This is a genomic window from Streptomyces sp. NPDC020965 (genome assembly GCF_044333555.1).
In the GTDB taxonomy this organism is placed as follows: Bacteria; Actinomycetota; Actinomycetes; order Streptomycetales; family Streptomycetaceae; genus Streptomyces.
This window is the reverse complement of the sequence record NZ_JBIRRE010000001.1, coordinates 170,590-285,932: the sequence shown is the minus strand read 5'-3', so window position 1 is coordinate 285,932 and position 115,343 is coordinate 170,590. Positions and strand designations below refer to the sequence as shown.

The following is a 115,343-nucleotide window of genomic DNA, read 5'->3' as shown; positions in this document are numbered from 1 at the left end:
CCACCAGAGACCGATGCCGTCCTTGGCGGGGCCGTGGCCACGGGAGGGGTCGGGGCGTTCGGGGTGCTCGACCTTGATCACCTCGGCGCCGAAGTCGCCGAGCATGGTGGCGGCGAGCGGTCCGGCGAAGAGGGTGGCCAGATCCAGCACCCGTAGCCCTTGAAGGGGGGTGGGGGAGGCGGCGGCGGACGGCGGTTGTGGTGTGCGGGTCATGATGCCTCGTCGATCTCCGGGCGGTACGGCATGGAGGTGGAGGCTCCCGGGCGCTGGACGCACAGGGCCGCCGCGGTGGCGGCCCAGTGGAGGGCGGCTTCGACCGGTCGCCCCTCACCGAGGGCGACGGCGAGGGTGCCGACGAAGGTGTCACCGGCCCCGGTGGTGTCGACGGCGGTGACCCGGGGAGCGGGGACGATGACGGGTTCGGCGCCGCGCCGTGCGTGCAGGCTGCCCGCCGCCCCGAGGGTGATCACCACCTCGGGGACCTGGCGGAGCAGTGCTTTGGCGGCGGCGTGCGGGTCGGCGGCGCCGGTGAGGGCCGTCGCCTCGTGTTCATTGGGCACGAGGAGGTCGGTGACGGCGAGGAGTTCGGGCGGCAGTGGCTGCGCGGGGGCGGGGGTGAGCACGGTCCGTACCCCGTGGCGGTGTGCGGCCCGGGCGCCGTCGATGACGGCGGAGAGGGGGAGTTCGAGCTGGAGGAGGAGGGCGTCGGCGGTGGCGATGAGGGTTTCGTCGCCGGGGGTGAGGGCGGTGACGGTGCCGTTGGCGCCGGGGACGACGACGATCGCGTTGCCGCCTTCGTCGTCCACCACGATATGGGCGGTGCCGGAGGGGCCTTCGGCCGTCCGCAGCAGATCGATGTCGACACCGGAGGCGACGAGGGTGTGCCGCAGCGGGGCGCCGAATTCGTCCGTACCGACCGCGCCGATCATGGCGACGTCCCCGCCGGCACGGGCGGCGGCGACGGCCTGGTTGGCGCCCTTGCCCCCGGGGATCGTGGAGAACGCGCGCCCGGTGACCGTCTCGCCGCGTTTCGGCGCGTGCGCGACATAGGCCACCAGGTCCATGTTGGTGCTGCCGAGCACCACGATGCCGGTCATGGGCGGAGTGCCTCCTGATGGGTGAGGTGGGCGAGGGCGTCGAAGCCGATGCCGTCGAAGTCGGCGACGGAGGTGGCGAGCCGGTTCTTGAGCGGGCTGGTCCAGCGCTCGGGCAGGGCGTCGGGGCTGCCCGCGAGCAGACCGGCGACGGAGCCCGCCGTGGCGCCGTTGGAGTCGGTGTCCCAGCCTCCGGAGACGGCGCGGCAGATGGAGCCGGTGAAATCACCGTCTGCGTGGGTGAGGGCGGCGGCCAGCAGGGCGGCGTTGGGGACGGCGTGGACCCAGTGGTAGCGGCCGTAGGCGATGTGCAGCCGGTCCACGACCGTGTCGAAGTCGGTGGTGGCGCGGGCCTGTTCGATGCCGAGCCGGACGGCGTGGGCGAGCCGGGACGACGGCGGTACGACGGTGAGTCCGGTGGCGAGCGCGCGGTGCGCGTCGGCGCCGGGGCGGGCCGCGGCGGCGATGGTCGCGGCGATGAACATGGCGCTGTAGACGCCGTTGGCGGTGTGGGTGAGACAGGCGTCGCGGTGGGCCTGGGCGGCGGCGGCCCCGGGGTCGCCGGGGTGGGTCCAGCCGTGCACATCGGCGCGGATCGCGGCCCCGATCCACTCCCGGAAGGGGTTGTGGTGGCGGGCGGTGAGCGGGGGTTCGATCCCGGTGAGGAGGTTGCGGAAGGCGACGCGTTCGGCGGTGAAGGTCCGGCCGGGGGGAAGTTCGTCCAGCCAGAGGCGGGCCACGTCGGCGGTGCGGAAGCCGCGCCCGTACCGCTGGAGGAGCAGCAGATTGAGGAGGGGGTAGTTGAGGTCGTCGTCCTCGGGCATCCCGTCGATGTTCTCGGCGAGGGAGGTGGGGGCGGAGCGGCGGTTCCAGGGGTGGGCGTGGGCGACGCGGTCCGGGAGGCCCTTGGCGGTGAACCAGGTGTGGAGGGGCCAGTTGCCGGTGGCGCGGGCGATGGTCCGGATGGAGTCGAGGGGCAGTTTCTCCACGGGTTTGCCGAGCAGGCATCCGGCGGCGCGACCGAGCCAGGCGGCGTGCAGCGCGTCCGGCCCGTACCGTACCCACTCCTTCGGCCCGGCCCGTACCCACTCCTCCGGCCCGTACCGCGTCGGCTCGCCCCCTCCCCGGTCGGTCGCTGTACCTCCCGGGCCCGGCGGTGGTGCCGGTCCGTCGTCCCCCGCGGTCCGGGGCGTACTGGTGCTCCCGCCCCCGCCCCGGGCCGTCCCGGGCCGGTGGGGAGTACGCCCCTGGGGGGAGGTGCCGGGGGCGGCGCCCGGGGGTCGCCGGTGCGCGCGCCGGTCCGGGGCCGATCCCCAGCCGGGGTCCCCCGGGCGGGTGGGCCAGTCGGGGCAGGCGGCCCGGATGGCGGCCAGGCCGGTGGGCTCCCGGTCGGCCTGCGCGCCGGGCAGCGCGTCGAGCCGGTCCAGCAACCGCACGGCCAGCGAGCGGAGTTCGGGCGCCACGGGCGCGGGGGACGCGCCCGCCCGCACCGGGGCGTCCCGCCCGCCGGCCGCCCGCCAGACGGCGGCGACGGCACTCGCGTCCCGCCCGTCCTCCACCGCCTGGCGCAGCTCATGGCCGATCAGGTCCTCCGGCTGGACCCAGGTCAGCCGGAGGGAGTCCGTCATCGGACGTCCGCCGTCAGCCGTCGGTACGCCGACTCGTGGGCGCGGCGGCGTTCCGTGTCCCGTACGAAGATCTCGCGGGCGACCGCCGCCAGCTCCCGCGCGGGGGTGCGCAGATCGATCCGGCTCGCCCCGGCGACCGCGGTCGACCAGTCCCGGGGGACCGCCGACTCCCCGTGCAGGGCCCCCGCGAGCGCCCCGGCCATGGTGGCGATCGAGTCGCAGTCCCGGCCGTAGTTGACCGACCCGAGCACCGCGTGCCGGTAGTCCCCGCCGCTGACCAGCAACATGCCGAGCGCGACGGGGAGTTCCTCGATGGAGTGCAGCCGGGAGGGACGGCGGGCGGCGAGGGAGGGGGCGCGGTAGTCCGGGCCGACGGTGTCGAAGGGCGCGACGGCCGCGCGGAGCGGGGTGAGCGCCGCTTCGAACTCGGTGTGGCGGGTCGCGGCCTCGGTGACCGCCTCGATCGCCGCGCGGGTGCCGTCCTTCGCCAGGGCGAGCGCCGCGTCCACGACGGAGCCCGGGGTGGCGTCCGGCGCGCAGGCCGCCGCGACCGCCGCCGCGAAGACGCCGGCCGCCTCGCGCCCGTACGACGACTGGTGCGCGCCCGCGATGTCCAGCGCCTCGGCGTACGCGCCGGCCGGGTTGGCGGCGTTGACCAGGCCCACCGGGGCCATGTACATGGCCGCGCCACAGTTCACGATGTTGCCGCTGCCCGCCTCGCGCGGATCGACATGGCCGTAGTGCAGGCGGGCGACCAGCCATTTCTCGGCGAGGAAGATCCGCTGGACGGGAAGTGCCTCGGCGTCCAGCTCCGGGATCCAGCGGGGCCGCGAGATGAGATCCGGGACCAGATGGTCGGCCACGGCGTAGGCGTCGAGGTGGTCCCGGACCGTCCCGTACACCCGGATCAGCGCATGGGTCATCAGGGTGTCGTCGGTGATGTGCCCATCGCCCTTGTGGTACGGGGCGATGGGGCGCGCGGTGCGCCAGTCGTCGCCGTGCCAGGGGCCGACGATGCCCTGGACCCGGCCGCCGTGGCGTTCGGCGATCTGCTCGGGGGAGTAGCCCTCGACCGGGCCGCCGAGCGCGTCGCCGACGGCCGCGCCGGTCAGACTGCCGGTGATCCGGTCATCGAGGGTGGTGGTCGCGAGGGTCGGCGAGGCGAGGATCGTCGTCATGTCGGAATTGTCCACCCATGGGGGTCTGTTCCCCGGGTGCGAGCCGCCCGGCGAGTTCCACCAGATCCGTGCCCGCGAACCGGGGCAGCGCACAGCCCGCGAGTGTCCGGCAGGCATCCCGCCAACTGCCGGGGATCGCCGCCCCGCCGCCGAGCGCGCCGGTCAGCGCCCCCGCCAGGGCGGGCGCCGAGTCCGCGACCCGGGACAGACAGGCCGCCGCCGGTACCGCCTCTGCCACCCGGCCGCGCGCCGCCGTCGCGATGGCCAGCGCCACCGGAACGGTCTCCGCCGCGGCGATCCCGTAGCTGTAGACGTGGTCCACGATCTGATGCTCCAGCAGCGGGATCAGATCGAAGGCCGCGTCCGCGCCCCGGGCGAGCCGGACGGCGTGCCGGGCGTTCCGGCCGATCTCGGTGGCGGCCGGGAGCTGGGCCAGCGCCGCGTCCACCGCGCCGTCCACATCCGCCCCGCCGAGCGCCGCGGCGACGGCCGCCGCCATGGCGCGGGCCCCGTGCACCCCGTCGCCGTCCTGCGTGTAGCGGGCGTCGAACTCCGCGAGCCCGGCCGCCGCGTCCGGCGCGCCCGGATGGACCACCGCCAGCACCGCGGCCCGGACACAGGCCGCGTCATCGAAGTAGTGCGGATTGTCGTGCCCGGTCGCGGGTGGCCGCAGTCCGGTGGCGAGATTGCCGAGACCCGCCCGTACGGAGATCCGCGCCCGCAGCGGGGGTACGGCGGACTCCACCTCGGGGGCGCGTGCGGCGGCGGCGGCGATCTCGCCGGCGAGTGAGTTCCAGGCGTGGTCGACGGCCGCGCGCAGCCGCCGCCCGGGGCTGAGCCCGGCGAAGAGGTCCGCCGTGAGCACCGCCTCGGCCGTGAACGCGGCCCACTCGGCGTCGTCCGACGGGCCGAGCCGCAGCGGCTCCGGCGGCTGGTTGAGGGCGATCGGCACGGGCAGGGTGGTGGTCGCGTTCTCCTCGGCGAAGGTGTCCAGTTCGCGGGTGAGCCGCCGGGTCCACCGGGGCATCCGCGCCGCCCGGTGCCGCGCGGCGGGCCACCCGGCGGCGTCCCCCGCGGCCAGCCCGAGCAGCAGCCCCTCGACGGGTCGACGGTCCCCGTGCGCCCGTGTCCCCGGCGGAGTGACCTGCTCCGGTGCGGGCGCCTCGCTCCGTGTCGTCGTCATCGCCGCCCGCTCCGTACGCGCGTGATCATCGATGCCCCCTCCGTGCGGTCGTCACCCTCGCCCTGACCATCACCATCAGCCCCATCGTCATCACGCGGCCTCCGGTTCGTCGTCCGGCGTCAGCAGCTCGGCGATGTCCAGCACATGCTGCCCCCGCATCGACGGCAGACAGCTCCCGCGCACCGGGCCGATCGCCGCCGCCCACTCGGCCGGGATCGCCGCGACCCCCGAGACCGCCCCGGCCAGCGCACCCGCCACCGCCGCCGTCGTATCCGCGTCACGGCCCATGTTGACCGCCGTCAGCACCGACGTACGGAAGTTCCCGCGCGCCGCCGCGAAGGCGCCGAACGCCAGCCCCACCGCCTCCGGCGCCAGATCCGTCCAGGGATAGCCGCCGATCACCACCGATGAGCGCACCGCCCGTTCCATCGTCAGCGTGTCCGGGTAGGAACGCCCCGCCGTGATCACCCCCCGGCGCAGCGAACGCGCCGTCCAGGAGTCCATCGGGATCACCGAGAGCGCCGCGCCGATCACCCCGGCCGGTCCGGCGCCCGCCATCGCCGCGGCGACCCCGGCCGCCACCGCCCGGCCGCCGTAGATGCCCTCGCCGTCATGGCTGACCGTGCCGTCGATCGCCACCAGCCGGGCCGCCTCCCGGGGCCGGCCCGCCGCGAACACCCCGAACGGGGCCGCCCGCATCGCCAGACCGTCGCTCCAGGCGTGCCGGTGCTGCGCCGAGATGGGGGCGGCGAGCCCGCGCCGCAGATTCTCCAGCGTGCCGCGCTCGCTGAACCCGGCGCCCCGGAACGGCCCCTCGTCCAGATCGGCGATCCAGTGGTGCCACGCCTGCTCCACCTTCGCCACCGTCAGCGCCGACCCGTGCCGGGCCAGCAGCAGCCCCGAGAAGATCGCGTACTCGGTGTCGTCCGTCCCGGCCGGATCGTCGGAGACGAACCCCTCGATCCTGCCCCAGCGGCGTCGGATCTCCGACGGCCGCAGATTCTCGGCGGGCGCCCCCAGGGCGTCGCCGACCGCGAGCCCCAGCAATGCCCCGGCCGCCCGCGCCCTGAGCACCCCGACGGGTGGCGGCGGTGGGGCGGTGCCGGGTCCGAGCGACTCCGTCGGACCGCATACGGTCAACTCCATGGGGCGGGCCCCTTCCACGCGCGCGAGCCTGGTTCTGCCTGTCTGCATCTGTGCCACACGCGACCCGACCCAAGTCGGAGAAACGTCCCTGTTCACCCCAATCGGTACCCGCTCGACCCCAGGTAAGTAAGGCCATACTTGCTGGCACGGTCCTTACATCCCGCGTATTTTCGATGGTGTTCGAGACGCTTGTGAAGTTCTGGGGAGAGTCGTGTCCATCATCGAGACCGAGGCCGCGCTGCACGTGGCGCACCGCGACAACCACACCCACCGTGACGTCAACGGTGGCTGGCTGCGCCCCGCGGTCTTCGGCGCCATGGACGGGCTGGTCTCCAACCTCGCCCTGATGACCGGCGTCGCGGGCGGCGCCGTCGCCCAGCAGACCATCGTCATCACCGGCCTCGCCGGGCTGGCGGCCGGCGCGTTCTCCATGGCGGCCGGTGAGTACACCTCCGTCGCCTCCCAGCGGGAACTCGTCCAGGCCGAACTGGAGGTCGAACGGCGCGAATTGCGCAAGCACCCCGTGGACGAGATGGAGGAGCTGGCCGCGCTGTACGTGGCCCGGGGCGTCGAGCCCGCGCTCGCCCGCGAGGTCGCGATGCAGCTCTCCAAGGACCCGGAACAGGCCCTGGAGATCCACGCCCGCGAAGAACTCGGCATCGACCCGGACGACCTCCCGTCCCCCACGGTCGCCGCCGTCTCGTCCTTCGCCTCCTTCGCCCTCGGCGCCCTCCTCCCGGTCCTCCCGTACCTCCTCGGCGCCACCGCCCTCTGGCCCGCCGTCCTCCTCGCCCTGACCGGCCTCTTCGCCTGCGGCGCCCTGGTCGCCCGGGTCACCGCCCGCAACTGGTGGTACAGCGGCCTGCGCCAGCTCGTCCTGGGCGCCGGCGCGGCGGCCCTGACCTACGGCCTGGGCGCGTTGCTCGGCGCGGCGCTCTGAGGTTCGCGGGGAGTACGGGGGGTGCCGCGGCCCGGCCCGCGCGCCTCTCCGCAGGCTGCGCGCCGCTTGTGAGTGCGCCCACCGACGAGGAAGCGGCTCCGCCAATTCCGCAGACCCTGCACCTGGACCCAGCACAGGAACGCCGGCTGCTCCAGACGCTCCCGCTGTTCGTCGGGCGCCGGGCGGACACTCAGCTTGCTCGATCCATCGGGGTCGAGACGGCCCCGCCCTCGTTGTGGGCATGTCTGAGAGTCATCTGAGGGTCCACGAGGGCCGGGCCGGATGGGAGGCCGCCAGAAACCGTGCGCCGACATCACCTCTACGGAGTTCAGCGCCTGGCACTCGGACGCCCTCAGGTTTGCGGTGTACGTCAGCAGGAGAGCCCAGGCCCACTCGATCGGATGCTGAACCGATTGCTCGGAAACTTCAGCCAGCACGAATTGGGAACCGGGGCGAGGGTGCGGACACTTAACGGTGTGGACTCCCCCTTAAATGAACGGGTCCGATCAGGCGATCGGGCGGCGTTCGCCGAGATCTTCGACCAGCACGCGCGCGTGGTCTACGCCCATGCCGTCCGGACGACGGGCGACTGGGCCCTCGCTGAAGACGTCATGTCACTCACGTTCCTGGAAGCCTGGCGCTTACGCGGCAAGCTCCGCGAGGACGTGAGGAGCGTCCGTGGCTGGCTGTTGGGCATCGCAACCAACGTGATACGCAACACCACCCGCACTGCGCGCCGGCACCGGGCCGCGATGTCCCGGCTGCCGCCCCCGGAAGTACTGCCCGACTTCTCGGACGAGGTGGTCGGGCGAATGGCCAACGAACAGCATCTATCCGCCGCGGCCAGGGCCCTGAAACGCTTGAAGAAGGGCGAGCGCGAGGTTTTTACCCTCGTCGTGTGGTCCGGCCTGGGATACGCGGCCACCGCCGAGGCGCTGGGGATCCCAGTGGGCACCGTACGTTCCCGGCTCTCACGAGCGCGCGAGAAGCTGCGCCGACTCGTTGAGGAGGAACTGGAACCGGCTGTGTGCTCCGGGGAACCGCAGACCGGCAGCGGACACATATCGGATAGCCGGGCAACCTCTGCCCGCGCGTCCCACAGGAGGAGCAGATCATGAACCCGGAGCAGCAGGAGCGGTCTGATCGTGAACGTGCGACCCGCGTCCTGCCACCTGTTGACCATCCGGAGCTCACCCCCGCCCGGGTGCATGCCCGCCGACAGCACCTCCTGAACGAATTCGGCGGCCATGCCTCGCGCTCCGCCCCGATCCGCAGACTGTTTCCCGGCCGGCGCATGGTTCTCGTCCTGGGCGCCGCGACGGCGGTCGGCGCGACCGTCTTCGCACTTGGTCTGGGCACCGACGGCACCACCGCCCGGCAGGACGGGCCGCCCGCGTCGGCAGCCTCGGTGCAGTGGCTGGAGAAGGCCGCCCTGGCCGCCAACGCGAAACCGATACTGCCGGTGCGCGCCGACCAGTACAGCTACGTCAAGGTGGTCGGCCACACGACGGTCCTGTCCGAGAAGGAGGGCGGCGGCATGGAGCGTCTGCGCGAGGACGAGAGCATGGAGCAGTGGACGTCCGTGAACGGTAGTGAGCGCACCATGCAGCGCAAAGGAGGCAACGACCAACTGCTGCCGGACCCCCAGGGCAAGGCCAACCTGAATTCACCTACGTACAACTTCCTCGCGGCCCTGCCGACCGACCCCGCTGTTTTGCTCAAGCGGATCCACGACGACGCCGTGAAGAACCACGGAGGGGGCTCGGATTCCACGACCGGCCCCGACCAGCAGGCATTCGTCACCATCGGCGATCTACTGCGCGGCTCAGTAGCGCCCCCAGCAACCACCGCCGCTCTCTACCGTGCTGCCGCCCTCATCCCCGGAGTCGTCACCGTCCCCGACGCCGTGGACGCCACTGGACGCCATGGAACGGCGGTCGCCCGGGTGCACGACGGAGAACGCACCGAGTGGATCTTCGACAAAAGCACGGTGCGCCTCCTCGGCGAGCGCACCGTCCTGACGAAGGACAACGCCTGGGGCAAGGCCGGCACGGTAGTGACCTCCGTCGCCCTCATGACGAGCGGCATCGTCGACCGGGCCGGACAGGTCCAGTAAGTGCCCGCCGGCGCAATAGCCGCGATATCCGCAGGGGTGAGTCAGCACAAGATCGCACATCGAGACAATCGGAGCCTATTAGACGACAAGTTCGATCGTTCTGCTACAAGCTCTGTCGAAGTTGCTGTGCAGTTCCTGTGACCCGTCCGTTGTGGCTCAGCACAGGAGAGGCGGTATGCGCATTACACGGTTCCTCGTTCCCGTCGCGGCGCTCTGTGCCATGACCGCTGGCGCGACAACCGCCAACGCACTACCCGAACCGGCACCGGCTCCCGAAGTAGGTTTCCTCACACCAGAGGCCGAAGCACAGTTACAGCATGAGTTCTCCCATTCCACACCTGTCGTCGCTACGTACCAGGGGAGGGAGATCAATCTCGCGGAGGACTGGCAGGGTGCCCAGGCATGTACCGAGGTGCCAAACGGAAGAGTCCACTGCTATGCGACCGCCGAGGAGGCAAACCGGGCTGCCGCCCGCGTAGCCCCAACCAGCATGACGCAGGTGAAGAACCACTCAGTCTCACTGACAGCCCGGGGTGCGCTCGCTTCTGCTGCCAGCGATGACTGCCGCAGCCCGTTTGTCTGCCTCTGGGAGCACTCGAACTTCACCGGCCGCCGGCTCCAGTGGTCGAGCGCCGGCACCAAGCAGCTCGGAGACTGGGGCTTCAGGGACAAGGCCAGCTCCGGCTGTGTGAATCGCATCCAGGGCGGTGCGTCGGTCTACGACGCTCGCACCGCCCTACCCGATCCCTATATGTCCCTCGCCAACCTCTACTGCTACGACTTCACCAGGGCCAACTACCCGACCGGCGGCAACTGGAACGACAAGGCCGACTACATCAAGCTCTGACCGCCCGCCCTCCTCGGCGCCACCGCCCTCTGGCCCGCCGTCCTCCTCGCCCTGGCCGGCCTCTTCGCCTGCGGCGCCCTGGTCGCCCGGGTCACCGCCCGCAACTGGTGGTACAGCGGCCTGCGCCAGCTCGTCCTGGGCGCCGGCGCGGCGGCCCTGACATACGGCCTGGGCGCGCTGCTCGGCGCGGCGCTCTGAGGTTCGCGGGGAGTACGGGGGGTGCCGCGGCCCGGCCCGCGCGCGCCCCGCAACGCTTATGCGCGCCGTGCCCGCCACCGGTACGGAGCCGTCCCGCGTGCCTAGCATGAGCGGGTCGCGAACAGGACGGAGCGGTGATGGCACAGACCCTGACCATGTATATGACCGGCGGACCGGTCCGGATCCCCGCCACGATCCGGGCCGTTCGCGAGGCCCTGCCCGCCGATCACCGTGACGAGTTCACCGCCGAGGCGGAGACCACCGATGTCGGTGACCTCCCGATGCTGCTGGCCAGCTGGGTGATGCGGATCCCCACGGAGCACGACGCCGATGAGGAGGCTCTGATCGCCCGGATCCGAGCAGGTGATCTCTCCGGTGTCACATTCCCCGACGACCTCACCGACGAGTACCGGAGCGCGGGTTGAGCGGCCTACGGGTGGCCTTCACCAACGAGGCCAACGCGGGCCGCCACGCGCTGAAGGCGGAACACCGGAAGACCTTCGACGCCGGGATCGGCGCCATCGCCCGTGATCCGTACGGGTGCGGATCGGTGGCGGTGCGGGGCAACCGGGAACGGAGGGACGCTACGGTCGGATCGGTCGCGTTCATCCGTTACGAGGTCAGCGTCTCGGTCGTCACGGTGACCGTCCTCCGTGTGGTCCCGACCCCGTAGGCGATCGCGCCCCGGAGCCTCCTTGTGCGCCGTCGGTGGTTACTCGTTCGGGGCCGACGCCCGGGATGCCGGCGCAGTCGGTGCCCCGGCGCTCCGCACGGACCCACCTTGTGGACCTGCGCTCTTGCGCCCGACGGAAACTCGGATGCGGGGGCCGCACCGCCGCCCTAGGCTGCGGTCGCGGCGGGGACGGTGCGTCGCGTCGGCAGTCAGTGGATCGGAGATGCACGGGGTATGACAAGTCAACTGTTCGCGATCTGCTTCAACGCGACCCAGCCTGCGGGCCTGGCGCGGTTCTGGTCCGGGGTCCTGGACCGGGAGTTGGCCGGCGGTCCGGACGACGACAACACGATCCTGCCCCCTGACGCCCACGGGTTCCGCATCCGCTTCCTGCCGAGCCAGGAGCCGAAGATCGGCCAGAACCGGGCGCACTTCGATCTGACGAGCGCCTCCCCCGAGGATCAGCAGGCGACGGTGGCCAGGGCGCTGAAGTCCGGCGGGAACCACATCGACGTGGGACAGCTCCCGGAGGACACCCATGTGGTGCTCGCCGATCCGGACGGCAACGAGTTCTGCGTCATCGAGCCGGGCAACAAGTTCCTCGCCGACACCGGCTCCATCGGAGCACTGGCCTGCGACGGCACCCAGGCGGTCGGCTACTTCTGGAGCGAGGCACTGGGGTGGCCGCTGGTCTGGGACCAGGACGAGGAGACCGCGATCCAGTCGCCGAACGGCGGCACGAAGATCACCTGGGGCGGTCCTCCGGTCGCACCGAAGACGGGCACGAACAGGCTCTTCTTCGAGCTGGCGCTCCCCGCCGACGCCTCCTGGGAGGCCGAGGTGGACCGCCTCATCTCGCTCGGCGCGACACGCGTCGACACCGGCGAGGGCGACGACCGCCGGGTGATGATGCTGGACCCCGACGGCAATGAGTTCTCCGTACGGAAGACTCGGTAGCGGGGCTGTTGTCGGACGGGCGGATTTTCAAGGTGTCCGCCTGCCGGGATCGGTCAGCCGCCAGGTCCCGTCGGCGGTGATGGCTGGGCGCGGCGCTGCCGGTCTGTGACGGCGCTGTCCGGACTGAACCCGGCTTGACTATCCGCCTGGGCCAGAGGCGCAACTGAGAGGAACAGCACCCGTGAGTGAATGGCACCTGGCCGAGATGTTCCGCAGCTCGTCCGGCGATGTCCGCTGGGGCAGCCTCGGGCAACCTGGCCAGGATCCGGTGGTGCTTCTCCATGGCACCCCCTTCTCCTCGTACGTCTGGCGCGCTGTCGCCCGTTCGCTCGCCCGCCGTCACCAGGTGTTCGTCTGGGACATGCCCGGTTACGGGGCATCGGAGATGTCCGCCGGCCAGGATGTCTCCCTGGCTGCTCAGGGCAGGGTCTTCTCCGAGCTCCTGACGCACTGGGGCCTGGAGAATCCCCTGGTGGTCGCGCACGACTTCGGCGGTGCCGTCTCCTTGCGGGCGCATCTGCTGCACGGCGCCCGATACCGCGCGCTCGCTCTCATCGACCCGGTCGCGCTGGCGCCGTGGGGTTCCCCGTTCTTCCGTCTGGTCGGTGAGTACTCCGAGGTCTTCGAGCAGCTACCGCCCGCACTGCACCACGCCCTGGTGCGCGAGTACGTGAGTTCGGCCAGTAGCCCTGGCCTGCACTCGGCAGTCCTCGACCAACTCGTCCGGCCCTGGCTCGGTGACCTCGGCCAGGCGGCCTTTTACCGGCAGATCGCCCAGGCCGACCAGCTCTACACCGATGAGGTGCAGGACCGGTACGGCGAGATCAACATCCCGACGCTGGTGTGCTGGGGACAGGACGACACCTGGATTCCCGTAGCGAAGGGACGGGAACTCGTCGCCCGCATCCCGGGCGCGCGGCTTGAGTCAATCGCCGGTGCGGGCCATCTTGTGCAAGAAGACGCGCCCGCCGAACTCACAGCCACTCTCATCGCTTTCCTCCAGAACCCGCGCTAACGACCAACAACCCGGTGAACCATCCCGTTCACAGCACCAACAGGGGTCAGGCGTGCTCCACCTCTGCCAACAACATGCGGAGCGTCAGCGAGTGCCTTGCCGGGGGCAGGGTTTCCAGGGCGTTTCGGGCCTGCCGTACGCCGCCGACCGTGTCCCCCGACCTAGCACGCATCAGCCCACGGTGCATTTCGAGATGGGTGGCGAATCGTGGCAATTCCTTTGGCAGTTCACGCCGTGCCGCTTCCTGGGCTTCTGTCGCCCGCCGTTCGTCGCCGAGCCGGGCGAGAAGCAGGCTGAGGAAGACATTCATCCGCCAATACGGCACGGCGTAGTCAGATGTCTGCTCATAGGACGCCGCAGCGTCGAACACCTGCCGTCCCCGGTCGATCAGGGTTCGCGCTGACCCGAGATCACCTCGGATCGCTGCGGCGTGCGCCTTGCCCATGATCGCGGTGAGGAGTCCCAGCGAGGGCTTGCCGCTCAGCGCCATGGCCTGGTCGGCGAACACATCGGCCACGCCGAGCGCCGCCCCTTCGTACCCGAGGGCGATGGCGGCTCGTCCGCGCACCCATACCCGCGCCTGTTCGTCCCCGGACCGGTCGGCGGCGCTGGCGGCCATGCGGTACCAGTTGACCGCCTTGCTGCCGTCGCTGCCCGGAAACGTCTTGGCATAGAGCGTCATCAGCCGTGCGGCCACGGACCAGAGCTGTGGTCGGTCCAGTTGCTGCTGCACGGTGACCAGCTCACCGACCACACGGCGCTGGATATCGGCGGCACCGAGGCTCATGTAGTCGGTGCCGTAGGTGGTCAGCCTGTCCTCCCATTCGTCCACGGAGGGGCCGTCATCGGCCAGTCGGGCGGCGAAGCCCGTGGTGAGAAGGTCGGAAGCCACCAAAGGGGCTATGGCGGTGGCGCTCACGTCACTGATGAAGGTACGTCGGTTCACTTCGCCCTCAAGGATGGCCAGGGGAACATCGAGAACCGCTGCCAGGCAGCGCAGATAAACCGTTACCCCTTCATGGTCGCGATCTCACGCGCCCGATCCTCCAACTCATGCACTGCCCGCATTCGGCGGTAGGGCTTGATGCGACGCTGCATCGTCTCGAAGTGTTCGTCGCCGCGTGCGGTCGACAGCATGGCGTAATCGTCCAGGAAGACATTCCACGTCATGCACGCCTCTTCCATGTGACCGTGCTCGAATTGGCGCTGCGCGAGTACGGCGTGGGAGTGGACACGTCCCTGTCGCTCCTGCTTGGGCTGGGCCCGGATTGACGCCTTCATGGCTTTGATCGAGCCCGGCAGGTCTCGCCCCTCATAGAGGACGTGTGCCACATGGAATTGGTAGGCGGACTGGTCGTAGCCCCCGATCGCTTCCCGGCGGGTGTCTGCTTGCGACAGCGCTTCCTCGGCTTCGGCGAGGCGGTGGAACGCGGCCCGTCGATCGCCGACCATCGCGGACGCGTGTGCCTGCTGTCCGCGCAGGAAGGCGACGAGCCTCGGCCCCGCGACCGGAGCGGCCTCGGCCGCCGAATCGGCGAGTTCCAGTGCCTTCCCGCCGTGGCGCAGACTCGACGCCTGGAGGCTCATGCCCCGCAGGGTCCGGCAGTACGTCAGATGGTCCTGGGCCTCGCGGGCCAGCCGTAGAGCCTGCGTGTAGTACCGCTGGCCGAGTCCGTGCGCGCGTTCGTACATCGCCATCCACCCGGTGAGATACGTCAGGTCAGAGGCTGCGGAGAGCATGTCCCGGTGTACCTCCTCGGTGGCCCGGGCCTTCAGATATCCGGCGACGGTGTTGACGAGGAAGGCGGCAGCCATGGGCCGGGCGTGCCCGCCGCCCAGCTCATCGAGAATGTCCGCGATCTTGTCCGTCATGCGCCTGACGGTCTCGACCTCACCGCGCCCGATGTGGCTTGTCGGCCTGGTGATGCGCTCGCGATCGTCCGCGTGTGCCGTATCCGCGAAGACGGGCACGGCGAGTACGGCGGAATAGATGCCTGCGGCGACAACGCCACGACGAGACGGATCCATGTCAGCCTTTCCCAGGGAGCCATGAGGCACTCGGAAGTGCTGTTGCCGCTCACTATGCGGCGAGGAGCACCCGGGTGCGTTCGTTGAAGTCGGCGACGAGTGGGTGAGTTCCGAAGGGGACCATGCGACGCCGTACGTCCGCGACGGCTTCCACCGCGCGGGAGGACTTCACCCGTTGGGCGAGATTCAGCGTTCTGACGCCTGCGGAGTGGGCCGCTTCGAGGTCGCGGCGCTGGAGGTGGGTGACGGCGAGTGCCGCTTGTGACATGGCTCCGCGTCGTGCGCGATTCTGTTCGCGGGCGTGCCGGATCGACTGGCGCGCGTGTTCCGCCGCGTGGTCGGCCTGGTCGACGTCCCGGAAGGCGTTGGCGTATTCGCCGTGGAGATAGGCCGCGTCGATGAACTTTGCCCATACGGGTTCGATGGTGTGGTCCACGCGGGAGAACGCCTTCTCGGAGGCGAGCACCGCGTGGGTCGTGGCGGACTTGTCGCCCATCGTCGCGTGCGCGCGTGCTTCCAGGGCCCATAGATCGGCTAGGCATGCCGCCGAGTCCGTGTGGGCCAGGCCGTGTCGGCCGGACTGGGCCAGCCTCCGTCCCTCGGTCGGGTTTCCGGTCAGCGTGGCCTGGTCCGCCATGCCCGCGAGGACGTGTGCGCCCAGAGCGGCGTCGCTCGATTCCTCGGCGAGCCGGAGGGCTTGGATCAGGTAGCGCTGTGCTGTGCCCTGCTCTCCGTCGTCGAAGGCCATCCAGCCCAGCAGATAGGTCTGCTCGGCGACGGCCGCGCAGAGCGGGCGGCGTACGTCGTCCGCGTAGGTGCGGCGCAGCAATGGATAGACGTGCTCATTCATGTACTCCGTCAGGATCAGACGCCCTGAACCCCCACCACGCATGACGTCCGTGTCCTGAAAGGCGGCGAACATGTTCCGGACGTTCGTCACGTCCTCCAGCCGTACCCGGGGACCGCGTTGTGGCTCCTGGTCAAGGGTGTTGAGGAGCCAGTCCCGGGACGGCCCGATGCCTGCCACTGCCGCGAACGGTGAGGCTGCCAGGAATTTCCTGCGATCCATGTCGGCTCTCCCAAGCTCCGTCACTGACTCGACCGTCACGGCCCACGATGGGCTGTAGTTCAGCGGGCGGTCAAGGTCGGGTTCCTCGCCCAGGCCGAGGTCGTATGTCGTGACGCGTCTGCCGAAGTGCTCCGAGAAGACGTCCGCGATGAGCCCGGGGAGCGGTTGCCGGACCTCCTGGCCGCTCAGCCATCGGCGCACGGCAGTCGCGTCAGGATTGATGTGCCGGTGGCCGCTTTCCAGGGCTCGAACGTGGACGCGTCTCGCCAGTTCGCCCCGGCTCAGCAGCGCTCGGGTGAGTGCGCTGGTCAGCAGGTGGTTGGGTTCCTTCACTCTGTCCCATCCTTCCGACGAGAGTCGAAGTGCCAGGGTTTGCCACCTCTGGTGAAGCTACCCCTCTCCAGGGCGCCGGAGTTGGCTTGTTGAGCAACTCAGACCGGAAGGGGTGGCACATGGTTCGGCGTGAAGCGGACCCGCAGACGGCCCGGAGTGACATGTCGCAGGGATCGACAGGGCGAGAACTGCCCGAGGTCGGCACGCTGGTCCACGACATCGTCGCGGACAAGGTGGGCGAGTTCAGGGGAGCTGTCGGCGGGAGGTGGCAGCTCCGTCCGTGTGGCGGCGGGGTGGAGTGGGAGGTGGAGCCAGGGGCGGTCGCGCGACCGGGCACCGCCGAACAGGTGCGCGCTCTCGTCGCCGAGGACAACGCGCGGCGGAAGGCGCATCGGCGGTGACCGTGCGCAGGGGCCGGGGGCGGCCACGACGCGAGGGGGCGTGGCGTGATCTTCGAGCCCTGGTGGCGGCGCTGTGAGCGCGGGTGGCTACTGGTGCGAGGCGCTCGCGCGTGGGCGGGTCTGGGGTCGGGAGGAGACCGTCTCGTACATCCTCGGTACCTGTCGGGCTACGTCACCGGAGCTGGCGCTCCGCTGGTTACGAGGCCAGGCCCTTCGTATCGCGGACGGCCTTGACCCCGACCCCGGGGCGTCGGTGTGGGTTCGGCCGACGATGCGGCTCGACCACGTACCCGTACCGGACTGTGCTTCCGAGTTACGTGTCTGGTGTCACGACCCCGAGGAGCAACGGGCGGCGCGCGACCGCCTCGACGGTGCCCCGTTCTCGCTGATGGTCCCCGACGGCGACACCGACCTTTACACGCTCACCATTTGGCCCTCGGTCAACCCGTTCCCCACACATCACTGATTCCCGGCACCTCCGGAGGAACCCGTGCAGGACCCCACCTGGCTCTCCCGCGCCCAGCGGCTCGCCGATGCCCTCGCCGCGCAGGGGGATCTCCGCTCCCCGCACTGGCGGCGCGCGCTCGAAGACACCCCGCGTCATCTCTTCCTGCCGTCGTACTTCCTGGCGCAGGAGGGCGTTCCCACTCCCTGGCTCCGGCGTACCGAGGACGACGGGGAGGCGTGGCTCGGGCCCGTCTACACCGATCGGGCGTTGGTGACCCGCTTTCAGGACGGCGGCACGCCGCAGCGCGACGGGACGGTCACCGGGGTGCCCACCTGCTCCAGCAGTCCGCCGGGGCTCACGCTCCGGATGTTGGAGCTGCTCGATATCCGCCCGACCGACGATGTGCTCGATATCGGGACCGGCACCGGGTATCAGGCCGCCCTGATCGCCCACCGGCTGGCCGATCCGTATCAATTGGTCACCGCCGATATCGAACCCGAGCTGACCGCCCAGGCGCACCGCGCGCTCGCGGACCTCGGGCATCAGCCGCAGCTCGTCACCACCGATGCCACCAGCCACGCCTGGCCCCGTACCTTCGACCGGGTCATCGTCTCCTGCGCCCTGCCCCGGGTCGGTGAGACCCTGCGCGCGGCGGTCCGGCCCGGGGGGCGGGTGGTCGTGAACCTCTTCCCGCCGCTCAATCACACCCTCGTCACGCTCGACCGCCGGCCGGACGGCAGCCTCCACGGGCGCTTCCATCCCGACGGCGGCTCCTTCATGCCCGCCCGGCACCACACCCGTACCCGACCGCCCGCCGCACCACGGGTGGGCTGGCGCGGCGGTCGGGCCGCCGTCCCGCTCGAAGCCTTCGACGATCCGCGCTTTCTGTTCCTCCTCGCGGCACACCTGCCCGGTGCGCGGTTGCAGTGCGAGAGCGACGGCGCGCTCACCCTGCGCGAGCTGGTCCTGCCCGACGGCGCCTGGGCCGAGGGTGTCTACGCGGATGGCAGGCCCGGTCGTTTTCATGAGGGCGGCGAGCGCGGGATCTGGGGGAGTGTCGAGCGCTGGTGGGCCTGGTACACGGAGCGCGGACGACCGGCCTGGGACCGCTTCGGGCTCACCGTCACGGCCGAGGGCGATCACCGGCTCTGGTACGGGGACCCCCGGCGGGCCCGAGGTCTGGGACCTGCCCACGGTCTGAGCGTGACAGGGGCAGGGCAGGGGACAGCGAAGGGACACGGGCACACGGGACACGGGACACACGGGACGCGGGAAGGAAATCCGGGGAGAACGCGGCGGACACAGGGTCTCAGGCCCCCGGGAGCGACCGAGGGGCCCGGGTCGGGCCCGGGATTGCGGGCTCCGGCGTGCGCCCCGAGCCCCACAGGGGCGCACTCCGCTGTGGCCGTCCGGGGGCCCGGGATGAGAGACTATGCGTGGGGTCGCAAAAGTAGCCGTAACTCGTCGGTTTCGATTCCGTCATAGCCGGGCATGAGCCCTGGGCGCTGCGGGCAATGAAGCTCGCTCTGCGAAGGTCATCCGGATACCGATCTGTCCGACGGCGACCCATCTCAACCGCTCTGCGCGGTGTCCGCATGTTGGAATGAGTTATCCACTTTTCGAGATTCACTCCATCATGTAACCTGCACGAAATTTCGCGGAGGGCCAACGTCGTCCCTCGGTATTGAACATGCCACGACGACGACGGGAGAGCCGATGCGTTCCGACGCCTGGTCGCCCATGGACGGTCGCCCCGCCCCTCAGGGGATGTATGACCCCCGTAATGAACACGACGCGTGCGGTGTCGGGTTTGTGGCCACCCTTACCGGTGTGGCCAGCCATGAGCTGGCGGAACAGGCGCTGACCGTACTCCGGAATCTGGAGCACCGGGGTGCCACCGGCTCCGAGCCCGACTCGGGTGACGGCGCCGGCATCCTGCTTCAGGTGCCCGATGCCTTCCTGCGTGAGGTCAGCGGGTTCGAACTGCCCGAGGCCGGGTCGTACGCCGTCGGCACCGCCTTCCTGCCCGAGGTCGACACCGAGGACGCCGTCTCACGGATCGAGACGATCGCCGCCGAGGAAGGGCTCACCGTCCTCGGCTGGCGCGAGGTCCCCGTCGCCCCCCAGCTGCTCGGTGCCTCCGCCCGCGCGACCATGCCGGTTTTCCGCCAGATCTTCGTCGCGGACGGCGTGAACAGCGGCGTCGCACTGGACCGTACGGCGTTCGTGCTGCGCAAGCGCGCCGAGCGCGAGGCCGGTGTGTACTTCCCGTCGCTCTCCGCGCGCACCATCGTCTACAAGGGAATGCTGACCACCGGCCAGCTCGAACCCTTCTTCCCGGACCTCTCCGACCGGCGCCTGGCCACGGCCGTCGCCCTGGTCCACTCGCGGTTCTCCACCAACACCTTCCCGAGCTGGCCGCTGGCCCACCCGTACCGCTTCGTCGCCCACAACGGCGAGATCAACACGGTCAAGGGCAACCGCAACTGGATGCGCGCCCGTGAGTCCCAGCTCGGTTCCGACCTCTTCGGTACGGGCGAGCTGGAGCGGATCTTCCCGGTCTGCACGCCGGACGCCTCCGACTCCGCCTCCTTCGACGAGGTGCTGGAGCTGCTCCACCTCGGCGGCCGGTCGCTGCCGCACTCCGTGCTGATGATGGTCCCGGAGGCGTGGGAGAACCACGACTCCATGGACCCGGCCCGGCGCGCCTTCTACCAGTACCACTCCACGCTGATGGAGCCCTGGGACGGCCCGGCCTGTGTCACCTTCACCGACGGCGTCCAGGTCGGCGCGGTCCTCGACCGCAACGGGCTCCGCCCCGGCCGTTACTGGGTCACCGACGACGGCCTCGTCGTGCTCTCCTCCGAGGTCGGTGTCCTCGACATCGACCCCGCCAAGGTCGTCCGCAAGGGCCGCCTCCAGCCCGGCCGGATGTTCCTCGTGGACACCGCCGAGCACCGGATCATCGAGGACGACGAGATCAAGTCCGCCCTCGCCGCGGAGCACCCGTACAAGGAGTGGCTCGACGGCGGGACGATCGAGCTGGAGGATCTGCCCGAGCGGGAGCACATCGTGCACACCCACGCCTCGGTCACCCGCCGCCAGCAGACCTTCGGTTACACGGAGGAGGAGCTCCGCATCATCCTCGCGCCGATGGCGAGGACCGGTGGCGAGCCCCTCGGATCCATGGGCACCGACTCCCCGATCGCGGCGCTCTCCGAGCGGCCCCGGCTGCTCTTCGACTACTTCACCCAGCTCTTCGCGCAGGTCACGAACCCGCCGCTGGACGCCATCCGCGAGGAGCTCGTCACCTCGCTGTACTCCTCGCTCGGCCCGGCCGGCAATCTGCTGGAGCCCAACGCCGCGTCCTGCCGCAGCGTCACCCTGCCGTTCCCCGTCATCGACAACGACGAGCTGGCCAAGCTCATCCACATCAACGCCGACGGCGACATGCCCGGCCTGAAGTCGGCGACGCTCTCCGGCCTCTACCGCGTCAGCGGCGGCGGCGACGCGCTGGCCGCCCGTATCGAGGCCATCTGCGCCGAGGCGGACACGGCCATCGAGGACGGCGCCCGACTGATCGTCCTCTCCGACCGGCACTCGGACGCCGAGCACGCGCCGGTCCCGTCGCTGCTGCTCACCTCCGCCGTCCACCACCACCTCATCCGCACCAAGCAGCGCACCCAGGTGGGGCTGCTGGTGGAGGCGGGCGATGTGCGCGAGGTGCACCATGTCGCGCTGCTGATCGGTTACGGCGCCGCCGCGGTCAACCCGTACCTGGCGATGGAGTCGGTCGAGGACCTGGTCCGCGCCGGGACCTTCATCGACGGCATCGAGCCCGAGCAGGCCATCCGCAACCTGATCTACGCCCTCGGCAAGGGCGTGCTCAAGGTCATGTCGAAGATGGGCATCTCCACCGTCGCCTCCTACCGGGGCGCGCAGGTCTTCGAGGCCATCGGCCTGGACGACGCCTTCGTCGACACCTACTTCAACGGCACCGCCACCAAGATCGGCGGCGCGGGTCTGACGATCGTCGCCGGCGAGGTCGCCGCCCGGCACGCCAAGGCGTACCCCGTCTCCGGCATCTCCTCCGCGCACCGCGCGCTGGACATCGGCGGCGAGTACCAGTGGCGCCGTGAGGGCGAGCCGCACCTCTTCGACCCGGAGACGGTCTTCCGGCTCCAGCACGCCACCCGTAACCGCCGCTACGACATCTTCAAGCAGTACACGGACCGGGTGAACGAGCAGTCCGAGCGGTTGATGACGCTCCGGGGACTCTTCGGCTTCCAGGACGGCCGCGAGTCCATCGACATCTCCGAGGTCGAGCCCGTCTCCGAGATCGTCAAGCGGTTCTCCACCGGCGCCATGTCGTACGGGTCGATCTCCCGCGAGGCCCACGAGACCCTCGCCATCGCCATGAACCAGCTCGGTGGCAAGTCCAACACCGGTGAGGGCGGCGAGGACCCGGACCGTCTCTACGACCCCGCCCGCCGCTCCAGCATCAAGCAGGTCGCCTCCGGCCGCTTCGGTGTCACCAGTGAGTACCTGGTCAACGCGGACGACATCCAGATCAAGATGGCGCAGGGCGCCAAGCCCGGCGAGGGCGGCCAGCTCCCCGGCCACAAGGTCTACCCGTGGGTCGCCAAGACCCGGCACTCCACCCCCGGCGTCGGGCTGATCTCCCCGCCGCCGCACCACGACATCTACTCGATCGAAGACCTCGCCCAGCTCATCCACGACCTCAAGAACGCCAACCCGAAGGCCCGGATCCACGTCAAGCTGGTCTCCGAGGTCGGCGTCGGCACGGTCGCCGCCGGTGTCTCCAAGGCACACGCCGACGTGGTGCTGATCTCCGGACACGACGGCGGTACGGGCGCCTCGCCGCTCACCTCGCTGAAGCACGCGGGCGGCCCCTGGGAGCTGGGGCTCGCCGAGACCCAGCAGACCCTGCTGCTCAACGGCCTCCGTGACCGGATCGTGGTCCAGACCGACGGCCAGCTCAAGACCGGCCGCGATGTCGTCATCGCCGCGCTGCTCGGCGCCGAGGAGTTCGGTTTCGCGACCGCGCCGCTCGTCGTCTCCGGCTGCGTCATGATGCGCGTCTGTCACCTGGACACCTGCCCGGTCGGCATCGCCACCCAGAACCCGGTGCTGCGCGAGCGGTTCTCCGGCAAGGCCGAGTACGTCGTCAACTACTTCGAGTTCATCGCCGAGGAGGTCCGCGAACTCCTCGCCGAGCTGGGCTTCCGGACGATCGAGGAGGCCGTCGGCCACGCCGAGATCCTCGACACCGAACGCGCCGTACGGCACTTCAAGGCCCAGGGGCTCGACCTCGCGCCGCTGCTGTACGTGCCCGAGCTGCCCGAGGGCGCGGTGCGCCACGCCCTCATCGCGCAGGAGCACGGACTGGAGAAGGCGCTCGACAACCAGCTCATCAAGCTGGCCGCCGACGCGCTCAACGCCGAATCGGCCGAGGCGGCCCAGCCGGTCCGCGCCCAGGTCGCGATCCGCAACATCAACCGCACCGTCGGCACCATGCTCGGCCACGAGGTGACCCGCAGGTTCGGCGGCGCGGGACTGGCCGACGACACCATCGACATCACCTTCACCGGCTCGGCGGGCCAGTCGTTCGGCGCGTTCGTGCCGCGCGGTGTCACCCTCCGGCTGGAGGGCGACGCCAATGACTACGTCGGCAAGGGCCTCTCCGGGGGCCGGGTGATCGTCCGCCCGGACCGGGGCGCCGACCACCTCGCGGAGTACTCCACCATCGCGGGCAACACCATCGGGTACGGCGCGACCGGCGGCGAGATCTTCCTGCGCGGCCGTACCGGTGAACGCTTCTGCGTCCGCAACTCCGGCGCCACCGTCGTCTCGGAGGGCGTGGGGGACCACGGCTGCGAGTACATGACCGGTGGCCATGCGGTGGTGCTCGGCGAGACCGGGCGCAACTTCGCGGCCGGCATGTCCGGTGGTGTCGCCTATGTCATCGACCTCGACCGGGACAACGTCAACTCCGGCAATCTGGCGGCGGTCGAGACCCCGTCCGACGCCGACAAGCAGTGGCTGCACGACGTCGTGCGCCGCCACCAGGAGGAGACGGGTTCCACCGTCGCCGAGAAGCTCCTCGCCGACTGGCCCGCCAGCGCCGAACGCTTCAGCAAGATCATCCCGACCACGTACAAGGCAGTGCTCGCCGCCAAGGACGCCGCTGAGCTCGCCGGTCTCTCCGAGCAGGAGACCACCGAGAAGATGATGGAGGCGGCGATCAATGGCTGACCCCAAGGGCTTCCTGACCACCGGGCGCGAAGTCGCCAAGACCCGCCCCGTGGCCGAGCGCGTCAGGGACTGGAACGAGGTCTACGTTCCCGGTTCCCTGCTGCCGATCATCAGCAAGCAGGCCGGCCGCTGCATGGACTGCGGCATCCCGTTCTGCCACAATGGCTGTCCGCTCGGGAACCTCATCCCGGAGTGGAACGACTACGCCTACCGCGAGGACTGGGCCGCCGCGTCCGAGCGGCTGCACGCCACCAACAACTTCCCGGAGTTCACCGGGCGGCTCTGCCCGGCACCCTGCGAATCGGCCTGTGTCCTCGGCATCAACCAGCCGGCCGTCACCATCAAGAACGTCGAAGTCTCCATCATCGACAAGGCGTGGGACGCCGGTGACGTCACCCCGCAGCCCCCGGAGCGGCTCTCCGGCAAGACCGTCGCCGTCATCGGCTCGGGACCGGCCGGACTCGCCGCCGCCCAGCAGCTCACCCGCGCCGGGCACACCGTCGCCGTCTATGAGCGCGCGGACCGAATCGGCGGCCTCCTCCGCTACGGCATCCCCGAGTTCAAGATGGAGAAGGTGCACATCAACCGCCGCATCGAGCAGATGCGCGCGGAGGGCACCAAGTTCCGTACCGAGGTGGAGATCGGCCGGGACATCGACGCGGCCAAGCTGCGCCGCCGCTATGACGCGGTGGTCATCGCGGCCGGTGCCACCGTCTCCCGCGATCTGCCCGTCCCGGGCCGCGAGCTGACCGGCATCCACTTCGCCATGGAGTACCTGCCGCTCGCCAACAAGGTCCAGGAGGGCGACTTCATCGCCCCGCCGCTCACCGCCGAGGGCAAGCACGTCGTCGTCATCGGCGGCGGCGACACCGGCGCGGACTGCGTGGGCACCGCCCACCGCCAGGGCGCGGCCTCCGTCACCCAGCTGGAGATCATGCCCCGGCCGGGCGAGGAGCGCAGCGCCGGCCAGCCGTGGCCGACGTTCCCGATGCTCTACAAGGTCACCTCGGCGCACCAGGAGGGCGGGGAGCGCGTCTACGCCGTCTCCACCACGCACTTCGAGGGCGACGAGAACGGCCATGTCCAGGCGCTGCACCTGGTCGAGGTGGAGTTCAAGGACGGCAAGCTGGAGCAGAAGCCGGGCACCGAGCGCCGGCTGCCGGCCCAGCTCGTCACCCTGGCCATGGGCTTCACCGGCACGGACCAGGAGAACGGCCTGGTCCGCCAGTTCGGTCTGGAGCTGGACGCGCGCGGGAACATCGTCCGGGACGCCGACTTCGCGACCAATGTCGACGGGGTCTATGTCGCGGGCGACGCGGGCCGCGGCCAGTCGCTGATCGTGTGGGCCATCGCCGAGGGCCGCTCGGCGGCCCGGGGTGTGGACCGCTTCCTGACCGGTGCGAGCGATCTGCCCGCGCCGATCCGTCCCACGGACCGGTCCCTGACCGTGTGACCTGCGTGATCCATGTGATTCGGGTGATCTGTCCGATCCGGGCGACCCCACCCGACCGCTCGATCGTGTGGCCCTTCCGGCGCCCCGGCCGTCCGATCCGGACGGCCGGGGGCGGGGGCCCGTGGCGCGAGCTGTCCGACCCGCGGTAGGCTGCGTGATCTGAGTGACCTGAGCGTTTCGCCCCGTACGTCCGACCCCGCGCACCGACGCGGACCGGCGTGCCGGTGGGCGAAGTGAATCGTCCCGTACAACGGCGTACGGAACTGAACGCGGCGTCTGCCCTGTCCCCGACCGGACCTGGGTGGGCGCCGCGTCGCATCTCAGCCCGTCAGCATTTTCTCCACCGGCTCCTGCTCGGCTGACCTCGGCCCCTGCTCCTGCTCCTGCTCCTGCTCCTGCTCCGGCTCCTGTTCCGGCTTCGGCTTCGGCGGGACCGGTACGGTACGGGGCCGCAGCAGCCGGTGGACCAGTACCGCCGCCACCGTCAGCAGCACCGCCACCGCCCCCACCGTGAGCTGCCAGGCGTCGGTGAACTCGCCGCCGACCTCGCCGAGCTGCCCCGTCGCCACCCGGCCCGCCAGCGCGCCGTCCCCCAGCCGCGACTCCACCAGGGTCAGCAGCGCGGAGCCGAAGACCGCCACCACCATCGCACCGGCGCCGCCGCGTGCCGTGCTGAGCAGCCCGGACGCCATGCCCACCCGCTCGGGCGTCACCGCGCCCAGCGCCTGGGCCTCGATCTGCCCCATCGCGAGACCGATGCCGACACCGAGCAGCACCAGGGGGGCGGCCAGCCGCAGCGGCCCGGCGTCCGGCGTCAGCGACAGCGCCAGCCAGAGATTGCCGGCCGCCGAGAGCAGGAGCGAGCCCACCACCAGATGGCGCGCCGGGAACCCCCGGGAGACCAGCCGCCCGCCGACGGTGGGGAAGACGAAGACCGGGACCGTCGCCAGCAGCATGATCAGTCCGGTGTCACCGGCCGAGAATCCGCTGGTGCCCTGGAGATAGGCGGGCAGGAAGATCAGCACACCGGTCGCGCCGGTGGAGAGGAACACCGCGCCGACCAGCCACCCCCGGAAGACCCGGTCACGGATCAGCCCGAGATCCAGCACCGGATGGTCGCTGCGCCGCTCCACCGCCACGAAGACCGAGAGCAGGGCGACCCCGGCCACCAGTGGGCCCAGTACCGCCGCGCTGGTCCAGCCGGACTGCGCGCCCTGGGTGATGGCGAACATCAGCGACGCCTGGCCCGCGATGAAGGTGACCACTCCGGGGCGGTCGACCTTCGGTCGGTCGGCCGCCCGTGACTCGGGGATCAGCCGGGTGCCGACCATGATCAGCAGTCCGACGACGCCGAAGAGCAGAAAGGCCGGCCGCCAGCCGAAGGCACCCACCAGCCAGCCGGAGAGGGTCGGTCCGACCGCTATCCCGATACCGGCGGTCGTGCCCACGGCGGCGAAGGCCCGGGTCCGCCGCGGGCCCTCGAAGATCGTCGCGAGGATGGCCACCCCGCCCGCCATCACCCCCGCGCCACCGACGCCGGTGATCGTCCGGGCGATGTCGAGTACGAGGATGTTCTGGCTGACGGCCGCCGCGAGGCTGCCCGCCGCGTAGAGGGTGACCCCCACGGTGTACACCTTCCGCCGCCCGAAGAGATCACCGAACGAGCCGGCGATCAGCATCACGGAGGAGGCGGCGAGGACATATCCGGTGACCACCCACTGGAGGGCGGCGCCGGAGGCGTCGAGGTCCCGGCCGATCTCGGGCAGGGCGATGGAGGTGCCGGTCATTCCCATGGGGAAGACGAGGTAGCCGAAGAGGAGGACGAGCAGGGCGAGACGGGGCCGGGGGAGGCGGGGCCGGGAGGGGAGTCGTGAGGTCATGGGTCCCACCGTCGACCCTCAACCTTGGTTGAGGTCAAGCGCGTTCGGGGGAGCAGGGATCACGGTGATCCCGGTGGCGTTGTCGTACGGATGTCGTAATCTCGACCCATCTGTCGATCTGTCAACTCATGGGCAGCCGGTTCACGGGGTGCATGGGCAGTGAGCGAACGGAGCCGTGTCGTGGCCGTAGTGACATCGCCGGGGGGACCGGCCATCAGCCTGAGCAAGGTGGCGGAGCGGGCGCCCGCGCTCGTCAGCCTCTACAAGTCGGCGGCGAAGTCGCTGAGTGAGCACGGTCTCGACGGACAGCGGGCCGCCGTCTATCTGGTGATCGACTACTCGGGCTCGATGAAGGACTACTACCGGGACGGCAGCGTGCAGGCGCTGGCCGACCGGGTGCTCGGGCTCGCCGCCCACTTCGACGACGACGGATCGGTGCCGGTGGTCTTCTTCTCCACCGACGTCGACGCGGTCACCGATATCGCCCTGGACAACCACGGCGGCCGGGTCGCGGAGATCGTCGCGGGCCTCGGACATATGGGCAAGACCAGCTACCACCTGGCGATGGACGCGGTCATCGACCACTACATCGACAGCGGTTCGACCGCGCCCGCGCTCGTCGTCTTCCAGACCGACGGCGGGCCGATCAACAAGCTGGCGGCGGAGAAGTACCTCTGCAAGGCGTCGCGGCTGCCGATGTTCTGGCAGTTCGTCGGCTTCGGCAACAAGAGCAGCTCGCAGTTCAATTTCCTGCGCAAGCTGGACGAGCTGGCGGTGCCGGCGAAGCGCTCCGTCGACAACGCCGGCTTCTTCCACGCCGGACTCGACCCCCGACAGATCTCCGACGTCGAGCTGTACGACCGGCTGGTGGCGGAGTTCCCGGCCTGGCTGGCGGCGGCGCGGGCGCGGGGCATCGTGCGTTAGGCCCTGTCCGGGTCCGGGCGATTCTGTCCGGGCGATCCTGTCGGGCCCGCGACGACTGCCCGGGCGGGACCCGGCGCCCCGCGACGACTGCCCGGACGGGGCCCGGCCCCCCACGACACGTTCGCGCTGGCAGGGGCAATCCCGACAGAAGGTGTCGGGATTGCCTGGTTGGGTGGTCGCATGAGCACCTCCCCACCGGCCCGCTGGGCCGATTTCCAGGCGGCCGAGCCCGCCTTCGCCACGACGGTCCGGGACCGCTTCGAGAAGTACACGCACCACGTCCTCGCCACGCTCCGCAAGGACGGGTCGCCGCGGGTGACCGGTCTTGAGGTGACCTTCCTGGAGGGGGAGGTCTGGCTCGGGATGATGCCGGGTTCGCTGAAGGCGCTGGACCTGCGCCGCGACCCCCGCTTCGCGCTGCACGCCAATCCGGGGAGCGGTGACTCCATGGACGGTGGGGACGTCAAGATCTCGGGGCGTGCGGTGGAGGTGACGGACGCCGGGACCGTGGCCGTGTTCGTGGCGGCCGTCCGGCCCCCGGAACCGTTCCATCTCTTCCGGGTGGAGCTGGTGGACGTGGTCCGTACGGTCGTGGAGGGGGACCGGCTGGTCGTACGGTCCTGGCGGCCGGGGGGTGTGGTGGTCACCCACTGAGGGCCACTCGCATCGGTGCGGGGTGCGGGGTGCGGGGTGCGGGGTGCGGGGTACGGGGTACGGGCGCGGGTGCGGGGAGCGGTGGTGGCTCGCTGAGGGGGACTCGCTCCGGCTCAGGGGGGCGCGGTGGGTGATCACCCACCGAGGACCACCCGCTCCGGCGCCGGGACGCCCGCCAGCACCCGTGCCCGGCAGCGGCCCGGCGTCCCCCAGGCGTCCCGCAGCGGCCGGGCCTTGCGCAGCCAGAGCGACAGGTCCAGCTCCTCCGTGTAGCCCACGGCGCCGTGCAGTTGCAGGGCCGCCCGCGCGGCCGCGTAACCGGCCTCGCCCGCCGTGACCTTCGCGGCGGCGATATCGGCCGCCTCCAGGGTGAGGGCCGCCCCGTACACCAGGGGCCGGGCGAATTCGAGCCCGATCATGGTGTCCGCCAGCCGGTGCTTGACGGCCTGGAAGGCCCCGACGGGAGTGCCGAACTGTCGGCGCTGTCCGACGTACGCGACCGTACGGTCGAGCAGGGTGAGCCCGACGCCGAGCGCCTGCGCCGCGGTGAGCAGCCGGGCGATGCCGGCCGCCGATGCGGCGGCGGGGCCGAGCTGGTCCCCGGTGGCGATGACCTCGCCGCCGGGGGCCGGGCGGGCGAGCCGTCGCGCCGGGTCGGCGGAGACGCGCGGGAGGCCGTGGCCGGGGGCCAGCCGCAGCACCGCCGAGCGGGCCCCGGCCCCGACCGCCCTCGCCCCTGCTGCTCCGACCCCGGCTGCCCTCGCCCCTGCTGCTCCGGTCACCGCCGCTCCGGCCCCGGTTGGCGCGCGGGGCCCTGTCGTACCTGTCGTACCTGTCGTACCTGTCGTACCTGTCGTACCTGTCGTACCTGTCGTACCTGTCGTACCTGTCGTGCCGGTCGTCCCGGGCTCCACCACCAGGAGCGCCCCCACCGCCCCCGGGTCGAGGACGTACGATCCCTCGCCCGGCAGCGCGAGCGTCGCCGGGCGGCCCGCCAGCAGCGCGGGCAGCAGTCGTTCCGCGGCCGAGGTGTCGCCCGCCGCCGCCAGCCGGGTCAGCAGCGTCAGCACGGCGACCGACTCCACCAGCGGCCCCGGAACCGCGTGCCTGCCGAGCTCCACGAAGGCCACCACCAGCTCCACCGGGAGCGGGCCGAGACCGCCGTACGCCTCCGGGACGGCCAGCGCGAACAGGCCCGCGTCCGCCAGCCGGGCGAAGAGGGCGTGGCCCGGGGCCGGATCGCCCGCCGCCCAGGCCCGGGTCACCGTGGGGACATCGGCCGCCGAGAGCAGCGCGTCCAGCGAACGCCCGAACGCCTCCTGCTCCGCCGTCAGCAGGAAGCGCATCAGCGGCGGCCCTTCGGGAGGCCGAGCAGCCGCTCGGCGATGATGTCGCGCTGGATCTCGTTCGTACCCGCGTAGATCGGGCCGGCCAGCGCGAACACATGCCCCTCCGCCCATTCGGTGTCGGCGAACTCGCCCTCATCGCGCAGGAGGTCGAGCGCGGTCTCGTGCAGGGCGATGTCGTACTCCGACCAGAAGACCTTGTTCAGGCTGGACTCGGCGCCCAGGCTGCCGCCCGCCGCGAACCGGGACGCGCCGGCCCAGGTGAACAACTGGTAGGCGCGCGCCCCGATCACGGCGTCCGCCACCCGGTCCCGTACGGCGAGTTCATCCGCCCCCTGCCGTACGCCTGGTTCATCCGGGCCCGCTGCCCGGTCTCGTACGCCTGGTTCGTTCGCGTGCGCCGCCCCCTGCCGTACGCCTGGTTCGTTCGCGTGCGCCGCCCCCTCCCGTACGCCCGGATCGCCCGCGCCAGCCACCCCGTCCCGTACGTCCGCGTCCGCCACCCCGTCCCGCACCGCCGGGCCGTCCCCCGCCGCCGTGCCCCCGGGTGGCGATGACGCGCGCCACAGCCGTACGAGACGGTCCGCCGCCGCCAGGAAGCGGCCGGGGGACCGCAGGGTCAGCCCCCGTTCGTTCCCCGTCGCGGACATCGCGATCCGCCATCCGTCCCCCGGCTCGCCGATCACATCCGCGTCTGGAACGAAGACCCGGTCCAGGAAGAGTTCCGCGAAGGCGGGCTTGCCGTCCAGCCGGCCGATCGGGCGGACCGTCACCCCCGGCGCCCACAGGTCGAACATCAGATACGTCAGCCCCTGGTGCCGCTTCGGCGCCTCCGGGTCGGTGCGGAAGATCCCGAACGCCCGGTCCGCGAAGGCCGCCCGGGACGACCAGGTCTTCTGTCCGGTCAGCAGCCAGCCGCCGGCCGTCCGTTCCGCCCGGGACCGCAGCGCCGCGAGGTCCGATCCGGCCTCCGGCTCGGACCACGCCTGCGCCCAGACGACCTCGCCGCTCGCCATCGGCGGGAGCAGCCGGGCCCGCTGCTCCTCGGTGCCGTGGTCGAAGAGGGTGGGCGCGAGCAGGCTGATGCCGTTCTGGGAGACCCGGCCGGGCGCGCCCGCCGCCCAGTACTCCTCCTCGAAGAGCAGCCAGCGGACCAGATCGGCGCCCCGCCCGCCGTACGGCTCCGGCCAGGAGACCACCGACCAGCGGTCCGCGTACAGCTCCGCCTCCCAGGCGCGGTGCGCCGCGAAGCCATCCCGGGTCTCCAGTGATGGCAGTGGCGTACGGGGCACATGCGCGGCGAGCCAGTCGCGGGCCTCGGCGCGGAAGGTCTCGTCCTCGGGGGAGTGGTGCAGATCCATGCGTACGCCCATCCTTCCCTAACAAGTGTTTGGTAGGTTAACGTGCCACCGTGACGAACAACAGGCCGGAGAGCAGGCAGGAGCACGAGACGGGTACCGGGGCGAGTACCGAGGCCAGGACCGGGGCGAGCAGGGCGAACCGGCCGGAGTACGTGCCGGGGCACGGCCTCCTCGCCGGGCGCACCGCCGTGATCACCGCGGCGGCCGGGGCCGGGATCGGCGGCGCCACCGCCCGTAGATTCCTGGAGGAGGGCGCCCGGGTCGTCGTCAGCGACACCCATATCCGCCGCCTCCGGGAGACCGAGGCCGCGTTCGCCGAGGAGTTCGGCCCCGCCGCCGTCGCCGCCCAGCCCTGCGATGTCACGGACGAGGCCCAGGTGGCCGCGCTCTTCGAGCGGGTCGCCGGGGAGCACGGCGGCCTCGACATCGTGGTCAACAACGCCGGACTCGGCGGCACCGCCACCCTCGTCGAGATGACCGACGACCAGTGGGACGGCGTCCTCGACGTCACCCTCAACGGCACCTTCCGCTGCACCCGCGCCGCCCTGCGCGCCTTCCGGGACACCGGGCGCGGCGGAGTGATCGTCAACAACGCGTCCGTCGTCGGCTGGCGCGCCCAGGCCGGGCAGGCCCACTACGCCGCCGCCAAGGCCGGTGTCATGGCGCTCACCCGCTGCGCCGCGATCGAGGCCGCCGCGTACGGCGTGCGGGTCAACGCCGTTGCCCCCAGCCTCGCCGTCCACCCGCATCTGGTGAAGGTCACATCTGCCGAACTGCTCGCCGAGCTGACCGGCCGGGAGGCGTTCGGCCGCCACGCCGAACCGTGGGAGATCGCCAACACCATCGTCTTCCTGGCCAGCGGCTACGCCTCGTATCTGACCGGCGAGGTCCTCTCCGTCAGCAGTCAGCGGGCGTAGGCGAGGGGATCGAGGGTGGCGGGGAGGCGGAGAATGACCGGGTGCCGAACAAGAAGAAGAACCAGGTGACCGCCTCGCCCGAGCGCCGCCGCGAGCTGCTCGACCTCGCCGCCGAGGTGTTCGCCGCCCAGGGCTACAACGCCACCACGGTCCGCCGGATCGCGGACGAGGCGGGGATGCTGGCGGGCAGCCTCTACTACCACTTCGATTCCAAGGAATCGATGCTGGACGAGATCCTCAGCACCTTCCTGGACGAGCTCTGGCAGGGGTACGACTCGGTGCTCGCGGCCGGGCTCGGCCCCCGGGAGACCATCGAGGCCCTCGTCACCGAGTCGTTCCGGGAGATCGACCGGCACCGCGCCGCCGTGGCGATCTACCAGAAGGAGTCCCGGCAGTTGGCCGCGCAGCCGCGCTTCCACTATCTGACCGAATCACAGCGGAAGTTCGAGAAGGCGTGGCTCGGCACGCTGGAGAACGGGGTGCGGGCCGGGGTCTTCCGCACCGATCTGGACATCCGGCTGACCTATCGGTTCGTCCGGGACACGGTGTGGGTCGCCGCGTCCTGGTACCGGCCGGGCGGACAGCACAGCCCCGAGGAGATCGCCCGTCAGTACCTGTCGATGGTGCTGGACGGGATCGCCGTACGGATCTGAGCCGTACGGGCCGGAGTTGTACGGGCCGGAGCCGTACGGGCCGGAGGCGTGCGTACGCCACCCGTACGCATCCGACCCGTACCCACGCGACACGCGACGCACTGAGGAGTGGTCATGGGCGAGGCATACATCGTCGAAGCGGTACGCACCCCGGTCGGCAGGCGCGGCGGGGCGCTCGCCGAGGTCCATCCCGCCGACCTCGGGGCGCATGTGCTCACCGCGCTCATGGTGCGCTCCGGGATCGACCCGGCCGCCGTCGAGGACGTCGTCTTCGGCTGTCTGGACACGGTGGGCCCGCAGGCCGGCGATATCGCGCGCACTGCCTGGCTGGCGGCCGGGCTGCCCGAGGAGGTGCCCGGGGTGACCGTCGACCGCCAGTGCGGATCGTCCCAGCAGGCGGTGCACTTCGCGGCGCAGGCCGTGCTCTCCGGCACCCAGGACCTCGTCGTCGCCGGCGGGGTGCAGAACATGTCCATGATCCCCATCGCCTTCGCCTCCCGGCAGGCCGCCGATCCGCTCGGACTGACCGGGGGCCCGTTCGCGGGCAGCGAGGGCTGGCGGGCACGCTACGGCGACCAGCCCGTCAACCAGTTCCACGGCGCGGAACTGATCGCCACCAAATGGGGGGTGACCCGCCGCGACCAGGAGGAGTTCGCCCTCCGCTCCCACCAGCGGGCGGTCCGCGCGGTGGACGAGGGCCGCTTCCGGCGCGAGACGGTGGGGTACGGGACGGTCGCGGCCGACGAGGGCCCGCGCCGGGACACCACCCTGGAGAAGATGGCGGGCCTCAAACCGGTGCTGGCGGGGGGCACCATCACCGCCGCCGCTTCGTCCCAGGTCTCGGACGGGGCCGCCGCACTCCTGATCGCGAGCGAACGGGCGGTACGGGAACACGGGCTGACGCCCCGCGCCCGGATCCACCACCTGTCGGTGCGCGGCGGGGACCCGATCCGGATGCTCTCGGCCCCGATCCCGGCGACGGCGTACGCGCTCAAGAAGACCGGTATGTCGATCGGGGACATGGACCTGGTGGAGATCAACGAAGCGTTCGCGCCGGTGGTGCTGGCCTGGCTGAAGGAGACCGGTGCCGATCCGGAGCGGGTGAACCCGAACGGTGGCGCGATCGCCCTGGGTCATCCGCTCGGCGCCACGGGGGCCCGGCTGATGACGACCCTGCTCCATGAACTGGAGCGGGTGGGCGGGCGGTTCGGGTTCCAGACGATGTGCGAGGGCGGCGGCCAGGCGAACGTCACGATCATCGAGCGGCTCTGACCCCTCGGGCCGGGGGCCGATCCATCCCGGGGCGTGGGCCGGCGCATCCCGGGGCGTGACGGGCGGTGCCGGGGAGCGCGCCCGCCACTCCCCGTGGCTTGCCGGACAGCCCGCCCGACGTTCCCCGTGCTGCCGGACCGTGTGCCTGCCGGACCGCGTGCCTGCCCGCAGCTCCCTGTGCCTTGCCGGACCGCGCGCCCGCCCGCGGCTCCCCCTGCGGTACCGGACAGCGCGCCCCGGACAGCGCGCCCGCCACTCCCCGTGCGGTGGCGGACCGCGCCGCCCGGAGCCGCCCGCCCACGCCCGGGCCCCGCACGGCGGCCCGGGCTCAGTCGCTGGCGCCGCGCCGTTCCGGCAGGCCGATCGGGTTCGGGAAGCGCAGCGTCCGTGACACCGCGTCCGAGAGGGGGATCAGCGCCTCGCCGAGCCGCGCCACATCCGCCGCCGACCAGGGCCGGGACGCCGCGCGGTCGGTGGCCTCCTCGATGGTCGTATGGGTGCGGTGCCCCTCCTCCGTCGCCCGCCCCTCGGTGTCCAGCAGCCCCCGGTCCACCAGTCGCCGGTTCGCCGCGTCCCACTCGCCGTCGGTCCAGCCCCGGAACGGCTGGAGTTCGGAGCGCGGCAGATCGATCCCCGTACGCAGCACCAGGATCTCGCAGCCGTCGAGGTCCGCGGCGACCTGGGCCGCCACATAGCCGTCGCCCCGGTGTTCACGGAGCACGGTCGTCGCGTGCCACAGCCGGTCCAGCGGGTCCCGCGGCCAGGGCAGCGCCGCATTGGCCGCGGCCAGCGCACGGCCGGTGCAGTCGGGGGCGGTCGCCGGTGCGGAGAGCAGCTCGGCCGCTTGCTCGACCCGCTCCTCATGGCCCGCCAGCAGCCGGGCGAGGGCCGCCCGCGCGCCCTTGCGGCGCAGCTCCAGGGCGTCCCCCGGGGTGACCACCCGCCAGACGGAGGGCACCGCCTCGGCCACCATCGAGGGGGCGTACGAGCAGAAGGTGGCGGTGACCGTGCCCGGGTCGGCGGTGCCCAGCGGCGCGGCCCGCCCGGCGAAGTAGCCCTTCCAGAAGCCGCGCAGCCCCGCCTCCTCGAAGGTGGCGACGGCCTCCGGCGAGAAGTAGGTCACGGAGTGGATCGGTTCGAACAAGGTCCATAGGTCGCGCGTGGCGGCGACGGTGGTGTCAGCGGCAGACGTCATGGCGCGCATTCTGCCGGGCGCCGGGACCGCTCCACGGGCGTCGGACCGCGGAGACGCCGCTGACCTGGAGGTAAGATCACCCCTCTGGACGGACGGCCGATTGACGGCCGTATCCGTGGTGTCGGCCGTCGCCGTCAGACCGCCCCGGGACCCGGGTCCGGCAGCCCGCGGAGCACCCCCGCGGCCTCCGCCATGATCCGTTCGACCAGCTCCGCACAGCTCGGCAGATCCTCGATCACCCCGGCGACCTGACCCGAGGCCATCACCCCCAGGTCCGTGCGCCCCTCGACCATCGAGGCCCGCAGCAACATCGGTGTATTGGCGGCCAGCAGGACCTGACCCCACGACAGGTCCTTGCCGTGCCGCAGCGCCAGCCCGTCGCGGACCATCGACGCCCATGACAGCCCCGAGAGCCTCCGGAACGCCGCGGCGTGGCGCACCGACCGGAGCAGGGTGCGGGCCCGGCCGCGCCGTTCCAGGGATGCCACCAGCTCCGTCCGCAGCATCCGGTGCGGCAGCCCGTCCACGGCCGTCGTCACCGTCACATCCCGTACGGACGCGGCCAGATAGCGGGCCTTCACCGCGTCCGGGACCGTCGAGTCCGAGGTGAGCAGGAAGCGGGTGCCCATCGCGACGCCCGCCGCGCCGAGCGCGAGCGCCGCCACCAGCCCGCGTCCGTCGTGGAAGCCCCCGGCCGCGATCACCGGGATGCCGACGGCGTCCACGACCTGTGGCAGCAGGACGGTCGTCGCCACCTCGCCGGTGTGGCCGCCGCCCTCGCCGCCCTGCACGATCACCGCGTCCGCGCCCCACGCCGCGACCTTCTCGGCGTGCCGGCGCGCCCCGATGGACGGGATGACGACCACGCCCGCGTCCTTGAGTTCGGCGATCAGCTCCCGGGACGGCGCGAGGGCGAAGGAGGCGACCCGTACGCCCTCGTCCACGATGATCCGCACCCGGTCCCGGGCGTCCGCCGCGTCCGCGCGCAGATTGACCCCGAAGGGTTCGTCCGTACGGGACTTCACCTCGCGGACCGCGTGGCGCAGCTCGTCCACCGTCATCGTCGCGGACGCGAGGACGCCGAGCGCACCCGCCCGGGCGGTGGCGGTGACCAGCCGGGGGCCGGCGACCCAGCCCATCCCGGTCTGGACGAGGGGGTGCCGCACTCCGGTGAGCCGGGTGAGCGCGGTCTCCAGCGGCGCCGCACCCGCTTCCCGTGGGGGTTCCATCAGGACGGCACCCCCACTGTCTTACGGACCGGTTCCATCAGGACGGCACCTCCCGTTCGCGCAGTGCGTCCGGATCGAGGACCTCGCGGATCAGCCGGAGTTCGGGGGCGGTGGGCTCCCGGGTGTACGGGACGTCGGCGCCGATCGCGAGCGGGAAGCCCGTCGCCTCCCGGATCTGGTCCACGGTGACGCCGGGGTGGCGCGAGGCGAGCCGCATCGTGTGGTCGGGCGTCGCGAAGTCGAGGACGCCGAGGTTCGAGACGACCCGGGGGATGCGGTGGAACCGGGTGGCGCTCGGTCCGGCCGCCGCCGCCCGGTCGTAGCCGACCCCGCACACCACGTCCACCTCGGGGACGAAGACCCGGGTGGAGTGCTTCGGCACCCAGTAGCTGACCGGGTTGTTGAGGGTGTTGACGGGCGCGCCCCGGACGCCGAGGAGTTGGCGGCTGGGGCGCGCCCAGTCGCCGATGCAGGAGATGTTCTGGTTGCCGTACCGGTCGAGCTGGCTGGCGCCCATCATGACGTGGCGCCGGCCCCCGGTGACCATGGTCAGATGGCGGCGGTACGGCAGCCAGCCCTCCGGTTCCCCGTCGGGGCCGATCAGCAGGGCCTCGCCGTCGGTGAGCAGGAGATCGGGGGAGAAGGTCCGCCGCGCGAGCCGGGCGCCGATGGAGGGGATCAGGCCCATGGGGCTGGCGAGCACCTCGCCGTTGTCGCGCCAGGCGTCGGCGCAGGCGATGACGGCGTACTCGGCACGGGTGACGCCGCTGCTGGTGCTGCTGCCGGTGCCGGTGTTCATCGGGGCCGCTCCTCGTGCCAGGTCCGGACGGCGGACTGATAGGACTTCTCGTCGCCGCCGCTCAGGAAGCGTTCGGCGAACTCCTCCCAGGGGGTGGCCGCGTACATCCGCTGGAACGCCTCGTCCCGGTCGTGGTCGGGGACGCAGGAGGTGAAGTGCGCGCCGTTCGGCGTCTCCACCACGCCGGAGACCGAGTGCCGTCCGACGAGCAGGGTCTGCGGGACGGCCCCGGCGAACCCGGCCACGATCTCCTCGCAGGAGAGGTACGCGGTGTCGGCGGCCTCGCAGAACAGATCGTCGAAGTACGGGTCGGGGCCCAGATACTGGCCGTTGCCGAGCCGGTCGGCCCGGTTGAGGTGGACGAGCGCGGCGTCCATCCGGAGCGCGGGTACGGCGACGAATTCCTCGCCGTCCTCGTACGGCGATGTGACCGTCCGCAGCTCCGGGTTGATCCGCATCACATCGGAGCCGAGCCCGGCGCGTACGGGCAGGAACGGCAGCCGGTTCGCGGCGGCGTGCAGCCCCCACATGAACATCGCCTCGTCGATCTCGGTGAGCGCGAAGTCGCCGCGCTGGCGGGCGGCGCGGTAGTGCGGTTCGAGGGGGATCGAGTCCAGGGTGACGAAGGGGGTGACCAGTCGGCGGATCCGGCCGGCGGCGGCCAGCAGACCGATGTCCGGGCCGCCGTACGAGATCACGGTCAGATCGGTGAGGGGCGACCGGAGCACCGCGCGGACCAGCGCCATCGGTTTGCGGCGCGAGCCCCAGCCGCCGATGCCGATCGTCATCCCGTCGTGCAGCCGCGCCACCACGTCGTCCGGTGTCATCGTCTTGTCGGTCACCGGGATTCCTCCGTACCGAAGGTGTCGCGGACCCGGTCGCCGACCCCGCTGAGCGCGGCCTCGAAGGTGAAGCCCTGCTCGAATCGGTAGTCGCGGCGCACGTCCACGGGGTCGATGCCGTTGATGGCGGCCTTGGCGAGCCGGATCAGGGTGCCGTCCTTACGGGCGATCTCCTGGGCCAACTCCCGGGCCGCGGCCAGCAGCCGGGCGCGCGGGACGACCCGCCAGACCGAACCGTGGCGGTGGAGTTCGTCGGCGGTGACGGTGCGCGAGGTGTAGTAGAGGGTGCGCATCAGGTGCTGGGGGACCAGCCGCGCGAGATGGGTGGCGGCGCCGAGCGCGCCCCGGTCCAGTTCCGGCAGTCCGAAGGTGGCGTCGTCGGCGGCGACGATCGCGTCCGCGTTGCCGACGAGTCCGATGCCGCCGCCGAGACAGAAGCCGTGGACGGCGGCGACCACGGGCACCTCGCACTCGTAGACGGCGGCGAATGCCTCGGCACAGCCGCGGTTGGCGCCGAGCAGTGCGGTACGGCCGGGATCGCGGCGCATCTCCTTGATGTCGACGCCCGCGTTGAAGCCGCGGCCGGTGGCGGCCAGCACGACACAGCGGGTCTCCGGGTCGCGGCCCGCCGCGCGGACGGCGTCGGCGAGTGCGTACCAGCCGCGGACGGGCAGGGCGTTGACGGGCGGATAGTCGGCCGTGACGACGCGGACGCCGTCGGCGGGTTCCGTGGTGGAGACACCCATGACAGGATCAGCTACCTTTCCACCAAACGTTTGTTAGGGAAGGAAGGTAGCAGCCGATGGACCTGGACGGGAATGTCGTCGTCGTCACGGGCGGCACCCGTGGTGTCGGGGCCGGCGTCGCGGACGCCTTCCTGCGGGCGGGCGCGACCGTCGTGATCTGCGCCCGCAGGCCACCGGACCGCAAGGCCCCGCCGGGCCGTCCCGCCCCGCCCGACCGTCCCGCCCTCGCTGATGGGTCCGTCCCGCCCGACCTGCTCGACCCTCCCGTCCCGGCCGACCGCCTCGCCCTGCCGGACAGCCCTGCCCCGGCCGATGGTTCCGTCCCGCTCGACCCGCCCGCCACGGCTGATGGTTCCGTCCCGTCCGGCCGCCCCGGTTCGGCCGACGCGCGGCCCCTCGGTGCCGAGTTCGTCCCGCTCGACCTGCGCGACCCCGACGCCGTCGAAGCCTTCTTCGCGGACGTCGTGGCGCGGTACGGCCGGCTGGACACCCTGGTCAACAACGCGGGCGGCACCCCGCACCGGCTCCTCGCCGAAGCCGGACCTGCCCGCCACGCCCGCGTGATCGAGCTGAACCTCATCGCGCCCCTGACCGCCTCCCTCGCCGCGTACCCCCATCTCCGCGCGGCCCGGGGCTCCCTCGTGATGATCGGCAGCGTCAGCGGCGGTCGGGCTTCACCCGGCACGGCGGCGTACGGGGCGGCCAAGGCCGGAGTGGAGAGCCTGGCGCGCTCGATGGCCGTCGAATGGGCGCCGGAGGTACGGGTCAACACCGTCGTCCCCGGCATGGTCCGCACCGAACTCTCCGCACTGCACTACGGCGATGAGGACGGGGTCGCCGCCGTCGGCCGCACCGTCCCGCTCGGGCGGCTGGCGGAACCGGCCGAGATCGGGGAGGCGGCCGTCTTCCTCGCCTCCCGACGGGCGGGTTACATCAGCGGTGCCTCGCTGCTGGTGCACGGCGGCGGGGAACGCCCCGCCTTCCTCGGCGCCGCCACGGCCGACCACCGCGCCCCCTCCCCTTCCCGCGCCGAATCCCCCGAATCCCCCGTTCCCGCCGGCCGTTCCGCCGACGCCGACCACGGCACCCGCCCCGCCGACAAGGAGAAGTGAGATGACCGACCTGTGCGCGGACCGCGTGGTCGTGGTGACCGGCGCCGGACGCGGTCTGGGCCGCGCCCATGCCCTGGCCTTCGCCGCCGAGGGGGCGAAGGTCGTCGTCAACGACCTCGGCGCGGGACCGGACGGCGCCGGTTCGTCCGACGACCCCGCGCGGCGGGTCGTCGCCGAGATCCGGGCGGCCGGTGGCGAGGCCGTGGCCCACGGCGGCGACATCGCCACCGGCGCGGGCGCCGCCGCGCTGATCGCCACCGCCCTGGACACCTACGGCCGGCTGGACACCCTCGTCAACAACGCCGGCTTCGTCCGCGACCGGATGCTCGTCAATCTGCCCGACGACGACTGGGACGCGGTCCTGCGGGTCCATCTCACCGGCCACTTCCTCCCCCTCAAACACGCGTCGGCACACTGGCGCACCCGGGCGAAGGAAGGCCGCCCGGTGGCCGCCCGGATCGTCAACACCACCTCGGGGGCGGGCCTGCTGGGCAGCGTCGGCCAGGGCAACTACGCGGCGGCGAAGGCCGGGATCGTCGGACTCACCCTCGTGGCGTCGGCGGAACTGGCCCGCTACGGCGTCCAGGTCAACGCCATCGCGCCGGCCGCCCGCACCCGGATGACCGAGGAGACCTTCACGGAGTTGACGGCACTGCCCGAGGACGTCTCCCCGCTCGTCGTCTGGTTGGGCTCCGACGCGAGTACGGGGGTGACGGGACGCGTCTTCGAGGCGGAGGCGGGCCGCATCACCGTGATGGAGGGCTGGCGTCCGGGGCCCACGGTGGACCGGGGAACCCGCTGGACCCCGGCGACGGCGGGCGACGCGGCCCGCCGTCTCCTCGCCTCGGCCGAGCCGCCGGGGGCGGTGTACGGGGCGGCGATCTGAGTACCCGCGCCTACGCCGGGATGAGCACCCCGGCGGCGGTGCGCGCACCCGCCGCGCGGCTACCGTCCACTTCATGGACCGCGATCACTCTCCCGCAGACAATCACGCACCCCGCCAGCAGTCGACGGCGGTGATTCTCGTCTGGGCCGCGCTGGCCGTCGTGATCACGGTCGCCGTGGTCTGCGCGGTGGCACTGGTGCTCCTCCTGGAGACCCAGGCGGAGGAGAACCGGGTGAGGTCCGCGCCCCTCCTCTCCGCCGCGTACGCCTAGCCCGTTCCGTCGCCCGGGGGACCGGGCCCCACCCGATTGCATCCGTACCCCCGCACCCCCGTACCCTCGTGGCGCACCCACGCCTCACGCCTCACGCCTCTCGACCCACGCCTCACGCCTCACGTCTCGCAGTCGAGAATCGTGCCGCAGAGTCCGCACCGGGCCCGCATCCGCCCCCGTACCGGCAGCCGAATGCGCTGGTGGCAGGTGGGGCAGGGGAAGGAGACGCGCGGTCCTTCCGGTCCTCGCTCGATGGCGTAACGGGCCTCCGTCGCAAAGCCGGTGGGGCCGGTGGGGCCGGTGTGATCGGTGGATTGGACGCGCGCGGTGCGCCCGGTGCGCTGGAGGGCCTGTCGCCGGTCCTTGGCGTAGCGGTGACGCGCCGCCCAGCCGGCCGTGGTGAGCGGCGGGTTGCGGGCGTCGCTGAGGGCCCGGGTACGGCCCCGGGTGTAGGCCGTGTACCCCTGGGGGCTGGTGAACCACGGCGCGGGATCCTCGTCGAATGCGAGCGCGCGTTTGGTCAGGACGTAGCCGAATTCCTCCGGCGTGAGATAGCCCAGCTTCTGGCTGGAGACGCGGTCTTCGCGGAACGCGTCGAGCAGCAGCCAGCCCGCACCGAGATAGGTTGTCGCGGTGTCGGTCAGGATCTCGTTGTCACGGGTGCCGGGGAAGGCCAGGTCGAGCCGGTGCAGCAACACATGGGTGATCTCATGGGCGAGCGCCGCGCCGATATCCCGCCGATGGGTGCGGAATCGGTCGTTCAGCTCGATGAAGTACTCCGGCCCGGAGGTGAGTTCCACGCTCGCCGCGTGCTCCATCTCGCGGAAGCTGACGATCATCCGGGCGTCCGGCAGCCGGAAGTGGAGCACCAGGGCGCGGGCGACCCGCTGGGCGCCGAGATGGAGATCGTCCTGATCGGAGAACGCGACATCGGCGGGGAGCACGCTCGGCGCGTAGGAGAGCACTCCATCGGGGGAGAGCCGCCGGTACAGCGCGGTGAGCGCCGCCCGCACGGTGTCGAGGTGCGGATAGCCGTGTACGACCTCGGAGCTCTTCGCCACCACGTCCCGTACCCCCTGTACGACGGTCGGCCCATCCCCACTGTACGGCGCCCCGGGCGGGAATCAGGGGAGCTGACATGGCCGGAAAGTGTCCCTTGTGGTGCACCCGGCGCACTCCTCATAATCCGGATCATCATCTTGTCGGGCTCATGTCAGCAACGGCATTTGCTGTCAATGTCCGATACGGGCGAACATTTTCAACCCCCCACGAAAGGCAGTCCCTTGAAGCTTCTCCGTACGCTCAAGAGATGCGCCGCTGCCGGCGTCGTCCTGCTCGCCGCCGCCAGCCTCCAACCCGCCACCGCGGCGGCCGCCGCCCCTCCCGTCGGCCACCAGCCCGCAGCCACCGCCGCCGCCCCTCCCGTCGTCGGCGGCGTCCGGGCCACCCAGGGCGAGTTCCCCTTCATGGTCCGGCTCTCCATGGGCTGCGGCGGCTCCCTGCTCACCCAGCAGATCGTGCTCACCGCCGCGCACTGTGTGAGCGGTTCCGGGAACAACACCAGCATCACCGCCACCGCCGGTGTGGTGGATCTCCAGAGCCCCAGCGCCATCAAGGTGAGGTCGACCAAGGTCCTCCAGGCGCCCGGGTACAACGGCGTCGGCAAGGACTGGGCGCTGATCAAGCTCGCCCAGCCGATCAACCTGCCCACCCTGAAGATCGCCGAGACGGCCGAGTACAACACCGGCACGTTCGACGTGGCCGGCTGGGGCGCGCCCCGCGAGGGCGGCCCGCAGCAGCGCTACCTGCTGAAGGCGAAGGTGCCGTTCGTCAGTGACGCGTCCTGCCAGCGGGCGTACCCGAGCCTCGTCGGCAGCGAGGAGATCTGCGCGGGACTCCCGCAGGGCGGCGTCGACACCTGCCAGGGTGACTCCGGTGGTCCCATGTTCCGTCGGGACAACGCCAACGCCTGGGTCCAGGTCGGCATCGTGAGCTGGGGCGAGGGCTGCGCGCGGCCCAACCTCCCCGGTGTCTACGCCGAGGTCTCCCACTTCGCGGCGGCCATCAAGTCGGCGGCGGCCACGCTGTAATCACCCGTAGCAGGAGGCCGGGGCAGGTGTGCGGACGGTTAGTCCAACACCTGCCCCGTCTTTGTCCATGGGCGTCGCCCTCCTCCCGGCGCAGATTGACGCGTACGGAATCACCGTCATGAGTCATGAGGAGGACGAGCGTGAACGCAGAAGATCGCGGGCCCAGCCGCAGGACCGTGGTGGCGGTCACCGCCCTGGCCGGCGCCGGTGCCGCCGTCGCCGCCCCGTCCGCAGCGTTCGCCGGGACCCGCGCCGAGACCGTTCTGCGCTCGCGCGACCTCGACGTACGCGTCGACAGCGGATTCCCGCGCATCGTCTCGTACACCGATCGGGCGACGGGTGCCGTGCTCCACGGCCAGGAGGATCCGGTCACCTCCGTGCGGATCGACTCCGTCGACCGCACCCCGGAGAAGGTGACCGCCAGAGCCCGCCGCGACCGGGTCGCCTACACCCTCGTCCTCGGTCCGACCGAGATCGACATCGAGATCAGGGTGGACGGCCGCCAGGTCCACTGGCGGGTCACCCGGATCGCCGACACCGCCGCCCTGCGCGTCGGCACCCTGGAGATACCCGGACTCGCCCTGCTCTCGGTCCGGAGCGACCAGCCCGGCGCGACCCTGCACGCCGCCCGCATCCACCTCGACAAGGCGGCCAGCGGCGACACCCTGATCCGGCTCACCCCGGCGACGCCCGCCGAGGCGAACCCGACGGGCTGCGCCTACGCCGTCGTCGCCCACGACCGGCTCGGCGGCGCGATCGAGACCAACACGATCTGGGACAAGCCGACCGGCGGTGCCACCTGGGACAACGGCCGACTCTGGCGCCAGACGATCGTGAAGGACGGCACCGGGGGCTACGTCAAGGCCCAGCTCGTCCCCGGCCAGTGGACCCACCGGGCGGCGACCGCGCCCGTCGGCCAGGTCGAACCGCTCCCGTACGCCACCGTCATCATCACCGGCGACCGCAACGAGGACGGGGTGGTGGACTGGCAGGACGCGGCCATCGCCTTCCGGGACATCATGGTCGACCCGCTCGGCGCCGACGAACAGCATCTGCGGGTCGTCCCGCACATCCCGTTCAACTTCGCCTCACAGGCCACCAACCCGTTCCTCGCCACCCTCGATCAGGTGAAACGCATCTCGCTGGCGACCGACGGACTGCGGCAGTACACCCTCCTCAAGGGCTATCAGTCCGAGGGCCACGACTCCGCCCACCCCGACTACGCGGGCAACCACAACCAGCGCGCCGGCGGACTCGCCGACCTCAACAAACTGGTGCGCGAAGGCCGGAAGTGGGGCAGCGACTTCGGCGTCCACGTCAACGCCACCGAGTCGTACCCGGTCGCCAAGGCGTTCTCCGAGACCCTCGTGGACAAGAAGAACGAACAGTGGGACTGGCTGGACCAGTCCTACCGCATCGACCAGCGGCGCGATCTGGTCAGCGGGGACATCATCAAGCGCTTCGCCGATCTGCGGGCCGAGACCCACCCGGCGCTGAACATGCTCTACATCGACGTCTTCCGCGAGTCCGGCTGGACCTCGGACCGGCTCCAGCGCGCGCTGCGCGACCAGGGCTGGCAGATCACCACCGAATGGGGCCACGGACTGGAGCGCTCGTCGCTCTGGGCGCACTGGGCCAGTGAGACCGACTACGGCCCCGACTCGTCGCGCGGTATCAACTCGAAGCTCATCCGCTTCATCCGGAACCACCAGAAGGACGTCTTCGTCGACAAGTGGCCCACCCTGCTGGGCATCCCGCGCACCGGGAACTTCGAGGGCTGGGTCGGCAAGACCGACTGGAACGTCTTCTACCGGCTGATCTGGACGGAGTCGCTGCCCGCGAAGTACCTCCAGGCGCATCCGATCAAGCGCTGGACCGAGAACGAGATCACCTTCTTCGGCCCCACCTCCGTCTCCGACGCGGACGGCACCCGCCGGATCGTCACCGACGGACGGGTGGTGTACGAGGACGGGCGCTACCTCCTCCCCTGGGAGCCGCGCCGGGCGACCGACCCCGCGAAGCTGTACCACTACAACCCCAAGGGCGGCACCAGCACCTGGCGGCTGCCGCGCGGCTGGTGGAGCGAGTCCCGGCTCGCGCTGTACCGCCTCACCGACCAGGGCCGGGTACACGTCTCCGACCTGCGGGTACGCGCGGGCAAGGTCACCATCGACGCCGAGCCCGACCAGCCGTACGTGATCCACCGGGGCAGGGTCCGCGCGGTGGACGACCCCGAGTGGGGCGAGGGCACCCCGCTGCACGACCCCGGCTTCAACGCGGGCTCCCTGAACGGCTGGCAGGTCTCCGGACCGGCCTCCGTGGTCCTCAGCTCCCTCGGCGACTACGAACTGGTGATCGCGGCGGGCGCGGCGGCCTCGGTCGCCCAGCGCCTCGACCGCCTCCGGCCCGGCGGCTATGTGGCGTCCGTACAGGTCGAGGTCGGCGAGAACGCGGGCGACCGGCGCCGGGCGAGTCTGGAGGTCCGCACCTCCGACGGGGTCACCGCCGAGAACTGGACCGATATCTCCACGGCCGGCAACTACGTCGCCGCCGACCGCAAGCACGGCACCCGCTTCCAGCGGATGTTCACGTACTTCACCGTGCCCGATGGCGGCGGCCCGGTCACCATCGCCCTGCGCGCGGCGGCCGGTGACACCCGGGTCCGCTTCGACAACCTCCGCGTGGTCCCCGGCCGCCCCACCCGGAAGGCGGGCACGGTGGCGTACGAGGACTTCCAGCACGTCCCCCAGGGCTGGGGCGTCTTCGTCAAGGGCGACGCCGGCGGCGCGACCGACCCGCGCACCCATATCGCGCAGCGCCACGCCCCCTTCACCCAGCGCGGCTGGAACGGCAAGGCGATCGACGACGTCATCGACGGCACCGAATCGCTGAAGTCACGCGGCGAGAACGACGGGCTGGTCTACCGGACCGTCCAGCACCTGGTCCGCTTCGAACCGGGCAAGCGGTACCGGGTCTCCTTCCGGTACGAGAACGAGAACGCCGGACAGTACGCCTGGATCACCGGCGTCGACGCCCGCGAACTCACCCGGACCCCGATCCCGGTCGCGACGTCACCGACGGAGTGGACCCATGAGTTCACCGCGCCGGACGAGGGCGAGGCGTGGGTGGGCCTGCGGAAGACCGGGGCGGCCTGGAAGTCGGAGTTCGTGCTCGACGCGTTCGAGGTACGAGAGCTGTAACGGGAGCCGTCACGGGGGCAGCGCCCCGCGAAGCGGCGGGGGCGTACGGGAGCCAAGCCACCGGCCGGGGGGCCTGCCCACTCCAGCAGCCTCGCGCTGAAGCGTCCGTCCTCAATCGCCGGACGGGCTGAATTTCGGCTCCCCCGGGCGGTCTCGAATCAGCCTCTCCGGCGTTTGAGGAGCGGGGTTCGGGGCGGAGCCCCGCGAGGTGCCGAGACCTACGGGCAGCCGGGCAACGGGCGGGCTGTTCCGGCCGGGGGCCCGTACATCTCAAGCCCCTGTGCACGAGGGTCCGTCCTCAATCGCCGGACGGGCTGAGTTTCAGCTCCCGGACGGGCTGAATTTCGGCTCCCCCGGGCGGTCTCGAATCAGCCTCTCCGGCGTTTGAGGAGCGGGGTTCGGGGCGGAGCCCCGCGAGGTGCCGAGACCTACGGGCAGCCGGGCATCGGGCGAGCCGCTTCGGCGGGGGGGCCCGTACATCTCAAGCCCTTGTGCACGAGGGTCCGTCCTCAATCGCCGGAGGGGCTGAAATTTCAGCCCCTCCGGCGATTGAGGCGCGGGCGGGCCGGGGCCTCACCGCAGCCCCACCGCCCCGCCCGCGCCCTCCAGCTCCAGCACCCACATGTCGTTCGCGCCCTCCCGCAGCACCGGGCCCGGGACGAAGAGTTGTTCCTGCGGGCCCGCACCCCAGTAGCGGCCCAGACAGAAGCCGTTCACCCAGACGAAGCCACGCCCCCACCCCGGCAGTTCCAGCCAGGCGTCACCCGGTCCCGAGATCGTCATCGACGCCCGGTACAGGCCCGCCGAACCCTTGCCCACCGCCCCCGTACCGACCGGGCGGAACGGAACCCCCGCCACCGATTCCGGTGTGAAGGCCGCGATCCGCAGGCCCCGGGCGCGGACACCGTGCAGATACTGCCGCTCGTGGAACAGCCCGCCGGTGATCCCCTTCGGCTCGGCCACGCGCGGACCGTAGTTGACCCGCCCCAGCGACTCCACCCACAGCTCGACCTCGGCCGGGCCCGCCACCGGCTCCGGCAGGATCGGCTCCTCCTCGGTCAGCACGCCCACCGGACCGCCGTCCACGTACACCACCGCGCGGTCCCGCAGCCCCGAGACCCGCAGCGGGTACGGCCGCCGGGGGCCCGGGACGCACACCCGGTAGCGGACCAGCCCCCGGTCCACCCCCAGCTCCTCGAAGGTCGGCGGGGTCGGCGACGCGCGCTCCTCGTCACCGACGGCCTCGATCACCGCGTCCAGCGGCGCCCACCCGGACGGCTCCAGCCACAGCGGCACGGCCAGCGTCGGCGGGGCGGGCGGCGGATCGGGCAGCGGGCCGTCCGCGTACGGGGCGAGGACCTCCCGGAAGCGCCAGAACTTCTCCGTCGGCCGGCCCGCCTCGTCGATCGGGGCGTCGTAGTCGTACGACGTCACCGTCGGCTCCAGCGCGCGGTCCTGGAGCTCGCCCGCGCGATTCGCCCCCGCCCAGCCGCCGAAGTTCGTCCCGCCGTGCGCCATGTAGACATTGACCGACGCACCCTCCTCAAGGATCTCCCGCAGCGCGTCCGCCGCGTCCGCCGCCTCCCGTACGGAGTGCTCGTCACCCCAGTGATCGAACCAGCCGCACCAGAACTCCATGCACATCAGCGGCCCGGTCGGCCGGTGGCGGCGCAGGGTCGCGAACGCCTCCCGGGCGCCCGAGCCGAAGTTCACCGTCGCCAGGACGCCCGGCACCGAACCCCCGGTGAGCATGTGGTCCTCGGGCCCGTCCGACGTGAAGAGCGGCACCACCACCCCGGACGACCGCACCACCTCCACCAGCCACCGCAGATAGCCCTGGTCGCTGCCCCAACTGCCGTACTCGTTCTCGATCTGCACCATGATCACCGGGCCGCCCCGGTCGCACTGCCGCTCCACCACCTGCGGCAGCAGCCGCGCGAACCAGCCCTCGACCAGGGCGAGGTACTCCGGGTCACCCGTCCGCACCCGGGGGCCGAGCGGCCCGGTCAACCAGTGCGGCAGCCCGCCGTTCTCCCACTCGGCGCAGATGTACGGACCCGGGCGGACGATCGCCCGCAGACCGGCCGCCGCCACCGCGTCCAGGAACCGGCCGAGCGCCGCGACGTCCACGTACGCGCCAGGGGCGGGCTCATGCAGATTCCAGGGGACGTACGTGTCCACACAGTTGAGCCCCATCGCGCGCATCATCGCCAGCCGGTGGCCCCACTGCTCCTCCCGTACCCGGAAGTAGTGCAGCGCCCCCGAGAGCAGCCGCACCGGCCGCCCGTCCACCAGAAAATCCGTCTCACCCACACCGAAGTCCGCCATATCCCCACCCTTGTCCTCTGGCGGCGAACCGGTCCATGGACAAAGATCAGCGCTGTTTGGACACCTGGACGGCACACGTATCCCGAACACATATCCCGAGCGGGAGAGGGCGGCGGCGGATGTACCACACCTGGATGCGCTACTTCACTCCCGGTCCGGCCCACCACCGGCTCGGCCTGGTCTGCCTCGGCGTCGGACTCCAGCACGGCGCGCTGCCCACCATCGGCCCGCGCACCCTGGACCACCACGTCGCCGTCGTCGTCAGCTCCGGCAGCGGCTGGTACCGGACCCCCGACGGGGAGCGCGCCGACATCACCGGACCCGCCCTGATCTGGATCACCCCCGGCGTACCGCACCACTACGGGCCCGATCCCGGAGGCTGGGACGAGAGCTTCGTCGACTTCGCCGGACCCGCCACCGCCACCTACACCGAACTCGGCTACATCGAACCCGACCGGCCCGTCGTCCCGCTCTCCGACACGGCCGGACCGCGCGCCGCCATCGGCCGGATCGCCCGGGCCGCCCGGCGCGGCAACCCGCTCCTCGAAGTCGAGACCGGCGCCGCCGTCCATGAACTCCTCGTCGCCCTGCGCCGCGCCCGCGCCGACACCAACCCGGCCGGCGACCTCGTCCTCACCGCGCTCGCCCGGGACGCCTTCCGCCCGATCTCCGTCGCCGAGCACGCCGCCCGCCACGGAATGACCCCCGCCGAGCTGCGCGCCGCCGTACGCCGGGGAGCCGGGTGCAGCCCCAAGGACTACCTGCTCTCGATCCGCCTCGGCCGCGCCAAGGAACTCCTCGCCGCCACCGAACTGCCCGTCGCCGCCGTCTCCCGCCGCGTCGGCTACGAGGACCCGGCCTACTTCTCCCGGCTCTTCACCCGCCGCGTCGGGGTCCCCCCGGTCCGCTTCCGGGAGCAGCAGGGCCGGGCGGTCCCCGGCGGCTGGAGCGACCGCGTCCCGGACCCCGAACACCCGCCGACGATCACCACCCCCGCCACGTAAGCTCGACGTCCATGACCACCAGCGACATCGACGCGAACGTACGGGCCGAGCTGGACAGGCTGCGGGGAAGCATCGACAACATCGACGCCGCCGTCGTCCATATGCTCGCCGAGCGCTTCAAGTGCACCCAGCAGGTCGGCCGGCTCAAGGCACAGCACAAGCTGCCCCCGGCCGACGCCGAGCGTGAGGCCCGGCAGATCGCCCGGCTGCGCCAGCTCGCCGAGAGCGCGCGACTCGACCCGGCGTTCGCCGAGAAGCTGCTCACCTTCATCATCGCCGAGGTGATCCGCCACCACGAGACCATCGCGGCCAACCCGGACGCCGCCGACGCGTAGCTTCCGTCCGGGTGGGGGCGGGCGGCCCCGGGGCGCCCGCGTGCGCTCAGAGCGGAACGGATACCCCGTGTGCAGGGCACGCCTCATCAGGCAGCATGGCTTCCATGTCCGTACTCACGCGCGACGAAGCGCAGAACCGAGCCCAGCTTCTCGACGTCCACCGGTACACGGTCGACCTGGACCTGACCTCATCGGGTACCTCGGACGCGCCGGGAGAAGAGACCTTCGGCTCCCGGTCCGTCATACACTTCACCGCTCGCGCGGACGGGGACACCTTCGTCGAGCTGAAGCCCGCCGCACTGCGCTCCGCCAGCCTGGACGGACAGCCGCTCGACCCCGGCACCCTCGCCGACAACCGCCTCCCCCTCCCCGGCCTCCGCGCCGGCGAGCATGAACTCCGGGTCGAGACGGAGATGCGGTACTCCCGCACCGGCGAGGGAATGCACCGCTTCACCGACCCCAGCGACGGTGAGACCTACGTCTACACCCAGCTCTTCATGGAGGACGTCCAGCGCGTCTTCGCCGCCTTCGACCAGCCCGATCTGAAGGCCGTACTCGAACTCTCGGTCAAGGCCCCCGACGGCTGGACCGTCCTCGGCAACGGCATCGCCACCCACCAGGGCGGCGGAGTGTGGACCTGCGCCCCCACCCCGCCGCTGGCCACCTACTTCATGGCCGTCGCCGCCGGACCCTGGCACTCGGTCCGCACCGAGCACGCCGGACTACCCTTCGGCATCCACTGTCGCCGCTCCCTCGCCCCGCACCTCGACGCGGACGCGGAGGAGATCCTGGAGATCACCCGGCAGTGCTTCGACCGCTTCCACGAGAAGTTCGAGGAGCCGTACCCGTTCGACTCGTACGACCAGGCGTTCGTCCCCGAGTTCAACGCGGGCGCGATGGAGAACCCCGGTCTCGTCACCTTCCGCGACGAGTACATCTTCCGCTCGGCCGTCACGGACACCGAACGGCAGAGCCGGGCCGTGACCATCGCGCACGAGATGGCCCATATGTGGTTCGGCGATCTGGTGACCCTCGCCTGGTGGGACGACATCTGGCTGAACGAGTCCTTCGCCGAGTACATGGGCTACCAGATCCTCACCGAGGCCACCCGCTTCACCGACACCTGGGTGGACTTCGCCGTCAACCGCAAGGGCTGGGGGTACGACGCCGACCAGCGCCCCTCCACCCACCCGGTCGCCCCCGATCCGGACGCCGTCCCCGACACCGCGTCCGCGATGCTCAACTTCGACGGCATCTCCTACGCCAAGGGCGCGTCCGCGCTGCGGCAGCTCGTGACCTGGATGGGCGAGAAGGACTTCCTCACCGGCATCAACACCCACTTCGCCCGGCACAAGTTCGGCAACGCCACCCTCGCCGACTTCATCGACTCCCTCGCCCAGGCCACCGACCGCGATGTGCACGCATGGGCCGAGTCCTGGCTGCGCACCACCGGCGTCGACACCCTCACCCCGGTCGTCACCGAGTCCCAGGGCACCTGGTCGCTCACCGTCGGCCGGCACGGCGAACGCCCGCACCGGATCGCCGTCGGCGCGTACGACACCGACCCGGTCGACCCCGACCGCGTCGTACCGCGCGACGGCTTCGAACTGGACGTCCCCGCCGCGGTCCCGGCGGGCGACCCGGCCGCCGACTCCCGGCCCGGCCGCCGCCCCGCGCTCCTCGTGCTCAACGACAACGACGCCACCTACGCCAAGGTCCGCCTCGACGCGGGCTCCTGGAAGACCGCCGTCCGGGTGCTGTCCCGGGTCCCCGACCCATTGACCCGCGCCGTCGTCTGGAACGCCGCCCGCGACATGGTCCGCGACGGGGAACTCGCCCCCACCGCCTACCTGGAGGCGGCCCGCGCCCATCTGCCGCGCGAATCGGACCTCGCGATCGCCCAGGGCGTCCTCGCCTTCGCGACCACCCAGATCGCCCACCGCTACGCGCCCGCCGACGAGCGGGCCGCCGCGCTCGGTGTCATCCGGGCCATCTGCCGCGATCTGCTGCGCCGCACGGAGGACGGCAGCGACCCCGGCCTGCGGCTCATAGCGGTCCGGTACTTCATCTCCGCGGCCGCGCAGCCGGAGCCGATCCAGGAGTGGCTCAACGACGAGACCGTGCCGGGCGGCCCGGAACTCGACCCGGAGCTGCGCTGGCGGATCCTCTACCGGCTCGCCGTCCTCGGCGCCACGGACGAACGCTCGATCGCGGCGGAACTCGTCCGCGACCCCAGCGCCACCGGCCAGGAGGGCGCGGCCCGCTGCCGCGCCGCACTGCCGTCGCCCGAGGCGAAGGAAGCCGCCTGGAAGCTGATGTTCACCGACGACTCCCTCTCCAACTACCTGTTCACCGCGGTGGCCCAGGGCTTCTGGCAGCCGGAGCAGGCCGACGTCGTACGGTCGTACCTCCCGCGCTTCTACCCGGAGGTGGTCGCCCTCTCCGCCCGCCGCGGCCCGGCCATCGCGGAAGCGGCCGGCCGCCACGCGTTCCCGCTGCACGCGGTGGACCCGGAGACCCTGGAGCTGGGCGAGGAGTGCCTCCGCTCCACGGAGATGATCCCGGCCCTGCGCCGTCGCCTGGCCGACCAACTGGACGACCTCCGCCGCGCCCTGACGGTCCGCACCGGCTGACCCCCTGAAGGGTCTGTCCTCAATCGCCGGACGGGCTGAATCAGCCTCGCCGGGCGGGCTGATTTTCGGCTTCCTCGGGCGGGCTTAAATCAGCCTCGCCGGCGTTTGAGGCGCGGGGTTCGGGGCGGAGCCCCGCGAAGCGGCCGAGACTGGCCGGAGGCCGGGCAGCGGGCGGGCTGCTCCGGCCGGGGGGCCCGTACATCTCAAGCCCCTGTGTACAAGGGTCCGTCCTCAATCGCCGGACGGGCTGAATCAGCCTCGCCGGACGGGCTGAATTTCAGCTCCCCCGGGCGGGCTCAAATCAGCCTCGCCGGCGTTTGAGGCGCGGGGTGCGGGGCGGAGCCCCGGGGGCGGTCGGGGCCAGGGACCGGGTGGGACCCCAATACCACCCCCGGGTCGGGCTCGTTGGACACCACGCCCACCCCATCCCACTCCGGGGTGAGCCCCCGCACCCGCCCGAAGGACCCGTATGACCACGCCCCCACCCCTCGCCGGAGGAACCGCCGGGCCCGACGCCCTGCGCCCGTTGATCGATCTCGTGCTCGGCGCCCTCCGGGAGGGCGCCGCCGACCGGGGCGGGCCGTTCCCCCCGGGCGGTCCCGACACCGTCGCCGCCGTCACGCGCCGCGCCGTCGAACCCGTACTGCCCGACCACGGCACCGGCACCGGAGAGGCCCTGCACCGGCTGGTGCGCGCGGTCGCGTACGGCGCCGCCGACCCCGCCGACCCCCGCTGCGCCGCCCATCTGCACACCCCGCCCCTCGCCCTCGCGGTCGCCGCCGATCTCGCCGCCGCCGCGCTCAATCCGTCCCTGGACTCCTGGGACCAGGCCCCGGCCGCCTCCGAGCTGGAGCGGACCGTCTGCGCGGTGCTCGCGGCCGAGGTCCACCCGGGTGCGGAGTCCCCGGACGCCCTGGTCACCACCGGCGGTACCGAGTCCAACCAGCTCGGACTGCTCACCGCCCGCGAGCGGCACGGCGCGATCCAGGTGCTCTGCGGCGCCGGCGCCCACCACTCCGTACGGCGCGCCGCCTGGCTCCTGGGACTGCCCGAGCCGGTCGCCGTCCCCGGCGCGGACGGCGGTCTGGACCCCGGCGCCCTCGACGAGGCCCTCACCGAGCTGCCGGGCCCACGTCTGGTGGTGGCCACCGCCGGCAGTACGGACACCGGCCGAATCGACCCGCTCCCCGCCATCGCCGACATCTGCGCCCGCCACCGCACCGAACTCCACATCGACGCCTCCTACGGCGGCGGGCTGCTCTTCAGCCCCACGCACCGGACCGCGCTCGCGGGCCTGGAGCGCGCCGACTCCGTCGCCCTCGACCTGCACAAAATCGGCTGGCAGCCGGTCGCGGCCGGGCTGTTCACCGTCGCCGACCGCGCCCGACTCGCGCCGCTCGGCCTCACCGCCGACTACCTCAACGCCGACGACGACACGGAGGCGGGCCTCCCGGATCTGCTCGGCCGCTCGCTGCGCACCACCCGGCGCCCCGACATCCTCAAGGTGGCGGTGACGCTCGGCGCGCTCGGCCGGGACGGTCTCGCGGCCCTCGTGGACCGTACGGTCGGCGTCGCGCGGCTCTTCGCCGAGCTGGTCGAGCGGCGCCCCCCGCTGGAGCTGTGGGAGCGGCCCACCCTCCCCACCGTGCTCTTCCGGCCCGTTGGCGCCACCGACGAGCGGGTCGCCACGATCCGCCGTGACCTGCTGACGGACGGCAGCGCGGTCCTGGGCCGGGCCCGCGCCGACGGCCGGCTCTGGTTGAAGGCGACGCTGCTCAACCCGTACGCCACCCCCGGCGACCTCGAAAAGCTGATCGACCTCGTGGAAGGCAGTACCCACCGATGACCGCCATGCCCGTTTCCGACCTCGACCGGCCCCATGACCTCGTGGGCATCGGCATCGGCCCGTTCAACCTCTCCCTCGCCGCGCTCGCCGACGGTGTCCCCGGCGGTGTTGACGCCGCCTTCTTCGAGCAGCGCCCCCGATTCAGTTGGCACCCGGGCCTGATGATCGAGGGCACCACCCTCCAGGTGCCCTTCCTCGCCGATCTGGTGACCCTCGCGGACCCGGCCAGCCCCTGGAGCTTCCTCAGCTATCTGCGCTTCCGTGAGCGGCTCTTCCCCTTCTACTTCGCGGAGAAGTTCCACATCCACCGCGCCGAGTACGACGCCTACTGCCGCTGGGTCGGCGACAATCTGCCGGGGCTGCACTTCGGCCACCAGATCGACGCCGTCCGCTGGAACCCGGAACGCGCCCTGTTCGAGGTCGACTTCACCCAGCTCGACGCGGAGGGCGAGGCCGAGGCGCTCGGCCGTACCTACGCCCGGAACATCGTCCTCGGCGTGGGCACCGAGCCGTACGTCCCCGAACCGCTGCGGCCCCTCGCCGACGCCCCGGCCGTCCCAGTGATCCACTCGGCCGACTATCTCGACCACCGGGAGCGGCTACTGGCCGCCGAGCACATCACGGTCGTCGGATCGGGGCAGTCGGGCGCGGAGATCTTCCTCGATCTGCTGCGGGCCCGCCCGGCCGGCGCCGAGCGGCTGCACTGGCTCGGCCGTACGGAGGCGTTCGCGCCGATGGAGTACTCCAAGCTCGGCCTGGAGCACTTCACGCCCGACTACACCCGCTACTTCCACGCCCTGCCCGAGCAGACCCGTGACCGGCTCGTCCCGCGCCAGTGGCAGCTCCACAAGGGCATCGACGCCGCCACCATCGCCGCGATCCACGACGAGCTGTACCGTCGCAGCCTGCACGGCGGCTGGCCCGACGCGGTCCTCACCCCCGGCGTCGGGGTCCGTACCGCCGGCCGGGTCGCCACCACCCGGGTCGAACTCCACCTGGAACACCTCCAGCAGGGCACCCGCTCCCGGCTGACGACCGACGCCGTCGTCCTCGCCACCGGCTACCGGGAGCGCCCGGTCGGCCGGATGCTCGCCGGCCTCGACCCGTATCTGCGCCGTGACTCCTCCGGGCGGTCGCGGATCGACAGCGAGTTCCGGATGGTCCTGGACGAATCGGTGACCGGCTCGGTGTACGTACAGAACGCCGAGACCCACCACCACGGCGTCGGCGCCCCCGATCTCGGCCTGGCCGCCTGGCGCGGGGCGAGCATCCTCAACTCGCTGACCGGCACGGAGCCCTATCCGATGCCCCGGCGCACCGCCTTCACCAGCTTCGGCCTGGAGCAGCGCGAGGCGCCCCGGATCCCCGGGCAGACGATCCGGTTGACCCCACTGGTCCAGGGCATCTGAGACGGCGTCCGAGCGGCCGGACCTGTCACGCGCCGCTCGGACACCCCTGTCACCTGTGTCACTTGTGTCAGCCGAGTCACCTGTGTCAGTCGGGTCGGCCGCGAGCCGCTGGGACGCCCGTGTCCGCCGGCTCGGCCGGGTCCGCTGCGAGCCGCTGGGACACCCCTGTCACCCGGCTCAGCCGGGTCCGCCGCGCGGGATGGGAGAGTGTCCCCAGGCCCTGTCCGGACCTGGGTCAGCCGCCCCGCCCGGACCCCATGCCGTACGAGGGAGTCTCCCGTGACCACCGACGCGTCCACCACCGCCGCCCCCTATGGAACGCCCGAGACACCCCGGGTCGCCGTGCGCGGCGAGGCCCGGCTGGAGTTCGATCCGGAGATCGCCCGGATCGGGGTCGTGGTCAGCGCGCGCGGCACCGACCGGCGCGGCGCGCTCGACGATCTCACCCGCCGCAACTCCGCCGTCCTGGACCTGATCAAGTCGTACGGGGAGCCGGTGGAGAAGCTGGAGACGGGGGCGTTCTCCATCACCCCCGAGCTGACCCGGCACGGCCGGGGCGAGCGGGTCCGCTCGTACCACGGGCGGGTCCACATCACCGCCGAGCTGTCCGACTTCACCACCCTCGGCGAGCTGACCACCCGGCTCGCCGATCTGGAGCTGACCCGCGTCGACGGCCCCTGGTGGGCGCTGCGCCCCGATTCACCCGCCCATGGGGAGGCCCGTCGGCAGGCGGTGCTTGAGGCCGTGCAGCGGGCCCGTGAGTACGCCGACGCGCTGGGCGCCCGGCTCTCGGCCCTGGTCGAGCTGGCGGATCTGGGGGCGGAGAGCGCCACCCCGTACGACGTCGGGGCGCCCGGCGGTGCCATGCGGATGGCGGCGTTCGCCAGCGCCGCCCCCGAATCGGCGCCGGCGCTCGATCTGGAGCCCCAGCGCCAGACGGTCTACGCACAGGTCAACGCCCGCTTCACGATGACCCCGCCGGTGTTGTGAGAGTCGGGCGGGGGAGGGGCTTCCGGGAAATCCCGAGAATGCTCATCAGAGCGCCCTCGTGCACAATTCAACACTTGTCAACAACCCTTCACCCAAAGGTTGTTGAGTAGTCATACTCGGCCAATTCTCTACCGGTCGGTAAGACATAGGCTCAAACCATGCGCCGAGCAAAAATCGTCTGTACTTTGGGCCCAGCCACCGACTCGTACGACCAGATCAAGGCACTGGTCGAGGCCGGAATGGATGTCGCCCGCTTCAATCTCAGCCACGGCATCCACGCCGATCACGAGGAGCGCTACGCGCGCGTACGGAAGGCGTCCGACGAGACGGGCCGCAGTGTCGGGGTCCTGGCCGACCTACAGGGCCCGAAGATCCGGCTCGGGCGTTTCCGCGAGGGTCCCGTACTCCTGGAGCGCGGTGATGAATTCACCATCACCGTCGAGGAGACCGAGGGGGACCGCGAGATCTGCGGCACCACCTACGCGGGTCTCGCGGGCGACGTCAGCGTCGGTGAGCGCATCCTCGTGGACGACGGCAAGGTCTCCCTGGAGGTGACCGGTGTCGACGGCCCCCGGGTCCGCACCGTCGTCATCGAGGGCGGCATGGTCTCCGACCACAAGGGGCTGAATCTGCCCGGCGTCGCCGTCTCCGTCCCCGCCCTCTCCGAGAAGGACATAGACGACCTCCGATGGGCGCTGCGGATCGGCGCGGACATCGTCGCGCTCTCCTTCGTGCGGAGTGGCCGGGACATCGAGGACGTGCACCGCGTGATGGACGAGGAGGGGCGCCGGGTCCCCGTCATCGCCAAGGTGGAGAAGCCGCAGGCGGTCGAGAACATCGACGACATCGTTGCCGCCTTCGACGGGATCATGGTCGCCCGGGGTGACCTCGGCGTCGAAATGCCCCTGGAGCAGGTGCCGATCGTCCAGAAGCGCGCGATCAAGCTGGCGCGGCGCAACGCCAAGCCGGTCATCGTCGCCACCCAGATGCTGGACTCGATGATCGACAACTCCCGCCCCACGCGTGCCGAGGCGTCCGATGTCGCCAACGCGGTCATCGACGGCACCGACGCGGTGATGCTGTCGGGCGAGACCAGTGTCGGGAAGTTCCCCGTGGAAACGGTGCGGACGATGAGCCGCATCGTGGAGGCCGCCGAGGAGGAGGTGCTCACCAAGGGGCTGCCGCCGCTGACCGAGCGCAGCAAGCCCCGGACCCAGGGCGGCGCGGTGGCCCGCGCGGCGGCCGAGATGGGTGACTTCCTCGGCGCGAAGTTCCTGGTGGCCTTCACCCAGTCCGGTGACACGGTCCGGCGGCTCTCCCGCTACCGCTCGCCGATCCCGCTGCTGGCCTTCACGCCCGATCCGGCCACCCGGTCGCAGCTCAATCTCACCTGGGGCGTGGAGACGTTCCTAGGCCCGCATGTGGAGTCCACGGACGCCATGGTCGCCCAGGTCGACGAGGAGCTGTTGAAGATCGGTCGCTGTGATCAGGGCGACATTGTGGTGATCACCGCGGGGTCGCCGCCCGGAGTGCCGGGTTCCACCAATTTGGTCCGGGTCCATCACATCGGCGAGGACGACAGCCCCCGCTGAAAGCACTAAGGCCCCTCCGCGGAGGGGCCTTAGTCGTGACCTTGGAAATATAGGTAAAGTACCCCGGGTGGGATTCGAACCCACGCTGGATGGTGTTTGAGACCATTGCCTCTACCGCTGGGCTACCGGGGCTCCCTTGGAAACAAAGGATAGCGAACACCCTTCGTGCCCCAACCATACAGGAGCTGGGTAGGCTCATGGGGAGCACCCTGCCTTGGAATGAGGAGTCCCGTGACCGCCCCCGACTCGCCCGAGCCCATCGCCGACGACGACGCGTCGCACATCCCGCCGCTGACCACCCGCGTCGTGATCGCCGAGGACGAGGCCCTCATCCGGCTCGACCTCAAAGAGATGCTGGAAGAAGAGGGCTACTCGGTCGTCGGCGAGGCCGGCGACGGCCAGCGGGCCGTTGAACTCGCCCGTGAGCACCGGCCCGACCTGGTCATCCTCGATGTGAAGATGCCGATCCTGGACGGCATCTCGGCGGCCGAGAAGATCGCCGAGGAATCCATCGCACCGGTCCTGATGCTGACCGCGTTCTCCCAGCGCGACCTGGTCGAACGGGCCAGGGACGCCGGGGCGATGGCCTATCTCGTCAAGCCGTTCAGCAAGACCGATGTGGTGCCCGCCATCGAGATGGCCGTCTCCCGCTTCACCGAGCTGAAGGCGCTGGAGAAGGAGGTCGCGGACCTCTCGCAGCGGCTGGAGACCCGCAAGCTGGTGGACCGCGCCAAGAGCGTGCTCCAGACGGAGTACGGGCTCAATGAGCCGGCCGCGTTCCGCTGGATCCAGAAGACCTCGATGGATCGGCGGATGTCGATGCAGCAGGTCGCGGAGGCGGTCATCGAGGACTCGGAGGAGAAGAAGGCGGCCAAGGGGCAGTAGCCCCCCGCAGCCCCCGTAGCTCCGCCCGTCCGTCCCCCACTCCGCGCCGTACGACCCCCCGCCGGGGGGACCCGCGCCGGATGATCCCCGTACGACCGCTGTACGGGACGGACGCCACGCGCCCCCTTCCCGTACGGCCCGGGCAACTCGTACGGCCCCCGGGCGACCCGTACGACTCAATACGGACCGTCGACCCGCACGGCATGGCATACGCGACAGGGCCCGCCCCCCTTCCCGGGGTGCGGGCCCTGTCGCTGTGGTGTCGCGGTCGTGTCGTACGGGGGCGGGGGTCAGTCCTCGCCCAGATACGCCTTGCGCACCGACTCGTCGTGCAGCAGATCCCGGCCCGTGCCGGAGAGCGCGATCGTGCCGATCTCCATCACATGCCCCTGGTCCGCGAGCGACAGCGCGGCCTGGGCGTTCTGCTCGACCAGCAGGATCGTGGTGCCCTGGGAGCGCAGCTCGACGATCGTCGCCATGATCTTCTGCATCATGATCGGCGAGAGCCCCATGGACGGCTCGTCCAGCATCAGCAGCTTCGGCCGGGACATCAGCGCCCGTCCCATCGCCAGCATCTGCTGCTCACCGCCCGAGAGCGTGCCCGCCGCCTGCTTCCTGCGCTCCCCCAGGATGGGGAAGAGATCGTAGGCGCGCTGGATGTCCTGGTTGATGCCGTCCTGGTCCTTGCGGAGGAAGGCACCGAGCCGGAGATTGTCCTCGATGGACATCCGGGGGAAGATATGCCGCCCCTCGGGGGAGTGCGCGAGGCCCAGCGAGACGATCTGGTGCGCCGGGACCTTCCGCAGGGACCTCCCGTTGAACCGGATCTGGCCGCCGAGCGGTTTGATCAGGCCCGAGATGGTGCGCAGCGTCGTCGTCTTGCCCGCGCCGTTGGTGCCGATGAGGGTGACGACCTCGCCCGCGTCGACCGTGAACGAGATGCCCTTGACGGCCTCGATCTTGCCGTAGGCGACCCGCAGGTCCTCGACCTCCAGAAGTGCGGCCATCAGTCGGTCTCCTTTCCGGCCTCGGCCGCCTCGACCTCGGCCACTTCCTCGGCGCCGGGCGCTCCTTCGAACGGCTCGCCGAGATAGGCGGCGATGACCCGATCGTCGCCCTGCACGGTCGCGCTGTCGCCCTCGACCAGCTTCTCGCCCTGCACGAGTACGGCGACCCGGTCACAGAGGTTGAAGATGAACCGCATGTCGTGCTCGATGACGAGGACGGCGATGCCCATGTCCCGGATGGCGAAGACGAGTTCCTCGGTGGTCCGGGTCTCCTGCGGGTTCATGCCGGCCGTCGGTTCGTCCAGCAGCAGCAGCCCCGGTTCGCTCGCCAGCGCGCGGGCGATCTCCAGCTTGCGCTGCTCCCCGTACGGCAGGTTGCGGGAGAGGTGCTCGGCCTTCGCGGCGAGGCCGACGAACTCCAGCAACTCCATGGCACGGGCCCTGGAGGCCGCCTCCGCCCGGTGGAAGCCGGGGCCGCGGACCAGGGCCGACCAGAGCCCTTCCTTGGTCCGGGTATGCCGTCCGACCAGCACATTCTCCAGAACGGTCATATTGGCGAAGAGCCGGATGTTCTGGAAGGTGCGCGCGATACCGGCCGCAGTGACCTTGAAGGACTTGGCCGGCAGGACCGTGCCCTTGTACCGGACCGCGCCCTCCGTCGGTACATAGAGGCCGGTGAGGCAGTTGAAGAAGGTGGTCTTCCCGGCGCCGTTGGGGCCGATGAGACCGACGATCTCACCGCTGTTCACGGTGAGGTCGACGTTGTTCACGGCGACGAGGCCGCCGAACCTCATGGTGACGCCGGTCGCCTCAAGGACCGGTTCGCCCGTGGTGATGATGTCAGTGGTCATGGCTCAGGCCCCTGTCTTACCGAGGACTACGGGCGCCTGCTCCGCCTCGTGGAACTCCAACTGCCGGCGCCGGTTCGGGATCAGCCCCTCCGGCCGGAAGCGCATCAGGAGCACCAGTGCGAGACCGAAGGCGAGGAGCTGGTAGTCGCCGAGGAACTGGAGCTTCGCCGGGATCAGATAGAGCAGCGCGGCGCCGACGAGAGGTCCGCTGATGGTGCCCATGCCGCCGAGGACCACCGCGGCCAGCAGGAACGCCGAGTTGGGCGGGACGACATGCGCGAACTGGTACTGCTCCGGAGTCACGGTGTAGGTGACATGGGCCTGCACGGTGCCCGCGAGTCCGGCCAGCGCCGCGCCGAGGGCGAAGGCGATGAGCTTGACCCGGAACCCGTTGATGCCCATGGCCAGGGCCGCGGTCTCGTCCTCGCGGATCGCGATCCAGGCCCGGCCGATTCGGGAGTCCCCACTGCGCCGGAAGACCACCACCACGATCAGGGTGATCAGCAGCATCAGGAAGAAGTAGTTCGCGAACCGGCCGATCGTGAAGCCGAAGATGCTGTGCTCGACACCGAAGTCGAAACCGAACATCTTCAGGTTCGGGATCGAGGAGATGCCGTTGGACCCGTTGGTGATGTCCGGCCCCGAGGTGCCGTCCATGTTGTTCACCGCGATCCGGAAGATCTCACCGAAGCCGAGGGTCACGATGGCGAGGTAGTCGCCGCGCAGCCGCAGGGTCGGCGCGCCGATCAGCACACCGAAGATCATGGAGGCGGTCGCGCCGACGAGGATCGCGCCCCAGAAGGGGAGATGGATGTCGAACGGCGACGACGGGGACCCGGAGACCATGGCCGCCGCGTAGGCGCCGACGCCGAGGAACGCGACGTAACCGAGGTCGAGCAGTCCGGCGAGGCCCACCACGATGTTCAACCCGAGGGCGACGGTGGCGAAGATCAGGATGTAGACCCCGATGGTCGCGTACTGGTCGTCCGACTGGGTGAAGGGGAACGCGGCTGCGGCGGCGAAGGCACCGGCCATCGTCACATTGCGGTGCCGCGAGGTGACGGTCGAGACCCGGGCCATCAGACCGGCCTTGGCGATGGCCGCGAAACCGAAGCCCGCGGTGATCAGGAAGCCGATGAACAACTCGTCGTACTCGGTGCCGATGCCGTAGGTGAAGACGGTCAGACCGATCGCGAGCGCCGCGATGATGATCAGGATCTCGGCGTACGAGGGGAGCTTGCGGGCGGGCCGCGAGCTGCCGGTGACGAACGCGGCCTTGAAGGTGGTGAGCGTGTTGCGGGCGCGCTGCCTGGCCTGGTCGAGCGCCGAGTCCTCCGGGTCCGGCGCCTCGTGCACGGGGTGCTCGAAGGGCAGGGCGAAGGCGCCGACGACGCCGATCAGGGTGGCGGCCCCGGCGACATAGGCGCCCGGTTCGAGATTGGCGAGCCCGCCGAGCTGGTCGGCTATCGCGATGATCGTGTACCAGGAGGTGACGAACCCGGCGAGCGAGGCGAGCCTGATCGCGCTGTCCGCACCGGCCGGGGTCAGCCAGCGCAGCCCCTTGACGTCGTACGAGGAGAGGCCGAACAGCGTGGTCAGCACGCCGGAGACGAGCACCAGCCACTGGAGGCCGCCGGGGTAGCCATAGACGGTGAGATCGCCGGGGAAGGCGGCCGTCCAGGTCCAGGCGAGGAACGCGGAGACGATGGTGAGCGCACCGCCGCCGGTCGCGAGCGCGCGGCCGATGTGCGGCGGGAGGGGGACGAGTCCCCGGAGCGCGGGGCCCTGGGGGTCCTTGGACGGCGTGACCGGGCGGTCCGGCGTGTCGGTCTGTGTGGTCATGGTGGTCACGCCCTGTCCGCGACACGCTCGCCCAGCAGGCCCTGCGGCCTGAGGAGGAGCACGAGGATGAGGAGTACGAACGCCCAGACATCGGCCCACGACTGGCCGCCGAACTGCTGCATACCTGGGATGTCACTGATGTAGGCGGTGGCCATCGTCTCGGAGAGGCCGAGCGCGAGACCGCCGAGCATGGCGCCGTAGATGTTGCCGATGCCGCCGAGCACGGCCGCGGTGAACGCCTTGAGGCCGAGGATGAAGCCCATCCGGAAGTTGATCTCGCCGTACTTGAGTCCGTACGCGACGGCTCCGACGGCGGCGAAGGCGGCGCCGAGGGCGAACGCGACCACGATGATCCGGTCGGTGTTGATGCCCATCAGCTTGGCCGTGTCCGGATCCTGTGCGGTGGCCTGCATCCCGCGTCCGGTGCGGGTCTTCATCACGAAGAAGGCGAGGATCCCCATGCAGATCGGGGCGGCGGCCAGCAGGAAGATGTCACCGGTCTGGATGGTGACATCACCGATGTGGAAGGGGCCCCCGGGGATCTCGGGGAACGTCCGGGAGGACTTCGCCTCGGGGTACCAGGCCCAGACCGCCTGCTGGAGCGCCAGCGACAGACCGATGGCGGTGATCAGCGGAGCGAGCCGTGGTGCACCGCGCAGCGGGCGATAGGCGAATCGTTCCGCTCCGACCGCGATGGTCGTGGCCACCACGATCGCGCCGATGAGCATCAGCGGAACGGCGAACCACATCGTGGTGTTGGAAGGGAGCATGAGCCAGACCGTGAGGGCACCGAAGCCACCGGTCATGAAGATCTCGCCATGGGCGAAGTTGATGAGCTGGACGATGCCATAGACCATGGTGTAGCCGATGGCGATGAGCCCGTACATGGATCCCAGTAGCAGGCCGTTGACCAGCTGTTGCGGCAGTTCGTGCACCGCAGGTCCTCCGAGTCTCGACGTCTTGCGACGGATGCGACTCCGCGCGGGGCGCTGTACCGATGCGCCCCGCGCGGCTGGTGGGTGAAGGGCTGGGGATCAGCCGGCGAAGGTGCCGGACTTGACCGCCTTCCAGGCGGTTCCCTCGTACTTGTAGACGGTGAGCTGCTTGTTGGTGGCGTCGCCGAACTCGTCGAAGGAGACCTTCCCGGTCACCCCCTCGAAGGACACGCCCGACATGGCCTCCAGGACCTTGGCGCGGGCGTCGTCGGGGAGCTTGCCGTCGTTGCCGTCGACGACCTTCTTGATGGCCTCGATGATCGACCAGGCGCTGTCGTACGAGTAGCCGCCGTATGCCTCGTACGCCTCCTTGTACCCGGCCTTCTTGTAGTTGGCCACGAACTCCTTGGCCGAGGGGAGGGTCTCGACCGGGGCGCCGACGGAGGTGGCGAGGTCGCCCACGCCCTCCTTGCCGGAGAGCTTGATGAAGTCGGCGCTGTAGATGCCGTCACCGCCGACGAGCGGGACGGCGTTGCCGGACTTCTTGATCTGCTTGCTCAGCGGGCCGGCGACCGGGTACTCGCCGCCGTAGTAGACGACATCGGCGCCACTGCTCTTGATCTTGGTGACGACGGCCGAGAAGTCCTTGGTGTCCGGGTTCACATGCTCTTCGCCGGCGACGCCGCCGCCGAGCTTGGTGAACTCCGCCTTGAAGGTGGCGGCCAGACCGGCGCCGTAGGTCTTCTTGTCGTCGATGACGAAGACCTTCTTCTTCTTGGCGTCGTTGAAGAGGTACTGCGCGGCGAACGGGCCCTGGATGGCGTCCGTGGTCGCGGTGCGGAAGTACGACTTGTACGGGCGTGCCTTGTCGCCGCCGTTCCACTTCTGCCCCTGGGTCAGAGCGGGGTTGGTGTTGGCGGGGGAGACCTGGACCAGCTTGGCGTCGTCGAAGACCTTCTGCATGGACTCCGCGACGGACGAGTTCAGCGGGCCGACCACGCCGAGGACGTTCTTGTCGGCCACGAACTTGGTGGCGTTCTGCTGGCCGGACGAGGGCTGGGCCTGGTCGTCCAGGGCCTCCACCTTGAAGGTGACACCCTTGATGAACTTCTTCTCGTTGGCCTGCCGGGCGGCGAGGTCGACCGAGTTCTTGATGCCCAGGCCGAGCGCCGACAGCTCACCGGTCAGCGGAGCGTCGATGCCGATGACGACCGTTTTGTCGTCGCCGCCCCCGGAGTCGTTGTTCTTGTCGTCGCGGGAGCCGCAGGCGGTGAGGGAGAGGGCTCCCGCGGTGAGCGCAGCCGTGATGGCTATGAGAGAACGTTGACGCACGATCAGTCCTTTCACCTGGCACGGCCGTCCCCCCTGGGACGCACCGAGTCGAGCGCGGGAACCGAACTGATGAGAAATCCGGTGGCGCGGTGACTGGCGGTGACTCTAAGCGGGTGAATACGGCTGGTGGAGTGGTCTGGCCAAGGCTGTGACGCTCTTGTTATGCCCTGGCGTAATACATAGCGGAACTTCGAGGGTGGAACGGGGGAATTCCATCCGTTTCGTGGTGTCCGCATGCTGAGAACGTGCAGGACCGTCCGGGGGTTTGAGTCCTGATGGATGATCTTGAGGGCAGGCGGCGCCAATTGCTCTGGCCAGGTCCCGGGCGTACTCGTCGCCGAGGATGTAGCTGTGTTCTTGTATTGCGCGCGTATTACGCAGCGTTACATCTAAAAAGGGGAGTCCGGCATTCCGTGCCGCTTTTTCGCAATCCGACACATGAATCATGACGAGTACCGTGCGCGGCTTTTCGGTGCTTACGGTGAAGGGGGGAGCGGGCACCGTGTCCACGCTCAGCGCCTCCGAGGTCTGGGTGAGCCGCTCAACCGTCACTGGGGGGCCGGAGGCCGTGGTGACCCGGACGGTGAAGTCGAAGGTCCCGGCCTCACCGTCGCTCTCCTCGTCACCGGTCGCGCCGCCGGGGAGGGTCGGGCCGCCGTAGGAGAGGTCGACCGTCTGCGCGGGCCAGGGGGTCGGGGTCGGCGGGGGCATGGCGGGCCGGGTGGCGTGGAGATAGGTCACCCCGACCGCGAGCGCGGCCGTGGCGGTGACGATCAGGGTCGTACGGCGATGACGGACGGGTATCGCCGCCAACGGGCCGCCCCGCGACCGGTGTCGACGGGGGGTCGCGTGCCGCATCGGCGCCGGTCGCGGGGCGGCGGCGACGGGTACGGGGTCGGAGCCGGGCTCCGGGAGAGCGCCCGCGGTCCAGGTGCCCTCGCCCGGCTCCACCGGGCCCACACCACTCACCGCCAGGGACCGCCGCTCGGTGTCCCGCCCCGATGGCGCTCATCGCACCGGTGGCGGGTCCGCTCGTCGATCACCTGCCGCGCGGCGGCCGGGCCGCGCGTCACGGTCGCGGACCGCCCGGCGGCCACCACGTCCAGCAGGATGTCGTTCTGTCCGCCCGACAGGCCCATTGCCTGGTAGTCGAGTTGGGAACCCGCGCCGCCGTCGAGCACCACCCGGGCCCAGTGCGAGATCAGCCTCTCGCAGAGCTCCACGGGGGAAGTCGTACGGGGGGAGGGGGTGGCGGTGCCGGTGGGTACGCCAGCGTGAGTGGTGCTGCCGGTGCTGCCGGTGCTGCTGGTGTTGCTGGTGTTGCCGGTGCGGGTGGCCGTCGGGCCGAGGTCGCCCCCGCACCCGGCGAGTGTGGTGCCGAGCGCGAGGGCGCACAGGACGAACGACCCACCCCGAAGGGGCGCCGGCGGCGATCCTAAGCTCATACCGTGAACGCTAGACCGCCGCCGCGGGGCGGGACAACGGGTCAGACGCCGGTGTCGCCCGGCCGGGCGTCCCGCAGCAGACAGGTCAACCGTGCCGTGCAGACCCGCTTGTCCTGCTCATCGGTGATCACCACTTCATAGGTGGCCGTCGAGCGGCCCCGGTGCACGGGGGTGGCGACCCCGGTGACCAGACCGGACCTGGCACCCCGGTGATGGGTGCAGTTGAGGTCGACGCCCACCGCGATCTTGGTGCTGCCGCCGTGCAGCATCGAGCCCACCGAGCCCAGCGTCTCCGCCAGCACGGCGGACGCGCCGCCGTGCAGCAGCCCGTACGGCTGGGTGTTGCCCTCCACGGGCATGGTGCCGACCACGCGCTCCGCCGACGCCTCCACGATCCGGATGCCCATCCGGGTGCCGAGGTCCCCGGCGGAGAAGAGCGCGGGCAGATCCACGCCCAGCGCGGCGTACTCGTCGATGACCTCCTGCGGGAACTTCACGGCTGTCTGCTCGCCCATGGGCCAGGCTCCGATCTGCGTGCGGTGAGTGCTGTGTGCACCGTCTTATCAGATCGCTGAGCAAACGCTTAGTCCGTGGATCACACTTCCGCACCCGGTCACGCGGCCTCGTGGCAGGCGGGGGCCCGGTGCGGAAGCTTCCGGACCCGGTCACGCGGAGATCACCGGCGGCACCGGCATCACCGGGCCATGTCCTGGGTGTCCGCGCCGGGCCGCCCATGACGGCCCTCGGGCGTCGGCTCCCGCGCCGATTCCGCCGCGGGCTCGAACCGCACCACCACGGACTTGCTCGCCGGGGTGTTGCTGGTGTCGGCGGTGGAGTCCAGCGGCACCAGCACATTGGTCTCCGGGTAGTAGGCCGCCGCGCAGCCCCGGGCGGTCGGATAGTGCACCACCCGGAAGCCGGGCGCCCGCCGCTCCACGCCGTCCCGCCACTCGCCGACCAGATCGGTGTACGAGCCGTCCGGCAACCCCAGCTCCCGCGCGTCCTCGGGGTTCACCAGAACGACCCGGCGACCGCCCTTGATCCCTCGGTAGCGGTCGTCCAGTCCGTAGATCGTGGTGTTGTACTGGTCGTGCGAACGCAGTGTCTGGAGCAGCAACCGGCCCTCGGGGACTCGCGGGAACTCCACCGGGGCGGCGGTGAAGTTGGCCTTCCCCGTCGCGGTGGGGAAACGCCGCTCGTCCCGCGGGGCGTGCGGCAGGGTGAAACCGCCGGGGCGGGCGATCTTCGCGTTGAAGTCCTCGAAGCCGGGCACCACGCGGGAGATGCGGTCCCGGATCGCCGCGTAATCCCGCTCGAACTCCTCCCAGGGGGTCTTCGACCCGGGGCCCAGCACGGCCCGCGCCAGCCGCGCCACGATCGCCGGCTCGGAGAGCAGATACGGGCTCGCCGGGGCGAGGTTGCCGCGTGAGGCGTGCACCATCCCCATCGAGTCCTCGACCGTCACCACCCGCCGCCCGGTCGCCCCCATGTCCTTGTCCGTGCGGCCTAGGGTGGGCAGGATCAGCGCGTGCGCGCCGGTGACGGTGTGGGAGCGGTTCAGCTTGGTCGACACCTGGACGGTGAGTCGGGCCCGGCGCATCGCCGCCTCGGTGACTGCGGTGTCGGGCGTGGCCGCCACGAAGTTTCCGCCCATCGCGAAGAACACCTTCGCCTCGCCGTCGCGGAGCGCCCGGATGGACCGGACCACGTCGAAGCCGTGGTGACGGGGTGGGGCGAAGCCGAACTCCTTCTCCAGGGCGTCCAGGAACGCGGTCGACGGCCGCTCGAAGATGCCCATGGTGCGGTCGCCCTGGACGTTCGAGTGTCCGCGCACCGGGCAGACCCCGGCCCCCGGGCGGCCGATGGCACCGCGCAACAGCAGGAAGTTGACCACCTCACGGATGGTGGCCACGGAGTGCTTGTGCTGGGTCAGCCCCATCGCCCAGCACACGATGGTGCGCCGGGACGCCAGTGTCATCCGCAGCGCCCGCTCGATATCGGCACGGTCGAGCCCGGTGGCGGTGAGCGTCTCGTCCCACTCGGCGGCTAGGGCGGCGGCCCGGAACTCCTCGAACCCGTGGGTGTGCTCGCGGACGAAATCCTCGTCCACGCCTCCGTCGGCCTCCAGGATCAGCTTGTTGAGCAGCCGGAAGAGCGCCTGGTCGCCGCCGATCCGGACTTGCAGAAAAAGATCGTTGAGCGCGACGCCCTTGATCATTCCGAGCGGGGTCTGCGGGTTTTTGAATCGCTCCAGACCGGCTTCGGGCAGCGGATTCACCGAAATGATCTTCGCGCCGGCGGCTTTCGCCCGCTCCAGGGCGGAGAGCATTCTGGGGTGATTGGTGCCGGGATTCTGCCCGGCCACGATGATCAGATCCGCCTGATGCAGATCGTCGAGCGAGACGCTGCCCTTGCCCACCCCGATGGTCTCGGTGAGCGCCGAGCCGGACGACTCATGGCACATATTGGAGCAGTCGGGCAGATTGTTCGTACCGAACTCACGGGCGAAGAGCTGGAACAGGAACGCGGCCTCGTTGCTGGTGCGGCCCGAGGTGTAGAAGAGCGCCTCGTCGGGGGAGGAGAGCGCGGTCAGCTCCGCGGCGATGATCTCGAAGGCCCGCTCCCAGGTCACCGCCTCATAGCGGTCGCCGCCCTCGGGGAGGTACATCGGCCGGGTGATCCGGCCCTGCTGGCCCAGCCAGTAACCGCTGCGGGAGGCGAGATCCGCGACCGGGTGCGCGGCGAAGAACTCCGGTGTGACCCGGCGCAGGGTGGCCTCCTCTGCGACGGCCTTCGCCCCGTTCTCGCAGAACTCGGCGATATGGCGTTTGTCGCCCTCCGGCCAGGCACAGCCGGGGCAGTCGAAGCCGTCCTTCTGGTTGACCTTGAGCAGGGTGCGCGCCGTGCGGACCACACCCATCTGGCGCCCGGCGGCCTTCAGGGTGTGCCCGATGGCGGCGAGGCCCGCCGCGGCGTGCGGCGGGTCCGTGACCTCCGGCGCGTCCTGGACCGGGTCACCCTCGGGCGGCTTGGTGGCCATCGTGCTCCCCCTCGATCGCGGGACTCGGGCGGGGGGCTCGCACCGCGAGATCCCCGCTTCCGTCGGTGCGCGGATCCCCGCGCGCGCCGGACGCGTGGCGACCACCACCGGCCGTCGGCGCCGTGGGGCGCCGACCACCGGTCGGTGTGCGCGTCGGCGTCCGCCTCGGGCGCCGTACACCGTCCAGCACCGTCGATCGTGTCATGAGCCACTGACAACGGCATCGGGCACGGCCGTGTGACCGGCATTGTCAGTGGTCCGTGGCAGGATCGTCCCCGTGGCTGAGACAGCGTCGAAGAAGACCCCAGACGACAACCGTCCGCGCCTGCTCCTCATGGACGGGCACTCCCTGGCGTACCGGGCGTTCTTCGCGCTGCCCGCGGAGAATTTCACCAGCGCGAGCGGTCAGACGACCAATGCCGTCTACGGCTTCGCGTCCATGCTGGCGAACACCTTGCGCGACGAGGCGCCCACGCACTTCGCCGTGGCCTTCGACGTGTCCCGCAAGACCTGGCGCTCCAACGACTTCCCCGCGTACAAGGCGAACCGCTCCGCGACCCCCGACGAGTTCAAGGGCCAGGTCGAGCTGATCGGCGAGCTTCTCGACACGATGAACGCGGTCCGCTTCGCGGTCGACGGCTTCGAGGCCGACGACATCATCGCCACCCTCGCCACCCAGGCGGAGGCCGCTGGTTTCGATGTGCTGATCGTCACGGGTGACCGGGACTCCTTCCAGTTGGTGAGCGAGCACACCACCGTGCTCTACCCGACCAAGGGCGTCTCCGAGCTGACCCGCTTCACCCCGGCGAAGGTCGAGGAGAAGTACGGCCTGACCCCGGCGCAGTACCCCGACTTCGCCGCCCTCCGCGGCGACCCGTCCGACAACCTCCCGGGCATCCCCGGCGTCGGCGAGAAGACGGCCACCAAGTGGATCAATCAGTTCGGCTCGTTCGCCGAGCTGATCGAGCGCGCCGACGAGGTCAAGGGCAAGGTCGGGCAGTCGCTCCGCGACCATCTGGACGCGGTCAAGCTCAACCGCCACCTCACCGAGCTGGTGCGGGACGTCGAGCTGCCCAAGGCGGTCGGCGAGCTGGAGCGCGCACCGTATGACCGAAGCGCGCTGAAGGGGTTCCTGGAGGTCCTGGAGATCCGGAACCCCAGCCTGCGGGAGCGACTGCTCGCGGTCGACCCCGGGGCGGTCGAGGAGGCGCCCCCGGTCCCGGACGCCGGGGTCGAGCTGGACGGCACCGTCCTCGCCACCGGTGAGCTGGGCCCCTGGCTGGCGGAGCACGGCGGACAGCCCCTCGGCGTGACCACGGTGGCCACCTGGGCGCTCGGACTCGGCACCGTCGCCGAGATCGCCCTCGCCGCCGCGGACGGCAGCGCCGCCTGGATCGACACCACCCGGCTCGACGAGAGCGACGACCGGGCCTTCGCCGCCTGGATCGCCGACCCGGCCCGGCCGAAGGTGATGCACAACGCCAAGGACAGCCTCCGGGTCTTCCCCGAGCACGGCTGGGAGATCGCGGGCGTCACGATGGACACCGCCCTCGCCGCCTACCTGGTCAAGCCCGGCCGGCGCTCCTTCGCGCTGGACGCCCTGTCCATCGAGTATCTGCACCGTGAGCTGGCCCCGCCGGCCGCCGACGGGCAGCTCGCCTTCGGCACCGACGACGAGCACGCCGAGGCCGACGCTCTGATGGCGCAGGCCCGTGCCGTCCTCGACCTCGGCGACGCGCTCGGCGAGAAGCTGACCGAGGTCGGCGCCACCGATCTGCTCCATGAGGTCGAGCTGCCCACCTCACTGCTGCTGGCCCGGCTGGAGCGGCACGGCATCGCGGCCGACCGCACCCATCTGGAGACACTGGAGCAGCTCTTCGCGGGCGCCGTGCAGCAGGCCGTGAAGGAGGCCCACGCCGCGGTGGGCCATGAGTTCAACCTCGGCTCGCCCAAGCAGCTCCAGGAAGTCTTCTTCGGCGAGCTGAATCTCCCCAAGACCAAGAAGACCAAGACGGGTTACACCACCGACGCCGACGCGCTGGCCTGGCTCGCCGCCCGCACCGAGCACGAGCTGCCGGTCATCATGTTGCGCCACCGCGAGCAGGCCCGGCTCCGGTCGACCGTCGAGGGCCTGATCAAGACGATCGCCGCTGACGGCCGGATCCACACCACCTTCAGCCAGACGGTCGCGGCGACCGGCCGTCTCTCGTCCACCGACCCGAATCTCCAGAACGTCCCGGTGCGCACCGACGAGGGCCGCGCCATCAGGCGCGGGTTCGTCGTCGGCGAGGGCTTCGAGTCGCTGATGACCGCCGACTACAGCCAGATCGAGCTGCGGGTGATGGCCCACCTCTCGCAGGACGAGGGCCTCATCGAGGCGTTCACCTCGGGCGAGGACCTGCACAACACCGTGGCCTCCCAGGTCTTCGGGGTGGAGACCGCGGCGGTCGACGCGGAGATGCGCCGCAAGATCAAGGCGATGTCGTACGGACTCGCCTACGGCCTCTCGGCGTTCGGTCTCTCCCAGCAGTTGAACATCGAGGCCGGCGAGGCGCGCGCCCTGATGGACACCTACTTCGAGCGGTTCGGCGGGGTCCGTGACTATCTGCGCCACGCGGTGGACGAGGCCAGGGCCACCGGGTACACGGCGACCATGCTCGGCCGCCGCCGCTACCTCCCGGACCTCAACAGCGACAACCGGCAGCGTCGTGAGGCCGCCGAGCGCATGGCGCTCAACGCTCCGATCCAGGGCACGGCCGCCGATATCGTCAAGATCGCGATGTTGAAGGTGGACACGGCGCTGATCGAGGCGAAGCTCTCCTCACGGATGCTCCTCCAGGTCCACGACGAAATCGTGCTGGAGATCTCGCCGGGGGAGCGCGAGGAGGTCGAGACGATCGTGCGTCGGGAGATGTCGGCGGCGGCGTCCCTGCGGGCACCGCTGGACGTCTCGGTCGGGGTGGGCCCGGACTGGGAGTCCGCGGCGCACTGAGTACCGGAGCCCGGGACCCCCGGCCGGGGGGTTCCGGGCCTTTCGCTCAGCCCGGGAGTCCCTCCGTGCGGAGGCGCTCCCACACCGGCCACCCGGCGCGGAGGGTTGCAGAGTTCGTCATGCGCCGCCGATGGCGTCAGACCCGCTCCGGTGTCCGTTCGCGCAGCCGTGTCCCCACGCCGTACAGCAGCAGCCACACCGCGAGGCCCGCGCCCGCTCCGAAGCAGGCCGTCGGGATGATGTCGAGCGGTGAGTCCACCCGCCCGTGGTGGGCGTACCAGCGCGCGCACCGATGGACGACACCGACCAGGACACAGCCGCCGAGCAGTGCCAGCGCGAACCGGCGCCCGCGCCGGTCGAGTACCGGCACGGACACGGGTGGTTCTGCCGGGGGCTGCCGGTGCAGCGCGGACCGGGCGAACCATCCGAGCACCAGCAGCGAGATCGCGGAGGAGCCGTACTGCGCGATCTGGTATCCGCCGAAACCGGCGAACGTCTCGTTGAGTACCGGCAGCAGCCGCGTACCCCAACGGTCGTGGTGGGTGAAGGCGTCCCAGCCGATATGGGTGGCCGCGCCGATGACGGCGGAGACGTAGAACCGCAGCGCGGTGGCCGGGCTCACCGTGAGGGGCCGCCCTCTCAGCCAGGCGTGGACACGGCCCTGCCATCGCGCGGGCAGCAGGGCCAACAAGGGGTCGCGCACCAACAGCCACATCGCCACCAGCGCCGCGGTGACGGCCACATCGACGGTGAGCAGCCCGACGGGCGCGTGGGTGAAGTTCCCGAACTCCATGGCTCCGGGCACCACGCCAGCGGCGAAGTAGGTCATGTCGGGGGAGAGCGAGCCCATCACCAGCGCCGAGGCGAGCAGTGGTCCGCGGGCCGTTCCCGCTCGCCGGATGCCCGGCAGTACCGCGACGGCGTGGCTCAGTGTGAACGGCATACGTGCTGGCCCCTCGCGACCGTTGTCAATCAAGAAATGATCAAGGGCTGATCATTCGATGTTCAGTATGGGGGAAGCCCCGCTCCTGGATCCGGGGCGGCGGGCAGGTGGCGAACTGGTGAAAACCGGGCACCTGCCGGTGTTCTGGAACCGGTAGTTGACGTAGGGTCGCTGAGTTACCGCAGTTATCGGACGGGGAGCGCGGGCAGTCGCTTTCGGGGAGGAACAGACGTATGGCAGCGCAATTCGGCCGTCGGCTGCGCAGAGGAGCGACCACCACGGCGGTGGCGGCCGCCGCTGTGGCGGCACTCTCCGCCTCCCAGGCGCCAGGCATCACCCATGCCACTGCGGGCGGGGACGGCCAGACGCCGGGTCAGGGCGCCGCGGACACCACACTCCCGCCGGACGACTCCGCTACCGGTAACTCCCCGTACTACACGGACCTCCCGTCCCTGAACACGCCCAACAAGCCGGGGGCTTCCATAGACCTCCCGGCGACCGGGCCGTCGGAATCAGGCATACCGGCGACCGTGCTCGCCGCCTACAAGCAGGCCGAGCAGACCATCGCGGGATCTGACCCCGCCTGCCGGGTGCCGTGGCAGTTGCTCGCGGCGATCGGCAAGGTGGAGTCCGGGCAGGCGCGCGGCGGCAAGGTCGACGCGGCCGGCACGACGTTCTCCCCGATCCGTGGCCCCCAGCTCAACGGCGCCGGCTTCGCCAACATCACCGACACCGACAACGGCGCGTACGACGGCGACACCACGCACGACCGCGCGGTCGGACCGATGCAGTTCATCCCCTCGACCTGGGCCACCTGGGGGCAGGACGCCAATGGCGACGGCCTCAAGAACCCCAACAACATCTTCGACGCCGCGCTCGCCGCGGGCCGCTACCTCTGCGCCGGTGACCGAGATCTGACCAGCAGGGCGGACCTCGACCGGGCGATCCTCAGTTACAACCAGTCGCGGGAGTATCTGAACACGGTCCTCTCCTGGTTCGAGTTCTACAAGCGCGGCACCCACGAGGTCCCGGACGGCACCGGCACGCTGCCCGAGTCCACCGTGCCCGACTCGGGCCCCGGCGTGGGTTCCGGTTCACCGATCGATACCCCGCCCACCGTGCCGACTCCGCCCGCGACGACACCGCCGGCCAAGCCCAAGCCGCCGACGAAGCCCACGCCCAAGCCTCCGGTCAAGCCGACCCCGCCGCCGGTCAAGCCTCCGGTTCCCCCGCTCCCCGTCACCCGTATCGAGAACGCGGGCACCGGCGAGCTGACGGCCATGGCGGGACGCGACTTCGCCGAACAGGTCGTCGTCCGGGTGAAGAACTCCGCCGGCCGTCCGGTCGCCCAGCAGATCGTCCGTTTCGAGATCATCGGTGACACCGAGGCGGAGTTCACCGGTGGCGGGACGATCAGCCACCTTCGCACCGCCGCCAACGGCACGGCCGGCTCGCCGTTCCTCCTGGCCGGCGAGAAGATCGGGTCCTTCACGGTCCGGGCCACCGTCGTGGGCCGCAGCCTGCCCCCCGTCGACTTCGACGCGACGGTCACCGCCCGCGCCGCCGACGAGCTCTTCCGGGTCGGCGAGAAGCCCCTCAAGGCGATCGCCGGGGAGAAGTTCGAGACCTCCGTCAAGGTCAAGGCCACCTACCAGGACACCATCGCCGCCGGAGTCGCGGTCACCGCGACGATGATCAAGCGGGTCGACGGCGAGACGGTCGAGAACGACAAGGGCCCCCACTTCCGGAACGCCGAGGGCAAGACCGTCCGCACCCTCACCGGCCTGACGACCGACGCCGACGGCGTACTGAAGCTCCCGAAGATCTACGCGGAAGATCGTCCGGGTACGTACCGCCTCCGGCTCACCGCCGAAGGCGGCGCGACCCTGACCATCGAACTCACCGTGGTCGCACCCAGCGCGTCCCCGAGCGCCTCGCCCAGCTCCACCCCGAGCACGTCACCGAGCCCCTCGAAGTCGTCCACCGACTAGGACAGGGACTAACCGGTCCCACCTCCCCGCATCGTTCCTCCATCGAACCGCTCCTCCGCCAGCACCCTCGGCGGAGGGGCGGTTCGACGTGTTCTCATCTCGCGGCTCGATTGCTACGGTGCCACCGCCCTGACGCTCTATCAGATGCTGGTTCCGAGCCCCCGGGAGGCCGAGTATGCGCGCCCTCGTCGCCGCCGCCATCGGGCTGGCGGCCGCTTTTGCCCTCGTCCTCACCATCACCTCCATCGGCGCGCCTCCGGGCGAGACCTCTCCCAAGCCGCTGCTGACCACCGTCCCCGGCCCCAAGAAGTAGGAGGCCCCCGCCCATGTACCGCCGAGCGAGCCTCGTACTCCTCGCCTTCGCCGTCTTCTTCGCCGCGCTCTCCCCCCTGCTGCGCTGGTACGCCTTCCCCCGGCTGGCGAAGGTCCCGCCGAGCCAGTACCAGGAAATGGTGCTGGAGGCGAAGCCCGCCGTCCTTCTCGACTACGGCTCCCTCCGGTCCAAGGAAGTCGAGAAGCTGACGATCGTCCAGACCCTCAAGGGCAACGTCGAGGAGTCCGAGAGGATCGAACGGGACGCCGGCCGCGATGTCGTCGTCTGGGACTCGCTCTCCCACGTCCAGGGACCCGACGGCAAGATGGTCTCCCAGATCCCGGAGCGCTATATCTTCGACGCCCACAGCCAAACCCCCGTCCACGCCACCGGCGAATCGGTCGACGGCGACCCGGTCCGGCGCGAGGGCATCGAGTACAAATGGCCCTTCCTCACCGAGAAGCGTGACTACGAGTACTTCGACGCCCAGACCCGTACCTCCGCACCCATCCACTACCAGGGCACCCGGACGTTCCGCGGCCTCGACGTCTACTACTTCGAGCAGACGATCCCCTGGACCAAAGTCCCCTTCCCGAAGAAGATGCCCATCCCCGGCATCGACGCGAGCACCCTGGAGAAGCAGACCGGAACCAGCCGCTGGTACACCACCAAGCGGATGTTCTGGGTCGAACCGGCGACCGGTGCCCCCGTCAACGGTGAGGAGATCCACAAGGAGGAACTGCGCGGCGGCACCCTGCTCGGCGGCCGGGACCGGGTCACCGCCTTCTCGGGCCATGTGAAGATGCGCCCCGACTATGTGGACTCCACCGTCGACCTCGTCACCTCACAGCGGCGACTGGTGCTCCTGCTCACCTCCTACCTCCCCTGGGGCTTCCTCGTCCTGGGCGGCGGACTCCTGACCCTGGCACTCGTCCTGGAGGCCCGCGCCCGCCGCCCCGATCCCCGGCAGACAGCCCCCCACCCGGAACCCGCCCCGGTCCCGACCTGACCCTCCCGTCTCCCCATGTGCGCGAGCGTTCCCCCGGGTGGGCTTCCAACGGTGTGCCCACGAGGTGCCCACCGAGCCGTGTGCCCACGAGACGCCTACCGAGGCCCCGGGCCGGCGGCGCGGTTTCTCGCCTCACGGGCCTTGGTGTGACGCGTCGGCTCCGCCGTCGCCGGGTCCTCCGGCCAGGGATGCTTGGGATAGCGTCCGCGCAGCTCCGCCCGGACCGACCGATAGCCCTCCCGCCAGAACGACGCCAGATCGGCCGTGACGGCGGCGGGTCGGCCGGCCGGCGAGAGCAGATGCACGAGCACCGGCACCCCCGCGACCCTGGGCGTCTCGCTCAGCCCGAACACCTCCTGGAGCTTCACCGCCAGCACCGGCCGCTCCCCGCCGTACTCGATCCGTATGTGGGAGCCGCTCGGTACCTCGATCCGCTCCGGCGCCAGCTCGTCGAGACGTGCCGCCGCACCGCTCGCCCACGGCAGCAGCCGCCGCAGCGCCTGCCCCGCCTGCACCCGCTCCAGGTCGGCCCGCCGTCGCGCTCGGGACAGCTCCGGCTCCAGCCACTCCCCGGCCCGGTCCAGCAGCGCCACCTCCGCCATATCGGGCCACGGTGCGCCCAGCTCCCGGTGCAGAAAGGCGAGCCGCTCCCGCAACCCCTCGGCCTCGCGCGACCAGCGCAGCAGCCCGAGCCCCGTGCGCGCCAGTCCGTCGAGGAGCGCCGCCCGGACCAGCACCGGATCCGGCTTCTTGAGCGGGCGCACCGTCAGCTCGATGGCGCCCAGTCGCCGCACCTCCCGGGCGACGACGTCCCCGTCCTCCCAATGGACCTCCTCGCCCGAGGTGACCAGATGCGCGGCAGCCGTCCGCGCGATGTCCTCGTCCACGGCGACGGCGAGCCGCACCCGCGCGGACACGGCGGTTGCCGGCCGGTCCGCGACGGCGACGGCCAGCCACGGCGCGGCACGCAACCCCGATCCGCCCCCGACCTCGGCACCGGTCCCGGACGCCATCAGGAACGCCCCGTCCCCGCGGGCCCTGGCCACCCGCTCGGGGAAGGCGAACGCGGTGACGAGTCCGGCAACCCTGTCGTCACCGCCCTGGAGCGCCTCGCCGGGGGCCGCCCTCCCCTCCCCCCGGGAGGTCCCGCCGGGGGCCGCCCTCCCCTGAGCCCGCCCGCCAGCCAGCGATGACGCGAGCCGGGCCGCCTCCGCCCGCCAGCGCGCCCCGTACCCGTCGTCGCCGCGGCGGGCCGAGCGCCAGGCCGCCGTCAGATCGTCCCCGTACTCCCGCGGCGGCTCCTCGCTGAGCAGCGCGACCACCTCGGCCGCCCGGCGCGCGCCGACCTCCGGGGCACCGTCGAGAAGGGCGCGCGCGAGCCGAGGGTGGAGACCGAGGCGGGACATCCTGACCCCTCGGTCCGTGGCCCGGCCCTCGGGGTCGACCGCGCCAATGGCGAGCAGTACCGAACGGGCCGCCGCCATCGCACCAGCCGGTGGCGCGTCCAGCAGGGCCAGGCCCGCCGCCGAGGGGTCGCCCCAACAGGACACGCGCAGGGCGAAGGAGGCCAGGTCGGCGATCCTGATCTCCGGAGCGGGGAAGCGGGGCCGCCGCAGATCGTCGGCCGCGGCCCAGCAGCGATACACCGTGCCGAACGCCTCCCGCCCGGCCCGCCCGAGCCGCTGGGTCGCGCCCGCCCCCGAGACCGGTACGGTCGCCAGCGAGCCCAGACCTCGCGCGTGGTCCATCCGCGGCTCTCGGGCCAGCCCGGAGTCGACCACGATTCGGACCCCGGGAACCGTCAGACTCGATTCGGCCACGGATGTTGCGAGCACCACCCGCCGTCGGCCTTCGTCACCGCCCCGCAGCACCGCGTCCTGTACCGCGGCCGGCGCCCGCCCGTGCAGTTGCAGCACCTCCGCCGGCACCCCGTCCAACATTCCCGCCGTCCGTGCGATCTCGCCCGTGCCCGGGAGGAAACAGAGGACATCGCCCTCATGCCGGTCGAGGGCCAGCCGCACCGTCGCCGCGACATGCCGCAGTAGTGCCTGGTCCACCCAGGTCCCATGGGCCGGGCGGATCCCAGCCGGTGGCGGTGCGTGGATCACCTCGGCCCCGTGCCCCTCGCCCCGGCCCCGCACCACGGGGGCGGGCCCCTCGGCGTCATCCTGGACCGTCAGCAAACGGGACCATGCCTCGGCGTCACTGGTCGCCGATGCGGCGACCAGCTTCAGCTCCGGACGCAGGGCCGTCCGCACATCCACCAGGAAGGCCAGGGCCGTGTCCGCGTCGAGATGCCGCTCATGACACTCGTCGAGCAGCACCACATCCACACCGGCCAGCTCGGGATCCCGCTGCAGGCGCTGCAACAGGACGCCGGTGGTGACCACCTCGACCCTGGTCGCCGGCCCTACCCTCCGCTCGCCGCGCACGGTGTAGCCGACCGCGTCGCCGATCTCCTGGCCCAGTAGCCACGCCATGCGCCGCGCGGCGGCCCGGACCGCCATTCTGCGCGGCTCGGCCACCAGCACCCGCCGCCGCGGTCCCTCGCCGACGAGCCCGGCCAGCGCCAGCGGTATCAGCGTCGTCTTGCCCGTACCCGGGGCCGCGGACAGCACCGCCGTGCCGCGCTCGTCGAGGGCGGCCAGCAGCTCGGGCACGGAGGCGCGTACCGGTAGACGGTCCAGTGCGTCGGTTCGGATCATGCGCTCAGTGTCATACGTCCCGTCGAACCGTGTTCCGGTCCATCCACAGAGCCGGTGGGCCAATCTGTTCGTATGACTATCCGGCTCGCGCGGGACCGGCCATGCTCAGCCGGGCCGGCCGCGTCGGCTGTACCGGCTCGGTCGTGCGGTCCGGTCGTGCGGTCCGGTGTGCGGTCCGGGCCCGGGGCTCGCTCGCCCTCAGTCCCGTACACAGACGAAGATCGCCGTCCCCGGGATCAGATTCCCCCGCAGGGGAGACCAGCCGCCCCACTCCTGGCTGTTCCACGCCGGCCACTCGGGCTCGACCAGATCCACCAGCCGGAAGCCCCCCGCCACCACGTCCCGCACGCGATCACCGATCGTCCGGTGATGCTCCACGTAGACCGCGCGGCCCCGCTCGTCCTGCTCGACATACGGAGTGCGGTCAAAGTAGGAGCCCGACACGCTGAGCCCCTCGGGGCCGGGCTCGTCGGGAAACGCCCAGCGGATGGGGTGGGTGACGGAGAAGACCCAGCGCCCGCCGGGCCTCAGGACCCGCCGCACCTCGGTGAACACCTTCACCGGGTCCGCCACGAAGGGCACCGCCCCGTAGGCGGCGCAGGCGATGTCGAAGCTGCCGTCCCGGAACGGCAGGGCCGTCGCATCCGCCTCCACCAGGGGAACGTCCTCGCCCGGGGGAAGCCCTTCCCCGATCCGCAGCGCGTGCTGGAGCTGGCGGTGGGAGAGGTCCAGCGCGACCGGCCGCGCGCCCCGGGCGGCGAGCCAGCGGGAGCACTGCGCCGCACCCGCCCCGATCTCCAGGACGTCCAGTCCCTTCAGGGAGTCGGGCGGACCCAGGAGCCCGGCGTCGGCCTCGTCGAGCCCCTCGGGACCCCAGATGAAGCGGTCGTCCCCCAGGAACGCTCCGTGCTCGCTCTGGTAGTCGTCGGCGTTCCGGTCCCACCAGCCCCGGCTGGCTCGGCTGCTCTCCGTGTCACCCGCGCTACGGCGGGTGGCTTCGGGTTCGGGCTCCTCGATGTGCTGGATCATCTTCACCGTCGTCGTCGTGTGCGGTCGGCGCGACCAGGGGAAGCCATGGTGGCCTCCGCAAACATTAGTTGTGCCGGTTATGGGAGGATCCGCCCCGGGTGTGCGCCTTCGCGCATTGACCGGCTCCGGCTGCCCCCGTATGCTACAAGTTGCGCTGCGGGCCTGCGCGCCTCAGACGTAGTAGGTCGCGCTCGCAACTGTATGTATGTCCCTCGGTCACGAGGTGCCTTCGGGTGAAGTTCTTTCGAGATCTGTTTTCCGGGTCTCGGGGGCGACGTCTCCCGTCCACGGGTGCCTCCGGCACTGTCCGATGTCTGCAGCTGCGATACGGGTTCACGGCGTAGCAGTACCTACGACTTCAATGTCCGTACCGGAGCCCTTTCCCACATGACGAGCAGCACCGAGACCACCGCCACCACCCCGCAGGTTGCGGTCAACGACATCGGTAACGAGGAAGCTTTCCTCGCCGCGATCGACGAGACGATCAAGTACTTCAACGACGGCGACATCGTCGACGGCGTCATCGTGAAGGTCGACCGGGACGAGGTCCTGCTCGACATCGGTTATAAGACCGAAGGTGTCATCCCGAGCCGCGAGCTCTCGATCAAGCACGACGTCGACCCGAACGAGGTCGTCAAGGTCGGCGACGAGATCGAGGCCCTGGTTCTCCAGAAGGAGGACAAGGAAGGCCGCCTGATTCTCTCGAAGAAGCGCGCTCAGTACGAGCGTGCTTGGGGCACCATCGAGAAGATCAAGGAAGAGGACGGCATCGTCACCGGTACCGTCATCGAGGTCGTCAAGGGTGGTCTCATCCTCGACATCGGCCTCCGCGGCTTCCTCCCGGCCTCCCTGGTCGAGATGCGCCGTGTTCGCGACCTCCAGCCCTACGTGGGCAAGGAGCTCGAGGCGAAGATCATCGAGCTGGACAAGAACCGCAACAACGTGGTCCTGTCCCGCCGTGCCTGGCTGGAGCAGACCCAGTCCGAGGTCCGCCAGACGTTCCTCACCACCCTCCAGAAGGGGCAGGTCCGCTCCGGCGTCGTGTCCTCGATCGTCAACTTCGGTGCCTTCGTGGACCTGGGTGGCGTCGACGGACTGGTTCACGTCTCCGAGCTGTCCTGGAAGCACATCGACCACCCGTCCGAGGTTGTCGAGGTCGGTCAGGAAGTCACCGTCGAGGTCCTCGACGTCGACATGGACCGCGAGCGTGTCTCCCTGTCGCTGAAGGCGACGCAGGAAGACCCGTGGCAGCAGTTCGCCCGTACGCACCAGATCGGCCAGGTCGTTCCCGGCAAGGTCACCAAGCTGGTTCCGTTCGGTGCGTTCGTCCGCGTCGACGAGGGCATCGAGGGTCTGGTCCACATCTCCGAGCTGGCCGAGCGCCACGTGGAGATCCCGGAGCAGGTCGTCCAGGTCAACGACGAGATCTTCGTCAAGGTCATCGACATCGACCTCGAGCGCCGTCGCATCAGCCTCTCGCTGAAGCAGGCCAACGAGTCCTTCGGTGCCGACCCGGCCTCGGTCGAGTTCGACCCGACCCTGTACGGCATGGCCGCGTCTTACGACGACCAGGGGAACTACATCTACCCCGAGGGCTTCGACCCGGAGACCAACGACTGGCTGTCGGGCTTCGAGACCCAGCGCGAGGCGTGGGAGACCCAGTACGCCGAGGCGCAGACGCGCTTCGAGCAGCACCAGGCCCAGGTCATCAAGTCTCGCGAGGCCGACGAGGCCGCTGCTGCCGAGGGTGGCCCCGCCGCTCCGGCCGCTGCGCCCGCCAGTGGTGGCGGCGGCGGTTCCTACTCCTCGGAGTCGGACGACAACTCCGGCGCCCTGGCGTCGGACGAGGCGCTTGCCGCGCTGCGTGAGAAGCTGGCCGGAGGCCAGAGCTGACGCTCCGTACCGGCTGACGCATAGCTGAAGGTGAGGCCCGCTCCCCCTGGGGAGCGGGCCTCACCTTTTCTGCTGCCGTTTCCGGTGTCACGCGTGGGGCGACTCTGCGCGGTGCGACGGGGGAATGCCCGTGCGTCACCGCGCGTTGTTCCTTACGGACACGAGGAGGAGCGGTAATCGTGCTTGATCCGCAGGGTTTGTACGAATGGGAGCCGAAGGGCCTCGCGGTCGTCGACATGGCGCTCGCGCAGGACTCGGCCGGTCTGGTCATGCTCTACCACTTCGACGGATATATCGACGCGGGTGAGACCGGCGAGCAGATCGTCGACGACATCCTGGAGACACTGCCCCACCAGGTGGTGGCCCGTTTCGACCACGACAGACTCGTCGACTACCGGGCCCGCCGCCCGCTGTTGACCTTTCGGCGCGACCGTTGGTCGTCGTACGAGACGCCCGCCATCGAGGTCCGCCTGGTCCAGGACGCAACCGGAGCCCCCTTCCTGTTGCTCTCCGGACCGGAGCCCGATGTGGAGTGGGAGCGGTTCTCCGCGGCCGTGGCCCAGATCGTCGAACGCCTCGGCGTACGCCTCTCGGTGAATTTCCACGGCATCCCCATGGGTGTTCCGCACACCCGCCCGGTCGGCCTCACTCCGCACGGCAACCGCACCGATCTGATGCCCGGTCATCCCAGCCCCTTCGATGAGGCGCAGGTGCCCGGCAGCGCGGAATCGCTGGTCGAGTACCGCCTGATGGAAGCGGAGCACGACGTTCTCGGTGTGGCCGCGCATGTGCCGCACTATGTGGCGCGCTCCTCCTACCCGGACGCGGCGCTGACCGCCCTGGAGGCGATCACCGCCGCCACCGGTCTGGTCCTGCCCGCCGTGGCGCACTCCCTGCGCACCGAGGCCCACCGCACACAGAATGAGATCGAGCGCCAGATCGGCGAGGGCGACGAGGAACTGGTCGCGCTGGTCCAGGGGCTTGAGCACCAGTACGACGCGGTCGCGGGCGCCGAGACCCGGGGCAGTCTGGTGGCCGAGCCGGTGGACCTGCCGTCGGCGGACGAGATCGGTCTGGAGTTCGAGCGCTTCCTCGCTGAGCGGGAAGGGGACTCCTGACCCGTACGGCGCTCCGGGAACGCTGTAGCCGGCCACGTCGAACTCATGAAGGGGCTCCGGTGTCCGATCGGGTGGGGGAAGGACCCCACCCCGTCCGCAGGTGGCCCGTCGGTCCACAGGCAGTCCTCGGCCGATGGCGCCCCGCGGCGGGTGAAGGACTAGGCTGCCGCTCATGCTGTCCGTAGGTCTGACCGGTGGAATCGGCGCCGGCAAGAGTGAGGTGTCCCGACTGCTCCAGTCGTACGGGGCGGTGTTGATCGACGCCGACAGGATCGCCCGCGAGGTCGTTGAGCCCGGCACACCGGGGCTCACGGCCGTCGTCGAGGCTTTCGGACCGGAGATCCTCACCGCCGGCGGCGCTCTCGACCGCCCCCGGCTCGGCTCGATCGTCTTCGCCGACTCCGAACGGCTGGCTGACCTCAACGCGATCGTGCATCCGCTGGTTGGGGCGCGTTCCCGGGAGCTGGAGCGCGCGGCGGGGGCCGATGCCGTGGTGGTCCACGATGTGCCCCTGCTCACCGAGAACGGGCTCGCCCCGCTGTATGACCTGGTCATCGTCGTGGACGCGGCGCCCGAGACCCAGTTGGACCGATTGGTGGGGCGGCGTGGAATGACGGAGTCGGAGGCGCGGGCCCGGATGGCGGCGCAGGCGACTCGGGAGGAGCGGCGAGCCGTCGCCGATCTCGTCATCGACAACGATGGCCCCCTGGAGGACCTGGAGCCCCAGGTGCGGAAGGTGTGGGCGGAGCTGACCCGGCGCATCTCGGCCCGGCCCGCGGCGGGGACACCGGGCCCGACCCCGAGCCCATGACCGGAGGGCTACCCCTCCGCCCGTGACGCGGTGGTCGCCGCCAGCGGAGGCTTCGCGCCGCACTCCCGCCCACCGGGCGGAATACCGCTGCCGGGACGGGTGTTGGAACCGTACAGCGATGGGGAAGGATTCTGCTGTGCCCAAAAGCAACCCGGAGACACACGTCATCGACTTCCGCGCGGCCGAGCAACTCCTGGCCGCGAAGGACCCGCGTGGCGCCGTGAAGCTGCTGGATTCGGTCATCGCGGCCCACCCCGAGAACACGGCGGCCCGCCTGCTGCGCGCCCGCGCCTTCTTCGCGGCCGCCCAATTGCGCCCCGCCGAGCTGGAATTCGAACTGGTCCTGGAGCGCGAGCCGGACAACGCCTTCGCGCACTTCGCCCTCGCCCGCACCTTCGAGCGCGGCGGCCGCCCCGAGCAGGCACAACGCCACTTCCGGCTGGCCGCAGCGCTCGACCCGAAACCGGAGTATCTGAAGGCGGCCCGCTTCGACGTGGGTCCCTGACGGACGAGTCCCTGACATACGAGTCACTGACGGACGGCGGACCCGTCCCGGGTCGTGACTCCCTGGTCGCGATCGCCTAGGCCCTGTCCGGGCGATCTTGTCGGGCCCGCGACGACAGCTACGGCACCTCGCTGCGTTGTCGGAATCATCCAAGTACGTCCAGTACGAGGATGACCCTCCGCCTTGCGATTCACCGCATCTGGCGCCGCGGGCTAATCCTCGAAGATCGCCCGGACAGGACCTAGTCGTCCGGCCGGGCTGTCCGGCGGGGGCCCGGCTCGTGATCTTCGTGGACGGGTTCGTACGGAGGCACGTCGCGGCCCGGCTGATAGTGCGGGCCCTGCCGGATATGGCGCACGACCACGATCAGGTCCACGACCACGATCAACAGCAGCACCCCGCAGGCCGCCGCCCAGCCCGGGCGCCCCGCCAGACTGAATGCTGCCGTACTGCCGGCGGCCCAGAGCAGACCCCAGAGGCTCAGCCAGAACCGCATCCGCAGAGGGCTCCGTGCGGTCGTCGGTTCACTCCCAGTACGCATGGCACTCGCATCTCCCACACCCAGGATGCCCTCTTCCGGGCCTCGGTATCGCGTCACGCCCCCGCACCGGTCGGATCGTGGGCGGCTTCCTGGTGTCTTGGGTGACACAGGGGTCCCGACTCGGGGTCGTGCGGCTGCTCCAGCCCCCCCCCGTGATGAAGGTCAACCCTCGCTCATGAATCGCCATGAATGCTGAGTGACTATGGCTTACCGGTATGTATCAGGCATACCGTGGTATCAGTGAGCCGGCTCGGACAGAAGGGGGTGCTCCCGATGGTCGAGACGCTGGTGATCGTGGCTCTGGTGGTCGCGTCGGGATTCGCGGCCTACGCCATGGCGGCGGCCCGGGTGGTCAAGCAGTACGAGCGAGGCGTCGTCTTCCGCCTCGGGCGGCTGCACGGCGGTGTCCGAGGCCCTGGATTCAACATGATCGTTCCTGTGATCGACCGCATCCGTAAGGTCAATATGCAGGTCGTGACGATGCCCGTGCCCGCGCAGGAGGGCATCACCGGGGACAATGTCACCGTCCGTGTCGACGCAGTCGTCTACTTCCGGGTGGTCGAAGCGACGGACGCGATCGTCGAGGTGGAGGACTACCGGTTCGCCGTCTCGCAGATGGCGCAGACATCACTGCGCTCGATCATCGGCAAGAGCGATCTCGACGATCTGCTCTCCAACCGGGAGAAGCTCAACGAGGGGCTTGAGCTGATGATCGACAGCCCGGCGATGGGCTGGGGCGTGCAGATCGACCGGGTTGAGATCAAGGACGTGTCGTTGCCCGAGGCGATGAAGAGGTCGATGGCGCGGCAGGCCGAGGCCGACCGTGAGCGGCGGGCGCGCGTGATCAACGCGGATGCGGAGCTCCAGGCGTCGAAGAAGCTCGCCCAGGCGGCCGGTGTGATGGCCAAGGAGCCCGCCGCCCTGCAGTTGCGCCTGCTCCAGACGGTGGTCGCGGTCGCGGCCGAGAAGAACTCCACCCTGGTGCTGCCCTTCCCGGTGGAGCTACTCCGCTTCCTGGAGCGTGCCCAGCAACCGTCCGCCGTCGCCCGGGAGCCCGAGGCGGAGAGCGCCACGTCGGACCCGCTTCCCGCCGAGCCTGACTCACTCCCCGCCACGTCGGACCCGCTTCCTGCTGCGTCCGACCCGTTCCCGGATGCGATAGAGGCGGAGGATGCGGTAGAGGCGAAAGAGGCGGCCCCGATCGGGCGAGGCGCTGACCGATCGACTGCCGTCGGCCGTTCCGTCACCGAAGCCGCCGCCCGCGGCCGGCGCCCCGGTGGCGGAAAGCCCGGCCCGGACGGGGCACCGACGGTGCCCCCGAGTGCTGTCCCGACCGGGCGGCGCGGCCCGCGACCCCCGGTGCGCCCCCTCCCGCCAGCCGCGTGAAGCCGCCGTCTGTACCCACTCTCACCAGGCACTTCGCCCCTGGCTGACGGCTTCGTTCACCGCTGGTGGGGGGCATTGTCAGACCCCGTCCGTAAGGTTGTGGATCCAAGTGTTCGGCATCCGGCCGATGGACGGGAGGTGACCCCGCATGACGTCAGAGACGCCGTGTCCGCCGCACGGCTGCGCCGTCGTCTTCCTGCCGGCCGCGCTGCCGCGCGAGGGGCGGATCGCCTTCTGGGACCCAGCCGGTGACCTGCTCCACGACACCACCGACACGATCACCGTGGTCCAGGAGACGCCTCCCGGCTCTCCGGCCGACCCCGGGGGTGCCGGCTTCCGCCGGAGTACCGTCCCCGCCGTCCTGCTGTCCATCACCGACGCGCTGCCCCTGCTCGTCCGCGCCCGACAGCGCCCGGGATCCCACCCGGCCGCCGTCTGTTGGGGCGCTGCCGCCATGCACGCGCTCCATCTGATCGCGCGCGGCAGACTGCTGCCTGGGCTGACCGCGACCGATCACGACGCCTGGCGCGCGGGCCCCCTGGACGCGAACGACATCGCGCAGCTCAGGGCCATCGCCGCCGCGATGCCGTACGAGGCGTACGCCACGCCCACGTCGGATCCGGTGTCGGCGCGGCAGCCCGTCCCCGAGCCCGAAGCGGGCGCACCGTCAGCACAACAGCCCGTCCCTGTGTCCGGGCCCGTGGCCGAAGCGGGCGCACCGTCCGCGCGGGAGTCGGGCCCCGCGTCCCGGCCGGCTCCGGCCCCCGCCCCCGATCCTGACTCTCTGCGGCTGCCCGAGCCGGAGGCGCTGGTTCGGGCGTTTTTCGACGCGGTCGCCGACACCGTTCCCCGCACCCCCGCCGCGGCGCAAGCGGCGGGGAAGCCCTTCGCCGCGGCGGCGGCCCAGCGGCTCCCCGGGGCGCGCGAGTGGGCGGCGGAAGCCGCAGCGGGCATGGACGCGGGCGTCCGGGTCTCCCTGCGGCTCGATCTGTCGGCCTTCCAGCTCTTCGACACCGGCGCGACGGACGGCGGTGAGGACGGCGAAGCGGGCGGGCAGGCCGCGGCCGCCGCCCTGGTCCAGATCCACAGCCTCGCCGATCCGACACTGGTCATCGACGCCGCCCGGCTGTGGGCGGGTGACGGGGACGAGCACTTCGGACCGCGTGCCCGGATCGACGCGGTGCTCGCGCTGCGCCGCGCCGCGCGGGTCTGGACGCCGCTCGCCGGGCTGCTGGACCGGGATGTGCCCGATGTGCTGACACTCACCGAGGACGAGCTCTACGAACTCCTGGGGCCTGGCGCGGAACGACTCGCCGCCGCGGGCGTAACCGTGCACTGGCCGAGAGAGCTGGTGCGTTCCCTCGCGGCCACCGCCGTCGTTCACCCGGCGCCCGGTTCGGCGACCGACGGCACCCCGTTCTTCGACAGCACGGAGTTGCTGAAGTTCAGCTGGCGGCTGGCGCTCGGCGACGATCCGCTGACCGAGTCGGAGATGGACGCGCTGGCCGAGTCGTACCGCCCGATCGTGCGGCTTCGCGACCAGTGGGTGGTGGTCGACCCCGATCTGGTGCGCAAGGCGCGCAAGCGCGAGTTGGGGCTGCTGGCGCCGGTCGACGCCCTGGCCATGGCACTGACCGGCACCGCGGAGGTCGACGGCGAGACGGTGGCGGCGGTGCCGACGGGTGCGCTGGCGACGCTGCGTGACCGCCTCACCGGGGGAGCGAGCCCGATCCCCGCCCCACCGGGACTCTCGGCCACCCTGCGCGACTATCAGCTACGCGGACTGGCCTGGCTCCATCTGATGACGTCGCTCGGTCTCGGCGGCTGCCTCGCCGACGACATGGGCCTCGGCAAGACGGTCACGGTGATCGCGCTCCACCTCCATCGCGACCGCCCGGACCCGACCCTGGTGATCTGCCCCGCCTCACTCCTCGGCAACTGGCAGCGCGAGATCTCCCGCTTCGCCCCCGGCGTGCCGGTCCGCCGCTTCCACGGCACCGACCGGACCCTGCCCGGGACCGGAGGCGGCTTCGTACTGACGACGTACGGGACGATGCGCTCCAGCGCCGAGCGGCTGGCCGCGCACCCCTGGGGGATGGTCGTCGCCGACGAGGCGCAGCACGTCAAGAATCCGTTCTCCGCGACGGCCAAGGCACTGCGCGCCATCCCCGCGCCCGCGCGGGTCGCGCTGACCGGCACCCCCGTAGAGAACAACCTCTCCGAGCTGTGGGCCCTGCTGGACTGGACGACCCCGGGACTGCTGGGGCCGCTGAAGGCGTTCCGGGCACGGCACGCCCGTGTCGTGGAGCTGGGCGAGGACGACGACGCGGTCGAGCGCCTGGCCCGGCTCGTCCGCCCCTTCCTGTTGCGCCGCAGGAAATCCGATCCGGGCATCGTGCCCGAGCTGCCGCCGAAGACGGAGTCCGACCACCCCGTGGCGCTCAGCCGCGAACAGACCACGCTGTACGAAGCGGTGGTGCGGGAGGCGATGGCGGCGATCGAGGACGCGGAGGGCATCGCGCGCCGGGGCCTGGTGATGAAGCTGCTGACCGACCTCAAACAGATCTGCAACCACCCGGCGCAGTTCTTGAAGGAGGGCGGCGGCCCCAAGGGCTCGGGCACCAGGGCCGGCAGCAGGGCTCCAGCCCGGGGAACCGCCCCACGGCTGGTGGGGCGTTCCGGCAAGCTCGACCTCCTCGACGAGCTGCTGGAGACCATCCTCGCCGAGGACGGCTCGGTCCTGGTCTTCACTCAGTACGTGGCCATGGCCCGGCTGCTCTCCGCGCACCTCACCGCCAGGGCGATCCCCTCCCAACTCCTCCACGGCGGCACCCCGGTGGTGGAGCGGGAGCGGATGGTGGACCGCTTCCAGTCGGGCGAGGTCCCCGTGTTCCTCCTCTCCCTCAAGGCGGCCGGCACCGGTCTCAATCTGACCCGGGCCGGCCATGTCATCCACTACGACCGCTGGTGGAACCCGGCGGTCGAGGAGCAGGCCACCGACCGGGCCTACCGCATCGGTCAGACCCAGCCCGTCCAGGTCCACCGGCTGATCGCGGAGGGCACGGTGGAGGACCGGATCGCCGAGATGCTCGCGGCCAAGCGGGCGCTCGCGGATGCCGTCCTCGGTACCGGCGAGACCGCCCTGACCGAGCTGACCGACCGCGAGCTGGCCGATCTCGTCTCGCTGCGGAGGCTGTCATGACCCCACCGCCCGACCGCCGCGCCCATCGTCGGCCGGGCCGTCGTGCCGGCCTCCCGACGGGCCCGCACGACGACCGGCGGCGTACCTTCCCCGCGCTGGAACCGCTGCCGGGTGAGGAGTTCGCGGCCAGTTGGTGGGGGAGCGCCTGGGTGGAGGCCCTGGAGGCCGTGGCCCTCGACCCCGCCCGGCTCGCCCGGGGCCGGGCCTATGCCCGGGGCGGTCACGTCGACGCGATCACGGTCACCCCCGGCCGCGTCATGGCCTACGTCCACGGCAGCAGAGCGCGCCCGTACCGTACGGAGATCCGCCTCCGGACGCTCGGCGACGACGACTGGGCCGACTTCCTGACCGCGGCGGCGGCGCGCCCCGACCATATGGCCGCCCTCCTCGACAAGGACATCCCGCACGCCCTTGCGTCCGGCGCCGACCTGCTGCCGACCGTGGGCGATCTGATCCCCGACTGCTCCTGCCCCGACGACGGCTACCCCTGCAAGCACGCCGCCGCGCTCTGCTATCAGACCGCGCGGCTGCTGGACGAGGACCCGTTCGTCGTCTTCCTCCTACGGGGCAGGGGAGAGCGGGACATCCTCGCCGACCTCTCCCGTCGTCATGCCACCCGCTCGGCCGCCGACCGCGCCGCCGTCGCGACATCCGCGCCGACGGTGTCGGCGCGGGATGCGCTCGCCCCGCGACGCCTCCCCGACCCGCCGCCGCCTTTCCCGGCGCCCGCCCACCCAGGCCGGCCGCCCGCCTACCCCCACTCGCCTGGCGCGCCCGATCCGCTGGGGCTGGACCTCCTCGCCACCGAGGCCGCCGCCCGCGCCCACGCCCTGCTCACCACCGGGGTCGACCCGATCGCCCGACTCACCGAATGGCAGGACTCCGTCAGGCTCGCCGCCGCCCACCCGGGGTCCGGGCTCACGGCCTCCACCCGTGCGCTCTACCGCGATCTGGCCGCGCCGACGGGGCGTACTCCCACCGATCTCGCCCGCGCGGTGGCCGCCTGGCGGCAGGGCGGCCGACGGGCGCTCGATGTGCTGGAGGATCCCTGGGACCCGCCGGCCGGGCCGTTCGACCGGGCCGGGCCGGCCCTGACGGCCGCTGATTTCCCGGACTTCCGGCCTTGGCGCAACCGCCTCTCGACCCGCACGCTCCAGCTCCGTTTCGGCCGTGACGGCCTCTGGTACGGGTACGAGTCGGACCCCGCCCGCGAGGACTGGTGGCCCCGCGGAACCCCGGACTCCGATCCGGTCGGCGCACTCACCGCCCTGCTGGGCCGATGACCGCTACCCTGTCCGCCCAGGAGCCGGGAAGCGGCCGAAGGAGGCTGTATGGAAGCCGAGTTGCTGGCGCTGGCGACCGCGGGTGCGACCGCGTTGATCCAGCAGATGGTGTTGGAGAGCTGGGGGGCGGGCAGAGACCGCGTGGTGCGGTTCTTCTCGCGCGGCGACACCGACCCCGAGACCGTCGTCGCCGATCTGGAGACCTCACGCGCCGAGCTGGTCGACGCCCGGCTCGCCCAGGACGAGGACATCGTCGCCGATGTCCTGACCGAGTGGCGGGTGCGGATGCGCCGGACCCTGCGGGCGGATCCGCGGGCGGCGGCGGAGCTGCGTGAGCTGCTCGACGAGCTGGCACCCCCCGAGGATCATCCCGCCGCGACGGTCACCGTGCACAACAACGTCAGCGGAGGCACCCATTACGGCCCGGTCATCCAGACCGGCACCATCGGACACCTCAACGCCGGCGGCCACAGCGGCTGACGGGGAAGACGACTTCCGCGCCACTCGTGTCCGGACCGGACACGAGTGGCGCCCGGTCCAACCCCTGGAGATCGCGCCCAACAACCCTCGTGGACAGTCGAATCGGCCGTGCCGGGTGGGCGGCCGGGACTCCGAAGCCACGGCCTAGGCTGGGACGATGACCGTCGCTGGTCCCGCCCAGGCGCTGCCGACCGACCCCTACGCCGTATTCGAGAGGCTCCGCGAGACCGCCCCCGTGCACCGGACCACGGGACCGGACGGACTGCCCGTCTGGATCGTCACCCGGTACGACGACGTCCGGCAAGCGCTCGCCGACCCACGGCTCTCCCTCGACAAGAGTCACGCGCTCCCCGGTGGCTACCGAGGGTTCCGGCTGCCGCCCGCCCTGGACGCGAATCTGCTCAATATGGACCCACCGGACCACACCCGTATCCGACGACTGGTGACCCGGGCGTTCACCGTGCGCCGGATCGAGCGGCTGCGCGAGCCGATCCGGCGGACCGCGGATGAACTGCTGGACGCCATGGCCGTACGGGACCGGGCCGATCTGGTCGCCTCGTACGCCGCCCCCCTGCCCATCACGGTCATCTGCGAACTGCTCGGAGTTCCCCCGGAGTCGCGGCACGACTTCCGCGCGTGGACGGACGCCTTCCTCATCCCCGACCCGGCACGGCCGGACCGCGCCAAGCAGGCCATGACGACGATGGTCGACTTCCTCGCCGAACTCCTCGACCGCAAGCGCACCGAACCGGGCGACGACCTCCTCTCCGCGCTGATCGCGGTACGCGAGGAATCGGTGGCGGGGCGGGACGACCGGCTCGGCGCCGACGAGCTGATGTCGCTGGCCTTCCTGATCCTCTTCGCCGGGTACGAGAACACGGTCCAGCTCATCGGCAACGCCCTGCTGGCGCTGTTCCGCCACCCCGACCAACTCGACGCGCTGCGGGCGGATCCGGGCAGGATCGCGGCGGCGGTGGAGGAGTTCTCCCGGTACGAGGGGCCGATGCTGCTCGCCGCCCGCCGCTTCCCGGTCGAGGACGTGCGGATCGGTGGGGTGACCGTGCCGGCCGGCGAGACCGTCATGCTCTCGCTGGCGTCCGCCAACCGGGATCCGGACCGGTTCCCCGAACCCGACCGGCTGGATCTGGACCGTGACACCACGGGGCACCTCGCACTAGGCCACGGCGTCCACTACTGCCTCGGCGCGCCCCTGGCCCGGCTGGAGACCGAGATCGCGCTGGCCGCGCTGCTGGTGCGCTTCCCCCGGCTCGCCCTCGCTGTACCGGAGGACGAACTGCGCTGGCAGCCGTCCCACCGCGCCCGCAGGCTGCTCAGCCTCCCCGTGCGCTACTGAATCACCCCCGGTGAACCGGTCCGGGCGAACCCGCGGAGGGAGCGCGCGGTGCCCCCGAGGGGTGGCCCGTGAGCGCAGCGGTACGGGAGGGGCGGGTTCGAGGTTCTCGCACTCGATCGGGTGAAAGGGCCGACCTCGTGGGCCGAATGGCCCGCCCGGTTCGTTGTCCCGGACGCGGGCACCGGGCCCGTGATTTTTTCCGGAAGACGGGAAGTGCCCATGAGGAAGCCGTACCGAAAGGGTCTGGCGACCGTGATGCTCACGGGTGGCGCGCTCGCGCTGGCGGGCCCGGCCCACGCCGACGCGCAGGCGGACGGAGCCGCCGTGGGTTCGCCCGGCGTCGCCGCGGGCAATGCCCTTCAACTCCCGGTGAGCGTCCCGGTCAATGTGTGCGGGAACACCATCAGCGTTGTCGGCCTGCTCAATCCGGCCTTCGGCAACTCCTGCGCGAACGACTCCCAGGGCGCCGGCCACCGTGACGAAAGACCCCGGGGCTCGTCGAAGACCACGACCCCGAGCGGTCAAGGGGCGGCGGCCGGCGCGGTAGCCAAGGGCTCTCCCGGCCTCCTCTCGGGCAATGGCGTGCAACTGCCCGTCGATCTCCCCGTCCAGGTGACCGGCAACACCGTGAGCGTCGTCGGTCTGCTGAACCCCGCCATGGGCAACACCTCGGTCAACGGCCCCGGCGAGCCCTCAGGGCCCAAGCCTCCGCAGCCGACGAAGCCCACGGTTCCGCCGACGGCCCCGCCGCCCAAGCCGGGCCCGCCTCCCCGGCCGGCCCCGGAGGCACCCGCCGACCGGTCCGCTCCGGACGAGGATCGGGAGGCCCTGGCAGCCACCGGCGCCGGACCGATCGGATACGCGGTGCCCGGAGCGGCGGCGCTGCTGCTCGGCGGCATCGCCCTGCACCGCCGTGGGAGACGCGCCTGACCGGTCCTGACGACTGGCCTGACCGGTCTGACGATGGGCGCTTCAGCGGACGCCCGGGGCCGCCGCGCCGATGAATTCGGACAGTGTCTCGCGCGCCTGTGCCGAACGCCGTGAGCGGTCGTCGTCGTCCGATGCCTCGTGCATACAGTTCGTCACCTCGAACGCGGCGGCGGCCAGCTCCAGCGCCTGGGCGTCGTCGCACACCAGTTGCACCCGGATCAGGGCTTGATGGGCGCCCGAGCGCAGTCGGTACGAGTCGATCCTGGCCTCTTCGGCGGCCACACTGCCCGGTGTCTCCCTGGCCCGGTGCCAGCGGTCGTTCTGACCGCGCCGGTAGTCGACCAGCGATCCCGCGAAGGCGCTGTACGCGGAGATCCGCTCCTGACGCAGTTGTTCGGCCCGGTTGAGGTCGGCCGCCCGCTCGGTGGCCCGGCGCTGGAAGAAGTGGGTGACGACCGAGCCGAGCAGCGTTCCGATGACCGCGATGACGGCTATCTCCATGGTGCTTGCTCCCCAAGGGGGTTGAAGGGGTCAGGACGATCAGAGATGCGGAGCCCCCCCGGCGGTGGAGGAGCTGCGCCGCATAATCGTTCGAACGCGGGATCCGGTCTTGGTAGCGTGATCTGGTGGCGAAACTCAATCAGATCATCGCAGTGGAGAAGGGCGTCAAGTCCAAGGCGCACCAGGACCTCACGGCGGCCCACCACGGACTCCAGAAGCCTGCGCTGCTCGCCGGTATCTCGCGTACGTACCAGCCCAAGGACGAGGAGGGGGAGCAGCTTCCCCCAGAGTCCACCCGGGTCCAGGTCCAGGCCGAGGAAGTGCTGACGGCGACGGCGAAGGCGCTGACGAGGCTCTTCGATGTGACCGCCACCAAGGACTGGGCCAACTGCGCCGCGCGTGCCGATGTGTCGGTGGACGGGCGGGTGCTGGTGAGTGACGTGCCGGTGTCGTATCTCCTCTTCCTGGAGAAGCAGTTGACGGACATCAACACCTTCGTCCGGAAGCTTCCGGTGCTGGACGCCTCCGAGGCATGGGTCCGGGATCCCTCCACCGACGCGTGGAAGACCGAGTCCGTCCGTACGCTGCGGACGAAGAAGGTCCCGCGCAACCATGTGAAGGCTGAGGCGACCGAGAAGCACCCGGCTCAGGTCGAGGTGTACTACGAGGACATACCGGTCGGCTACTGGACGACCGTCAAGTTCTCCGGCGCTCTCCCCGCGCGGCGGGTGAACGAACTCCTGGAGCGGGTGGAGAAGCTTCAGCAGGCCGTGAAGTTCGCCCGCGAGGAGGCCAATGGCGCCGAGGTCACCGACCAGAGGGTGGGTGACGCGGTGTTCGGCTACCTCTTCGGGTAGCCTCGAAATCTCCCCGTCCGCCGATGGTTGGACGGGGTGCGCGAGGAGCGCAAGCTGAACCTGAGGCTTGTCGTGATCGCGCGGTTCCAGTGGAGGTTCGAGTCCTCCCCGCGGCATTCCTCACGGGCCGCGGTAGCCCAACTGGCAGAGGCAGACCGCGCTCAGACTCAGACTATTGCTCCAGATTCAGTATTCGCCGCCGATCGCCGGATCGACCGGGCCCGAGCCCCGGGACGTCGAAATGCCGGTTCAAGTCCGGCCCGCACAGCTCGATGTGCGGTGGTCCAAAGGCAGGACGCGACGACATGACGACTGACTCGGGTCCTCAAGCGTGCCGGCGTGCCGCATGGGTGGCATTTCAGGGCTCGGGGGCCGGCTACGCCCCCGGGCCCGCTCCTCTCTCCGGTGCCCTTTCCCGGCTCGGCTTCTTCTGCGGATTCCTTTCGGGGTCGGGGCCGTCTCGATAGCGTGGGGCCTTTTCCGCAGTGATGAGCCGACGGCTGTGCGGAGTTGAACGCCGTTGGCACACACGGGAGTTGGAGATTCCATGGGATTTGATGGCATGTTGGGCAACAAGGGACGTCAGGGACGGGTGCGGGGAGCGATGGCTGTGTCCGGTTCTCTGTTGGCACTCGCGATCGTGCCGTCCGCCGCGAACGCCACATCGGGCAACGAAGTCACCGGAACGGTCCTCGCGCAGGGCGTCTCGAAGGGAAAGCTGAAACTGAAGGCCAAGGGGCGTACCGATGTGATCGTCCGTACGATCACCATCGAGCCGGGCGGCTCCACCGGATGGCACTACCACGACGGGCAGTTGCTCGCCGTGGTCCAGTCCGGGACGCTGACCCGGACCCTGGAGGACTGCTCGGTCGAGGTCACCCCCGCGGGATCCGCCTTCGTAGAACCCTCGGGTGCCCAACACCGTCACATAGGGCGGAACCGCGGTACCGAGCCGGTGGTGCTGTATCTGACCTATCTGCTGCCGCACGGCAGTCCGCTGTCGGTGGCCGCTGAAGCGCCGCCGTGCGCCGGGGAGCGGGACGAGTAGAGCGTCCCCCACCAGGGCCGTCCCTCCCGCTCGTCCGTCGACCGGCTCGCTTCCGAGCCGGCCCCCCTCGCGTCCCGCCCCTCCGTGCCCGTCTCCGTGCCGTGTCTGCACGATGATGGACCGGTGAGAGTCGAACCGATCACCTGGGAGCGGCTGACCGAGGCCGTCGTGGACACGGTCGTGGCGACCCGGGCCGAGGACGGCAGTCCCTGGCTGCGCGTCGGAGTGGACGGGGCTCCGGCCGCGCGGGGCGGGGAGTTCGCGGAGCGGGTCGGGGAGGCGCTACGGCTGCGTGGTCGCCGCGGCCTCACGATCGATACCGGGGGATTCCTGCGCCCCGCCTCCCTGCGGTACGAGTTCGGGCGCCAGGATCCGGACGCGTACTACAGCGGCTGGTTCGACACCGGCGCGCTCTGGCGGGAGGTCTTCGCCCCGCTGGAGGCGGGCGGCAGTGGGCTGGTGCTGCCCGATCTGTGGGATCCGGTGGCGGACCGGGCGACCCGCAGTGCCCGGGTCGGACTGCCGCCCGGTGGGGTGTTGCTGCTGCACGGACCGTTTCTCCTCGGGCACTGGTTTCCGTTCGACCTGACGGTGCACCTGCGGCTGTCGCCCGGGGCGCTACGGCGCCGCAGCGCCCCGGGCGAGCACTGGACGCTGCCGGCGTTCCAGCGGTACGAGGAGGAGGTGCGGCCCGAGGAGGTGGCCGATGTGCTGGTGCGTGCCGACGATCCGCGTCATCCCGCGTGGGGCGGGATCGGCACTGGTTGAGCTGTCGCCCAGGGGCCTGCCCGGATGCCGGAGCGGTGGGCGGGGAGACCGTTCAGACGGCGGGTCGGCGAGGGGGCGCGGGGCGTCCCCCGATCAGTGTGACTGCCGCCGCGCCCGCCCGACAGCCCTCCGCCGCCGCGGTCACCGGGTCCGCGCCCGCGAGCCGGGCGGCCAGGAACGCGCCGGTGAAGGCATCGCCCGCGCCCGTCGAGTCCACGGCCCTGGCGCCCGGTGCCGGCACGCGGGCCGTCACCGAACCGGACTCCGCCACCAGCGCGCCCCCGGCCCCCAGGGTGACCACGGTCAGCGGAGCGCGCCGGCTCAACGCCGCCGCCGCCTCGGACGGGTCAGTCCGGCCGGTGAGGAGGCATGCCTCGTCGGCGTTGGGGATGAGGACGTCCACCCCGTCGAGCGCCTTGAGCAGCCGGTCCACACCCCGGGTGCGGATGAACCCGGCGGACGCCGGATCCAGACTCACCGGGATTCCCCGTGACCGCGCCGACGCCAGAGCGAGCCGGGCCAGTCGGCGGCCACCGCCGGAGAAGAGCAGATAGCCGGAGAGGTGGAGATGCCCGACCCCCGTCAGCAGTTCGGGGGACCAGTCGGTGGGGGAGATGTGCGACAGCGCGCCGGTGTCGCTGAGAAAGGTCCGCTCGCCGGTGGTGTCGACCAGGACGACGACCGTGGCGCTGTGGGCGGTGTCGTCGGGTACGAGCAGCGGTGTCACGCCCGCGTCTCGGAGCCGCCTCTCGTGCCAGCCGGAGTCGTCGCGGCCGACCCGGCCCAGCAGCCGTACGTCCTGGCAGCCCCACCACGCGGCCCAGCAGGCGGCATTGGCCCCCGCGCCACCGGGGAGGACGCGGATTCCGGCGGCCGTGTCCGTGCCGTGGGCGAGGGGTGCGGAGTGGCGGGCCACGACATCGGTCACGACCTCACCGATGACGAGGAGGGCGGCGGGCGAACCGTCCCGTCCACGGGCTCCTGCACGGTCGGGATCCGCCACGGTCCGGCCGCTCGCCCGCTCCGAGCGGACGGCGGCGTCCTCGATCGTACGGGCGGAACCGGGCGCGGCGGCGGTCCCGATCGGTGGCGGACGGGGGGTGCCGCCGTCGGGGCTCATAGCGCCGCCGCGATCCGGGCCGCCAGCCGGACATTGCCCCGCACCGCCGCCACATTGGCCTCAAGCGAGGCCCCTGCCGTTCGCCGGGTGAGGAAGTCCAGCAGGAAGGGTGTCACAGCCTGGCCCTCGACGCCGTGTTCCGCGCACGCGGCCAGGGCCTCGCCGAGCAGCCGGTCGTGGAGGGCCGGATCGAGCTGCTCGGCCTCCGAGACCGGGTTGGCGACGATGAGCGCCGAGTCCGGAGCGCCGAGTTCGTCGCGGGCCCGGACCACCTCCGCCACCGCATCCGGGGAGTGGACCGTCCACTCCACCGGCTCGCCGGACGAGGTCAGATAGAAGCCGGGGAAACGATCCGTCCCGTATCCGAGCACGCCCACGCCCAGCGTCTCCAGCCGTTGCAGGGTGGCCGGCACGTCCAGGATCGATTTGACCCCCGCGCACACCACCGTGATCCGGGTCTCCGCCAGCACCCGCAGATCCGCCGACTCGTCCTGGGTCAGGGTCCATGCCCGGTGCACACCGCCGAGTCCGCCGGTGGCGAAGACCCGGATACCGGCCCGCGCGGCCAGGAAGGCCGTGGCCGACACCGTCGTCGCTCCGCTCACCCCCGCGGCCAGCGCCGGAGCGAGATCCCGGCGGCCGAGTTTCCGTACGCCGTCGTCCTCGGCGATCCGCGCCAACCCGTCCCTGCCCAGGCCGATATGGACCCGGCCGTCCAGGACGGCGATCGTGGCGGGCACGGCGCCCCCGGACCGTACGAGCCCCTCCAGCTCCACCGCGACGGAGAGGTTGCGTGGCCGGGGCAGGCCGTGCGCGATGATCGTCGACTCCAGTGCCACGACGGGCCGGCGAGCGGCGAGCGCTTCGGTTACTTCCGGGGCGACTTCGGTGAGCGGCATGTCCCATCCCTGGCACGGGGGAGACCCGCCCAAACACCGGCATCCGGCCGAGGGGCCGGGTCGCCCGGATGGTGCCACGAGGCGGCCGGGGTCGGGGAGGGACTGCCCGGCCGGTTCCGGCCACCGGAACGTCAGGCGATCGCCCTGCGGATCGCCAGGGCCGCCATCGGGAGCAGCAGACAGGCACCGACCAGATTGAGCCAGCCGTACCCCGCCTGGGCGACGATCACCCCGGCGAGCACACCGCCGATGCCCGCCGAGGCGTTCATCGCGAGGTCGGACAGGCCCTGAACGGCCGCCTGAGCGGGCTGTGGCACCGAGTCGGTGAGCAGCGCGGAACCCGACACCACCCCCGCCGACCAGCCGAGCCCGAGCAGGAACAGCCCGATGGCGTTCTGCGTGTGGCTCGCCCCCGCCGTACCGGCCAGCAGCGCCGCCACGGCGAGCAGCCCGACCGCGAGCCCGATCACCGCGAGCCTGCCGACCCGGTCGGCCAGCCGGCCCATCACCGGCGAGAACGCGTACATGCCCGCGATATGGCCGCTGATCACCAGTCCGATCAGTTGGATGTCGGCGCCGTGGTGGCTGAGCGCCACCGGCGTCATCGACATGATCGCCACCATCGAGGTGTGCGACAGCGCGAGGGTGACCAGCGCGAGGCGCGCCATCGGCGACTCCCGCACCGCCTGGACTCCGGCCCGCAGGGAACGCCCCTTGGGGGAGCGGTCGCCCGTGGCCAACGCACGGGCGGTGAGCAGCGGGTCGGGCCGCAGCAGGGTCTGGACCAGGACGGCCGCGACCAGGAACACCCCGGCCGCCCAGACGAACGGCCCGGCCTCGACCGGGATGCCGAGCCCGGAGACGCTGCGGCCGGCCGGCGCCGCGATGTTGGGGCCGAGTACCGCGCCAATCGTGGTCGCCCAGACCACACGCGAGATCGCCCGCCCGCGCTGCTCCGGCACGGCCAGGTCCGCTGCCGCGAACCTGGCCTGCAGGTTCGCCGACGAACCGGCTCCGAACCCGGCCATACCGGCGAGCAGCAGCGGAAAGCTCTCCACGACGGCACCCAGGACGACCACGGCCGCGCCCAGCGCGCCGATCACATAGGCGAGGACGAGTCCCGGCCGCCGTCCGCGCGAGGTCATCAGCGCGGCCAGCGGTACGGAGAGCAGCGCCGTCCCCAGCACGGTCGCCGTCGGCGCCAGTCCGGACAGCGACTCGGTCCCGCTCACCCGCTCCGCCAGCACGGCGGCGAGCGCGATCCCCGTCGCGACACCGAGCCCACCGAGGATCTGACTGGCGACGAGAACGGCGGTGACCCGCCGCCGCAGCGCGGGCAGCTCATCGGCGGAGACCGGGGTGGCTGTCGGAGCGCGCTCCACGGCCGGACCGGGCGCCGAGCCGTCGGGCGCGACCCCCCGCCCCGCGGTGGTGGGTTCGGCGACGTCGGACACGCCGGGCAGGTCGGGGCTGGTACTCACTCGCGCAGTGTGCCAGCTCGCACGACTGTGCGAAACCGTCGTCAGTGTGCTGACGGAGCGTCTTCCCTGGTCGTCCGGGTGGAGCGGCGCCCGAGCGGGTCAGAACAGCGGCTCCGGCAGCACTCCTTCCAGCGCGAGCAACTGCCGCTTGGTCTCCAGGCCGCCGCCGAAGCCGCCCAGCCCGCCGTCGGTCTCCACCACGCGATGGCACGCCACCACCACGGGCAGGGGATTGGCACCCATCGCCGCCCCCACCGCCTGCGCCGCGCCCGGCTGGCCGACGCGGGCCGCCAACTCGCCGTACCCCACGACGGAGCCGAAGGGGACACCCGCCGCCAGTTCCCGCAGCACCTCCCGGTTGAACCCGCCCGACAACGACCAGTCGAGCGGCAGCGTGAAGTCCCGCAGCCGCCCGGCGAAATACTCTTCGAGCTGGCGTATCGGCTCGGCGAGCAGGGTGGTGCCCGCGACGGGCTCCGCGCCGAGCCGGCCGGCGAGCCGGCCCAGCTCCTTGTCCCGGGTCTTCTCGTCGGCGTGGAAGACCACGCTGACCAGGCCCCGGTCGGTCGCGGCGAGCAGCAGGGGACCGATGTCCGTGGCCATGACGGTCCACTCGAAGCGCTTCATACGACCACGGTACGGCGGGGCACTGACAATGCTCCGCCGCACCGTTGACGCACCGTCCGGGCCGGGACGGGCACGGGCGGCCTCCGGCGCGTCTCAGACAGTTTCGGCGCTACGACCGCGACATGGGCTGCGGCGCCGGCCAGGCCCCCCCGTGCCCGCCAGGCCCCCCCGTGCCCGCCAGGCCCCCCGTGCCCGCCAGGCGCCCGCGGCCGCCCCCCTGCCCGCCACGCCCCGGAGCCCGCGCCGCCCTGATGCCCGCCCACCCTGGCGGCTCGCGCCACGCCCCGGAGTCCGGTTCAGCCCACCGCGTCGCGCACGACGTCCGGGCGGTCGGTGATGATCCCGTCCACCCCGAACCCGGCCACCCGCGCCGCGCCCACCGCGTCGTTCACGGTCCAGGTGTGCACCTGGAGCCGCTTGCCGTGCGCCCCCTTGAGTCGGTGCGCCGCGGCCACGTAGTCGGCCGTGAGCGTGGTGTGCGACGGATTGATCTGATCGGTGAAGGCCGCGTACGACGGCAGGTCGGCCACCGGCGGGGCGCCGAGGAACCCGGTGACGACATCCGGGCGCTGGCGGTGCACGGCCCGCACACTGTCCGCGCCGAAGCTCTGGACGACCAGTTTCCGCCGTACGTGCGAGCGGTCCAACCACCCCTCCTGACGCAGCACCCGGAGGACGTCCCGCTCGATGCCCGGGTACAGTTCGGGGCGTTTGATCTCCAGCAGCAGCTTCTGGTGGTTGCGGTCGACCCGGTTCAGGTACTGCTTGAGCGTCGGTACCCGGGCGCCCGTCCACGCGGCCCCGAACCAGCCGCCCGCGTCCAGGGTGGCGATCTCGGCGGCCGTGAAGTCCCGGACCCGCCAGGGCGCGCGCCCCGGGAACCGCTGCTCGACATCGGTGGTGCGGGTGAGGCTGTCGTCGTGCAGGACGACGAGTTCGCCGTCCTCGGTGCGCTGGACGTCGTTCTCGACCCAGTCGAAGCCCATCCGGTCGGCGAGGTCGACAGCGGCCAGAGTGTTCTCGGGCGCGTAGGCGGAGGCGCCGCGGTGCGCGATCACCAGGGGCTCTCCGTGCCGCTCGGACGGGGCGGTCGGCCCGGCGGCCCGGGCTGCGGGCCCGGACACCAGGGTCGCGCCGATTCCCAGCAGGGCGGCGGCGGTTGCTGTGACGGGACGTGCGTACACCTTGACTCCTCGGGGCGTCGGTCGATGACGCCGCGAGAGTGACATCCCCGGGCCAACGGCGAACAGGTGGCGTATGGCCGGAAGGTGAAGGCCCTCGGCACGCGCAACAGCGGACAGATCACATGATGGTTTCTGTGGAGACAAATCTCCGCCCAAATGTTTGCTTAAGGTCTTTTAGGACATACTCTCGCCCCCTGAATAGGCGTTTCATCAGCGAATCGCGGGGCCACCACCAGGGGATCGCTGAGATCACACGGAGCGAAGGACGCACGTCATGCAGGGAACTCTCGACGGCTTCAGCTATGGAGCCGTCACACCGGTGGTCGCGTTCGTCATGGCCTGTCTGGGCGGAGCTCTCGGGCTCCGCTGCACCACGAGGTCGGTCCGGAACACGGCATCGTTCAAGCCGGGATGGCTGGCACTCGGTGCGGCCGCGATCGGTGTCGGCATCTGGTCGATGCACTTCGTCGCCATGATGGGCTTCACCGTCGCCGAGGCCCCCATCACCTACGACCGGCCGATCACCTACGCCAGCCTCGCCGTCGCCATCGTCATGGTGGGCATCGGCGTCTTCATCGTCGGATACCGCGGCGCGACCCTGATGGCGCTCGGTACAGGCGGCACCATCATGGGCCTCGGGGTGGCGTCCATGCACTACCTCGGCATGGCTGGAATGCGCTTCCAGGGGCGGGTCGACTACAGCACGCCCATCGTCGTCCTGTCGGTCGTGATCGCGGTCGTCGCCGCGACCGCCGCGCTGTGGGCGGCCGTCTCGATCCACGGCTTCCTGGCCAGTCTCGGCGCGAGTCTGGTGATGGGCGTCGCCGTGACTGGTATGCACTACACCGGGATGGCGTCGGTCAGCGTCCATCTGCACGGCGCCCCCGGCACCGCCGGGCTCGGCGAGGCGCCCACCGCCCTGCTCGCGCCCATGCTGCTCGGCCCGGTGGTCTTCCTGCTGCTCGCCGCGGTCGTGGTGATGTTCGATCCGCTCCTGGTGATGGGTGACGCGGACTGGCAGAAGCCGACCCGGAGGACGCCGCTCCAGCCGGGGATCCCGGCCCGGTCCACCCCGTCGGAGTTCCCGGCCCGGACCGCGCGGTCCGGGTTCCCGTCCCGGCCGGCGCAGCCCACGGCTGATTCGTTCGAGTCCGGGTTCCCGTCCCGGCCGGTGCAGGCCACCGCCGATTCGCTCCAGCCCGGGTTCCCGCCGCCGTCGCCCCAGCCCACGGCTGGTTTCCCGCCTCGGCCGGTCCAGCCCGACTTCCCGAACCCGGCCGCGGAGCCCTTCCCGGCCGCCCGGTCCGGATTCCCGGACCCGACCCCCCAGCCCGGATTCCCGGACCCGACCGCCCGGCCCGCGCCCCCCGCGCAGCCCTTCCAGTCCGGGATCCCGACCCAGCCCAGCGGCCCCCCGCCGGTCGGGCCGCAGTCCGCGGGCCCGTCGCCGGACGGCCCGACGCATCGGGAGTCGCCCCGCGCCGACGGCTGGTGAAGTCCCCGTCACACCGCTCTGACCAGCTAAGACGTGCTCTCCGGGCCGATCCTTCCGACCGGGAAGGATCGGCCCGGAGAGCGTTCGGCCCCCGGTTGTCAGTGGTGGGTCGTACGGTGGTTCCATGCGGCCCGTTTCCTCAATCGAACGTACGGTGGCGCCCTTCGAGGTCGTCAGTCCCTTCCAGCCCAGCGGAGACCAGCCCGCGGCCATCGCGGACCTGGAGCGCCGGATCCGGGCGGGCGAGAAGGATGTCGTCCTGCTCGGCGCGACCGGCACCGGAAAGTCGGCCACCACCGCCTGGATGATCGAGAAGCTTCAGCGCCCCACCCTGGTGATGGCGCCGAACAAAACCCTGGCCGCCCAGTTGGCGAACGAATTCCGTGAGCTGCTGCCGAACAACGCCGTCGAGTACTTCGTCTCGTACTACGACTACTACCAGCCCGAGGCGTACGTTCCGCAGTCGGACACCTACATCGAGAAGGACTCCTCGATCAATGAGGAGGTCGAGCGGCTGCGCCACTCCGCGACGAACTCCCTCCTCACCCGGCGCGATGTGATCGTGGTCGCCTCGGTCTCGTGCATCTACGGCCTCGGTACCCCGCAGGAGTACGTGGACCGGATGGTGCCGCTCAAGGTCGGCGAGGAGATCGACCGCGACCAGTTGCTGCGCCGGTTCGTCGACATCCAGTACACACGCAATGACATGGCGTTCTCCCGGGGCACCTTCCGGGTCCGCGGCGACACCATCGAGATCTTCCCGGTCTACGAGGAGCTCGCCGTCCGCATCGAGATGTTCGGTGACGAGATCGAGGCCCTGTCCACCCTCCACCCGCTCACCGGGGAGATCATCAGCGAGGACCAGTCGCTCTACGTCTTCCCCGCGAGCCATTACGTGGCCGGTCCCGAGCGCCTGGAGAAGGCGGTCAACGGCATCGAGAAGGAGTTGGAGGGGCGTCTCACCGAGCTGGACAAGCAGGGCAAGCTCCTGGAGTCCCAGCGGCTGCGCATGCGCACCACGTACGACATCGAGATGATGCGCCAGATCGGCTCCTGCTCCGGCATCGAGAACTACTCGATGCACTTCGACGACCGTGACCCGGGATCTCCCCCGAACACCCTCCTCGACTACTTCCCCGAGGACTTCCTGCTGGTCATCGACGAGTCCCATGTCACCGTCCCGCAGATCGGCGCGATGTACGAGGGCGACGCGTCCCGTAAGCGGACCCTGGTCGACCACGGGTTCCGGCTGCCGTCGGCGCTCGACAACCGGCCGCTGAAGTGGGAGGAGTTCACCAAGCGGATCGGGCAGACGGTCTACCTGTCGGCCACCCCCGGGACCTATGAGCTGTCCCGCGGCGACGGCTTCGTGGAGCAGATCATCCGCCCCACCGGCCTGATCGACCCGGAGGTCGTCGTCAAGCCCACCGAGGGGCAGATCGACGACCTGGTGCACGAGATCCGGCTGCGCACCGAGAAGGACGAGCGCGTCCTGGTGACCACGCTCACCAAGAAGATGGCCGAGGACCTCACCGATTACTTCCTGGAGCTGGGCATCCAGGTGCGCTATCTCCACAGCGACGTCGACACCCTGCGCCGGGTCGAGCTGCTGCGTGAGCTGCGCGCCGGTGAGTACGACGTCCTGGTCGGCATCAACCTCCTGCGCGAGGGGCTCGACCTGCCCGAGGTCTCCCTGGTGGCGATCCTCGACGCGGACAAGGAAGGCTTTCTGCGCTCCGGCACCTCGCTGATCCAGACCATCGGACGTGCGGCGCGCAACGTCTCCGGCCAGGTCCATATGTACGCGGACCGGATCACCCCGTCGATGGAGAAGGCCATCGAGGAGACCAACCGTCGCCGGGAGAAGCAGGTCGCGTACAACACGGAACGGGGCATCGACCCGCAGCCCCTCCGTAAGAAGATCAACGACATCGTCGCCACCATCGCGCGCGAGGAGGTCGACACCGAGGAGCTGCTCGGCACCGAATACCGCAGGCCGAAGGCCGAGAAGGCCGGCAAGGGTGCCAAGGCGCCGGTGCCCGCACTCGGCGGCAAGGCGGCCAAGGGCAAGGGCGGTGCGAAGGGCGAGGTGCTGAGCGACCGGCCCGCCGCCGAACTGGCCGGAATCATCGAGGAGATGACCGAGCGGATGCGGGCCGCCGCGGCGGATCTGCAGTTCGAGGTGGCGGCCCGGTTGCGGGACGAGGTCAGCGAGCTGAAGAAGGAGCTGCGCCAGATGAAGGAGGCCGGGATCGCCTGACGGGACCCGCTGGACGGGGGCGGGTTCCGGCCGGGTGGCCCGCGATCGTGGTGTGTTGCAAGAGCGACACAAAATCCGGCCAATTGTGCCGCACCGTTGACGCTACTGCGTAGGGTGCTGGGCAGCCGTTCCCACCTGGGCACGGCACTTAAAGGGAGAAGGGGACAGCGCGTGACGGTCAATATGACCAAGGGCCAGGCCATCAGCCTGCAGAAGAGCGACGGGGCAAGCCTCACCGCCGTGCGGATGGGGCTCGGCTGGCAGGCGGCGGCTCGTCGCGGTCTGTTCGGCTCGCGCACCAAGGAGATCGACCTGGACGCGTCGGCGGTGCTGTTCGCCGACAAGCAGCCGGTGGACGTGGTCTTCTTCCGCCACCTCGTCAGCGACGACGGCTCGGTGAAGCACACCGGCGACAACCTGGTCGGCGGCGCTGGTTCGGGCGGCGACGACGAGGCGATCCTCGTCGACCTCGCCCGGGTGCCGGTCCACATCGACCAGATCGTCTTCACGGTGAACTCCTTCACCGGCCAGACGTTCCAAGAGGTGCAGAACGCCTTCTGTCGCATCGTCGACGAGACCAACGGCCAGGAGATGGCCCGCTACACGCTCGACGGCGGTGGCCGCTACACCGCCCAGATCATGGCGAAGGTGCACCGCGTCGGAGCCGGCTGGCAGATGACCGCCCTCGGCAACCCCGCCAACGGCCGTACCTTCCAGGACCTGATGCCGTCGATCCTGCCGCACCTGTAAGGAACCACCGCACGGCGCGTACGGGCTTCGTACGCGCCCGCACGCATCCCGTACGGGCAGGGCCCAGACTCCCGTACGACAGACCGCGGCAGCTCCCGGAGCCGACAGGCCACCGGGAGCTGCACCGTATGCCGGCGCCGAGTGCGGCACCGGACAGCGCGCGGCGCGACGACCGAGCGCGCCACCGCACAGCATCGAGGGGGACGAGGCGATGACGGCCGAGCTGGTCCGGGGGCAGAACCACCCACTGCCCGACACCCGCCTGGAGATCCGAGTGTCGGCCGGCCACCCCGTCGTGGCCTGCGCGACCTGTTCCGACGAACGGGGCACCGTCGCCGCCGACGGGCTCGCGCACCCGGGAACACCGGCGCTGCCCGGTGTCGAGGTCCCCCGCGACGCCACCGCCGCACCCCGCTGCACCGTCGATCTGGCCGTGGTGCCGACGACCGTGCACAAGGTGGGCATCCTGCTCGCGCTCCCCGAAGGTGCCGGTGGGCCGCTTCACTTCGGCGCCACGGCGGCCCCGTTCCTCGCGGTCACCGACCGGTCCGGTGCCGAGGTGGCCAGCTTCACCATCACCGACCTGGACACCGAGACCGCGCTCGTCGCGGTCGAGTTCTACCGCCGACAGGGTGCCTGGAAGGTCCGCGCGGTCGGCCAGGGGTACGCCGGCGGGCTCGCCCAGCTACTCGGTGACCAGGGACTGGACCGGGCCCGGGAGCGGGCCGTGGAGATCCAGCGGACGGCGGCCGGGCCCGCTACCCGGGCGGAGCCCGCGCGGCTGCGGCCCGCGGGCGCCGACGGTGCTCGCGGTGGCGGTGCCGCCGATGGTGCCCGTACCGGGAGCGTCGACGGCAGCCCTTACGCCCGCCCCGCCGCGACCCGGCCGGGTCAGCCGCCCGCCGCCGCCCCGGACACCACCACGGTGGCCGGTCGGCTCCAGGGCGCGGGCACCACCCCGCCCGGCACCGGCCAGCCGGACGCGCTGCCCGCCTCCGCCGCCCCCGGCGGTCAGGCCGGGGCCATCGACTACGCGCACCCGCGCCGTCGCTCTGCCGAGCCCCACCCGCCTCCGCCGCCTCCGGTGGTGCCGCCGGCCGAGCCCGGCCGGCCCGTGGCGGGGGACGCCACCGGCTGGTCGATGGAGGAGCGGCTTTACAACCAGATCTGGGCGATGTTCGAGGATCTGGCCCGAAGTGTTGCCGCTTACCGCAGCGCGGTGGAGTTCGCCGAGAACCGCCTGGACCATGAGCTGGACCAGGCCCTCTCCGATCCGCGCAGCCGCATCGGCGGAGCCGGTGACGCCGCGCGCCGGGTGGCCCGCGCCAAGTGCGACAAGCTCACCGCCCAGGCCCGGCAGGCACTCGACCGTGATCTCGTCCAGCTCGTGGCCGAGACCGATGTCGTCGAGCCCGCCCTGCCGCCCGCCTTCGCCCGCTGGGACAACCCCGCCTGGCACGCCTATCGCGTGCCCATGGAGACGCCGATGGCGCTCCGGCTCGGCGATCTGCACCTCCCGGAGACGCCCGAGGTGCACATACCGTTCCTGGTCAGGCTGCCGTTGGAGCGCGGTCTCTGGGTGGACAGCGGACGCGCGGGTTCCGAGGCCGCGATGATGCTGGACGAGGGCCGGCTGCGGAAGCTCGCCGTGGACTGCGCGGTCACCCACGCCGCCCGGCTGCTCGCGATCTACCCGCCGGGTGACTTCACGCTCCATGTCATCGACCCGGCGGGCACGGCGGCGCCCTCGCTCGCCCCGCTGGTCGAGTCCGGAGTGCTCGCCGCCGCGCCGATGGCCGGTGCCCGGGGGGTGAGCGACACGCTCGCGAAGCTGACCCAGCGGGTGGATCTGGTGACGATGGCGGTGCGCGGTGGCGCCGCCGACTCCCTGCCGCCCGATCTGGACACCTCGGAGCAGTTGCTGATCGTCAATGACTTCCCGCACGGTTTCGACGACCGGGCCGTCACCCAGTTGCGCTATCTCGCCGACGAAGGTCCGGCGGTGGGTGTGCATCTGTTGATGGTCGCGGACCGTGAGGACGCGAGCGCGTACGGGCCCGTGCTCGATCCGCTGTGGCGCTCGCTGCTGCGGGTGACTCCGGTCCCCGACGACCATCTGGCCGATCCCTGGGTGCGGCACGCCTGGACGTATCAGCCGCCGGAGATCCCGGACGGCAGCGCCGTGCTCCGTCAGGTGCTGGATCAGGTGGCCGCCGCGCGCCGTTCCTGGGGGCGCTGAGGGGCGCGAACGGATCGCTGAGCGCCGGGCTCATGACCGTTCGCAACCATCCTGAGCTGGAGATTTGAATCTCCCTTTACCAAATTCTTTACCTTCGCTTGGTGCGTCCTGTACTCTCGCCAGAGCGGAGGGGAGTATTCCCGACTGCGACGTACTCGTCAGTACGGACCGTCATCGGTCCCGGGGCGTCGGCCCGTGCGGCTAGGACCGCTCGGGTGGAAGAGACCTCCGGCAGCGACGACGCTGAACAAAGAGCCGTACGACGCCGGAGGCGCAGTGGACGTTTCATTGACCCTGTGGGTGCTGACCATTCTTGGTCTGAGCGCCCTGATCGCAGTCGACTTCTTCATCGGGCGCAAGCCCCATGATGTGTCGATCAAGGAAGCCGGAATCTGGACGATCGTCTGGATCGTGCTCGCCGTGCTCTTCGGAATCGGCCTGGCGGTCTTCGGTAACAGCCAGTCCTCCGGTGAGTTCTTCGCCGGCTTCATCACTGAGAAGTCGCTCAGTGTCGACAATCTCTTCGTCTTCGTCCTGATCATGGCGAAGTTCGCGGTGCCCTCCCACCTCCAGCAGCGGGTGCTGCTCATCGGTGTGCTGATCGCCCTGGTGCTCCGGGCTGTCTTCATCGCGGCCGGCGCGGCCATCATCGCCAGCTTCTCGTGGGTCTTCTTCATCTTCGGCGCGTTCCTGATCTACACCGCCTGGAAGCTCATCCAGGAAGCGCGTTCCGATGAAGAGGAGGACGACTTCGAGGAGAACCGCCTCCTGAAGGCGGTCGAGAAGAGGTTCGGTGTCGCCGACCAGTACCACGGCACCAAGCTCTTCATCCAGCGGAACGGCAAGCGTGTCCTGACCCCGCTGATGGTGGTCATGCTCGCCATCGGCACGACCGACATCCTGTTCGCCCTGGACTCGATCCCGGCCATCTTCGGCCTGACCCAGGACCCGTACATCGTCTTCACGGCCAACGCCTTCGCCCTGATGGGTCTGCGTCAGCTGTACTTCCTCATCGGCGGTCTGCTGAAGAAGCTGGTCCACCTCAGCTACGGCCTGTCGGTGATCCTCGGCTTCATCGGCGTCAAGCTGATCCTGCACGCCCTCCACGAGGCTGGGGTGCACGTCCCCGAGATCTCGATCCCGTTCTCGCTGACGGTCATCTGCGGTGTGCTGATCATCACCACGATCACCAGCCTCATCGCCTCCAAGAAGCAGGCGGAGCGGGAAGCGGCGGAAGGCTCCGGCGACGCCGCGAACGCCTTGGACGGCAAGGGCGACGGCAAGGGCCCGGACGACAAGGGCAAGGACAAGGACAGCGTCGAAGCCTGACGCCGGCCATGGTCTGAATCCCCGCGCGGACGATTCCCGCGTGAACGGCTCGCGCGGAGATGACCGCCCGAGTCGATGACTCCCCGAGCGGGGGAGGACGGCACCACCGTCCTCCCCCGCTCGGTCGTTTCCGGCCACCGGCCACCGGCCGTCAGCCGCCCCCAGCCGGCCCCCCAGTCGGCCTCTCAGCGCCCCCCGTCGCCCCGTCGCCGCCCCCGTACTCCCGAGCCCCCCATACCGTCGTTCCCGGGCCGGCCGTCAGGGAGTGGCCAATGCCTCCGTGGGGGAGAGGCGGGAGGCGCGGACGGCCGGGTAGAGGCCGGCCAGTGCGCCGATCGCGAGCGTGGCCCCGACCCCGCCGAGCAGCACCCACGGCGGCACCACCACGGGCCAGTCCTGGTAGCCGGCGTAGCCACCGGTCACACCGGCGCCCAGCACCGCGCCGCCCAGGCCACCGAGGGCCGAGAGCAGCAGGGACTCGGCGAGGAACTGGGTACGGATCTGCCCCCGGGTGGCCCCCAGGGAGCGGCGCAGTCCGATCTCCGCCCGCCGCTCCAGCACCGAGATGACCATGGTGTTGGCCACGCCGACCCCGCCGACGAGCAGTGCCACCGCCCCCAGCCCCAGCAGCAGACCGGTGAATGCCTTGCCCGCCGCCTGCTCAGCGACGAGTGCGTCCGACGGCCGAGAGACATTGACCTCGTTGGGCGCCTCCGGGTTGGCGGTGGCCCCCAGCACCGCCTGTACGTCGTCCACGGCCGATTTGTCGGAGCGGGTGTAGACCGTCGTCGCGTGTCCGTCGAAGCCCAGCTCAGACCGGGCCACCGGCCAGCCGACCAGCACTGCCGAGTCCAGCTCGGGAGCGAGGGGTGCCGGTTCGAGGATCCCCACCACGGTGAACCACTTGCCGCCGATGAGCACCCGGGTGTCGGGATGCGCGCGGTTGAGCCCCAGCCGCTCGGCCGCCGCGGCCCCGAGGACGGTGGCCGGATACTTCCCGGTGGCGTCGTTCAGCCAGGTGCCACCACGCAGCTTTGCGGCCACCGTCTCCCGCAGATCCGTGCGGACGGCGTAGGCGTTGATCCCGCCCGTCTCGGCCTCGGGGATCCGGTCGTTGCGGTAGACCCGGGTATCGGCGATCTCGCCGATCGCCGACACCGCGTTCACCGGCCCGATCCGGCCCACCATGTTCTCGGCCTCCAGAGGCAGCCGCGCATCCCCGCCGCTCATGGTCGTGCCCGGGGTCACCGTCAGCAGATTGGTGCCGAGCGAGGCGAGCGTACGGTCGAGTCCGGCGCGGGACGACGAGGAGATGCCCACCACCGCGACCATCGCGGCGATACCGATCGCGATGCCCAGCGCGGACAGGAAGGCGCGCAGCGGGCGGGTCCGCAGCCCCACCGCGCCGACCGCGAGCACATCGCGCGGCCCCATCCGGGCCGGCCGCAGCGTGCCGGGGCGCGCCGCGTCCGCGCCCCGTACGTCCGGCGGCGACGACAGCAGGGTGACCGGGGTCATCGAGTCACCCCCGGGTCCGCCGTGCCGGCCGGGTCCCCCGCACCGGCCCTGTCCGCCCTGTCTGTCCTGTCCGCGCGGGCGGCCGCATCCGCCGCAGGCCCCGCGGAAAGCCCCGTAGCCGGCCCTGCGGAAAGCCCCCCGGGAGGTTCGGCAGGCGGTTCGGCAGGAGGCGTGGTGGCCCCGGGCGACCGGATGTCCTCGACGATCCGGCCGTCCCGCATCCGTACCTGCCGGGGCAGTGACCCGGCGATCTCCCGGTCATGGGTGATGATCACGACGGTGGTGCCCGCCGCGTTCAGCTCCCGCAGCAGCCGCATCACCCCGTCCCCCGACGCGGAGTCCAGCGCCCCCGTGGGTTCGTCCGCCAGCAGCAGCGCCGGGTCACCAGCCACGGCCCGCGCGATGGCGACCCGCTGCCGCTCACCGCCGGACAGCTCCTGCGGCTCGTGGTCCATCCGGTGGCCGAGCCCGACCCGCTCCAACGCTGCGGCGGCGCGCCGCCGCCGGTCGACCCGGCGCAGCCCGCAGTACAGCAGCCCGTCGGCGACGTTATCCAGGGCCGCCGTGCCCGCCGCCAGATGGAACTGCTGGAAGACGAAGCCGATACGGTTCGCCCGCAGCGCGGACAGCTTGGCGTCCGAGAGCGTGTCCAGGTCGTATCCGTCGACGCGCACACTCCCCGAACTGGGCCGGTCCAGCGTCCCCAGCACATGGAGCATGGTCGACTTGCCCGAGCCGGACGGGCCGACGATGCTCAGGAGTTCTCCGTACCCGATCCGCAGCGATACCCCGCCGAGCGCGGTGACATCGCCCGGGTAGACCTTGGTCACATCCGTCAGAGAGATCACTTCGGTATCCCCACGGTCGTGCCCCCGGTGATGCCCGTCCCGGAGATCTCCACCCGGCCGTCCGCGAACAGTCCCGTGGTGACAGGTACATAGGACGAGGTGGAACCCTTGACGACCTCCACCCCGAAGCCGCCCTCGGCGAGGGCGACCAGCGCGGCGACCGGGACGGTCAGCACATTCGTACGGGTGTCCGCGACGAAGCCGACGCCGACCGCCGCCAGGGTGTACGCGTCGGCCGCCTTCCGCCCCTTGGCGTCGCTGAGGGTCACCACCACCTCGATCTTCGTCTCGGCCTCCTCCTGACCGCTGGCGGGCTCGATGACCGTGGAGACCTCCACGATCCGGCCGGCGACCACCGAATCGTCGGGCAGGGTGACGGTGACCGCCGCGCCCTTCTTCGCCAGCCGCTGGTCGGCGGCGTCGAGCTCCACGGTCACGGCCTTCGCGGTGCCCGTGTACGAGAGCACTCGGCCGCCGGGGCCGATCGGGTCGCCCACGGCGGCCTCCAGGCCCTCCACCCGTACCGGACCGGAGGCGAACACCACCCGGCCCAGCTCGACCGTTCCCGTCTCCCGCAGTCCGAGATCCTCCTGCCACTCCCGCACCGCGTCCGCCGTGGCGGCCGTGAACTCCTCGTCCACGGTGAAGCCGCCGTAGCCGAGCGCGTCGAGGTTCTGCTCCAGTTGTTTGACGTCCGCGCCCTCCACGCCCTTCTTCAGGGGGCGGTACGCGGGCAGGGCCCCGTACATCAGGGTCACCGGGCCGTTGTCCACCTCGTACAGCGGCTTTCCCCGGGTGACGCGGTCACCGGTGCCGGGGAGATCGGTGACCGTGCCCCCCAGTCGTCCCTGGGCGGTCGTCGCCGGGCCGTGGCCCAGCTCCCCGTCCGCGCGGTGGACGTCCTTCAGGGTCTCCTTCGTCACCTCGGTGGTGTTCGGGGGCAGCTCGCTCCCGGCTGTTCCGTCGGACGATCCCTTCTCCCCGACGAGGCCGAGCGTGGCCGCCGCGACGGCGCCGCCCGCGGCCAGTACGGCGATGGCGACGGCAGTCCTCCGGCCGCGCCTTCTGCGGTGGCGCGCGGGGCGGGGCGGACCGGCCGCCCCGCCCTCATCGCCGGGTGCCCCGTCCGGCAGTCGTTCCAGAGTGGTCTCCCCCATCACGACTTCTCCGCACCCTCGCGCGCCTTCGTCAGCAGATCGCCGCACAGCTCCTCCGCCTTCTTGAACTCGGCGTCGTTGACCATTCCGTTGATCCTGATGCCGCCGTCCGCCCCCGGGTCGGGGAACTTCTCCACACCGTTCTTCCTCATGCACGCGGCGAACTTCCGCATCCCTTCCGCGATCTTCGGATCGACCTTGCCGCCCGGTCCCGCGCCCTGCGGCTGGAACTCGCGGCACGCGGCCATCGCCTTCTCCAAGGCGGCCTTGTCCACGCCGTCATTCCTCTTGACGGTTATCCGGCCTTCGACCGGGTCCTCCATGGCGACCCCGTTCTCGCGCATGCACCGCGCGAACCTCAGCCCCTGCTCCTGGCGGCTGAGCTTCGGCTTCTTGCTCTCCGTGTCACTGGCCGTGCCGGTGGCCGCCGAGGCCACACCGTCGCGGTCGTCGTCCTCCGAGCCGCATCCGGTGAGGGCCAGCCCCAGCACGAGTGGCAGCGCCACCAGTGCGGTTCGGGCGTGTGGTCGCATCCGTCGTCTCCTCCGCCGTGGGCCGGAGGGATTCCGGCCGTCCGTGGAGTGATGCAACGCCGCCCCCGGTTTCCTCCCCGTTTCCGCATCGACTCCGACCTGATCCGAACGGGAGGCCCTAACGGCGAGGAAACGCGCCCGGCGTCACCATGGGCACCCGAGGGGGCCGCTCCACGTCAGGTGTGGAGCGTTCTCCCGTCGAAGGGGGGATCCATGCGGGTGCTGGTGGTCGAGGACGAGCCGCTGCTCGCCGACGCGATAGCGGAGTGGCTGCGCGGTGACACCCATGCCGTGGACATCGCCCCCGACGGGGCGGCGGCCCTGGAACGCATCGGAGTCAACGACTACGACGTCGTCGTGCTGGACCGGGACCTGCCCGTCGTGCACGGGGACGACGTCTGCCGGGAGCT

93 protein-coding genes, 1 tRNA gene and 3 pseudogenes (2 of these 97 only partly in view) are annotated in these 115,343 nt (G+C 71.2%); 54 read left to right on the top strand and 43 right to left on the bottom strand.

From position 1 onward, the window contains the following. The 6 genes from ACH4S7_RS01240 to ACH4S7_RS01215 all read right to left on the bottom strand — a co-directional run. Positions 1-213: the 5' end (the start) of a CaiB/BaiF CoA transferase family protein gene (locus tag ACH4S7_RS01240; protein WP_398518958.1), read on the bottom strand. 1,011 nt of this gene lie to the left of the window's left edge; the window shows 213 of its 1,224 coding nt (coding positions 1-213); it begins with the start codon at positions 211-213; its stop codon lies off the left edge, out of view. Continuing rightward, complete coding sequence (rbsK, locus tag ACH4S7_RS01235) at positions 210-1,097, bottom strand: ribokinase (protein ID WP_398518957.1); 888 nt, start codon at positions 1,095-1,097, stop codon at positions 210-212. Before rbsK ends, ACH4S7_RS01240 begins: the two co-directional genes overlap by 4 nt. After that, positions 1,094-2,722, bottom strand: coding sequence for an ADP-ribosylglycohydrolase family protein (locus ACH4S7_RS01230; protein WP_398518956.1), 1,629 nt, complete (start codon positions 2,720-2,722; stop codon positions 1,094-1,096). The genes rbsK and ACH4S7_RS01230 overlap by 4 nt, the downstream gene beginning before the upstream one ends. Then, positions 2,719-3,900, bottom strand: a complete 1,182-nt coding sequence (locus ACH4S7_RS01225) for an ADP-ribosylglycohydrolase family protein (protein WP_398518955.1) — start codon at positions 3,898-3,900, stop codon at positions 2,719-2,721. The genes ACH4S7_RS01230 and ACH4S7_RS01225 overlap by 4 nt, the downstream gene beginning before the upstream one ends. Continuing rightward, positions 3,851-5,083: an ADP-ribosylglycohydrolase family protein gene (locus tag ACH4S7_RS01220; protein WP_398518954.1), complete on the bottom strand. Its 1,233-nt coding sequence runs from the start codon at positions 5,081-5,083 to the stop codon at positions 3,851-3,853. The genes ACH4S7_RS01225 and ACH4S7_RS01220 overlap by 50 nt, the downstream gene beginning before the upstream one ends. Before the next feature lie 90 nt (positions 5,084-5,173). Continuing rightward, positions 5,174-6,229 carry an ADP-ribosylglycohydrolase family protein gene (locus ACH4S7_RS01215; protein ID WP_398518953.1) on the bottom strand — a complete coding sequence of 352 codons (1,056 nt, stop codon included), beginning with the start codon at positions 6,227-6,229 and terminating at the stop codon, positions 5,174-5,176. 211 nt (positions 6,230-6,440) lie between these two features. On the opposite strand from ACH4S7_RS01215, the gene ACH4S7_RS01210 reads away from it, so the two are divergent. The 9 genes and pseudogenes from ACH4S7_RS01210 to ACH4S7_RS01170 all read left to right on the top strand — a co-directional run bounded on the left by ACH4S7_RS01210 (position 6,441) and on the right by ACH4S7_RS01170 (position 12,975). Beyond that, on the top strand, positions 6,441-7,169 hold the full coding sequence (locus ACH4S7_RS01210) for a VIT1/CCC1 transporter family protein (RefSeq protein WP_398518952.1): 729 nt from the start codon (positions 6,441-6,443) through the stop codon (positions 7,167-7,169). A gap of 476 nt (positions 7,170-7,645) precedes the next feature. Further along, positions 7,646-8,287 (top strand): RNA polymerase sigma factor, encoded by a 642-nt coding sequence (locus ACH4S7_RS01205; protein ID WP_398518951.1) that lies wholly within the window; start codon positions 7,646-7,648, stop codon positions 8,285-8,287. After that, complete coding sequence (locus ACH4S7_RS01200; protein WP_398518950.1) at positions 8,284-9,285, top strand: CU044_5270 family protein; 1,002 nt, start codon at positions 8,284-8,286, stop codon at positions 9,283-9,285. Before ACH4S7_RS01205 ends, ACH4S7_RS01200 begins: the two co-directional genes overlap by 4 nt. A 499-nt stretch (positions 9,286-9,784) precedes the next feature. After that, on the top strand, positions 9,785-10,132 hold the full coding sequence (locus ACH4S7_RS01195) for a peptidase inhibitor family I36 protein (protein ID WP_398518949.1): 348 nt from the start codon (positions 9,785-9,787) through the stop codon (positions 10,130-10,132). A gap of 3 nt (positions 10,133-10,135) precedes the next feature. Further along, positions 10,136-10,330, top strand: a pseudogene (locus ACH4S7_RS01190) (VIT1/CCC1 transporter family protein); the annotation flags it as partial. Positions 10,331-10,467: 137 nt separating this feature from the next. Then, positions 10,468-10,755, top strand: a complete 288-nt coding sequence (locus ACH4S7_RS01185; protein ID WP_398518948.1) for a hypothetical protein — start codon at positions 10,468-10,470, stop codon at positions 10,753-10,755. Further along, positions 10,752-11,003, top strand: coding sequence for a hypothetical protein (locus ACH4S7_RS01180; RefSeq protein ID WP_398518947.1), 252 nt, complete (start codon positions 10,752-10,754; stop codon positions 11,001-11,003). The genes ACH4S7_RS01185 and ACH4S7_RS01180 overlap by 4 nt, the downstream gene beginning before the upstream one ends. A gap of 234 nt (positions 11,004-11,237) precedes the next feature. Continuing rightward, a complete protein-coding gene (locus tag ACH4S7_RS01175; RefSeq protein WP_398518946.1) occupies positions 11,238-11,960 on the top strand; it encodes a VOC family protein in 723 nt (240 codons plus the stop codon). Positions 11,961-12,141: 181 nt separating this feature from the next. Beyond that, positions 12,142-12,975 carry an alpha/beta fold hydrolase gene (locus ACH4S7_RS01170; protein WP_398518945.1) on the top strand — a complete coding sequence of 278 codons (834 nt, stop codon included), beginning with the start codon at positions 12,142-12,144 and terminating at the stop codon, positions 12,973-12,975. A 46-nt stretch (positions 12,976-13,021) separates the two neighbouring features. Here the strand turns inward: ACH4S7_RS01170 and ACH4S7_RS01165 are convergent, their stop codons facing one another. The 3 genes and pseudogenes from ACH4S7_RS01165 to ACH4S7_RS01155 all read right to left on the bottom strand — a co-directional run bounded on the left by ACH4S7_RS01165 (position 13,022) and on the right by ACH4S7_RS01155 (position 16,405). Further along, positions 13,022-13,936 carry an XRE family transcriptional regulator gene (locus tag ACH4S7_RS01165; protein ID WP_398519987.1) on the bottom strand — a complete coding sequence of 305 codons (915 nt, stop codon included), beginning with the start codon at positions 13,934-13,936 and terminating at the stop codon, positions 13,022-13,024. Between the two features lie 47 nt (positions 13,937-13,983). Continuing rightward, positions 13,984-15,018, bottom strand: a pseudogene (locus tag ACH4S7_RS01160) (hypothetical protein); the annotation flags it as partial. Between the two features lie 37 nt (positions 15,019-15,055). Then, entirely contained in the window at positions 15,056-16,405 is a 1,350-nt protein-coding gene (locus ACH4S7_RS01155) for a transcriptional regulator (protein WP_398518944.1), read from the bottom strand. Between the two features lie 119 nt (positions 16,406-16,524). Here ACH4S7_RS01155 and ACH4S7_RS01150 point away from each other — a divergent pair, with 119 nt between their 5' ends. The 4 genes from ACH4S7_RS01150 to ACH4S7_RS01135 all read left to right on the top strand — a co-directional run bounded on the left by ACH4S7_RS01150 (position 16,525) and on the right by ACH4S7_RS01135 (position 24,983). Continuing rightward, positions 16,525-16,806 carry a hypothetical protein gene (locus ACH4S7_RS01150; RefSeq protein WP_398518943.1) on the top strand — a complete coding sequence of 94 codons (282 nt, stop codon included), beginning with the start codon at positions 16,525-16,527 and terminating at the stop codon, positions 16,804-16,806. Between the two features lie 490 nt (positions 16,807-17,296). Continuing rightward, on the top strand, positions 17,297-18,739 hold the full coding sequence (locus tag ACH4S7_RS01145) for a methyltransferase domain-containing protein (protein ID WP_398518942.1): 1,443 nt from the start codon (positions 17,297-17,299) through the stop codon (positions 18,737-18,739). Between the two features lie 231 nt (positions 18,740-18,970). Then, entirely contained in the window at positions 18,971-23,530 is a 4,560-nt protein-coding gene (gene gltB, locus ACH4S7_RS01140) for a glutamate synthase large subunit (protein WP_398518941.1), read from the top strand. Continuing rightward, entirely contained in the window at positions 23,523-24,983 is a 1,461-nt protein-coding gene (locus ACH4S7_RS01135; protein WP_398518940.1) for a glutamate synthase subunit beta, read from the top strand. Before gltB ends, ACH4S7_RS01135 begins: the two co-directional genes overlap by 8 nt. Before the next feature lie 320 nt (positions 24,984-25,303). On the opposite strand, the gene ACH4S7_RS01130 is transcribed toward ACH4S7_RS01135, so the two are convergent. After that, a complete protein-coding gene (locus tag ACH4S7_RS01130; RefSeq protein ID WP_398518939.1) occupies positions 25,304-26,863 on the bottom strand; it encodes an MFS transporter in 1,560 nt (519 codons plus the stop codon). 180 nt (positions 26,864-27,043) lie between these two features. Between ACH4S7_RS01130 and ACH4S7_RS01125 the strand changes: the two genes are divergently transcribed. Further along, the gene (locus ACH4S7_RS01125; protein WP_398518938.1) at positions 27,044-27,787 is read left to right on the top strand and encodes a vWA domain-containing protein; all 744 of its coding nucleotides are present in this window, start codon (positions 27,044-27,046) and stop codon (positions 27,785-27,787) included. A gap of 180 nt (positions 27,788-27,967) precedes the next feature. Continuing rightward, positions 27,968-28,441 (top strand): pyridoxamine 5'-phosphate oxidase family protein, encoded by a 474-nt coding sequence (locus ACH4S7_RS01120; RefSeq protein WP_398518937.1) that lies wholly within the window; start codon positions 27,968-27,970, stop codon positions 28,439-28,441. 134 nt (positions 28,442-28,575) lie between these two features. On the opposite strand, the gene ACH4S7_RS01115 is transcribed toward ACH4S7_RS01120, so the two are convergent. Next, complete coding sequence (locus ACH4S7_RS01115) at positions 28,576-29,787, bottom strand: acyl-CoA dehydrogenase family protein (RefSeq protein WP_398518936.1); 1,212 nt, start codon at positions 29,785-29,787, stop codon at positions 28,576-28,578. Next, complete coding sequence (locus ACH4S7_RS01110; protein ID WP_398518935.1) at positions 29,787-31,148, bottom strand: acyl-CoA dehydrogenase family protein; 1,362 nt, start codon at positions 31,146-31,148, stop codon at positions 29,787-29,789. Before ACH4S7_RS01110 ends, ACH4S7_RS01115 begins: the two co-directional genes overlap by 1 nt. A gap of 152 nt (positions 31,149-31,300) precedes the next feature. Here ACH4S7_RS01110 and ACH4S7_RS01105 point away from each other — a divergent pair, with 152 nt between their 5' ends. The 3 genes from ACH4S7_RS01105 (at position 31,301) to ACH4S7_RS01095 (ending at position 33,990) form a co-directional block, all read left to right on the top strand. Further along, positions 31,301-32,065: an SDR family oxidoreductase gene (locus ACH4S7_RS01105; protein WP_398519986.1), complete on the top strand. Its 765-nt coding sequence runs from the start codon at positions 31,301-31,303 to the stop codon at positions 32,063-32,065. A gap of 41 nt (positions 32,066-32,106) precedes the next feature. After that, the gene (locus ACH4S7_RS01100) at positions 32,107-32,718 is read left to right on the top strand and encodes a TetR/AcrR family transcriptional regulator (protein ID WP_398518934.1); all 612 of its coding nucleotides are present in this window, start codon (positions 32,107-32,109) and stop codon (positions 32,716-32,718) included. 114 nt (positions 32,719-32,832) lie between these two features. Then, on the top strand, positions 32,833-33,990 hold the full coding sequence (locus ACH4S7_RS01095; protein ID WP_398518933.1) for an acetyl-CoA C-acetyltransferase: 1,158 nt from the start codon (positions 32,833-32,835) through the stop codon (positions 33,988-33,990). Between the two features lie 328 nt (positions 33,991-34,318). On the opposite strand, the gene ACH4S7_RS01090 is transcribed toward ACH4S7_RS01095, so the two are convergent. The 5 genes from ACH4S7_RS01090 to ACH4S7_RS01070 all read right to left on the bottom strand — a co-directional run bounded on the left by ACH4S7_RS01090 (position 34,319) and on the right by ACH4S7_RS01070 (position 38,801). Beyond that, positions 34,319-35,185, bottom strand: coding sequence for a hypothetical protein (locus tag ACH4S7_RS01090; protein WP_398518932.1), 867 nt, complete (start codon positions 35,183-35,185; stop codon positions 34,319-34,321). Positions 35,186-35,319: 134 nt separating this feature from the next. Then, complete coding sequence (locus ACH4S7_RS01085) at positions 35,320-36,381, bottom strand: NAD(P)H-dependent flavin oxidoreductase (protein WP_398519985.1); 1,062 nt, start codon at positions 36,379-36,381, stop codon at positions 35,320-35,322. A gap of 70 nt (positions 36,382-36,451) precedes the next feature. Further along, the gene (locus ACH4S7_RS01080) at positions 36,452-37,213 is read right to left on the bottom strand and encodes a CoA-transferase subunit beta (RefSeq protein WP_398518931.1); all 762 of its coding nucleotides are present in this window, start codon (positions 37,211-37,213) and stop codon (positions 36,452-36,454) included. Beyond that, positions 37,210-38,055: a CoA transferase subunit A gene (locus ACH4S7_RS01075; RefSeq protein WP_398518930.1), complete on the bottom strand. Its 846-nt coding sequence runs from the start codon at positions 38,053-38,055 to the stop codon at positions 37,210-37,212. The genes ACH4S7_RS01080 and ACH4S7_RS01075 overlap by 4 nt, the downstream gene beginning before the upstream one ends. Then, positions 38,052-38,801 carry an enoyl-CoA hydratase family protein gene (locus ACH4S7_RS01070; RefSeq protein ID WP_398518929.1) on the bottom strand — a complete coding sequence of 250 codons (750 nt, stop codon included), beginning with the start codon at positions 38,799-38,801 and terminating at the stop codon, positions 38,052-38,054. Before ACH4S7_RS01070 ends, ACH4S7_RS01075 begins: the two co-directional genes overlap by 4 nt. Positions 38,802-38,857: 56 nt before the next feature. Between ACH4S7_RS01070 and ACH4S7_RS01065 the strand changes: the two genes are divergently transcribed. The 3 genes from ACH4S7_RS01065 to ACH4S7_RS01055 all read left to right on the top strand — a co-directional run bounded on the left by ACH4S7_RS01065 (position 38,858) and on the right by ACH4S7_RS01055 (position 41,070). After that, positions 38,858-39,913 (top strand): SDR family oxidoreductase, encoded by a 1,056-nt coding sequence (locus tag ACH4S7_RS01065; RefSeq protein WP_398518928.1) that lies wholly within the window; start codon positions 38,858-38,860, stop codon positions 39,911-39,913. A gap of 1 nt (position 39,914) precedes the next feature. After that, positions 39,915-40,799 (top strand): SDR family oxidoreductase, encoded by an 885-nt coding sequence (locus ACH4S7_RS01060; RefSeq protein WP_398518927.1) that lies wholly within the window; start codon positions 39,915-39,917, stop codon positions 40,797-40,799. Between the two features lie 73 nt (positions 40,800-40,872). Continuing rightward, positions 40,873-41,070: a hypothetical protein gene (locus ACH4S7_RS01055; protein ID WP_398518926.1), complete on the top strand. Its 198-nt coding sequence runs from the start codon at positions 40,873-40,875 to the stop codon at positions 41,068-41,070. Positions 41,071-41,189: 119 nt separating this feature from the next. On the opposite strand, the gene ACH4S7_RS01050 is transcribed toward ACH4S7_RS01055, so the two are convergent. Beyond that, a complete protein-coding gene (locus ACH4S7_RS01050) occupies positions 41,190-42,131 on the bottom strand; it encodes a hypothetical protein (RefSeq protein ID WP_398518925.1) in 942 nt (313 codons plus the stop codon). A 174-nt stretch (positions 42,132-42,305) separates the two neighbouring features. On the opposite strand from ACH4S7_RS01050, the gene ACH4S7_RS01045 reads away from it, so the two are divergent. Both ACH4S7_RS01045 and ACH4S7_RS01040 read left to right on the top strand, forming a co-directional pair. Beyond that, entirely contained in the window at positions 42,306-43,160 is an 855-nt protein-coding gene (locus ACH4S7_RS01045; RefSeq protein WP_398519984.1) for a S1 family peptidase, read from the top strand. A gap of 125 nt (positions 43,161-43,285) precedes the next feature. Further along, a complete protein-coding gene (locus ACH4S7_RS01040) occupies positions 43,286-46,360 on the top strand; it encodes an endo-alpha-N-acetylgalactosaminidase family protein (protein WP_398518924.1) in 3,075 nt (1,024 codons plus the stop codon). 573 nt (positions 46,361-46,933) lie between these two features. Here ACH4S7_RS01040 and ACH4S7_RS01035 read toward each other — a convergent pair. Next, on the bottom strand, positions 46,934-48,688 hold the full coding sequence (locus ACH4S7_RS01035; RefSeq protein ID WP_398518923.1) for a beta-galactosidase family protein: 1,755 nt from the start codon (positions 48,686-48,688) through the stop codon (positions 46,934-46,936). A gap of 119 nt (positions 48,689-48,807) precedes the next feature. Here ACH4S7_RS01035 and ACH4S7_RS01030 point away from each other — a divergent pair, with 119 nt between their 5' ends. From ACH4S7_RS01030 to pyk, 7 genes are all read left to right on the top strand, one after another. Continuing rightward, positions 48,808-49,692, top strand: a complete 885-nt coding sequence (locus ACH4S7_RS01030; protein WP_398518922.1) for a helix-turn-helix domain-containing protein — start codon at positions 48,808-48,810, stop codon at positions 49,690-49,692. Positions 49,693-49,703: 11 nt separating this feature from the next. Further along, positions 49,704-50,027: a chorismate mutase gene (locus tag ACH4S7_RS01025; RefSeq protein WP_398518921.1), complete on the top strand. Its 324-nt coding sequence runs from the start codon at positions 49,704-49,706 to the stop codon at positions 50,025-50,027. Positions 50,028-50,131: 104 nt separating this feature from the next. Next, positions 50,132-52,660, top strand: coding sequence for an aminopeptidase N (pepN, locus tag ACH4S7_RS01020; RefSeq protein WP_398518920.1), 2,529 nt, complete (start codon positions 50,132-50,134; stop codon positions 52,658-52,660). A 469-nt stretch (positions 52,661-53,129) separates the two neighbouring features. Continuing rightward, positions 53,130-54,506 carry a pyridoxal phosphate-dependent decarboxylase family protein gene (locus ACH4S7_RS01015; RefSeq protein ID WP_398518919.1) on the top strand — a complete coding sequence of 459 codons (1,377 nt, stop codon included), beginning with the start codon at positions 53,130-53,132 and terminating at the stop codon, positions 54,504-54,506. After that, positions 54,503-55,915 (top strand): lysine N(6)-hydroxylase/L-ornithine N(5)-oxygenase family protein, encoded by a 1,413-nt coding sequence (locus ACH4S7_RS01010; RefSeq protein WP_398518918.1) that lies wholly within the window; start codon positions 54,503-54,505, stop codon positions 55,913-55,915. The genes ACH4S7_RS01015 and ACH4S7_RS01010 overlap by 4 nt, the downstream gene beginning before the upstream one ends. 279 nt (positions 55,916-56,194) lie before the next feature. Beyond that, a complete protein-coding gene (locus tag ACH4S7_RS01005) occupies positions 56,195-56,905 on the top strand; it encodes an SIMPL domain-containing protein (protein WP_398518917.1) in 711 nt (236 codons plus the stop codon). Positions 56,906-57,063: 158 nt separating this feature from the next. Then, complete coding sequence (pyk, locus tag ACH4S7_RS01000; protein WP_398518916.1) at positions 57,064-58,497, top strand: pyruvate kinase; 1,434 nt, start codon at positions 57,064-57,066, stop codon at positions 58,495-58,497. Between the two features lie 59 nt (positions 58,498-58,556). Here pyk and ACH4S7_RS00995 read toward each other — a convergent pair. After that, positions 58,557-58,629, bottom strand: a tRNA-Leu gene (locus ACH4S7_RS00995). 99 nt (positions 58,630-58,728) lie between these two features. Here ACH4S7_RS00995 and ACH4S7_RS00990 point away from each other — a divergent pair. Next, a complete protein-coding gene (locus ACH4S7_RS00990; protein WP_398518915.1) occupies positions 58,729-59,382 on the top strand; it encodes an ANTAR domain-containing response regulator in 654 nt (217 codons plus the stop codon). A 290-nt stretch (positions 59,383-59,672) separates the two neighbouring features. Here the strand turns inward: ACH4S7_RS00990 and ACH4S7_RS00985 are convergent, their stop codons facing one another. The 9 genes from ACH4S7_RS00985 to ACH4S7_RS00945 all read right to left on the bottom strand — a co-directional run bounded on the left by ACH4S7_RS00985 (position 59,673) and on the right by ACH4S7_RS00945 (position 69,834). Beyond that, positions 59,673-60,389 carry an ABC transporter ATP-binding protein gene (locus ACH4S7_RS00985; RefSeq protein ID WP_398518914.1) on the bottom strand — a complete coding sequence of 239 codons (717 nt, stop codon included), beginning with the start codon at positions 60,387-60,389 and terminating at the stop codon, positions 59,673-59,675. Then, positions 60,389-61,240 (bottom strand): ABC transporter ATP-binding protein, encoded by an 852-nt coding sequence (locus tag ACH4S7_RS00980; protein WP_398518913.1) that lies wholly within the window; start codon positions 61,238-61,240, stop codon positions 60,389-60,391. The genes ACH4S7_RS00985 and ACH4S7_RS00980 overlap by 1 nt, the downstream gene beginning before the upstream one ends. A 3-nt stretch (positions 61,241-61,243) precedes the next feature. Further along, positions 61,244-63,082: a branched-chain amino acid ABC transporter permease gene (locus ACH4S7_RS00975; RefSeq protein ID WP_398518912.1), complete on the bottom strand. Its 1,839-nt coding sequence runs from the start codon at positions 63,080-63,082 to the stop codon at positions 61,244-61,246. 5 nt (positions 63,083-63,087) lie between these two features. Next, positions 63,088-64,017 carry a branched-chain amino acid ABC transporter permease gene (locus tag ACH4S7_RS00970; RefSeq protein WP_398518911.1) on the bottom strand — a complete coding sequence of 310 codons (930 nt, stop codon included), beginning with the start codon at positions 64,015-64,017 and terminating at the stop codon, positions 63,088-63,090. A 99-nt stretch (positions 64,018-64,116) separates the two neighbouring features. Further along, the gene (locus tag ACH4S7_RS00965) at positions 64,117-65,349 is read right to left on the bottom strand and encodes a branched-chain amino acid ABC transporter substrate-binding protein (RefSeq protein WP_398518910.1); all 1,233 of its coding nucleotides are present in this window, start codon (positions 65,347-65,349) and stop codon (positions 64,117-64,119) included. Between the two features lie 105 nt (positions 65,350-65,454). Continuing rightward, entirely contained in the window at positions 65,455-66,162 is a 708-nt protein-coding gene (locus ACH4S7_RS00960) for a Tat pathway signal sequence domain protein (RefSeq protein WP_398518909.1), read from the bottom strand. A 152-nt stretch (positions 66,163-66,314) separates the two neighbouring features. Next, positions 66,315-66,794, bottom strand: coding sequence for a hypothetical protein (locus ACH4S7_RS00955; RefSeq protein WP_398518908.1), 480 nt, complete (start codon positions 66,792-66,794; stop codon positions 66,315-66,317). A 41-nt stretch (positions 66,795-66,835) separates the two neighbouring features. After that, positions 66,836-67,309, bottom strand: coding sequence for a PaaI family thioesterase (locus ACH4S7_RS00950; RefSeq protein ID WP_398518907.1), 474 nt, complete (start codon positions 67,307-67,309; stop codon positions 66,836-66,838). Between the two features lie 179 nt (positions 67,310-67,488). After that, positions 67,489-69,834, bottom strand: a complete 2,346-nt coding sequence (locus ACH4S7_RS00945) for an FdhF/YdeP family oxidoreductase (RefSeq protein WP_398518906.1) — start codon at positions 69,832-69,834, stop codon at positions 67,489-67,491. Positions 69,835-70,168: 334 nt separating this feature from the next. Here ACH4S7_RS00945 and polA point away from each other — a divergent pair, with 334 nt between their 5' ends. Continuing rightward, complete coding sequence (polA, locus tag ACH4S7_RS00940; protein ID WP_398519983.1) at positions 70,169-72,826, top strand: DNA polymerase I; 2,658 nt, start codon at positions 70,169-70,171, stop codon at positions 72,824-72,826. A gap of 136 nt (positions 72,827-72,962) precedes the next feature. On the opposite strand, the gene ACH4S7_RS00935 is transcribed toward polA, so the two are convergent. Next, a complete protein-coding gene (locus ACH4S7_RS00935) occupies positions 72,963-73,769 on the bottom strand; it encodes a DUF4184 family protein (protein ID WP_398518905.1) in 807 nt (268 codons plus the stop codon). Positions 73,770-74,002: 233 nt separating this feature from the next. Here ACH4S7_RS00935 and ACH4S7_RS00930 point away from each other — a divergent pair, with 233 nt between their 5' ends. From ACH4S7_RS00930 to ACH4S7_RS00920, 3 genes are all read left to right on the top strand, one after another. Further along, positions 74,003-75,760, top strand: coding sequence for a lytic transglycosylase domain-containing protein (locus ACH4S7_RS00930; protein ID WP_398518904.1), 1,758 nt, complete (start codon positions 74,003-74,005; stop codon positions 75,758-75,760). Positions 75,761-75,935: 175 nt separating this feature from the next. After that, the gene (locus tag ACH4S7_RS00925) at positions 75,936-76,073 is read left to right on the top strand and encodes an SPW_0924 family protein (RefSeq protein WP_398518903.1); all 138 of its coding nucleotides are present in this window, start codon (positions 75,936-75,938) and stop codon (positions 76,071-76,073) included. A gap of 13 nt (positions 76,074-76,086) precedes the next feature. Beyond that, positions 76,087-77,082 carry a DUF3068 domain-containing protein gene (locus ACH4S7_RS00920; RefSeq protein ID WP_398518902.1) on the top strand — a complete coding sequence of 332 codons (996 nt, stop codon included), beginning with the start codon at positions 76,087-76,089 and terminating at the stop codon, positions 77,080-77,082. A gap of 95 nt (positions 77,083-77,177) precedes the next feature. Here the strand turns inward: ACH4S7_RS00920 and hrpB are convergent, their stop codons facing one another. Both hrpB and ACH4S7_RS00910 read right to left on the bottom strand, forming a co-directional pair. Next, positions 77,178-79,787 carry an ATP-dependent helicase HrpB gene (gene hrpB / locus ACH4S7_RS00915; protein ID WP_398518901.1) on the bottom strand — a complete coding sequence of 870 codons (2,610 nt, stop codon included), beginning with the start codon at positions 79,785-79,787 and terminating at the stop codon, positions 77,178-77,180. A 198-nt stretch (positions 79,788-79,985) separates the two neighbouring features. Beyond that, complete coding sequence (locus tag ACH4S7_RS00910; RefSeq protein WP_398519982.1) at positions 79,986-80,816, bottom strand: class I SAM-dependent methyltransferase; 831 nt, start codon at positions 80,814-80,816, stop codon at positions 79,986-79,988. A 387-nt stretch (positions 80,817-81,203) separates the two neighbouring features. Here ACH4S7_RS00910 and rpsA point away from each other — a divergent pair, with 387 nt between their 5' ends. The 4 genes from rpsA (at position 81,204) to ACH4S7_RS00890 (ending at position 85,143) form a co-directional block, all read left to right on the top strand. Continuing rightward, entirely contained in the window at positions 81,204-82,709 is a 1,506-nt protein-coding gene (gene rpsA / locus ACH4S7_RS00905) for a 30S ribosomal protein S1 (RefSeq protein WP_398518900.1), read from the top strand. Between the two features lie 179 nt (positions 82,710-82,888). Further along, positions 82,889-83,827, top strand: a complete 939-nt coding sequence (locus tag ACH4S7_RS00900; protein WP_398518899.1) for a PAC2 family protein — start codon at positions 82,889-82,891, stop codon at positions 83,825-83,827. 172 nt (positions 83,828-83,999) lie between these two features. Continuing rightward, entirely contained in the window at positions 84,000-84,638 is a 639-nt protein-coding gene (coaE, locus tag ACH4S7_RS00895; RefSeq protein WP_398518898.1) for a dephospho-CoA kinase, read from the top strand. A 136-nt stretch (positions 84,639-84,774) separates the two neighbouring features. Then, positions 84,775-85,143 (top strand): tetratricopeptide repeat protein, encoded by a 369-nt coding sequence (locus ACH4S7_RS00890; protein ID WP_398518897.1) that lies wholly within the window; start codon positions 84,775-84,777, stop codon positions 85,141-85,143. Between the two features lie 241 nt (positions 85,144-85,384). Here ACH4S7_RS00890 and ACH4S7_RS00885 read toward each other — a convergent pair whose 3' ends face one another. Then, complete coding sequence (locus tag ACH4S7_RS00885; RefSeq protein ID WP_398518896.1) at positions 85,385-85,684, bottom strand: DUF6343 family protein; 300 nt, start codon at positions 85,682-85,684, stop codon at positions 85,385-85,387. 273 nt (positions 85,685-85,957) lie between these two features. On the opposite strand from ACH4S7_RS00885, the gene ACH4S7_RS00880 reads away from it, so the two are divergent. The 6 genes from ACH4S7_RS00880 to ACH4S7_RS00855 all read left to right on the top strand — a co-directional run bounded on the left by ACH4S7_RS00880 (position 85,958) and on the right by ACH4S7_RS00855 (position 94,319). Beyond that, positions 85,958-87,070, top strand: a complete 1,113-nt coding sequence (locus tag ACH4S7_RS00880) for a slipin family protein (RefSeq protein WP_398519981.1) — start codon at positions 85,958-85,960, stop codon at positions 87,068-87,070. A 148-nt stretch (positions 87,071-87,218) separates the two neighbouring features. Continuing rightward, positions 87,219-90,272: a DEAD/DEAH box helicase gene (locus ACH4S7_RS00875; protein WP_398518895.1), complete on the top strand. Its 3,054-nt coding sequence runs from the start codon at positions 87,219-87,221 to the stop codon at positions 90,270-90,272. Then, complete coding sequence (locus ACH4S7_RS00870) at positions 90,269-91,555, top strand: SWIM zinc finger family protein (protein WP_398518894.1); 1,287 nt, start codon at positions 90,269-90,271, stop codon at positions 91,553-91,555. The genes ACH4S7_RS00875 and ACH4S7_RS00870 overlap by 4 nt, the downstream gene beginning before the upstream one ends. A gap of 48 nt (positions 91,556-91,603) precedes the next feature. After that, positions 91,604-92,035: a hypothetical protein gene (locus ACH4S7_RS00865; RefSeq protein WP_398518893.1), complete on the top strand. Its 432-nt coding sequence runs from the start codon at positions 91,604-91,606 to the stop codon at positions 92,033-92,035. 157 nt (positions 92,036-92,192) lie between these two features. Next, positions 92,193-93,389, top strand: a complete 1,197-nt coding sequence (locus tag ACH4S7_RS00860; RefSeq protein ID WP_398518892.1) for a cytochrome P450 — start codon at positions 92,193-92,195, stop codon at positions 93,387-93,389. Between the two features lie 219 nt (positions 93,390-93,608). Further along, on the top strand, positions 93,609-94,319 hold the full coding sequence (locus tag ACH4S7_RS00855) for a chaplin (protein WP_398518891.1): 711 nt from the start codon (positions 93,609-93,611) through the stop codon (positions 94,317-94,319). Between the two features lie 42 nt (positions 94,320-94,361). Here the strand turns inward: ACH4S7_RS00855 and ACH4S7_RS00850 are convergent, their stop codons facing one another. Next, entirely contained in the window at positions 94,362-94,820 is a 459-nt protein-coding gene (locus ACH4S7_RS00850; RefSeq protein WP_398518890.1) for a hypothetical protein, read from the bottom strand. A gap of 125 nt (positions 94,821-94,945) precedes the next feature. On the opposite strand from ACH4S7_RS00850, the gene ACH4S7_RS00845 reads away from it, so the two are divergent. From ACH4S7_RS00845 to ACH4S7_RS00835, 3 genes are all read left to right on the top strand, one after another. Next, entirely contained in the window at positions 94,946-95,677 is a 732-nt protein-coding gene (locus ACH4S7_RS00845; protein ID WP_398518889.1) for a hypothetical protein, read from the top strand. 604 nt (positions 95,678-96,281) lie between these two features. After that, positions 96,282-96,725, top strand: a complete 444-nt coding sequence (locus tag ACH4S7_RS00840; RefSeq protein ID WP_398519980.1) for a cupin domain-containing protein — start codon at positions 96,282-96,284, stop codon at positions 96,723-96,725. A 123-nt stretch (positions 96,726-96,848) separates the two neighbouring features. Beyond that, on the top strand, positions 96,849-97,493 hold the full coding sequence (locus ACH4S7_RS00835; protein ID WP_398518888.1) for a uridine kinase: 645 nt from the start codon (positions 96,849-96,851) through the stop codon (positions 97,491-97,493). Between the two features lie 52 nt (positions 97,494-97,545). Here the strand turns inward: ACH4S7_RS00835 and ACH4S7_RS00830 are convergent, their stop codons facing one another. From ACH4S7_RS00830 to ACH4S7_RS00810, 5 genes are all read right to left on the bottom strand, one after another. Then, positions 97,546-98,613: a carbohydrate kinase family protein gene (locus ACH4S7_RS00830; protein ID WP_398518887.1), complete on the bottom strand. Its 1,068-nt coding sequence runs from the start codon at positions 98,611-98,613 to the stop codon at positions 97,546-97,548. Next, positions 98,610-99,512 carry a pseudouridine-5'-phosphate glycosidase gene (locus ACH4S7_RS00825; RefSeq protein ID WP_398518886.1) on the bottom strand — a complete coding sequence of 301 codons (903 nt, stop codon included), beginning with the start codon at positions 99,510-99,512 and terminating at the stop codon, positions 98,610-98,612. The genes ACH4S7_RS00830 and ACH4S7_RS00825 overlap by 4 nt, the downstream gene beginning before the upstream one ends. 131 nt (positions 99,513-99,643) lie before the next feature. After that, positions 99,644-100,894 carry an MFS transporter gene (locus tag ACH4S7_RS00820; RefSeq protein WP_398519979.1) on the bottom strand — a complete coding sequence of 417 codons (1,251 nt, stop codon included), beginning with the start codon at positions 100,892-100,894 and terminating at the stop codon, positions 99,644-99,646. A gap of 198 nt (positions 100,895-101,092) precedes the next feature. Next, on the bottom strand, positions 101,093-101,620 hold the full coding sequence (locus ACH4S7_RS00815) for a methylated-DNA--[protein]-cysteine S-methyltransferase (protein WP_398518885.1): 528 nt from the start codon (positions 101,618-101,620) through the stop codon (positions 101,093-101,095). A 296-nt stretch (positions 101,621-101,916) separates the two neighbouring features. Then, positions 101,917-102,804, bottom strand: a complete 888-nt coding sequence (locus ACH4S7_RS00810) for a glycerophosphodiester phosphodiesterase (protein ID WP_398518884.1) — start codon at positions 102,802-102,804, stop codon at positions 101,917-101,919. Positions 102,805-103,078: 274 nt separating this feature from the next. On the opposite strand from ACH4S7_RS00810, the pseudogene ACH4S7_RS00805 reads away from it, so the two are divergent. The 5 genes and pseudogenes from ACH4S7_RS00805 to ACH4S7_RS00785 form a co-directional block, all read left to right on the top strand. After that, a pseudogene (locus ACH4S7_RS00805) lies at positions 103,079-103,927 on the top strand (MHYT domain-containing protein); the annotation flags it as partial. A 496-nt stretch (positions 103,928-104,423) separates the two neighbouring features. After that, a complete protein-coding gene (gene uvrB / locus ACH4S7_RS00800) occupies positions 104,424-106,559 on the top strand; it encodes an excinuclease ABC subunit UvrB (protein ID WP_398518883.1) in 2,136 nt (711 codons plus the stop codon). Positions 106,560-106,730: 171 nt separating this feature from the next. Next, positions 106,731-107,309 (top strand): TerD family protein, encoded by a 579-nt coding sequence (locus ACH4S7_RS00795; RefSeq protein ID WP_398518882.1) that lies wholly within the window; start codon positions 106,731-106,733, stop codon positions 107,307-107,309. Between the two features lie 211 nt (positions 107,310-107,520). Further along, complete coding sequence (locus tag ACH4S7_RS00790; RefSeq protein ID WP_398518881.1) at positions 107,521-109,548, top strand: TerD family protein; 2,028 nt, start codon at positions 107,521-107,523, stop codon at positions 109,546-109,548. A 276-nt stretch (positions 109,549-109,824) separates the two neighbouring features. Then, on the top strand, positions 109,825-110,877 hold the full coding sequence (locus ACH4S7_RS00785; RefSeq protein ID WP_398518880.1) for a TerC family protein: 1,053 nt from the start codon (positions 109,825-109,827) through the stop codon (positions 110,875-110,877). A 258-nt stretch (positions 110,878-111,135) separates the two neighbouring features. Here ACH4S7_RS00785 and ACH4S7_RS00780 read toward each other — a convergent pair whose 3' ends face one another. The 4 genes from ACH4S7_RS00780 to ACH4S7_RS00765 form a co-directional block, all read right to left on the bottom strand. Beyond that, on the bottom strand, positions 111,136-112,311 hold the full coding sequence (locus ACH4S7_RS00780) for an ABC transporter permease (protein WP_398519978.1): 1,176 nt from the start codon (positions 112,309-112,311) through the stop codon (positions 111,136-111,138). 80 nt (positions 112,312-112,391) lie between these two features. After that, positions 112,392-113,243: an ABC transporter ATP-binding protein gene (locus ACH4S7_RS00775; RefSeq protein ID WP_398518879.1), complete on the bottom strand. Its 852-nt coding sequence runs from the start codon at positions 113,241-113,243 to the stop codon at positions 112,392-112,394. Then, complete coding sequence (locus tag ACH4S7_RS00770) at positions 113,240-114,400, bottom strand: peptidoglycan-binding protein (protein WP_398518878.1); 1,161 nt, start codon at positions 114,398-114,400, stop codon at positions 113,240-113,242. The genes ACH4S7_RS00775 and ACH4S7_RS00770 overlap by 4 nt, the downstream gene beginning before the upstream one ends. Then, the gene (locus tag ACH4S7_RS00765; protein ID WP_398518877.1) at positions 114,400-114,933 is read right to left on the bottom strand and encodes a hypothetical protein; all 534 of its coding nucleotides are present in this window, start codon (positions 114,931-114,933) and stop codon (positions 114,400-114,402) included. The genes ACH4S7_RS00770 and ACH4S7_RS00765 overlap by 1 nt, the downstream gene beginning before the upstream one ends. A gap of 213 nt (positions 114,934-115,146) precedes the next feature. On the opposite strand from ACH4S7_RS00765, the gene ACH4S7_RS00760 reads away from it, so the two are divergent. Beyond that, positions 115,147-115,343: the 5' portion of a response regulator transcription factor gene (locus ACH4S7_RS00760; RefSeq protein WP_398518876.1), read on the top strand. It continues 460 nt past the right edge of the window; 197 of the gene's 657 nt are visible here — the first part of the coding sequence; the start codon lies at positions 115,147-115,149; its stop codon lies beyond the right edge, outside the window.

What these genes read in the sequence shown, in the direction of transcription:
- ACH4S7_RS01080 (WP_398518931.1), bottom strand. Translation starts at nt 37,213, where the DNA reads ATGAACACCGGCACCGGCAGCAGCACCAGCAGCGGCGTCACCCGTGCC.
- ACH4S7_RS00930 (WP_398518904.1), top strand. Translation starts at nt 74,003, where the DNA reads ATGGCAGCGCAATTCGGCCGTCGGCTGCGCAGAGGAGCGACCACCACG.
- ACH4S7_RS01045 (WP_398519984.1), top strand. Translation starts at nt 42,306, where the DNA reads ATGTCCGATACGGGCGAACATTTTCAACCCCCCACGAAAGGCAGTCCC.
- ACH4S7_RS01130 (WP_398518939.1), bottom strand. Translation starts at nt 26,863, where the DNA reads ATGACCTCACGACTCCCCTCCCGGCCCCGCCTCCCCCGGCCCCGTCTC.
- ACH4S7_RS01225 (WP_398518955.1), bottom strand. Translation starts at nt 3,900, where the DNA reads ATGACGACGATCCTCGCCTCGCCGACCCTCGCGACCACCACCCTCGAT.
- ACH4S7_RS00830 (WP_398518887.1), bottom strand. Translation starts at nt 98,613, where the DNA reads ATGAGCCCCGACGGCGGCACCCCCCGTCCGCCACCGATCGGGACCGCC.
- ACH4S7_RS01150 (WP_398518943.1), top strand. Translation starts at nt 16,525, where the DNA reads ATGGTTCGGCGTGAAGCGGACCCGCAGACGGCCCGGAGTGACATGTCG.
- ACH4S7_RS00870 (WP_398518894.1), top strand. Translation starts at nt 90,269, where the DNA reads ATGACCCCACCGCCCGACCGCCGCGCCCATCGTCGGCCGGGCCGTCGT.
- ACH4S7_RS00985 (WP_398518914.1), bottom strand. Translation starts at nt 60,389, where the DNA reads ATGGCCGCACTTCTGGAGGTCGAGGACCTGCGGGTCGCCTACGGCAAG.
- ACH4S7_RS01060 (WP_398518927.1), top strand. Translation starts at nt 39,915, where the DNA reads ATGACCGACCTGTGCGCGGACCGCGTGGTCGTGGTGACCGGCGCCGGA.
- ACH4S7_RS01200 (WP_398518950.1), top strand. Translation starts at nt 8,284, where the DNA reads ATGAACCCGGAGCAGCAGGAGCGGTCTGATCGTGAACGTGCGACCCGC.
- ACH4S7_RS00825 (WP_398518886.1), bottom strand. Translation starts at nt 99,512, where the DNA reads ATGCCGCTCACCGAAGTCGCCCCGGAAGTAACCGAAGCGCTCGCCGCT.
- ACH4S7_RS00955 (WP_398518908.1), bottom strand. Translation starts at nt 66,794, where the DNA reads ATGAGCTTAGGATCGCCGCCGGCGCCCCTTCGGGGTGGGTCGTTCGTC.
- ACH4S7_RS01010 (WP_398518918.1), top strand. Translation starts at nt 54,503, where the DNA reads ATGACCGCCATGCCCGTTTCCGACCTCGACCGGCCCCATGACCTCGTG.
- ACH4S7_RS01035 (WP_398518923.1), bottom strand. Translation starts at nt 48,688, where the DNA reads ATGGCGGACTTCGGTGTGGGTGAGACGGATTTTCTGGTGGACGGGCGG.
- rpsA (WP_398518900.1), top strand. Translation starts at nt 81,204, where the DNA reads ATGACGAGCAGCACCGAGACCACCGCCACCACCCCGCAGGTTGCGGTC.
- ACH4S7_RS00975 (WP_398518912.1), bottom strand. Translation starts at nt 63,082, where the DNA reads ATGACCACACAGACCGACACGCCGGACCGCCCGGTCACGCCGTCCAAG.
- ACH4S7_RS00980 (WP_398518913.1), bottom strand. Translation starts at nt 61,240, where the DNA reads ATGACCACTGACATCATCACCACGGGCGAACCGGTCCTTGAGGCGACC.
- ACH4S7_RS00860 (WP_398518892.1), top strand. Translation starts at nt 92,193, where the DNA reads ATGACCGTCGCTGGTCCCGCCCAGGCGCTGCCGACCGACCCCTACGCC.
- ACH4S7_RS00790 (WP_398518881.1), top strand. Translation starts at nt 107,521, where the DNA reads ATGACGGCCGAGCTGGTCCGGGGGCAGAACCACCCACTGCCCGACACC.
- ACH4S7_RS01015 (WP_398518919.1), top strand. Translation starts at nt 53,130, where the DNA reads ATGACCACGCCCCCACCCCTCGCCGGAGGAACCGCCGGGCCCGACGCC.
- rbsK (WP_398518957.1), bottom strand. Translation starts at nt 1,097, where the DNA reads ATGACCGGCATCGTGGTGCTCGGCAGCACCAACATGGACCTGGTGGCC.
- ACH4S7_RS01070 (WP_398518929.1), bottom strand. Translation starts at nt 38,801, where the DNA reads ATGGGTGTCTCCACCACGGAACCCGCCGACGGCGTCCGCGTCGTCACG.
- polA (WP_398519983.1), top strand. Translation starts at nt 70,169, where the DNA reads ATGGACGGGCACTCCCTGGCGTACCGGGCGTTCTTCGCGCTGCCCGCG.
- ACH4S7_RS01110 (WP_398518935.1), bottom strand. Translation starts at nt 31,148, where the DNA reads ATGGATCTGCACCACTCCCCCGAGGACGAGACCTTCCGCGCCGAGGCC.
- ACH4S7_RS00865 (WP_398518893.1), top strand. Translation starts at nt 91,604, where the DNA reads ATGGAAGCCGAGTTGCTGGCGCTGGCGACCGCGGGTGCGACCGCGTTG.
- pepN (WP_398518920.1), top strand. Translation starts at nt 50,132, where the DNA reads ATGTCCGTACTCACGCGCGACGAAGCGCAGAACCGAGCCCAGCTTCTC.
- ACH4S7_RS00950 (WP_398518907.1), bottom strand. Translation starts at nt 67,309, where the DNA reads ATGGGCGAGCAGACAGCCGTGAAGTTCCCGCAGGAGGTCATCGACGAG.
- ACH4S7_RS01230 (WP_398518956.1), bottom strand. Translation starts at nt 2,722, where the DNA reads ATGACGGACTCCCTCCGGCTGACCTGGGTCCAGCCGGAGGACCTGATC.
- ACH4S7_RS01055 (WP_398518926.1), top strand. Translation starts at nt 40,873, where the DNA reads ATGGACCGCGATCACTCTCCCGCAGACAATCACGCACCCCGCCAGCAG.
- ACH4S7_RS01090 (WP_398518932.1), bottom strand. Translation starts at nt 35,185, where the DNA reads ATGACGTCTGCCGCTGACACCACCGTCGCCGCCACGCGCGACCTATGG.
- ACH4S7_RS01175 (WP_398518946.1), top strand. Translation starts at nt 11,238, where the DNA reads ATGACAAGTCAACTGTTCGCGATCTGCTTCAACGCGACCCAGCCTGCG.
- ACH4S7_RS00770 (WP_398518878.1), bottom strand. Translation starts at nt 114,400, where the DNA reads ATGGGGGAGACCACTCTGGAACGACTGCCGGACGGGGCACCCGGCGAT.
- ACH4S7_RS01025 (WP_398518921.1), top strand. Translation starts at nt 49,704, where the DNA reads ATGACCACCAGCGACATCGACGCGAACGTACGGGCCGAGCTGGACAGG.
- ACH4S7_RS01040 (WP_398518924.1), top strand. Translation starts at nt 43,286, where the DNA reads ATGAGGAGGACGAGCGTGAACGCAGAAGATCGCGGGCCCAGCCGCAGG.
- ACH4S7_RS00885 (WP_398518896.1), bottom strand. Translation starts at nt 85,684, where the DNA reads ATGCGTACTGGGAGTGAACCGACGACCGCACGGAGCCCTCTGCGGATG.
- ACH4S7_RS00880 (WP_398519981.1), top strand. Translation starts at nt 85,958, where the DNA reads ATGGTCGAGACGCTGGTGATCGTGGCTCTGGTGGTCGCGTCGGGATTC.
- ACH4S7_RS01135 (WP_398518940.1), top strand. Translation starts at nt 23,523, where the DNA reads ATGGCTGACCCCAAGGGCTTCCTGACCACCGGGCGCGAAGTCGCCAAG.
- ACH4S7_RS00840 (WP_398519980.1), top strand. Translation starts at nt 96,282, where the DNA reads ATGGCTGTGTCCGGTTCTCTGTTGGCACTCGCGATCGTGCCGTCCGCC.
- ACH4S7_RS01095 (WP_398518933.1), top strand. Translation starts at nt 32,833, where the DNA reads ATGGGCGAGGCATACATCGTCGAAGCGGTACGCACCCCGGTCGGCAGG.
- ACH4S7_RS00925 (WP_398518903.1), top strand. Translation starts at nt 75,936, where the DNA reads ATGCGCGCCCTCGTCGCCGCCGCCATCGGGCTGGCGGCCGCTTTTGCC.
- ACH4S7_RS00945 (WP_398518906.1), bottom strand. Translation starts at nt 69,834, where the DNA reads ATGGCCACCAAGCCGCCCGAGGGTGACCCGGTCCAGGACGCGCCGGAG.
- hrpB (WP_398518901.1), bottom strand. Translation starts at nt 79,787, where the DNA reads ATGATCCGAACCGACGCACTGGACCGTCTACCGGTACGCGCCTCCGTG.
- ACH4S7_RS01215 (WP_398518953.1), bottom strand. Translation starts at nt 6,229, where the DNA reads ATGGAGTTGACCGTATGCGGTCCGACGGAGTCGCTCGGACCCGGCACC.
- uvrB (WP_398518883.1), top strand. Translation starts at nt 104,424, where the DNA reads ATGCGGCCCGTTTCCTCAATCGAACGTACGGTGGCGCCCTTCGAGGTC.
- ACH4S7_RS00875 (WP_398518895.1), top strand. Translation starts at nt 87,219, where the DNA reads ATGACGTCAGAGACGCCGTGTCCGCCGCACGGCTGCGCCGTCGTCTTC.
- ACH4S7_RS01220 (WP_398518954.1), bottom strand. Translation starts at nt 5,083, where the DNA reads ATGACGACGACACGGAGCGAGGCGCCCGCACCGGAGCAGGTCACTCCG.
- gltB (WP_398518941.1), top strand. Translation starts at nt 18,971, where the DNA reads ATGCGTTCCGACGCCTGGTCGCCCATGGACGGTCGCCCCGCCCCTCAG.
- ACH4S7_RS00910 (WP_398519982.1), bottom strand. Translation starts at nt 80,816, where the DNA reads ATGATCCAGCACATCGAGGAGCCCGAACCCGAAGCCACCCGCCGTAGC.
- ACH4S7_RS01030 (WP_398518922.1), top strand. Translation starts at nt 48,808, where the DNA reads ATGTACCACACCTGGATGCGCTACTTCACTCCCGGTCCGGCCCACCAC.
- ACH4S7_RS00765 (WP_398518877.1), bottom strand. Translation starts at nt 114,933, where the DNA reads ATGCGACCACACGCCCGAACCGCACTGGTGGCGCTGCCACTCGTGCTG.
- ACH4S7_RS00780 (WP_398519978.1), bottom strand. Translation starts at nt 112,311, where the DNA reads ATGGGGCCGCGCGATGTGCTCGCGGTCGGCGCGGTGGGGCTGCGGACC.
- ACH4S7_RS01115 (WP_398518936.1), bottom strand. Translation starts at nt 29,787, where the DNA reads ATGCGCTTCCTGCTGACGGCGGAGCAGGAGGCGTTCGGGCGTTCGCTG.
- ACH4S7_RS00850 (WP_398518890.1), bottom strand. Translation starts at nt 94,820, where the DNA reads ATGGAGATAGCCGTCATCGCGGTCATCGGAACGCTGCTCGGCTCGGTC.
- ACH4S7_RS01065 (WP_398518928.1), top strand. Translation starts at nt 38,858, where the DNA reads ATGGACCTGGACGGGAATGTCGTCGTCGTCACGGGCGGCACCCGTGGT.
- ACH4S7_RS00935 (WP_398518905.1), bottom strand. Translation starts at nt 73,769, where the DNA reads ATGCCGTTCACACTGAGCCACGCCGTCGCGGTACTGCCGGGCATCCGG.
- ACH4S7_RS00920 (WP_398518902.1), top strand. Translation starts at nt 76,087, where the DNA reads ATGTACCGCCGAGCGAGCCTCGTACTCCTCGCCTTCGCCGTCTTCTTC.
- ACH4S7_RS01120 (WP_398518937.1), top strand. Translation starts at nt 27,968, where the DNA reads ATGAGCACCTCCCCACCGGCCCGCTGGGCCGATTTCCAGGCGGCCGAG.
- ACH4S7_RS00815 (WP_398518885.1), bottom strand. Translation starts at nt 101,620, where the DNA reads ATGAAGCGCTTCGAGTGGACCGTCATGGCCACGGACATCGGTCCCCTG.
- pyk (WP_398518916.1), top strand. Translation starts at nt 57,064, where the DNA reads ATGCGCCGAGCAAAAATCGTCTGTACTTTGGGCCCAGCCACCGACTCG.
- ACH4S7_RS01185 (WP_398518948.1), top strand. Translation starts at nt 10,468, where the DNA reads ATGGCACAGACCCTGACCATGTATATGACCGGCGGACCGGTCCGGATC.
- ACH4S7_RS00855 (WP_398518891.1), top strand. Translation starts at nt 93,609, where the DNA reads ATGAGGAAGCCGTACCGAAAGGGTCTGGCGACCGTGATGCTCACGGGT.
- coaE (WP_398518898.1), top strand. Translation starts at nt 84,000, where the DNA reads ATGCTGTCCGTAGGTCTGACCGGTGGAATCGGCGCCGGCAAGAGTGAG.